The 115,343-nt window shown below is 47.0% G+C and carries 105 protein-coding genes, 1 tRNA gene and 1 pseudogene (1 of these 107 running past the window's edge); 78 read left to right on the top strand and 29 right to left on the bottom strand.

What is annotated here, in order from left to right:
- From ACYQ2E_RS01980 to ACYQ2E_RS01970, 3 genes are all read left to right on the top strand, one after another.
- Positions 1 to 74, top strand: partial view of an SGNH/GDSL hydrolase family protein gene (locus ACYQ2E_RS01980; protein ID WP_460016378.1) — the 3' end only. 739 nt of this gene lie to the left of the window's left edge; 74 of the gene's 813 nt are visible here — the last part of the coding sequence; its start codon lies off the left edge, out of view; the stop codon is at positions 72 to 74.
- Positions 71 to 661, top strand: a complete 591-nt coding sequence (locus tag ACYQ2E_RS01975; RefSeq protein WP_460016377.1) for a YpmS family protein — start codon at positions 71 to 73, stop codon at positions 659 to 661. The genes ACYQ2E_RS01980 and ACYQ2E_RS01975 overlap by 4 nt, the downstream gene beginning before the upstream one ends.
- A gap of 132 nt (positions 662 to 793) precedes the next feature.
- On the top strand, positions 794 to 1,072 hold the full coding sequence (locus ACYQ2E_RS01970; RefSeq protein WP_460016376.1) for an HU family DNA-binding protein: 279 nt from the start codon (positions 794 to 796) through the stop codon (positions 1,070 to 1,072).
- A gap of 123 nt (positions 1,073 to 1,195) precedes the next feature.
- On the opposite strand, the gene ACYQ2E_RS01965 is transcribed toward ACYQ2E_RS01970, so the two are convergent.
- Positions 1,196 to 1,501 carry a GIY-YIG nuclease family protein gene (locus ACYQ2E_RS01965; RefSeq protein ID WP_460016375.1) on the bottom strand — a complete coding sequence of 102 codons (306 nt, stop codon included), beginning with the start codon at positions 1,499 to 1,501 and terminating at the stop codon, positions 1,196 to 1,198.
- Positions 1,502 to 1,678: 177 nt separating this feature from the next.
- Between ACYQ2E_RS01965 and uvrA the strand changes: the two genes are divergently transcribed.
- The 13 genes from uvrA (at position 1,679) to ACYQ2E_RS01900 (ending at position 20,604) form a co-directional block, all read left to right on the top strand.
- Positions 1,679 to 4,501 carry an excinuclease ABC subunit UvrA gene (gene uvrA / locus ACYQ2E_RS01960; RefSeq protein WP_460016374.1) on the top strand — a complete coding sequence of 941 codons (2,823 nt, stop codon included), beginning with the start codon at positions 1,679 to 1,681 and terminating at the stop codon, positions 4,499 to 4,501.
- A gap of 339 nt (positions 4,502 to 4,840) precedes the next feature.
- Positions 4,841 to 5,467 (top strand): transglycosylase family protein, encoded by a 627-nt coding sequence (locus ACYQ2E_RS01955; RefSeq protein WP_460016373.1) that lies wholly within the window; start codon positions 4,841 to 4,843, stop codon positions 5,465 to 5,467.
- Between the two features lie 405 nt (positions 5,468 to 5,872).
- A complete protein-coding gene (locus ACYQ2E_RS01950; RefSeq protein WP_460016372.1) occupies positions 5,873 to 6,571 on the top strand; it encodes a transglycosylase SLT domain-containing protein in 699 nt (232 codons plus the stop codon).
- Between the two features lie 116 nt (positions 6,572 to 6,687).
- Positions 6,688 to 7,737 (top strand): M24 family metallopeptidase, encoded by a 1,050-nt coding sequence (locus ACYQ2E_RS01945; protein ID WP_460016371.1) that lies wholly within the window; start codon positions 6,688 to 6,690, stop codon positions 7,735 to 7,737.
- Between the two features lie 81 nt (positions 7,738 to 7,818).
- Complete coding sequence (efp, locus tag ACYQ2E_RS01940; protein ID WP_460016370.1) at positions 7,819 to 8,376, top strand: elongation factor P; 558 nt, start codon at positions 7,819 to 7,821, stop codon at positions 8,374 to 8,376.
- Between the two features lie 139 nt (positions 8,377 to 8,515).
- Entirely contained in the window at positions 8,516 to 8,911 is a 396-nt protein-coding gene (locus ACYQ2E_RS01935; RefSeq protein WP_460016369.1) for an Asp23/Gls24 family envelope stress response protein, read from the top strand.
- A complete protein-coding gene (gene nusB, locus ACYQ2E_RS01930; protein WP_460016368.1) occupies positions 8,901 to 9,335 on the top strand; it encodes a transcription antitermination factor NusB in 435 nt (144 codons plus the stop codon). The genes ACYQ2E_RS01935 and nusB overlap by 11 nt, the downstream gene beginning before the upstream one ends.
- Before the next feature lie 161 nt (positions 9,336 to 9,496).
- Positions 9,497 to 11,515: a 4-alpha-glucanotransferase gene (locus tag ACYQ2E_RS01925; protein ID WP_460016367.1), complete on the top strand. Its 2,019-nt coding sequence runs from the start codon at positions 9,497 to 9,499 to the stop codon at positions 11,513 to 11,515.
- A gap of 729 nt (positions 11,516 to 12,244) precedes the next feature.
- Positions 12,245 to 13,387, top strand: a complete 1,143-nt coding sequence (locus ACYQ2E_RS01920) for a glucose-1-phosphate adenylyltransferase (protein WP_460016366.1) — start codon at positions 12,245 to 12,247, stop codon at positions 13,385 to 13,387.
- Positions 13,387 to 14,538, top strand: a complete 1,152-nt coding sequence (gene glgD / locus ACYQ2E_RS01915) for a glucose-1-phosphate adenylyltransferase subunit GlgD (RefSeq protein ID WP_460016365.1) — start codon at positions 13,387 to 13,389, stop codon at positions 14,536 to 14,538. Before ACYQ2E_RS01920 ends, glgD begins: the two co-directional genes overlap by 1 nt.
- 228 nt (positions 14,539 to 14,766) lie before the next feature.
- Positions 14,767 to 16,197 (top strand): glycogen synthase GlgA, encoded by a 1,431-nt coding sequence (glgA, locus tag ACYQ2E_RS01910; RefSeq protein ID WP_460016364.1) that lies wholly within the window; start codon positions 14,767 to 14,769, stop codon positions 16,195 to 16,197.
- Between the two features lie 47 nt (positions 16,198 to 16,244).
- Positions 16,245 to 18,638 (top strand): glycogen/starch/alpha-glucan phosphorylase, encoded by a 2,394-nt coding sequence (locus ACYQ2E_RS01905; protein ID WP_460016363.1) that lies wholly within the window; start codon positions 16,245 to 16,247, stop codon positions 18,636 to 18,638.
- A 169-nt stretch (positions 18,639 to 18,807) separates the two neighbouring features.
- Positions 18,808 to 20,604, top strand: coding sequence for a glycoside hydrolase family 13 protein (locus tag ACYQ2E_RS01900; protein ID WP_460016362.1), 1,797 nt, complete (start codon positions 18,808 to 18,810; stop codon positions 20,602 to 20,604).
- Between the two features lie 49 nt (positions 20,605 to 20,653).
- Here the strand turns inward: ACYQ2E_RS01900 and ACYQ2E_RS01895 are convergent, their stop codons facing one another.
- Entirely contained in the window at positions 20,654 to 22,672 is a 2,019-nt protein-coding gene (locus ACYQ2E_RS01895; RefSeq protein ID WP_460016361.1) for a transglycosylase domain-containing protein, read from the bottom strand.
- 199 nt (positions 22,673 to 22,871) lie between these two features.
- Positions 22,872 to 23,489 (bottom strand): Holliday junction resolvase RecU, encoded by a 618-nt coding sequence (gene recU / locus ACYQ2E_RS01890; protein ID WP_460016360.1) that lies wholly within the window; start codon positions 23,487 to 23,489, stop codon positions 22,872 to 22,874.
- 451 nt (positions 23,490 to 23,940) lie between these two features.
- Here recU and rnc point away from each other — a divergent pair, with 451 nt between their 5' ends.
- The 4 genes and pseudogenes from rnc to ACYQ2E_RS01870 form a co-directional block, all read left to right on the top strand.
- Positions 23,941 to 24,639 (top strand): ribonuclease III, encoded by a 699-nt coding sequence (gene rnc, locus ACYQ2E_RS01885; protein ID WP_460016359.1) that lies wholly within the window; start codon positions 23,941 to 23,943, stop codon positions 24,637 to 24,639.
- Positions 24,639 to 28,226 carry a chromosome segregation protein SMC gene (gene smc / locus ACYQ2E_RS01880; protein ID WP_460016358.1) on the top strand — a complete coding sequence of 1,196 codons (3,588 nt, stop codon included), beginning with the start codon at positions 24,639 to 24,641 and terminating at the stop codon, positions 28,224 to 28,226. Before rnc ends, smc begins: the two co-directional genes overlap by 1 nt.
- Before the next feature lie 51 nt (positions 28,227 to 28,277).
- Entirely contained in the window at positions 28,278 to 29,834 is a 1,557-nt protein-coding gene (gene ffh / locus ACYQ2E_RS01875) for a signal recognition particle protein (protein ID WP_460016357.1), read from the top strand.
- Between the two features lie 100 nt (positions 29,835 to 29,934).
- A pseudogene (locus tag ACYQ2E_RS01870) lies at positions 29,935 to 30,015 on the top strand (hypothetical protein); the annotation flags it as partial.
- Between the two features lie 63 nt (positions 30,016 to 30,078).
- Here the strand turns inward: ACYQ2E_RS01870 and serS are convergent.
- A complete protein-coding gene (gene serS / locus ACYQ2E_RS01865) occupies positions 30,079 to 31,350 on the bottom strand; it encodes a serine--tRNA ligase (RefSeq protein ID WP_460016356.1) in 1,272 nt (423 codons plus the stop codon).
- Positions 31,351 to 31,769: 419 nt separating this feature from the next.
- On the opposite strand from serS, the gene ACYQ2E_RS01860 reads away from it, so the two are divergent.
- A complete protein-coding gene (locus ACYQ2E_RS01860) occupies positions 31,770 to 31,898 on the top strand; it encodes a hypothetical protein (protein WP_460016355.1) in 129 nt (42 codons plus the stop codon).
- Between the two features lie 118 nt (positions 31,899 to 32,016).
- Here the strand turns inward: ACYQ2E_RS01860 and ACYQ2E_RS01855 are convergent, their stop codons facing one another.
- A complete protein-coding gene (locus ACYQ2E_RS01855) occupies positions 32,017 to 32,382 on the bottom strand; it encodes a DUF956 family protein (protein ID WP_460016354.1) in 366 nt (121 codons plus the stop codon).
- Positions 32,383 to 32,711: 329 nt separating this feature from the next.
- On the opposite strand from ACYQ2E_RS01855, the gene ACYQ2E_RS01850 reads away from it, so the two are divergent.
- Positions 32,712 to 32,942, top strand: coding sequence for a bacteriocin (locus tag ACYQ2E_RS01850; protein WP_460016353.1), 231 nt, complete (start codon positions 32,712 to 32,714; stop codon positions 32,940 to 32,942).
- Between the two features lie 79 nt (positions 32,943 to 33,021).
- On the opposite strand, the gene ACYQ2E_RS01845 is transcribed toward ACYQ2E_RS01850, so the two are convergent.
- The 4 genes from ACYQ2E_RS01845 to ACYQ2E_RS01830 form a co-directional block, all read right to left on the bottom strand.
- Positions 33,022 to 34,086, bottom strand: a complete 1,065-nt coding sequence (locus tag ACYQ2E_RS01845) for a PTS system mannose/fructose/sorbose family transporter subunit IID (protein WP_460016352.1) — start codon at positions 34,084 to 34,086, stop codon at positions 33,022 to 33,024.
- Positions 34,087 to 34,103: 17 nt separating this feature from the next.
- Positions 34,104 to 34,934: a mannose/fructose/sorbose family PTS transporter subunit IIC gene (locus tag ACYQ2E_RS01840; protein ID WP_460016351.1), complete on the bottom strand. Its 831-nt coding sequence runs from the start codon at positions 34,932 to 34,934 to the stop codon at positions 34,104 to 34,106.
- A gap of 155 nt (positions 34,935 to 35,089) precedes the next feature.
- Positions 35,090 to 36,073, bottom strand: coding sequence for a PTS sugar transporter subunit IIB (locus tag ACYQ2E_RS01835; RefSeq protein WP_460016350.1), 984 nt, complete (start codon positions 36,071 to 36,073; stop codon positions 35,090 to 35,092).
- A gap of 209 nt (positions 36,074 to 36,282) precedes the next feature.
- Positions 36,283 to 36,501, bottom strand: a complete 219-nt coding sequence (locus ACYQ2E_RS01830) for a ferredoxin (RefSeq protein WP_460016349.1) — start codon at positions 36,499 to 36,501, stop codon at positions 36,283 to 36,285.
- Between the two features lie 32 nt (positions 36,502 to 36,533).
- Here ACYQ2E_RS01830 and ACYQ2E_RS01825 point away from each other — a divergent pair, with 32 nt between their 5' ends.
- The 6 genes from ACYQ2E_RS01825 to ACYQ2E_RS01800 all read left to right on the top strand — a co-directional run bounded on the left by ACYQ2E_RS01825 (position 36,534) and on the right by ACYQ2E_RS01800 (position 43,153).
- A complete protein-coding gene (locus ACYQ2E_RS01825) occupies positions 36,534 to 37,085 on the top strand; it encodes a hypothetical protein (protein WP_460016348.1) in 552 nt (183 codons plus the stop codon).
- A 2-nt stretch (positions 37,086 to 37,087) separates the two neighbouring features.
- A complete protein-coding gene (cmk, locus tag ACYQ2E_RS01820; RefSeq protein WP_460016347.1) occupies positions 37,088 to 37,738 on the top strand; it encodes a (d)CMP kinase in 651 nt (216 codons plus the stop codon).
- Positions 37,739 to 37,879: 141 nt separating this feature from the next.
- Positions 37,880 to 39,385 carry an LCP family protein gene (locus tag ACYQ2E_RS01815; protein WP_460016346.1) on the top strand — a complete coding sequence of 502 codons (1,506 nt, stop codon included), beginning with the start codon at positions 37,880 to 37,882 and terminating at the stop codon, positions 39,383 to 39,385.
- Positions 39,386 to 39,594: 209 nt separating this feature from the next.
- Positions 39,595 to 40,815, top strand: coding sequence for an extracellular solute-binding protein (locus ACYQ2E_RS01810; protein ID WP_460016345.1), 1,221 nt, complete (start codon positions 39,595 to 39,597; stop codon positions 40,813 to 40,815).
- 104 nt (positions 40,816 to 40,919) lie between these two features.
- Positions 40,920 to 42,284 (top strand): carbohydrate ABC transporter permease, encoded by a 1,365-nt coding sequence (locus ACYQ2E_RS01805; protein WP_460016344.1) that lies wholly within the window; start codon positions 40,920 to 40,922, stop codon positions 42,282 to 42,284.
- Between the two features lie 14 nt (positions 42,285 to 42,298).
- Positions 42,299 to 43,153 (top strand): sugar ABC transporter permease, encoded by an 855-nt coding sequence (locus ACYQ2E_RS01800; RefSeq protein WP_460016343.1) that lies wholly within the window; start codon positions 42,299 to 42,301, stop codon positions 43,151 to 43,153.
- A gap of 505 nt (positions 43,154 to 43,658) precedes the next feature.
- Here the strand turns inward: ACYQ2E_RS01800 and ACYQ2E_RS01795 are convergent.
- The gene (locus ACYQ2E_RS01795; protein ID WP_460016342.1) at positions 43,659 to 44,090 is read right to left on the bottom strand and encodes an RrF2 family transcriptional regulator; all 432 of its coding nucleotides are present in this window, start codon (positions 44,088 to 44,090) and stop codon (positions 43,659 to 43,661) included.
- 367 nt (positions 44,091 to 44,457) lie between these two features.
- On the opposite strand from ACYQ2E_RS01795, the gene ACYQ2E_RS01790 reads away from it, so the two are divergent.
- Positions 44,458 to 44,763: a type II toxin-antitoxin system RelB/DinJ family antitoxin gene (locus tag ACYQ2E_RS01790; protein WP_460016341.1), complete on the top strand. Its 306-nt coding sequence runs from the start codon at positions 44,458 to 44,460 to the stop codon at positions 44,761 to 44,763.
- On the top strand, positions 44,760 to 45,125 hold the full coding sequence (locus tag ACYQ2E_RS01785; RefSeq protein WP_460016340.1) for a type II toxin-antitoxin system RelE/ParE family toxin: 366 nt from the start codon (positions 44,760 to 44,762) through the stop codon (positions 45,123 to 45,125). Before ACYQ2E_RS01790 ends, ACYQ2E_RS01785 begins: the two co-directional genes overlap by 4 nt.
- 69 nt (positions 45,126 to 45,194) lie before the next feature.
- On the opposite strand, the gene pyrE is transcribed toward ACYQ2E_RS01785, so the two are convergent.
- The 7 genes from pyrE to pyrR all read right to left on the bottom strand — a co-directional run bounded on the left by pyrE (position 45,195) and on the right by pyrR (position 51,199).
- Positions 45,195 to 45,827, bottom strand: a complete 633-nt coding sequence (gene pyrE / locus ACYQ2E_RS01780) for an orotate phosphoribosyltransferase (protein ID WP_460016339.1) — start codon at positions 45,825 to 45,827, stop codon at positions 45,195 to 45,197.
- A gap of 52 nt (positions 45,828 to 45,879) precedes the next feature.
- On the bottom strand, positions 45,880 to 46,581 hold the full coding sequence (pyrF, locus tag ACYQ2E_RS01775) for an orotidine-5'-phosphate decarboxylase (protein ID WP_460016338.1): 702 nt from the start codon (positions 46,579 to 46,581) through the stop codon (positions 45,880 to 45,882).
- Between the two features lie 131 nt (positions 46,582 to 46,712).
- On the bottom strand, positions 46,713 to 47,654 hold the full coding sequence (locus ACYQ2E_RS01770; RefSeq protein ID WP_460016337.1) for a dihydroorotate dehydrogenase: 942 nt from the start codon (positions 47,652 to 47,654) through the stop codon (positions 46,713 to 46,715).
- Positions 47,654 to 48,445 (bottom strand): dihydroorotate dehydrogenase electron transfer subunit, encoded by a 792-nt coding sequence (locus ACYQ2E_RS01765; protein WP_460016463.1) that lies wholly within the window; start codon positions 48,443 to 48,445, stop codon positions 47,654 to 47,656. The genes ACYQ2E_RS01770 and ACYQ2E_RS01765 overlap by 1 nt, the downstream gene beginning before the upstream one ends.
- Positions 48,442 to 49,725, bottom strand: a complete 1,284-nt coding sequence (locus tag ACYQ2E_RS01760; RefSeq protein ID WP_460016336.1) for a dihydroorotase — start codon at positions 49,723 to 49,725, stop codon at positions 48,442 to 48,444. Before ACYQ2E_RS01760 ends, ACYQ2E_RS01765 begins: the two co-directional genes overlap by 4 nt.
- A complete protein-coding gene (locus tag ACYQ2E_RS01755) occupies positions 49,722 to 50,633 on the bottom strand; it encodes an aspartate carbamoyltransferase catalytic subunit (protein ID WP_460016335.1) in 912 nt (303 codons plus the stop codon). The genes ACYQ2E_RS01760 and ACYQ2E_RS01755 overlap by 4 nt, the downstream gene beginning before the upstream one ends.
- A gap of 44 nt (positions 50,634 to 50,677) precedes the next feature.
- Complete coding sequence (gene pyrR / locus ACYQ2E_RS01750) at positions 50,678 to 51,199, bottom strand: bifunctional pyr operon transcriptional regulator/uracil phosphoribosyltransferase PyrR (RefSeq protein ID WP_460016334.1); 522 nt, start codon at positions 51,197 to 51,199, stop codon at positions 50,678 to 50,680.
- A gap of 322 nt (positions 51,200 to 51,521) precedes the next feature.
- Between pyrR and ACYQ2E_RS01745 the strand changes: the two genes are divergently transcribed.
- The 11 genes from ACYQ2E_RS01745 (at position 51,522) to ACYQ2E_RS01695 (ending at position 61,286) form a co-directional block, all read left to right on the top strand.
- Complete coding sequence (locus ACYQ2E_RS01745) at positions 51,522 to 52,262, top strand: tyrosine-protein phosphatase (RefSeq protein WP_460016333.1); 741 nt, start codon at positions 51,522 to 51,524, stop codon at positions 52,260 to 52,262.
- Between the two features lie 30 nt (positions 52,263 to 52,292).
- Positions 52,293 to 52,862 carry a thymidine kinase gene (locus ACYQ2E_RS01740; protein WP_460016332.1) on the top strand — a complete coding sequence of 190 codons (570 nt, stop codon included), beginning with the start codon at positions 52,293 to 52,295 and terminating at the stop codon, positions 52,860 to 52,862.
- The gene (locus ACYQ2E_RS01735) at positions 52,859 to 53,164 is read left to right on the top strand and encodes a DUF1905 domain-containing protein (RefSeq protein ID WP_460016331.1); all 306 of its coding nucleotides are present in this window, start codon (positions 52,859 to 52,861) and stop codon (positions 53,162 to 53,164) included. The genes ACYQ2E_RS01740 and ACYQ2E_RS01735 overlap by 4 nt, the downstream gene beginning before the upstream one ends.
- Positions 53,157 to 54,224 carry a peptide chain release factor 1 gene (gene prfA, locus ACYQ2E_RS01730; protein ID WP_460016330.1) on the top strand — a complete coding sequence of 356 codons (1,068 nt, stop codon included), beginning with the start codon at positions 53,157 to 53,159 and terminating at the stop codon, positions 54,222 to 54,224. Before ACYQ2E_RS01735 ends, prfA begins: the two co-directional genes overlap by 8 nt.
- Positions 54,225 to 54,329: 105 nt before the next feature.
- A complete protein-coding gene (locus tag ACYQ2E_RS01725) occupies positions 54,330 to 55,532 on the top strand; it encodes a hypothetical protein (protein WP_460016329.1) in 1,203 nt (400 codons plus the stop codon).
- 40 nt (positions 55,533 to 55,572) lie between these two features.
- Positions 55,573 to 55,824: a hypothetical protein gene (locus ACYQ2E_RS01720; protein ID WP_460016328.1), complete on the top strand. Its 252-nt coding sequence runs from the start codon at positions 55,573 to 55,575 to the stop codon at positions 55,822 to 55,824.
- A gap of 52 nt (positions 55,825 to 55,876) precedes the next feature.
- Positions 55,877 to 57,859 (top strand): type I pullulanase, encoded by a 1,983-nt coding sequence (gene pulA / locus ACYQ2E_RS01715; RefSeq protein WP_460016327.1) that lies wholly within the window; start codon positions 55,877 to 55,879, stop codon positions 57,857 to 57,859.
- Positions 57,846 to 58,658, top strand: coding sequence for a peptide chain release factor N(5)-glutamine methyltransferase (gene prmC / locus ACYQ2E_RS01710; protein ID WP_460016326.1), 813 nt, complete (start codon positions 57,846 to 57,848; stop codon positions 58,656 to 58,658). The genes pulA and prmC overlap by 14 nt, the downstream gene beginning before the upstream one ends.
- Complete coding sequence (locus ACYQ2E_RS01705; protein WP_460016325.1) at positions 58,655 to 59,266, top strand: L-threonylcarbamoyladenylate synthase; 612 nt, start codon at positions 58,655 to 58,657, stop codon at positions 59,264 to 59,266. Before prmC ends, ACYQ2E_RS01705 begins: the two co-directional genes overlap by 4 nt.
- Before the next feature lie 84 nt (positions 59,267 to 59,350).
- Positions 59,351 to 60,598 (top strand): serine hydroxymethyltransferase, encoded by a 1,248-nt coding sequence (glyA, locus tag ACYQ2E_RS01700; protein ID WP_460016324.1) that lies wholly within the window; start codon positions 59,351 to 59,353, stop codon positions 60,596 to 60,598.
- Positions 60,599 to 60,680: 82 nt separating this feature from the next.
- A complete protein-coding gene (locus ACYQ2E_RS01695; protein ID WP_460016323.1) occupies positions 60,681 to 61,286 on the top strand; it encodes a lysozyme family protein in 606 nt (201 codons plus the stop codon).
- Positions 61,287 to 61,334: 48 nt separating this feature from the next.
- Here the strand turns inward: ACYQ2E_RS01695 and ACYQ2E_RS01690 are convergent, their stop codons facing one another.
- Positions 61,335 to 61,604 carry an acylphosphatase gene (locus ACYQ2E_RS01690; protein ID WP_460016322.1) on the bottom strand — a complete coding sequence of 90 codons (270 nt, stop codon included), beginning with the start codon at positions 61,602 to 61,604 and terminating at the stop codon, positions 61,335 to 61,337.
- Positions 61,605 to 61,648: 44 nt separating this feature from the next.
- On the opposite strand from ACYQ2E_RS01690, the gene ACYQ2E_RS01685 reads away from it, so the two are divergent.
- The 5 genes from ACYQ2E_RS01685 (at position 61,649) to hpf (ending at position 66,614) form a co-directional block, all read left to right on the top strand.
- Entirely contained in the window at positions 61,649 to 62,386 is a 738-nt protein-coding gene (locus tag ACYQ2E_RS01685) for a TrmH family RNA methyltransferase (protein ID WP_460016321.1), read from the top strand.
- A 32-nt stretch (positions 62,387 to 62,418) separates the two neighbouring features.
- Positions 62,419 to 62,976, top strand: coding sequence for a GNAT family N-acetyltransferase (locus ACYQ2E_RS01680; RefSeq protein WP_460016320.1), 558 nt, complete (start codon positions 62,419 to 62,421; stop codon positions 62,974 to 62,976).
- Positions 62,977 to 63,061: 85 nt separating this feature from the next.
- A complete protein-coding gene (locus ACYQ2E_RS01675; protein ID WP_460016319.1) occupies positions 63,062 to 63,502 on the top strand; it encodes a CtsR family transcriptional regulator in 441 nt (146 codons plus the stop codon).
- A 4-nt stretch (positions 63,503 to 63,506) separates the two neighbouring features.
- Positions 63,507 to 65,972, top strand: coding sequence for an ATP-dependent Clp protease ATP-binding subunit (locus ACYQ2E_RS01670; protein WP_460016318.1), 2,466 nt, complete (start codon positions 63,507 to 63,509; stop codon positions 65,970 to 65,972).
- 96 nt (positions 65,973 to 66,068) lie between these two features.
- Positions 66,069 to 66,614, top strand: coding sequence for a ribosome hibernation-promoting factor, HPF/YfiA family (gene hpf / locus ACYQ2E_RS01665; protein ID WP_460016317.1), 546 nt, complete (start codon positions 66,069 to 66,071; stop codon positions 66,612 to 66,614).
- A gap of 63 nt (positions 66,615 to 66,677) precedes the next feature.
- Here the strand turns inward: hpf and ACYQ2E_RS01660 are convergent, their stop codons facing one another.
- Positions 66,678 to 67,517: an exodeoxyribonuclease III gene (locus ACYQ2E_RS01660; RefSeq protein ID WP_460016316.1), complete on the bottom strand. Its 840-nt coding sequence runs from the start codon at positions 67,515 to 67,517 to the stop codon at positions 66,678 to 66,680.
- 89 nt (positions 67,518 to 67,606) lie between these two features.
- Positions 67,607 to 70,012: a phosphoenolpyruvate synthase gene (ppsA, locus tag ACYQ2E_RS01655; RefSeq protein WP_460016315.1), complete on the bottom strand. Its 2,406-nt coding sequence runs from the start codon at positions 70,010 to 70,012 to the stop codon at positions 67,607 to 67,609.
- Between the two features lie 499 nt (positions 70,013 to 70,511).
- Here ppsA and ACYQ2E_RS01650 point away from each other — a divergent pair, with 499 nt between their 5' ends.
- The 14 genes from ACYQ2E_RS01650 to ACYQ2E_RS01585 all read left to right on the top strand — a co-directional run bounded on the left by ACYQ2E_RS01650 (position 70,512) and on the right by ACYQ2E_RS01585 (position 88,019).
- Positions 70,512 to 71,648: an ABC transporter ATP-binding protein gene (locus tag ACYQ2E_RS01650; protein WP_460016314.1), complete on the top strand. Its 1,137-nt coding sequence runs from the start codon at positions 70,512 to 70,514 to the stop codon at positions 71,646 to 71,648.
- 103 nt (positions 71,649 to 71,751) lie between these two features.
- Positions 71,752 to 73,500, top strand: a complete 1,749-nt coding sequence (locus ACYQ2E_RS01645; protein WP_460016462.1) for a glycoside hydrolase family 13 protein — start codon at positions 71,752 to 71,754, stop codon at positions 73,498 to 73,500.
- Between the two features lie 52 nt (positions 73,501 to 73,552).
- On the top strand, positions 73,553 to 75,169 hold the full coding sequence (locus ACYQ2E_RS01640; RefSeq protein WP_460016313.1) for an alpha-glucosidase: 1,617 nt from the start codon (positions 73,553 to 73,555) through the stop codon (positions 75,167 to 75,169).
- Between the two features lies 1 nt (position 75,170).
- The gene (locus ACYQ2E_RS01635; RefSeq protein ID WP_460016461.1) at positions 75,171 to 75,443 is read left to right on the top strand and encodes a DUF1294 domain-containing protein; all 273 of its coding nucleotides are present in this window, start codon (positions 75,171 to 75,173) and stop codon (positions 75,441 to 75,443) included.
- Positions 75,440 to 77,017, top strand: coding sequence for an alpha-amylase family glycosyl hydrolase (locus ACYQ2E_RS01630; RefSeq protein ID WP_460016312.1), 1,578 nt, complete (start codon positions 75,440 to 75,442; stop codon positions 77,015 to 77,017). The genes ACYQ2E_RS01635 and ACYQ2E_RS01630 overlap by 4 nt, the downstream gene beginning before the upstream one ends.
- Before the next feature lie 52 nt (positions 77,018 to 77,069).
- Positions 77,070 to 78,701, top strand: a complete 1,632-nt coding sequence (locus ACYQ2E_RS01625; protein WP_460016311.1) for an alpha-glucosidase — start codon at positions 77,070 to 77,072, stop codon at positions 78,699 to 78,701.
- A 90-nt stretch (positions 78,702 to 78,791) separates the two neighbouring features.
- Complete coding sequence (locus ACYQ2E_RS01620; RefSeq protein WP_460016310.1) at positions 78,792 to 81,062, top strand: glycoside hydrolase family 65 protein; 2,271 nt, start codon at positions 78,792 to 78,794, stop codon at positions 81,060 to 81,062.
- 74 nt (positions 81,063 to 81,136) lie between these two features.
- On the top strand, positions 81,137 to 81,790 hold the full coding sequence (gene pgmB / locus ACYQ2E_RS01615; protein ID WP_460016309.1) for a beta-phosphoglucomutase: 654 nt from the start codon (positions 81,137 to 81,139) through the stop codon (positions 81,788 to 81,790).
- A gap of 88 nt (positions 81,791 to 81,878) precedes the next feature.
- Positions 81,879 to 82,844 carry a LacI family DNA-binding transcriptional regulator gene (locus ACYQ2E_RS01610; RefSeq protein ID WP_460016308.1) on the top strand — a complete coding sequence of 322 codons (966 nt, stop codon included), beginning with the start codon at positions 81,879 to 81,881 and terminating at the stop codon, positions 82,842 to 82,844.
- Between the two features lie 103 nt (positions 82,845 to 82,947).
- Positions 82,948 to 83,616: a response regulator transcription factor gene (locus ACYQ2E_RS01605; protein ID WP_460016307.1), complete on the top strand. Its 669-nt coding sequence runs from the start codon at positions 82,948 to 82,950 to the stop codon at positions 83,614 to 83,616.
- Entirely contained in the window at positions 83,613 to 84,917 is a 1,305-nt protein-coding gene (locus ACYQ2E_RS01600) for a sensor histidine kinase (protein WP_460016306.1), read from the top strand. Before ACYQ2E_RS01605 ends, ACYQ2E_RS01600 begins: the two co-directional genes overlap by 4 nt.
- Before the next feature lie 83 nt (positions 84,918 to 85,000).
- Complete coding sequence (locus ACYQ2E_RS01595) at positions 85,001 to 86,752, top strand: 1-deoxy-D-xylulose-5-phosphate synthase (RefSeq protein ID WP_460016305.1); 1,752 nt, start codon at positions 85,001 to 85,003, stop codon at positions 86,750 to 86,752.
- Positions 86,753 to 86,767: 15 nt separating this feature from the next.
- On the top strand, positions 86,768 to 87,022 hold the full coding sequence (yidD, locus tag ACYQ2E_RS01590; RefSeq protein ID WP_460016304.1) for a membrane protein insertion efficiency factor YidD: 255 nt from the start codon (positions 86,768 to 86,770) through the stop codon (positions 87,020 to 87,022).
- Positions 87,023 to 87,080: 58 nt separating this feature from the next.
- Positions 87,081 to 88,019 carry a glycosyltransferase family 2 protein gene (locus ACYQ2E_RS01585; RefSeq protein ID WP_460016303.1) on the top strand — a complete coding sequence of 313 codons (939 nt, stop codon included), beginning with the start codon at positions 87,081 to 87,083 and terminating at the stop codon, positions 88,017 to 88,019.
- Here ACYQ2E_RS01585 and trhA read toward each other — a convergent pair.
- Positions 87,997 to 88,647, bottom strand: a complete 651-nt coding sequence (trhA, locus tag ACYQ2E_RS01580; protein ID WP_460016302.1) for a PAQR family membrane homeostasis protein TrhA — start codon at positions 88,645 to 88,647, stop codon at positions 87,997 to 87,999. The genes ACYQ2E_RS01585 and trhA overlap by 23 nt on opposite strands.
- A 29-nt stretch (positions 88,648 to 88,676) precedes the next feature.
- Positions 88,677 to 89,309 (bottom strand): uridine kinase, encoded by a 633-nt coding sequence (udk, locus tag ACYQ2E_RS01575; protein ID WP_460016301.1) that lies wholly within the window; start codon positions 89,307 to 89,309, stop codon positions 88,677 to 88,679.
- Positions 89,310 to 89,409: 100 nt separating this feature from the next.
- Between udk and ACYQ2E_RS01570 the strand changes: the two genes are divergently transcribed.
- Both ACYQ2E_RS01570 and ACYQ2E_RS01565 read left to right on the top strand, forming a co-directional pair.
- Positions 89,410 to 90,405, top strand: a complete 996-nt coding sequence (locus ACYQ2E_RS01570) for a Gfo/Idh/MocA family protein (RefSeq protein ID WP_460016300.1) — start codon at positions 89,410 to 89,412, stop codon at positions 90,403 to 90,405.
- 41 nt (positions 90,406 to 90,446) lie between these two features.
- Positions 90,447 to 90,518, top strand: a tRNA-Arg gene (locus ACYQ2E_RS01565).
- Positions 90,519 to 90,753: 235 nt separating this feature from the next.
- Here ACYQ2E_RS01565 and def read toward each other — a convergent pair.
- Complete coding sequence (gene def, locus ACYQ2E_RS01560) at positions 90,754 to 91,380, bottom strand: peptide deformylase (protein ID WP_460016299.1); 627 nt, start codon at positions 91,378 to 91,380, stop codon at positions 90,754 to 90,756.
- Positions 91,381 to 91,460: 80 nt separating this feature from the next.
- Here def and gyrB point away from each other — a divergent pair, with 80 nt between their 5' ends.
- From gyrB to ACYQ2E_RS01510, 10 genes are all read left to right on the top strand, one after another.
- Positions 91,461 to 93,446 carry a DNA topoisomerase (ATP-hydrolyzing) subunit B gene (gene gyrB, locus ACYQ2E_RS01555; protein WP_460016298.1) on the top strand — a complete coding sequence of 662 codons (1,986 nt, stop codon included), beginning with the start codon at positions 91,461 to 91,463 and terminating at the stop codon, positions 93,444 to 93,446.
- A gap of 170 nt (positions 93,447 to 93,616) precedes the next feature.
- Positions 93,617 to 94,081, top strand: a complete 465-nt coding sequence (locus ACYQ2E_RS01550) for a MarR family winged helix-turn-helix transcriptional regulator (protein ID WP_460016297.1) — start codon at positions 93,617 to 93,619, stop codon at positions 94,079 to 94,081.
- Positions 94,074 to 95,792 (top strand): MFS transporter, encoded by a 1,719-nt coding sequence (locus ACYQ2E_RS01545; RefSeq protein WP_460016296.1) that lies wholly within the window; start codon positions 94,074 to 94,076, stop codon positions 95,790 to 95,792. Before ACYQ2E_RS01550 ends, ACYQ2E_RS01545 begins: the two co-directional genes overlap by 8 nt.
- Positions 95,789 to 96,541: a DUF4811 domain-containing protein gene (locus ACYQ2E_RS01540; RefSeq protein ID WP_460016295.1), complete on the top strand. Its 753-nt coding sequence runs from the start codon at positions 95,789 to 95,791 to the stop codon at positions 96,539 to 96,541. The genes ACYQ2E_RS01545 and ACYQ2E_RS01540 overlap by 4 nt, the downstream gene beginning before the upstream one ends.
- Before the next feature lie 157 nt (positions 96,542 to 96,698).
- Positions 96,699 to 97,607, top strand: a complete 909-nt coding sequence (locus ACYQ2E_RS01535; RefSeq protein WP_460016294.1) for a hypothetical protein — start codon at positions 96,699 to 96,701, stop codon at positions 97,605 to 97,607.
- Positions 97,608 to 97,766: 159 nt separating this feature from the next.
- The gene (gene eno, locus ACYQ2E_RS01530) at positions 97,767 to 99,068 is read left to right on the top strand and encodes a phosphopyruvate hydratase (RefSeq protein ID WP_460016293.1); all 1,302 of its coding nucleotides are present in this window, start codon (positions 97,767 to 97,769) and stop codon (positions 99,066 to 99,068) included.
- A 175-nt stretch (positions 99,069 to 99,243) separates the two neighbouring features.
- Positions 99,244 to 99,522, top strand: coding sequence for a helix-turn-helix transcriptional regulator (locus tag ACYQ2E_RS01525; RefSeq protein ID WP_460016292.1), 279 nt, complete (start codon positions 99,244 to 99,246; stop codon positions 99,520 to 99,522).
- The gene (locus ACYQ2E_RS01520; protein ID WP_460016291.1) at positions 99,519 to 100,010 is read left to right on the top strand and encodes a FeoA domain-containing protein; all 492 of its coding nucleotides are present in this window, start codon (positions 99,519 to 99,521) and stop codon (positions 100,008 to 100,010) included. The genes ACYQ2E_RS01525 and ACYQ2E_RS01520 overlap by 4 nt, the downstream gene beginning before the upstream one ends.
- Before the next feature lie 2 nt (positions 100,011 to 100,012).
- Positions 100,013 to 102,076: a ferrous iron transport protein B gene (gene feoB, locus ACYQ2E_RS01515; RefSeq protein ID WP_460016290.1), complete on the top strand. Its 2,064-nt coding sequence runs from the start codon at positions 100,013 to 100,015 to the stop codon at positions 102,074 to 102,076.
- On the top strand, positions 102,073 to 102,222 hold the full coding sequence (locus ACYQ2E_RS01510; RefSeq protein ID WP_460016289.1) for a hypothetical protein: 150 nt from the start codon (positions 102,073 to 102,075) through the stop codon (positions 102,220 to 102,222). Before feoB ends, ACYQ2E_RS01510 begins: the two co-directional genes overlap by 4 nt.
- Positions 102,223 to 102,294: 72 nt before the next feature.
- Here ACYQ2E_RS01510 and ACYQ2E_RS01505 read toward each other — a convergent pair whose 3' ends face one another.
- From ACYQ2E_RS01505 to ACYQ2E_RS01485, 5 genes are all read right to left on the bottom strand, one after another.
- A complete protein-coding gene (locus ACYQ2E_RS01505) occupies positions 102,295 to 102,909 on the bottom strand; it encodes an ATP-binding cassette domain-containing protein (protein ID WP_460016288.1) in 615 nt (204 codons plus the stop codon).
- 2 nt (positions 102,910 to 102,911) lie between these two features.
- Complete coding sequence (locus tag ACYQ2E_RS01500) at positions 102,912 to 104,066, bottom strand: hypothetical protein (RefSeq protein WP_460016287.1); 1,155 nt, start codon at positions 104,064 to 104,066, stop codon at positions 102,912 to 102,914.
- Between the two features lie 90 nt (positions 104,067 to 104,156).
- Positions 104,157 to 104,462: a hypothetical protein gene (locus ACYQ2E_RS01495; protein WP_460016286.1), complete on the bottom strand. Its 306-nt coding sequence runs from the start codon at positions 104,460 to 104,462 to the stop codon at positions 104,157 to 104,159.
- A 1,096-nt stretch (positions 104,463 to 105,558) separates the two neighbouring features.
- Entirely contained in the window at positions 105,559 to 106,341 is a 783-nt protein-coding gene (gene gatD, locus ACYQ2E_RS01490; RefSeq protein ID WP_460016285.1) for a lipid II isoglutaminyl synthase subunit GatD, read from the bottom strand.
- Positions 106,341 to 107,684 (bottom strand): MurT ligase domain-containing protein, encoded by a 1,344-nt coding sequence (locus tag ACYQ2E_RS01485; protein ID WP_460016284.1) that lies wholly within the window; start codon positions 107,682 to 107,684, stop codon positions 106,341 to 106,343. Before ACYQ2E_RS01485 ends, gatD begins: the two co-directional genes overlap by 1 nt.
- Positions 107,685 to 107,990: 306 nt before the next feature.
- Between ACYQ2E_RS01485 and ACYQ2E_RS01480 the strand changes: the two genes are divergently transcribed.
- From ACYQ2E_RS01480 to ACYQ2E_RS01455, 6 genes are all read left to right on the top strand, one after another.
- Positions 107,991 to 108,677, top strand: a complete 687-nt coding sequence (locus ACYQ2E_RS01480) for a MarR family winged helix-turn-helix transcriptional regulator (protein WP_460016283.1) — start codon at positions 107,991 to 107,993, stop codon at positions 108,675 to 108,677.
- Between the two features lie 140 nt (positions 108,678 to 108,817).
- Positions 108,818 to 109,057: a type II toxin-antitoxin system Phd/YefM family antitoxin gene (locus tag ACYQ2E_RS01475; RefSeq protein WP_460016282.1), complete on the top strand. Its 240-nt coding sequence runs from the start codon at positions 108,818 to 108,820 to the stop codon at positions 109,055 to 109,057.
- A gap of 16 nt (positions 109,058 to 109,073) precedes the next feature.
- On the top strand, positions 109,074 to 109,496 hold the full coding sequence (locus ACYQ2E_RS01470; RefSeq protein ID WP_460016281.1) for a PIN domain-containing protein: 423 nt from the start codon (positions 109,074 to 109,076) through the stop codon (positions 109,494 to 109,496).
- Between the two features lie 108 nt (positions 109,497 to 109,604).
- Complete coding sequence (locus tag ACYQ2E_RS01465) at positions 109,605 to 110,042, top strand: CopY/TcrY family copper transport repressor (RefSeq protein ID WP_460016280.1); 438 nt, start codon at positions 109,605 to 109,607, stop codon at positions 110,040 to 110,042.
- Positions 110,043 to 110,182: 140 nt separating this feature from the next.
- A complete protein-coding gene (locus tag ACYQ2E_RS01460) occupies positions 110,183 to 110,389 on the top strand; it encodes a cation transporter (protein WP_460016279.1) in 207 nt (68 codons plus the stop codon).
- Between the two features lies 1 nt (position 110,390).
- On the top strand, positions 110,391 to 112,505 hold the full coding sequence (locus ACYQ2E_RS01455) for a heavy metal translocating P-type ATPase (RefSeq protein WP_460016278.1): 2,115 nt from the start codon (positions 110,391 to 110,393) through the stop codon (positions 112,503 to 112,505).
- A gap of 2 nt (positions 112,506 to 112,507) precedes the next feature.
- Here ACYQ2E_RS01455 and ACYQ2E_RS01450 read toward each other — a convergent pair whose 3' ends face one another.
- A complete protein-coding gene (locus ACYQ2E_RS01450) occupies positions 112,508 to 115,096 on the bottom strand; it encodes a YfhO family protein (RefSeq protein WP_460016277.1) in 2,589 nt (862 codons plus the stop codon).
- Between the last annotated feature and the right edge of the window lie 247 nt (positions 115,097 to 115,343).

Below are 115,343 nucleotides of genomic sequence, written 5' to 3'. Positions count from 1 at the left end.
TCCATCCCAACAATGTCGGCTATAAAATCATGGCAAATGCTGTATTTTCTGCTTATGAAAAGGAAAATAAATGAAGAAAAGAAAACTGAAAATAAATCGCTGGAAATGGCTGTTTTTCATCCTTCTGGCATTTAATCTGGCCTTAGTTTTATTGGCGGCCAGTCGAGTTTTTGTGCCGCGAGAGTCGGATTTGACTGCGAAAATAGCCGAAGTCACAACGAACAAAAAAATCGGCCAAATCAACATGACACGCGATGAGCTAAATGTCCTGATTAACAGCTATCTGGGAGAAATGAGCAGCAAGTCGCTCGGTTACAAGTTTTATCTCGCCGATTCAAATGCTGTGCTGCAGATGGACTACAAACTCTTTTCAGCCAAAATTCCGATTTATGTCTATTTTCAGCCGGCCATGACAAGTGACGGCTCAATTCTCTTGACGGTCCAGTCAATATCTGCCGGAACACTCAATATGCCGGCAAGCGCAGTGCTGGACTATGTGAAAATCATGAAACTGCCGTCGTTTGTCAAAGTAAATTCTACCAATTCAACCGTCAAAATTAATTTAAATCAATTGACAGTTGCCGGCAATTTGTCTTTTAAGGCTGAAAGTATTGATATGACAGCGGGAAGCTATATTTTCGAAATTTACATGAATAAATAAATTTTCCTAAAAAAAGCATTAAAAACGCATTAAAACGCCATTTCAAGGGCTTCTGGCTTGACCCGATGACCAAAATGTGTTATGCTAATAACTGCCTAAAGGTAAAAACAAAAACATTGGAGGAATACTCACATGGCAAACAAACAGGATATCGTCGCAGCAGTTGCAAAATCAGCTGGTCTTACAAAGAAAGACGCTGAGAAAGCAGTTAATGCATTTACAGATGCTGTCAAAGCAGAACTTAAAAAAGGCGGCAAGGTTCAATTGATTGGTTTCGGTACTTTCGAAACTCGCAAACGTGCAGCACGTGAAGGCCGCAACCCTCAAACTGGTAAGGCTCTTAAAATCCCTGCTACTACAGTTCCTGCTTTCAAAGCTGGTAAGGCCCTCAAGGACGTTGTAAAAAAATAATCATTGATGATTAAAACTCAAGATGTGAAACACGCCTTTTAAGAGGCGTGTTGAACTCGGTTACTAAAAAAGGCAGCTTCGGCTGTCTTTTTTGTTTGCTCTACTCATAATGAAATGCAGAAATTACTTGCTGCGGCTTTTTGACCAAGCCGTGTAAGTGTTCAGAATCCCGTCTTCTTCGTTAATAAGTCTGAGCTTTGCCTGCTGTCCCCCAACCTTGTGTTTGAACCACCATTCGCAGGACCTGGCATCATGTGCGTTATCAAACTGCACAGAAGCCACAAGTTTGACCGGAAGCCGGCTCCGCGTGTATTTTGCACCGCCCTTGCCCGAGTTATGAACCGCCAGACGCTTGTCCAAATCGTCCGTAAAGCCGCAATAGAGCGTCCCGTCGGCGCAGAGCAAAACATAAGTATAATAATATTTCACAGTCTCATTATACAAAAAAGCATGGTATAATGAAAGGATAGCATTCAAGATGTGAAACACGCCTGTTAATTTTTCAGTTCCAGACGTGTTGCCTTTTTCTCACTTGCTTTAGCAAGTAGAGAAAACGGACATTCGGAGCCGCAAAGCGGCGTAGATGAACTCAATAAAGGAAAAACAATGCCGCAGGAAAATATAGTTGTAAGAGGCGCTCGCGCGCATAATCTGAAAAATATAAACGTCACCATTCCGCGTGACAAACTGGTCGTCGTAACAGGACTCTCCGGCTCAGGCAAGTCCTCTTTGGCTTTTGACACGCTCTATGCCGAGGGGCAGCGCCGTTATGTCGAGTCGCTCTCGGCTTATGCCCGGCAATTTCTGGGAAATGTCGACAAACCTGATGTGGACAGTATTGACGGACTTTCGCCAGCCATCTCAATTGACCAGAAAACCACCAGTAAAAATCCTCGTTCGACAGTTGGGACGGTCACTGAAATCAACGACTATCTCCGACTGCTGTACGCGCGTATTGGCGTGCCTTACTGCATCAATGGGCATGGCCCGATTTCGGCGCAGTCGGTTGAAGAAATTGTCAATCGTATCCTGGAATTGCCGTTTGGTCAGAAACTGCAGATTCTCTCACCGATTGTCCGCGGCAAAAAAGGCCGTCACGAAAAAGTGATTGAGCGCATTCAACGCGAGGGCTATGTGCGCGTGCGCATTGACAAGGAAATCGTCGATGTTTCCGAAGTAGAGAGCCTGGATAAGAATAAAAAGCACGACATTGACATCGTCATTGACCGTATCGTGGTCAAGCAGGATGTCCGAGGCCGTCTTTTCGACTCGGTTGAAGCGGCGCTGCACCAGTCCGAGGGCTATGTCAGCATTGATACAATGGACGGCAAAGAGATGCTCTTCAGCGAATTTTACGCCTGCCCGATTTGCGGCTTTACCGTGCCTGAGCTTGAGCCGCGTCTTTTCTCGTTCAACGCGCCTTTCGGCTCCTGTCCGGACTGTGACGGTTTGGGCATCAAGAGCGAAGTCGATGTGGATCTGGTCGTGCCCGACAGCAGCAAGACACTGCGTGAGGGCGCTTTAGCCCCTTGGAACCCGATTTCCAGCAATTATTATCCAATGATGCTGGAGCAGGCCATGGACGCCTTTGACATCAGCATGGACACGCCATGGGCGGATATGACTGACGAAGACAAACAAGTCGTACTTTACGGCTCAGACAAAGAGAAATTTCATTTTCACTACGTCAATGATTTCGGTGGCGTGCGCGACATCGACATTCCTTTTGAGGGTGTAATCACCAACATTAATCGGCGTTATCGCGAGTCATCGAGCGATTTTACCCGTGAAGTCATGAAAGGCTACATGACCGAATTGACCTGTCAGACCTGTCACGGCTATCGTCTGAACGACCAGGCCTTGTCAGTTCTGATTAATCATACACATATCGGCCAATTGTCCGAAAAAGCCATCGGCGATGCGCTGGATTGGCTGGACTCACTGGAGCTTACTGAAAAGGAAAACACCATTGCGCGCCCGATTGTCAAAGAAGTGCGTGACCGGCTGACCTTCCTGAAAAACGTCGGCCTGGATTACCTGACCCTGTCGCGGGCTTCGGCAACCTTGTCCGGCGGTGAATCCCAGCGTATTCGTCTGGCCACACAAATCGGCTCGAACCTGTCCGGCGTGCTCTATATCCTGGATGAGCCGTCGATTGGCCTGCATCAGCGCGACAATGACCGTCTTATAGAATCTTTGCAAAAAATGCGAGATTTAGGTAACACCTTAATTGTCGTGGAACATGACGAAGACACTATGATGGCGGCAGACTGGCTAATTGATGTCGGGCCAGGAGCTGGTGACCTCGGCGGTGAAATCGTTGCCAGCGGCACACCGGAAGAAGTGGCAAAAAATAAAGATTCTATTACCGGTCTGTATCTCTGCGGCAAGAAAAAGATTCCCGTGCCGAAAACCCGCAGAAAGATTGACTCGAAACGAGTTGTCAAGATTACAGGAGCCAGTGAGAACAATCTCCAGAACATTGACGCTGAATTTCCGCTCGGCCTGATGACCGTCGTCGCTGGTGTGTCAGGCTCCGGAAAGTCCACACTGGTCAACGCAATTCTGAAACGCGCCCTGGCCCAGAAGCTTAACCATAATTCTGAAAAGCCGGGAAAATACAAAACCATCAGCGGCTACAAGGAAATTGAGCGCCTGATTGATATTGACCAGTCGCCGATTGGACGGACACCCCGCTCAAATCCGGCGACTTATACAAGCACATTTGACGACATCCGCGACGTCTTTGCCAATACCAACGAGGCCAAAGTGCGCGGCTACAAGAAAGGCCGATTCTCCTTCAACGTCAAAGGCGGACGCTGTGAAGCCTGCTCAGGCGACGGCATTATCCGAATTGAGATGAATTTCCTGCCTGATGTTTACGTTCCCTGTGAAATCTGCCATGGCCGCCGTTATAATTCTGAGACGCTTGAAGTCCATTACAAGGGCAAGAACATCTCTGAAGTGCTGGACATGCGTGTATCAGAAGCGCTGGAATTCTTCCAGAACGTGCCGAAAATTGCCCGCAAACTCCAGACAATCGTGGATGTCGGCTTAGGCTATGTCACGCTTGGACAGCCGGCGACAACCTTGTCAGGCGGCGAAGCCCAGCGTATGAAACTGGCCAGCGAGCTGCAGAAGCGCAGCACCGGAAAGTCCTTCTACATACTGGATGAGCCGACGACTGGCCTGCATACGGATGACATTGCAACTCTGCTGCAAGTCCTGAACAGGCTGGTGGACCAAGGCAATACAATCGTTGTGATTGAGCATAATCTGGACGTCATTAAAACGGCCGATTACATCATTGACCTAGGGCCTGAAGGCGGCGCAGGCGGAGGGACAGTCATTGCGACGGGTACGCCAGAGGAAATCGCCAAGGTCAAAGCTTCTTATACTGGCCAATATCTTAAGAAAAAGTTGAACTGAGTTTCAGCTTTTTTTATCTAAGTTTTACAATTTTCCTATATTTAATGATTTTGTAATCCAAAAGAAAGGAAGTCCCTCTCCTTTGCAATGGAATTGTAACAGTTATAGTTTAGAATAAACAGGTGTCTTAAGGGAACAAACGCACATATTTTGTCTAACATCTAAGTTTAATGAAAATATGAGTTAAGATAAAAATCTGTGCAAACACTATTTCAAGAGGAAAAAACTTTTTTCATGTACAAAGCATTACATCAAAAGCCAAGTCAATCAGGACTGAACATTAAAAAAACTACTATATTTGGTGCGGCATTATTGAGCACTGGTTTTACCGCCTTAGTTTTGCCACATACAGTTTCTGCTGACGATTCTAAAGCAGTTACAGCTGAAACGACTCAAAATTTATTGCCAGCGCAGCCAATCGTTAGAACTCAAGATGAAATTAATCAAGAAGCACTTCTGGTGATTCATGGTGATTTGGGTAATGGCGACGAGCGTGTACAAAAACTGACAGAAGCTGGTTTTGACGTAGAAACCGTTCAAAATCAAGTGAACAGCTTTTATCAGCAGTGGGGCTGGTCAGGAGCGTATGCAGTCGCTGATCAGACTATTCAGTCTATGGCGGAAGCTGGACAAACAAATACAAACATCAATGCAGGCATTGCATCAACGTCCAGCAATGCAACTCCTGCAGCGGATACAAATTCTAGCATGGGCACTGATGTTGTTTCATATGCCGCGAATAAGATGGCCGCAAACACGGGTGTAAGCGCAGCTGAATGGACGAACATCATCATGGCAGAATCAAGCGGCAATCCTAGTGCTGTTAACAGCTCATCAGGTGCCTACGGACTGCTCCAGCTTCTTGGTCACGGCGAGTATCCAGGCATGAGTGTAGACGAGCAGATTGCAATGGCAACTCAAGTTTATCAGTCACAAGGTTTACACGCTTGGGTGGTGACTTGGTAATACAAGCTGCACAATTTATAAACCACAATAACAAAGTCTTTAAAATGGGCTTTGTTTTATTTTAATCTGCTAACGCGAAATTTGGGCACTTTCGTGTTCCTGTCTGAAAATCAGGCGAAATCACCTGCCAGGATTTTTAATAGATTTGTCTATAATCTGAAGTAATTTTCATCTTTTTATGCATAAAATAAAATAGAAAATAGACACTTTTAATTATTTTGTAATATAAAATAACAAAATGTTTACTTGACTGTAATGAAAATGTAATAATAAATGTTTATACTGTACAAGTATCTTTTAAAGAGACAAATACACATCTTTTGTCTAATATCTGTTAATTATAATAAATATTAGTGAATTCGAAAGTTTGTGTAAATACAACTCAAAAGGAAAAATCTTTATTTTATGTGTAATTCATTACAACAAAAACAAAGTCGGACAGGTCTGAAATTTAAGCTGAGCGCAGCATTTACAGCTGTTCTCTTAAGTGCAGGTCTGTTTCTGTCACATACAAATGTTTCTGCTGAAACTTCTAAGCCAGCTGCAGCAACTGTTCAGACAACAGCTGCTAAAACTGCTGAAGAAATCAATCAGACAGCGCTTCTTGTCATCCACGGCGATTTCGGCAATGGTGCGGAGCGTGTACAGAAGCTGACAGAAGCTAAATTTGACGCCCAAGCTGTTCAGGATAGAGTCAATGAAATCTATGCACAGAATGGCTGGGCTGGTGCTTCTGCAGCTGCAGAGCAAACGGCACAGAAAGTAGAATCAAGCAAGAAGGCGGCACCAGCACCAGCTGCACCGGCGGCTCCTGCTCCTGCAGCACCAGCGCCAGCAGCGCCTGCTGCAGGCGGTGACATCGTCTCATACGCCGCTAACAAAATGGCTGCAAGTACAGGCGTCAGTGCCGACCAATGGACATACATCATCATGGCTGAATCAGGCGGCAATCCAAATGCAGTCAACAGCTCATCCGGCGCTTACGGCCTCTTCCAGCTGCTCGGCCACGGCGAATATCCAGGCATGAGCTTAGAAGAGCAAATCTCAATGGCCATCGGCGTCTACCAGTCACAAGGACTGCGCGCTTGGGTTGTGACTTGGTAATCACCCAAATTTACCGTTTCTTTGTCGAGAATACCTCCAATGTTCAAAAATATAGAAACGAATAATAAATCAGCAAAGTCCTTGAAAAATAGGGCTTTGTTTTGTACAATAAAGCCATGAGAACAGAAAAAATAAAAGAGAAAATGGCGGCCCAAGCTCTGGATGGCTTTATTGTGACAGATATGAAAAATATCTATTACCTGACGGGCTTTTCGGGCACTGCAGGCACAGTTTTCCTGACGAAAAATCAGGATTATTTCTTGACCGATGACCGCTATATCGACATTGCAAAAGAAATTGTCCAAAATATGACGGTTATTTCAACGCGTGAACCGTTGGCTGAAATTGCGCAAAAGGCGGTGGGCTTAGCGAAAATCGGCTTTGAAGACACGGTCGACTTTGCGACCTATCAGGCTTTGGCGGATTTGCTGAAAATGGAGCTGGTTCCAACGAATAACTTTTTCATGTCTGAGCGGCAGATTAAAGATGAAGACGAGATAGAACTGATTCGAAAGGCTTGTCAGATTACTGACCAGGCCTTTACGGACGTGCTGAAGTTCATTGTGCCGGGCCGGACTGAGATTGAAGTGGCGAATTTCCTGGATTTCAGAATGCGTGAACTTGGCGCTTCGGGCCTCTCTTTTGAGACAATTGTGGCGTCCGGCAAACGCAGTGCCTTGCCTCACGGTGTTGCCAGCCATAAGCCGATTGAATTCGGCGATGCGGTGACGATGGACTTCGGCTGTTTCTATGAGCATTATGCCAGCGACATGACGCGGACGGTTTTTGTCGGCCAGGTGGATGACAAGATGCGCGAGGTTTATGAGACGGTGCTGGCGGCCAATTCTGCGCTGATTAAGCAGGCTCAGGCTGGTTTGTCGTTTGCTGAGTTTGACAAGATTCCGCGGGATGTGATTGAGGCGGCTGGTTATGGCAAGTTCTTTACGCATGGTATCGGACACGGCTTTGGACTGGATATTCATGAGGTGCCTTTCTTTAATCAGAAGATGACGGAGCAGTTCTTGCAAGAGAACATGGTTGTCACAGACGAACCCGGCATTTACCTGTCGAATTTCGGCGGCGTGCGGATTGAAGATGACCTTTTGATTACTGCTAACGGCTGTGAGGTTTTGACGCAGTCACCTAAGGAGCTAATTGTCATCTAAAAAAGAGCGGGATTTGAAATCTGGCGCCTAATATGCTAAAATTAACTGTTAATAACGAAATAGCAATGGAGAAATAATTTAATGGTAGCAGCACACGAACTCAAAACAGGCATGACATTTTTAAACGGAGACAAGCTTCTTCGCGTTGTAGAGGCAAGTCACCACAAACCAGGTAAAGGCAATACCATCATGCGTATGAAACTGCGCGATGTGCGCACGGGTTCTGTATTTGACGATACTTATCGTCCTGAGGACAAATTTGAGCAGGCAGTGATTGACACGGTCAATGCACAATATCTTTATCAGATGGATGACACGGCCTATTTCATGAACAATGAAACTTTTGAGCAATATGAAATCCCGGTTGAGCAGGTTAAAGATGAATTGCTTTATGTTCTTGAAAATACTGATGTTAAGATTCAATTTTTCGGAACTGAAGTCATCGGTATTCAGCTGCCGACGACTGTTACTTTGACTGTAACGGACACACAGCCGGCCATCAAAGGCGCAACTGTCACCGGCTCAGGCAAGCCTGCTACTCTGGAAACTGGCCTGGTTGTCAATGTGCCGGACTTTGTCGAAGTTGGAACTAAACTTGAAATCAACACGCAGACAGGTGAATACCTGAAACGCGCTTAAGCACAAAAAGTTGAAACAATAAATTAGAGCGTTCACGCGAATATGATTTATAAGCGCGAACGCTATTTATGGCCGAAAGCTTGTCGCGAATGCTATTCTGGCCGAGCCCTTGGGCGAATGCTATTCAAAAGGAGAGACCATGGCAGAAATTACAGATAATCTTGGCGAAATCGTGATTGCCCCCGAGGTGCTGGAGGTCATCGTTGGCGTGACCGCCTCAAAAGTTGACGGTGTCTATGCACTGCGCAATAAACGTACCCTGGAGGCCGTCGGCAAAAAAGCTGAAGGAAAAGGCGTTTATATTAAATCTGACGGCGAAAAAGTCGCAGTCGATTTGTACCTTTTCCTGATTGCCGGTGTGCGCGTGCCCGAAGTGGCGCAGACAATCCAGCACGAAGTGTCGGAAAAAGTCTTTGCATTGACCGAAATCGAAATCTCTGAGGTCAATGTTCACATCATGGGAATTGTGCCGAAATCAGCTGAAAAGCCTGATTTCAATGATTTGTTCAAGGAAGGATTTTTTGATGCCAATTAATCAGGACCAGGAAAGTTTGACACAACACGAAATCCGAAAAGTTTCTATACAGTTTCTTTATTCAATGGAAGTGCGGCCGGAACAGTCAGAGGCAGATTTGCTGGCTTATATTCTGGACGGGCGTGAATTCAGCCAGAAAAATCGTGACTTTTTCGACAAACTGGTTGAAGGGGTGCGGACAAATCAAAAGACGATTGATTTGACTTTGTCCAAATTCCTGATGAAGTCCTGGTCAATGGAGCGTTTGACCGTGATTGACCGCGCCATCGCACGTTTAGGCGCTTATGAAATTCTCTATTCTGAGGTTGCGGACCGTATCGCCATTGACGAGGCCATTAACTTGGCGAAGGACTTTTCAGATGCGAACGCTTCGAAGCTGATTAACGGATTATTGACTAATTTGATAAAAAAAGACGAACTTTAACGAAATGTTCGTCTTTTTTTGTTTTTAAATTGTGCAAAAATTTGAATAAATTGATATAATAAGGTGTGAAAACGTTTGCGAAAACGCCGGCCGTTCAATACAGACATCTGCAGAGCCAACTGGGGGAGGCTTAGGACAGCGGCCAATAGAAAGTGGTGCATATGACGAAAAACTTTGTACTTAAACCACATGGACCAAAGCCGTATCATACGGGCTTAGCGGTACCGATTTTTTCTCTGCGCAGTAAGAAGTCCTGGGGCATCGGGCAGTTTACCGACCTAAAACTTCTGGCAGATTTCGCCGCAAAAAGCGGCATGGACATCATTCAGCTTTTGCCGATTAACGACACGACGATATTCATGGACTGGAAAGACACGTCGCCCTACCGCGCGAACTCAGTATTTGCGCTGCATCCGGTTTATCTGGACTTTTCTGAATTTCTGCCGAAGCTCAGCAAAACTGAGTCGGCAAAATTTACTGCTGAAGCAGAGAAATTAAACGCGCTCAAGCAGATTGACTACGAGCGGACGCTGGACTTCAAATGGCGTTTCGCCCAGCTCATTTTCGACAAATTCAGCGAAGACATTTTCGCAGGCTCTGATTTTAAAGAGTTTTATCGTGCGCGTGAGTTCTGGCTCAATCCTTACGCGGCTTTTTGCTATCTCCGCGACGCGCATAAGACGGCGGATTTTGAGCAGTGGGACATGGGCGAGAGAACCTATTCCGACACTCTCTACGAAGAGCTCTGCAAGAATGAGTCTGCGGCCGTCAAACTGAAATTGCACATATTTGTGCAGTACCTGCTCCATAAACAGCTCAAGGACGCGGTTGACTACTGTCACGAGCTCGGCGTTGCCGTCAAAGGCGACATTTCCGTCGGCGTTGACCGGAAATCAGCCGATGCCTGGGCAAATCCAGAGCTTTTCAATCTTGATATGCAGGCAGGTGCGCCTCCGGACGTCTTTTCGACGACAGGGCAGAACTGGGAATTCCCGACCTATAACTGGCCGAAAATGGCCGAAGACGGCTATGCCTGGTGGCAGAAGCGCATGCGCAATATGGCAGAGTACTTCGATGCCTACCGGCTTGACCACATTCTCGGATTTTTCAGGATTTGGGAGAACCCTGGCGATGCGGTACGCGGCTTGCTGGGACATTTCTCGCCGGCCTTGCCGCTGACAGCAGAAGAAATCGAATCTTACGGCATTCCCTTCAGATACTGGGGCATTGAGCGTTTCACAGAGCCTTTTATCAAGGATTGGGTCATTGACGAAATCTTCGGCCGCGACAACCGGGACAGTATCATTCAGCACTTTCTGGACTATACCGGCAACGGCAATTATCGCCTGAAAGCTGATTATGAGACGCAGCGAAAAGTCAGTCTGGACAACAGCATTGAAGAATGGCAGCGCGACGGCCTTTACCGCCTGCAGGAAAATGTCGTTTTCATTCGTGACCATAAGAATCCGGAGCTCTTCCATCCCCGCATCAAACTGATGGAGACCATTTCTTTCAGAGAATTCGGCGATGCCTTTAAATATCAGCTTGAAGTCTTGCACAATAATTACTTTTATGGTCGAAATTATACTTATTGGCAGGACATGGCGCTCAAAAAGCTCCCGGCAATCAAAAATGCCACTGACATGCTGGCCTGCGGCGAAGACCTCGGCATGGTGCCGAGTAATGTGCCTGACGTCATGTGGCAGCTGCAGATTCTGCGTCTGATTATTGAGCGCATGCCTGAGGAAAACAATTTTGTCAGTGATTTGTCGCATACGCCGTATTTGTCAGTCATTACAACCTCAAGCCATGACACAACGCCGCTGCGTCTCTGGTGGCTTGAAGACCGAGAGCAGATTCAGCGTTATTACAGCGAAATCATGCACTGGGAGGGCGAAGCCGCAGCAGAAGCGAGTCCGGAGATTATTCAGGAAATTGTCAAGCGTGCGCTCAATACAGATGCGATGCTGGCGATTTTCCCGATTCAGGACTGGCTTGACCTGACCGAAGAATTCCGGAATCCGGATGCCGAGTTAACCCGGATTAATAATCCTGCTTATACTTATTATTACTGGCGTTATCGTCTCCATCTGAATCTGGAGGATTTGGCAGCTGCGCAGGATTTGACTGACTATTTGTCAGATTTTATTCAGGATTCTAAGCGTTCTGAAACGAACTAATTCAAAATGTCTAAAAATTATGAACTCTAACTGAGTTCACACAGAGCTAAAGCTCTGGCAATTTCTAGAAGCTAAAGCTTCTGAAATTGTCTGCGTCCTGCGGACGCTGTTGTCGACTCTCGCTATGGCGCTGAAGCGCCTAGTCGAGTCGCAGCAGGCCTGAAGCTAGAAGATTAGATAAATTGGGAACCTGCCTTGCGGTAGAACCGCGATTTCCTAAGCAGACTCTTACCGCTTTAGCGGTTTAGAGGTCGCTTTCCCCTTTAGGGGTAAATTTCTACGCTTCAAAATGTTCTGAAACGAACTAATTCAAAATGTCTAAAATTTATGAACTCTAACTGAGTTCACACAGAGCTAAAGCTCTGGCAATTTCTAGAAGCTGAAGCTTCTGAAATTGTCTGCGTCCTACGGACGCTGTTGTCGACTCTCGCTATGGCGCTGAAGAGCCTAGTCGAGTTGCAGCAGGCCTGAAGCTAGGAAATTAGATAAAATTAGAGCCTGCCCTGCGGGCAGAACCTAATTTTCCTAAATTTCTACGCTTCAAAACGTTCTGAAACGAACTAATTCAAAATGTCTAAAATTTATGAACTCTTAACTGAGTTCAGCAGGCCTGAAGCTAGGAAATTAGATAAAATTAGAACCTGCCTTGCGGCAGAACCTAATTTTCCTAAATTTCTACGCTTCAAAACGGGCCTGCTTCACATCTTATATAGAAAAGGAGAATTAATTATGGCAAATGGAATGCTTGCATTAATTCTAGCTGGCGGTCAGGGGACCCGCCTCGGAAAGTTGACGAAAGATGTTGCAAAACCCGCTGTACCTTTCGGCGGTCGTTATCGAATCATTGATTTTGCGTTGTCAAACTGCGCGAATTCCAATATTCACAACGTCGGTGTCATCACGCAGTATCAGCCGCTGGAGCTGAATACACACATTGGAAATGGCGCCCCTTGGGGACTTGACGGCATCAACACTGGTGTGACGATTCTGCAGCCTTATGGCTCGCAGGAGGGCAGTAAGTGGTTTGAAGGTACCTCGCATGCCATCTATCAGAACATGGACTACATTGACAAGATGGACCCGGAGTATGTCCTGATTCTGTCAGGCGACCACATTTACAAGATGGATTATGAGCGCATGCTTCAAGAGCACATTGACAAAGGCGCGTCATTGACTGTGTCTGTTATGGAAGTGCCTTTCAAAGAAGCCAGCCGTTTCGGCATCATGAACACTGATGACAATGGCCGTATTATCGAATTTGAGGAAAAACCTGATGAACCGAAGTCAAATCTGGCTTCGATGGGAATTTACATCTTTACCTGGAAGCGTCTGCGCGAATTTCTGACGACCAATCAGTCGAAAGGCGTGAGTGTTGAAGATTTCGGGCACAATGTCATTCCAGGCTACATTGACAGCGGCGAAAACGTCTTTGTTTACCGCTTCTCCGGCTACTGGAAGGACGTTGGTACGATTGCCAGTCTCCACGAAGCCACAATGGAATTCCTGTCGGCCGGCAATGCGCTCAATATCTACGACAAGAGCTGGCGCATTTACAGCCGAAACGACATTTCAACGCCGCATTTCATTACCAGCAAAGGACTTGTCCACAATTCCATGATTGGTGACGGCTGCTATGTTGACGGCACAATTTCTCATTCAGTGATTTCGCAGAATGTCGAGATTCACGAAAACGCCACCGTCGAAGACAGTTTCATCATGTCCGGCAGCTACATCGGTAAAAATGTCACCATAAAATATGCTATTGTGGGTGAAAATGCCCATATTTCAGACAATGTATCCGTGATTGGAACACCGGATGATATCGCAGTTATCGGTCACAGAGAGGTTGTAGGAGAGGAGAATGAACAATAATGAACAATGCAAATAAAATGTGCGCGCTCTTGTCAAATGTGACAACCTACGATAAACTGTCTCCTTTGACCAAAGAGCGTCCTCTGGCAACGCTGCCTTTTGACTGCAAATACCGTCTGATTGACTTCCCGCTGTCCGCCCTGTCCAATGCCAATGTCAAAAATGTGCTGATGGTCTTTAACGAAGGCGAAACACAGTCCGTGTTTGACCACATCCGCTCTGGCAAAGAGTGGGGCCTGGACTCTCTGTCTTCACACATGTTTGTGTACATTCAGCAGGATTTTGAGCGAAAAAAAGACAAGGGTCTGTCCTACTTTGATGCCCAGATTAATTTCCTGAAAAAATCAGATGCGCCTTATACTGTCCTCATCGGCAGCAAAATCATCGCCAACGTGGATTTACAGGCAGTTCTGAAGATTCATCAGGGCTCGGACAAACATATCACAACTGTCTATAAAAAGATGTTGTCAGAGAACTTTGAGCCAACGGACACTGTAGTCAGATTTGACGTGAATAATCGTGTTTACGGCGTGAATTTCAAACAGATTCAGGAAGAAGGCACAGTTCAGGAGTACGAGAACCTGTCGCTCAATACCTTTATAGTGGATACGGATTGGCTGATTAAATTCATTGAAAGAATGCAGGAGAACGGCGAGTTTTCATCAATTTCACGCCTATTGCGCAACCACCTTTGGGATACGGACACGAATACTTACGAGTACACGGGCTACATCAGTAATGTTCTGGACATCAAGTCTTATTATGATGCCAATATGGCCATGCTCGAGCCGAGTAATTTCACTAGCCTGCTTTACGGCGCGAAACCGATTTATACTAAGATTAAGAATGAAGTGCCGACTTTCTTTGCGGAGAACAGCTGGGCGCACCGCTCGCAATTCGGCTCCGGCTGTATTGTCAGAGGTGTCGTGATGGACTCGCTGATAAGCCGCGGCAGTATTATCGAGGCGGACACGATTGTTGATAAGTCGCTTGTCTTCACGTCTGCGCAGATTAAGAGCGGCGCTCAGATTAAATATGCGATTATTGATAAAAATGTTGTCATTGAGGGGGTCAAGATTGAGGGTACGCCTGATAATCCTATCGTCATCCCTAAGGGCGCACATGTCACCAGCGATATTATTGCACAATAATCATCATTCTGTCTGGAAAAAGTTTTGTCTGCAGCTAAAGACGGACAGAGCTTTTTTCCAGTCAAAATAATAAAGTAACAGAGCAACTGAACAAAAAATTACGCAAATTAAGTTTGGCAGGCTCCAGAGCTTCAGATTTGCGCAAAGGTTTGCATTGATTTTAATTTTTCAAAATGTTATAATAAAAAAGTTGTTCTTGTCTACTGAGAAATCAGAAAGGAAGAAAATATGAAAATCCTATTCGCAGCAAGCGAATGTGCGCCGTTTTTTAAGACCGGCGGACTCGGCGATGTGATGGGGGCACTGCCCAAAGAACTGGCGAAGAAAGGTCAGGAGGTTCAAGTCGTCCTGCCGCTTTTCTCCGGCATGAAAAAAGAATACCGTGACCAGCTGCAGTTCCAGTTCTATGATTTCGTTAATGTCGGCTGGCGGCGCCAGTTTGTCGGTGTGAACACCATGGTAAAAGACGGCGTGAAATACATTTTTCTGGAAAATGAACAGTATTTCGGCCGCGAAGGGCTTTACGGCTACATGGATGACGGCGAGCGCTGGGCCTGGTTCCAGCTGGCAGTCTGTCAGCTCCTGGAGCGTTTTGACTGGATTCCGGATATTCTGCACGTTAACGACTTCCACACAGCCATGATTCCCTTCCTCCTGAAGGAGAAATACAGCTGGATTAGCGCTTATCACAAGATTCGCACGGTTCTGACGATTCACAATATTGAGTTTCAGGGGGCGATGGACCCCAATGTCCTGTCTGACCTGTTCGGCATGGGCATGGAGCGCTATTACGACGGCACAATTGAGTTCAACGGGGCGCTGAATTTCCTCAAGGCTGGCATTTTCTATGCGCATCGCGTCACGACAGTGTCTCCGAGCTATGCAGAGGAAATCAAGACTCCTGAGTTCGGCTGCGGGCTGGACCCCATTTTGCGGCTGGTCAGCGGCAAGCTCTCGGGGATTCTGAACGGAATTGACTATGATGTCTATAATCCTGCAACAGATACCTATTTGACTAATCACTTTAATGTTAAAAATATGGCGGGCAAGGCTAAGGCCAAGGAACATCTCCAGATGAAGATGGGTCTCCCGTCTGATGCGGGTGTTCCGCTGATTGGCATGGTAAGCCGTTTAACCAACCAGAAAGGATTCGACCTGATTCTCTCACAGATGGAGCGGCTTTTAGAAGGAGAAGAAGTTCAAATTGTTCTGATTGGCACGGGATACAGCGATATAGAGAATGGCTTCCGTTACTTTGCTGCGAAATACCCGGAGAAATTCTCCTGTACAATTGCCTTTGATTTACAGCTGGCTCAGGAAATTTACGCTGGTTCAGACTATTTCCTGATGCCGTCGGCCTTTGAGCCCTGCGGTCTCAGCCAGATGATTTCGATGCGCTACGGCACACTGCCGATTGTGCATGAAATCGGCGGCCTCAAAGACACGGTCATTCCTTATAATCCGCTGACCAAGACAGGGACCGGCTTCGGCTTCGTCGACTTTGACGGTGATGTTCTCTACAAGGCTGTCAATCGTGCCGTGGCGCTCTATTGGAATGACCCTGCCATCATTGACCAACTCCGCAAGAATGCCATGGCGCAGGACTTCTCATGGACAAGCAAGGCAAACACTTATCTGGAACTGTACAAATCAATTTAAAAAATATAAAACAAGCATGGGTAGAAATTTATTTATAGAAAGAAATTATGGAACTAACAAAAGCTAAATTTATCGAAGATTTTGAAAAATCATTAACGCGCAATTGTGCAAAAACTCCCAAGAATGCGAGCAGCGAAGAGGAGTACATGGCGCTGGCGCGTGTCGTGAAAGAGTATTACTCAGAGATTTGGGTAAAAGACAACGAGTACAAAGACACATCAGGTACGAAGCAGGCCTACTATTTCTCAATTGAGTTTATGCCCGGACGTATGCTGAAGTCTAATCTTCTGAATTTAGGTATTCTTGACACTGTTCGCAGCGCCCTTGATGATTTGGATATTAATCTGGACGAAATCTCGACAAATGAGCAGGATATGGCCATTGGTAACGGCGGTCTCGGACGTTTAGCCAGTTGTTTCATGGATTCTTTGGCCTCTACAGGTCTGCCCGGCAACGGCAACGGTATCCGCTACAAATACGGCCTCTTCAAGCAGCGCATCATTGACGGCTACCAGGTAGAACTGCCCGACGTCTGGCTGAAAGACGGCAACCCTTGGGAAGTCCGCCGCTTCGATAAGACCGTTGAAGTCAAATTCGGCGGCAATGTCTGGATGGAAGACCTGGGCCACGGCCGCTACAAACCGCATTTTGAAAACCAGGAGACGATTTTGGCAGTGCCGTATGACACAGCCATGGTCGGCTACGAAAATGAAACGGTCAATAACCTCTGCCTCTGGCGCGCCGAGCTGCCTGTAGACGCAGACACAACGCATCTGTCGCTGGACTATATGCATGACGTTGATACCTTGTCAGCCGTGCTTTATCCGGACGACTCTAACTATGCCGGCCGCCTGCTCCGCCTGAAACAGGAATATTTCTTTGTCTCTGCCGGACTGCAGCGTATCGTCAACCATTTCATCAATCTGGATTTGCCTTTATCGCGCATCTCCGAGCATATTGCTGTTCATATCAATGATACCCACCCGGCACTCTGTGTGGCTGAATTCATGCGTATTCTGATGGACGAGCACGAAATCAGCTGGGAATCCGCCTGGCAGCTGACGGTCAAAGTCATGAGCTACACCAATCACACGATTATGGCTGAAGCCATGGAAAAATGGCCGGAAGACATGATGTCGACTCTTCTGCCGCGCATTTACCAAATCATTGCAGAAATCGACAGCCGCTTTGTTAAAGAATACACACCGAAAGTGGGACCAAGTCTAGTTCACAACACGCGTATCATCAAAGACGGCATGGTCAACATGGCGCACCTGTCCATCATCGGTTCACACTCAACGAACGGCGTTGCGAAAATCCATTCTGAACTGCTCAAAGACGTGGTGTTACACGACTTTTATGTGATTTTCCCGGAACGCTTCAATAACAAGACAAATGGTATCGCTGAGCGTCGCTGGCTGCAGATTGCGAACGAAGATTTATCAGCAATGATTGACGAAACAATCGGCAAAACATGGCGCAAGAACCTGAACGATTTGACGGTCCTCAAAGCTTTTCAGGATGACGACGAAGTCCTGAACAAACTTGAAGCCGTTAAGCTCAAAGACAAAGAGCGTCTTGCCAAGTTTATACTCGAGAAAAACGGTGTTGAAGTCAATCCGAATGCGATTTTCGATGTCCAGGTCAAGCGCCTCCACGCTTACAAGCGCCAGCTCCTGAATCTGCTCCATATTCTGAAACTTTACTTTGACATCAAAGACGGCAAGGCCGATGACATGATACCGCGCGTCTTCATCTTCGGCGCTAAAGCTGCACCTAGTTATCAATACGCCAAAGTCATCATCAAAGCCATCAACGAAGTGGCCAACATGATTAACAGCGACACAGAGATTGACGACAAAATCAAAGTCGTCTTCCTCGAGAACTACAACGTCTCACTGGCCGAGGAAATCATCCCTGGCGCCAATGTCGGCGAGCAGATTTCGCTCGCTTCAACAGAAGCCTCAGGCACCTCCAACATGAAATTCATGCTCAACGGCGCACTGACCATGGGAACACTTGACGGTGCTAACATTGAAATCAAGGACGCTGTCGGCGATGACAACATCTTCATCTTCGGCATGGACAAAGACGAAGTGCTTGATTACCAGGCCAACGGCAACTACCGCTCAACCGAAATCTACGAGACAAATCCGGTTTTAAGGCGCGTGCTCAATGCCTTTATCGACGGCACAATTCCAAACATTGACAACGAGGGCCGCGAAATTTTTGATTCACTGACTACTTACAACGACGAGTATTTCGTCCTGCGTGACTTTGACTCCTACGTAGACGCCCAGAAGCGCCTGGAGACCTACTATCGTGACCGCCACGCATGGAACAAGTCCTGCCTGCTGAACATTGCCAATGCGGCGCGCTTCAGCTCAGACCGTACGGTCAGGGAATATGCGGAGAATATTTGGCAAATTAATCCTAGATAATATTCTGATTATACAAAAAAAGCTGCTTCGGCAGTTTTTTTGCTTACTTATAATTTATACAGGCAAGAAATTTGACACTTTCCCATAATTTGTCGAATTAGTGAAAAATACAGTAAATTTCATAGTTAATTCACCATCTCTTGCAAAAATATTTGCTATAATGTATCTTATGTACTTATTCAATCCCTGGAAGAAATTCTACAAAAAACCTTTTGGTGCTGTCAAAAACAATGAGAGCATGACAGTTAGATTCACAGCAGAGGGTGATGTGGCGGTTAAACTGATTATGCATCGTGATTTCGGCGCCCTTCACGAATTTGAGCTGATTCGCATTAGCGAAGATTCATTTGAGACTTCAGTCAAGTTCGACCACGGCCGTGCACTGTATTTTTATCACTTTGAAATTATCGAAAAGTCCGACTGGGGCAGCCGCAGACTTTATTACGGTGCCTCACCTCAAGGGGGCGAGGGTTATTTGACAGAAGAAGCAGACGCGGTCAATGACTTTCAGCTCACCGTCTTTGAAGGAAACGACGAAACACCCGACTGGTACCGCAACTCCGTCTTTTACCAGATTTTCCCGGACCGCTTTTTCAACGGCAATTTAGACGGGCACATTAACTCGCCCAAGCCGAACAGCTTCCTGTACGCTCAGGAGACCGACGAGCCTTTCTACGTCAAAGATTCAAGCGGAGAAATCGCGCGCTGGGACTTCTACGGCGGCAATCTCCGCGGCATCACAGCGAAAATCCCCTACCTCAAAGAGCTGGGCGTCAATGCCCTCTACCTGAACCCGATTTTCCTGTCGAAGTCGAATCACCGCTATGACACAATGGATTACCTGCGGATTGACCCCATGCTAGGCACAGAAGAAGACTTCAAGACACTCGTAGACACACTGCACGAGAACGACATGCACATCATCCTGGACGGCGTCTTCAGCCACGTCGGCGACGATTCCCTCTACTTCAACCGCTTCGGCAACTTCGGCGAAAACGAAGGCGCCGCTCAGAATCAGAACAGCCCCTACTACGAATGGTTCAAGTTCAATCACTGGCCGGACAACTACAAATCCTGGTGGGGCTTCAAAAACATGCCCGAGATTGACAAAATGAACCCCGCCTTCCAGCAGTTCATCTACGGCGACAAAGATTCTGTCCTTGCCAAGTGGGACAGTTTCGACATAGACGGCTGGCGCCTAGATGTTGCAGACGAGCTGCCTGACAGCTTCATTCGAGGAATCCGTGCCAATTTAGCGAGCACAGAAAACAACCAGAAAATCCTAATCGGCGAAGTTTGGGAAGATGCGTCAAATAAAATAGCCTACGACCAGCGCCGCAGCTACATCCTCGGCGATGCACTGCAAGGCGCGATGAATTACCCGCTGCGCGACCTGATTATCAACTATGTAGTCGGCAACCTAACCGCGAACGACGTCGCCCATCAGCTGATGACACTGCGGGAAAACTATCCGAAAACCGTCTTCTTCGGGAACCTTAATAATATCGGCACACATGATTCTGAGCGCATCCTGACCATGGTCGGCGAAGAAAACATGGACCTGTCAATCGGCATGATGTTCGTGATGCCAGGCGTACCGACGATTTATTACGGAGACGAAGCAGGCCTGACCGGTCGAAAAGACCCCGAGAACCGCAAATTCTTCCCCTGGAACGACATTCACGAGCCATTCTATACACTTTATCATTACTGGGCACACAAGCGCCTGAGCAATGAAACACTTAAAAACGGTGAATTTTCAGTCGGTTATGTAGACAATTGCCTGGCAGTCATGCGTCATACTACAAGTGAAACCAGTCTTTTCCTGGCGAATCCCGGTGCTGAGGACGTGACCGTCGATTTGAGACAAATCCATATGCTGAGAGACCAGGATTTTACAGCGGCTTTGTCAGAACTATCTGAGATTACAATTCCTGCAAAGTCCAGCTGGTTTGACAAGATATAAAATTTGAACATAAAAAGCGAAATTGTGCAATTTCGCTTTTTATGTTTTTTTACTGTGGAACAGTAGTAGTAGCATCACCGCCATCTGCAGCAGAACTTGAGCTTGGAGCTGGAGTTTCAGTGTTTTGAGTGTCAGAACTGCTTTCCGGAGCACTAGAAGAGGAACTGCTGGAACTTGATTTTGAGCTGCTAGGAGGAGCACTGTAAGCCGGCTTCGCCCCTGCCAGATAAAGCTCAGTGCCGTAACGGGAAATACCGTCAGGCATTGTCCAATCAGTACTTGCAGCATCGGAATAGAAGTATTCCATCATGGCTGTATAAACCTCACCAGGGATGAGAATATCCTGTACAGGGTATTCACGGTCGTCAAACCCGGTCCAGACAGCAATTGAGTATTCCTTGGTGTAGCCGACAAAGGTTTCATCAGGAACGATAAACTCACTGTCGGCTTTTCTCTTAGCAAACTCCTCATCAGTATAGTTCGACGTACCAGTCTTACCTGCCTGGAAGATTCGGCCAGTGAGCCGATTCGGCGGGAAGCTTGAGCCGTTTGTACCGTTAGGAATAACTCCCTTGAGCATGTCCGTCATTGCATAAGCGGTCGTTTCTTTCATGACGCGCGTCGTTTTAGGCGTCAGGTCAGTGCTTTCACCATCAGTATAAGTAATTTTTGTGACATAGTAGGGACTTGTGTAATTTCCGCCGTTTGCAAATGAAGCAAAGGCAGCAGCCATTTTTTCAGAGCTTGAACCATATCTGCGGTCAGCGGCACCAACTTTAGAAGGAGTATCAGTGTTGCTGGAGATGCCATTTGCATAAACTTCGCTCGGATAATACTGAATTCCCAAGCTTTTTAAGAAAGCAGCTGAAGTATCAAGGCCGATTTTGTCAAGCGCCTTAACCGCCGGAATATTTCTGGACTGCCACAAAGCAAGGCGCATCGTGATATTCCCCAGGTAGCCCTGGTCAAAGTCCATCAGAGGCGTATTCGTCCCAGGATAATTATAAGGCGAATCATTAAACATTTCCGCAGTTGACTTGAAAGTGCCATTGTCAATACCGGGAGCATAATCAGTAATTGGCTTCATGGCAGAACCCCAGTCACGGTCCGTATTGACAGCCGGATTATCGCCCAGCATTGAGTCAGTCGTCTGATTTCTTCTGCCCATCTGTGCGATAACAGCCCCTGTTTTCGGGTCAACAATCGTTGCAGCAACCTGCTGATTTTCAGGATAATTAACATAATCACCACTGTCAAAGACTTGCTCCAAGTGCTGCTGAGCATCAGTGTCCATCGTTGTATAGATGGTCATCGGCGTTGTGCTGGGGTCCTTGCCGGTAGCATCTTTGACCTGTATAAGGGCCTCTGTGATGAAACTGTTCATATAGAGAGGAAACGAGCTGGTCTGGTTGAGCGGCTGAAGCCCGTCATTAATCGGCGTAGCAATTGCTGCCGTTTCTTCTTCCTTAGTGATTTTTCCATAACGGTACATTTCTTGTAAAACTGTGTCACGGCGTTTTTTGGTCAGTTCAGGATTTTTGTAAGGGTCATAATCATTAGGGGCTTGCGGCATACCGGCTAACATGGCCAGCTGCGGCAGACTGAGCTGGCTGAGCTGCTTTCCGTAGAAGCTTTCAGCTGCCGTCTGCATGCCGTAAACATTGTTGGACATGTAGACTTTATTGATGTAAAGTGTGAGGATATCTTCCTTGCTGATTTTTTTCTCAAGCTCAACAGCCATCCAGGCTTCCTGAGCCTTACGTTTAAGGGTCCTATCCGCCTCGCTTGTTGTAAAAAAGCTGAGTTTGAGAAGCTCTTGGGTCAAGGTTGAGCCGCCCTGAGTCGTATTACTTTGGAGATTATGGAGAAAAGAGCCCATGATACGCACTGGGTCCACTCCCCGATGCTCAAAGAAACGGTGATCTTCAATTGAAGTAACGGCGTTTACCAGCGTCATCGGAATCTGGTCTGTAGTGACAAGAACCCGCTGCTCTGCACCAAGTTTAGCGATAACATCGCCCTTTTCGTCTAAAATCTTTGTGTTAGGATTAGACTCAAGTTTTGACATTTCAAGCTTAGGAGCTGTAGAGGCATAAGAAGCAAAAAGAAGAGCAGCAAAAGTGAAACCGAGAAGCCCAATAGTCAGAATAGGAATTGCAAGCCACTTGAAAAGGCGTCCCCATCGAAAACGTGTGCTTTTCCCAGGCTTTTTCGGCCCATATTTTGTTTTCTTACCCGCAACAGACTTGCTGGCAACCGATCGTTTTTCAGCTATGTGAATCACCGCCTAACTGTAAATGAATAATATCAATAAATGGAATTCGTGGGATTTGCTGTTGAGGAAGCAGAATTCCCTGCTCCTGAATGAGAGAAAGCGGCATAGATTTAAGCCCGTGCTTCTCCTCGTAAAAGTCTATTAGGCAAGAAGAAGGAAGATAATAAGTTTCCTGCCGCTGTGAAAAGTGCAAAAGGACGAAAGCAATTCCGTCTTGTTTGAGCACAGCTTTCATATGTTCAATCTGATGCTTATGAAAGTTTTTAAGAGGAAAAGACTGTTTTTGGGTTGTTTCTTTGGCTTCAAAGTCAATGTAGTGCCCCTGATATACACCGGAATAATCGGTAGTTGACGCCTCGCGAAAATAAGCTTCAGTAATCTTTGCCCGGCTGCGCATCGGATACTCCACATGAACAATCTGAACAGGCGTAGGCTTTTTATGAACAACTGCGATATTATGTGCAAGATAATATTCGTTCGTTGCATTAATATCGGCTTCAAAACTCATACCACGTTTACCGAATTCCACTACTTTCTTGTCAGATTGACCAGGCAGTTTAGATTTAACGTGATGCGTCTTTTTTTGAATACCAGACGGATAATTTATCATATAAAACACCACTTTAAAAACATGATTTAATTATACCATAAGTAAAGGAAAACACGTTAAATTTTAGAACTAATGACCATAAAATGTAAATGTCTATAAAAAGAACTTGACCCAGATGTCCGCATGAATTTGGATAACTGAATCAAGTTCTTTCGATTTGGGCAGCATTAGAAATGCTGTGCCTGCAGGGTTCACACAAGCAGACAAGTTCTCACGATTCCTTCGCGGCTGATACAGGCAGCTCCAGCAAAATCAAATTTTGTCAAAGTCATTACCATCATAGCCCAGAACTCCCACCGGTTCTAATCATTTAGCGGATGCTAATTGGCAAGATTAGAAATTATGTCGGCTCGTGAAAGTGATTATAACATTTTAATTCGAGTTGTTCAACTTGAACGGATTCGCGCTCTGATTTCAGCAGTTCCCTGCGGTTATGTTATAATAATATCTAATGAAAGATTTACAAAAAAAGCTGAAAAAGGACTACGGGATTGAGTTCACAGATGACGAGCTCCTCGTCAGGGCTTTCACCCATTCGTCTTATGCCAACGAGCAGCACCTCCCAAAGACCGCAAACAATGAGCGTTTGGAGTTTTTGGGAGACGCAGCTCTGTCGCTGGTCATTGCAGATTATCTGTATGCGAAGTTCCCGGATAGGCCGGAGGGCGAACTGTCAAAAATTCGCTCATCTTTGGTGCGCAGCGAATCCCTAGCGAATTTCTCGCGCCAATGCGGCTTCGACAAGTTCATTCTGCTGGGAAATGGCGAGAAGCAGACAGGCGGCCGAACACGGAATTCAACGATGGAAGACCTGTTCGAAAGCTTTCTGGGCGCACTCTTTTTGGATGCCGGTTTTGAAGCAGTCAAGGGCTTCCTCTATCAAGCCGTGATTCCCGAGTTCGAGGATGGCGAATTCACAGGCGTGACAGACTACAAAACAGCACTGCAGGAAGCGCTGCAGGCCAATGGCGACACATTAATCGAATACCGTGTGCTGAGCGAAACAGGCCCAGACCATGAGAAAACATTCACAGTAGCAGTTTTTGAGAACGACAGCCGGCTCGGTGAAGGCAGCGGGCACTCTAAGAAGCTGGCAGAGCAAGCAGCGGCGAAAGACGCCTTTCAGACGGTCATCCGGAATTCACGCTGATGTATTTAAAAAAGCTAGAAATCACAGGGTTTAAGTCTTTTGCGGACCGGACTAAGATTGAGTTCGACCACGGCATCACAGCGATTGTGGGGCCGAACGGCTCCGGAAAGTCCAATATCACCGAGGCTCTGCGCTGGGCGCTAGGCGAGCAGTCAGCCAAATCATTGCGCGGCGGGAAAATGCCCGACGTGATTTTTGCGGGCACTGAAAAGCGTAAAGCCCTGAATTTTGCAGAGGTTGTGGCCCATTTTGACAACAGCGACAGCTATCTGGATTCTCCGGCCAAAGAGGTCGCTGTGACACGGCGTCTTTATCGCAACGGCGATTCAGACTTTCTGATAAACGGCAAAAAATGCCGCCTGCGTGACATTCATGACCTCTTTCTGGACACAGGCCTCGGCCGTGACAGCTTTTCCATCATTTCCCAAGGACGCATCGAGTCCGTGTTCAGCTCAAAGCCCGAAGAGCGCCGCGCCATCATCGAAGAGGCAGCGGGCGTTTTGAAGTACAAGACGCGCAAGACCGAGACCCAGTCGAAGCTGAAAAGCACCCAGGACAACCTGGACAGGCTGGAGGACATCATCTACGAGCTGTCCGGGCAGTTAAACCCGCTGCGTGCGCAGCGGGAATCAGCCCTCAAATTCCAAGAGCTGGACACTGAGCGGGCAAAACTGGCACTATCCTTGCTGATTGCCCGCGTCAGCCAAGAAAAACTCAAATACGACACCGCCAGCTCCACACTGAAATCTACTCTGGAAAGCCTCTCTCAATTAGCCGAAGCCCAGCAAGCCTTCGAAAAAGCCCTGTCAGAATTGAAGCAGCGCAGAGACTCGGCTGAAGCCGAGCGTGAAAGCCTGCAGGCACAGATTCTTCAGCTGACCGAGCTGAAAGCCGATTTAGAGAGAAAAATCGATTTGTTTGACCGCTCAGCCGCAGACCAGGAAAAGTCAGATACAGCCCGCGCCGAGCGCCTGAGCGAGCTGACCGCACAAAAAACACGGCTGACCCGGCAAATCGAAGAAAATACCAGCAAATCAGCCGATTTACAGACAGAAAAAACACAGTTAGAACAAAAAATCCAGCAGCTCGCGCGTGAACTGGAGGACTTTTCAGTCAGTCCAGAAACTCAGATGGAGCGCCTGCGCGAGACTTATCTGGAATTGGTCAATCAAGAGGCGGCTTTGTCCAACCAGCTGACGAAAAATCAGACAGAGGCTGAAAACTTGCTGCGTCAACAGGCAGCGTCTGACAGCTCTACTCAGGAAACTTCTGACAAGTTAGAGACCGTCAGCGCAGAGTTAGACGGCCTACAGAGCAGCTGCGACCAGTTAAAAGCGGAAATCGAGAAGCTCTTGTCGGATTTCCAGAAAAAAAACCTGCAGAACCAGCAGGAAAAGGCGGCTGCTGCGGCGGCTGAAGAGGAGCAGTTCAAGCTGCTTGAGCGCGTCAACAAACAGCGGGCACAGCTCAATTCGCTGGAGAACATTCGTGAAAATCACAGCAATCTCTACGCGGGTGTGCGTGCGGCCATGAAGTCACAGCTGCCGGGCCTGATTGGCGTGGTGGCAGATTTGCTGTCTTTTGATAAAAAATATGAGGTGGCGCTGGAAGTCGCACTGGGTGCGGGCGCACAGAACATCATCACTGAAAATGAGCGGGCGGCTCAGGCGGCGATTAAGCATTTGCGCGACCAGCGTCTGGGTCGGGCGACTTTTTTGCCGCTGACGACGATTCGGCCGCGTGATTTTCGTGATTTGGCGCGTGTTTCAAGCCAGGCCGGCTTCATTGATTTGGCCAGTAACCTGGTCGATTATGATGAGCAGCTTTACCCGGCGATTTCCAGCCTCCTCGGCAGTACAGTCATTGTGGACACTTCGGAGCATGCGACGCAGATTGCCCGCTCGCAAGGCTTTAACGTCCGCATCGTCACGCTTGACGGCACGCTCATATCGCCTGGCGGCTCCTATGCCGGCGGCTCAAGGCAGAATAAGAGCGGCAGTACATTTATCGCCAATGAAATTTCGGCTTTGTCGCAAGAACTGACAAAATCTGATGATGCGCTGAAACTGAAAGAGGCCGAAGTCCAGCAGCTGCGGGAACTCCAGCAGACAAGCGCGGAAGAATTGACAGCACTACGTGAGCAAGGCGAGGAAAAACGTCTCCAGGAAAAAGAGCAAGAACTGAAAATTTCACAGCTCCAGCAAAACAAAGATGACCTCAAAGAGCTCCTGGCACTGTCAGCCTTCGGCGAGGAACACGAAAGCCGGCTGCAAGAATTCGCTGAACAAAATCAGCAAATTGAGCAGAAACTGTCAGAAATTGCTGAGCAGAAAACGGCACTGGACACCGAACTGGACAGCGTAAAATCCAGTTCGAGCGAGCGTACCGCACTTCAAAATGAAAAATCCGCAGCGTTAACAGACACAAAAGTATCTTTGTCCAAAATCAACTCAGAGTTGAATTTCGCCGAATCAGAGCGCGCCCGTTTCCAGACAGAATTGACAAATCTGTCCACAGAAATTGAACAACTCAGCCAAAACACTGAAGTCAAACTCAATGCGGCGGACCGTGAGCAGCTCAGCGCACAATTGACAGACACAAGCGAGAAACTCCAGACCGCCAATGTCCGCCAAGTCAGCCTTCGTTTCGAACGTGACGATTTAGCCGCCCAGATGGACGACTTAACCGAGCAGAATTCAGCCGCCCGTGAAGAAAATCAGACCCTCCACGATAAAAAGACCCGCCTGGAACTCGCCATCGAGCAGTCAGAAAAAATCCTCAGAGATTCACAGCAGTCACTCGCAGAAGACTACCAGCTCAGCTTTGACGAAGCCGCAGCCCAATCTGAAACCATCAAAGAAGCTGACCAGCCGCAAAAAGAAAAAGACCTCCGCAGCTACGAGCGCCAAATCCGTGCACTTGGCCCCGTCAACCTCGACGCCATCAGCCAGTATGAAGAAGTCAACCAGCGCTACGAATTCCTCAACAGCCAGAAATCCGACCTGTTAGAGGCAAAAGAGCTCCTTTTGTCCAATATTAACGAAATGGACGACGAAGTCAAAATCCGCTTCAAATCCGCCTTTGAAGAAATCCGTGCCAGTTTCAAGACAACCTTTGCACAAATGTTCGGAGGCGGCGTAGCAGACCTCATTTTAACCAGTGATGACCTGCTGGAAGCTGGAGTTGACATTGCCGCGCAGCCTCCAGGTAAGCGTCTGGGCAGCCTCACACTGATGTCCGGCGGCGAAAAAGCCCTAACGGCGCTGGCTTTACTGTTTGCCATTTTACGCGTCCGCACCGTGCCTTTTGTCGTGCTGGACGAAGTCGAAGCCGCCCTTGATGAGGCAAATGTCAAGCGCTTCGGCGACTACATGAACCACTTTGACAACTCCAACCAGTTCATCGTGGTCACCCACCGCAAGGGCACCATGGCCGCCGCCAACGTCATGTACGGCGTAACCATGGGCGAAGCCGGCGTTTCCAAAATCGTCAGCGTCCGATTTGATGACGTGAAAACAGATTTACACGAAACTCCCCGCTCGCAAGAGGCCAAGCCAACAGAGGGCGACAAAACAGCTCATAAATGATAAAATAGAGTAACTATCCGAAGATATCCATGGAAAGGGCAACACTAATAAATGGCATTTGAAAATTTAACCGAGCGCCTGCAGAACGTCTTCAAAGGCTTGCGCGGCAAACGGAAAATCAGCGAAAACGACGTACTCGAAATCACCAAGGAAATCCGCGTGGCCCTGCTTGAGGCCGACGTGGCATTACCCGTCGTGAAAAAATTCATTCGCAACATTCGCGAACGGGCCATCGGCACAGAAGTCTCAGAGGCTCTGGACCCAGCCCAGCAAGTCATCAAAATCGTCGACGAGGAGCTGACCGCAATTCTCGGCGGCGGTGAGGCCGAACTTCTGAAGTCGCCGCATATTCCGACGATTATCATGATGATTGGTCTGCAAGGTGCAGGTAAAACGACATTTGCCGGCAAACTGGCCAAAAAGCTCAAAGAAGAGCAGAATGCACGCCCGTTGATGATTGCAGGCGACGTTTACCGTCCCGCGGCCATTGACCAGCTCAAAACTCTCGGCAAACAGCTGGACATCCCCGTTTACGACGAAGGCACGGCTGAAAATCCTGTCAATATCGTCAAAAACGGCTTGGCCAAAGCCGCAGAAGCGCGCAACGACTATGTTCTGATTGATACGGCCGGCCGACTGGAAATCGACGAGAAGCTCATGACCGAACTCCGTGAAATCAAAGAACTGGCGCATCCGACCGAAATCCTGCTGGTGGTTGACGCCATGACAGGTCAAGTGGCCGCTCAAGTGGCCAAGACTTTTGACGAGCAGCTGGACATCACCGGCGTCGTCATCACCAAGCTCGACGGCGATACCAGGGGCGGTGCGGCATTGTCAATCCGTGAAATCACCGGGAAACCGATTAAATTCACAGGTACCGGAGAAAAACTGACAGACCTGGAGATTTTCTACCCCGAGCGCATGGCCAGCCGAATTCTCGGAATGGGTGACATGCTGACCCTGATTGAAAAAGCCCAAGCGAACTATGACGAAGAACAATCGGCAAAGCTGGCTGAAAAAATGCTTGAAAACCGCTTTGATTACAGCGATTTTATTGCCCAGCTTGACCAGGTGACAAGTATGGGGCCAATGGAAGAGATTATGAAAATGATTCCAGGCATCAATGAAATCCCCGGCGCAGCCAACGTCAAGGTGGACCCGAAGGACATCGCCCGCAAACGGGCCATCGTCTTGTCTATGACCCCAGCAGAGCGGCAGCTCGAAGTCGAACTCAGCCCAGCCCGCCGGCGCAGACTAGCTGCAGGTTCAGGCAACAGCTATGTCGAAGTCAATAAGTTCATCAAACAGTTCAACCAGTCCAAAGACATGATGCAGGCCGTCATGAACGGCGACATGTCCGCAATGATGGGCGCAGCTGGAAAACAGCGCGGCGGTGCTCGAGGCGGACAAATGCCAGCGGGAATGCCTGATATGTCGTCCCTCCAGAACATGATGGGCGGCATGCCGGCTGGTGCAGGCGATGGTGCCATGCCCGACATGAGCCAGATGTTCGGCGGCGGCATCAAAGGCAAGGCCACTGAATTTGCCATGAAGCAGGCCATGAAGCGCGCGCAGAAGAAGATGAAAAAAGGTAAAAAGAAGAAATAAGCGCAGTGAAGGAATTGGCTGGTACTCGAATCCTGACCCCTCAGCAGCTATTCCTTTGTACCGAGTTTATAATCCGAATTCTGGATAGCATCTTTACGCTACAGGAGAAACGGAGCGAAATCATCTTATTTCGCTTAGCTGGCAATATGAAAAGATTGCCTGGTACGGGCTAATAGAATGAAAAATATAAATCAAAAAATAGACACCTTGTCAAGAAATGACAGGTGCCTTTTTATGTATGATATTACTTGATAATCTCAAGTCCGCCCATGTATGGACGCAGAACCTCAGGAACAGTAACGGAACCATCTGCATTCTGGTAATTCTCGAGAATAGCAGCTACAGTTCGGCCGACTGCCAGCCCAGAGCCGTTCAGTGTGTGAACAAGATTGACCTTACCATCCGCATCACGGTAACGAATCTGCGCGCGGCGTGCCTGGAAGTCCAGGCAGTTAGAGCAGCTGGAAATCTCGCGGTAGGTGTTTTGGGCAGGAATCCAGACTTCGAGGTCATAAGTTTTGGCCGAAGAGAAGCCTGTGTCGCCCGAGCAAAGCAGAATCACGCGGTAAGGCAGCCCGAGTTTCTGGAGGATATTCTCGGCATTGGCTGTCATTTTCTCCAGCTCGTCAAAGCTGTTTTCAGGATTGGCCAGTTTGACCATCTCGACCTTGTGGAATTGGTGCAGACGAATCAGACCGCGCGTGTCACGGCCGGCAGAACCTGCTTCAGAGCGGAAACAAGGCGTCATGGCAGTGAAGTAAACAGGCAGCTGTGATTCGTCCAGAATCTCACCGCGGTAATAGTTGGTCAGCGGCACCTCAGCCGTTGGAATCAGCACAAAACCGCGCTCGTCAGTCAGCTCAAAGGTATCTTCTTTAAACTTAGGATACTGCCCCGTGCCGAACATCGACTCCTGATTAACCATGTAAGGCGGAATGACCTCTGTATAACCTTCTTTGGCGTGCTCGTCCAGCATAAAATTGTAGATGGCGCGCTCAAGCTTAGCACCGGCACCTTTGTAGAAAAGAAAACGTGCACCCGTGACTTTAGCACCGCGCTCCCAGTCCAGAATATCCAGGTTTTCGCCGATTTCCCAGTGCGGTTTCGCCTCAAAATCAAATTCCGGCGTCTCGCCCCAACGGCGCTGCTCAATATTTTCATTTTCATCCGCACCCTCAGGCACCGAATCATCCAGCAAATTAGGAATTCGGACCAGCTGATAATTCAGCTTCTCCTCAACAGCAGCCAGCTCTTCATCAATGCCCTTGATTTCCTTAGAAACTTCCTGCATTTCAGCAATAGCGGCAGACGCATCCTCTTTATTCTTCTTAAGATTGGCAATCTCATCAGAAGCAGCATTACGCTTCGCTTTGAGCTCCTCACTCTTGACAATCATCTCACGGCGCTCCTCATCAAGCGCAATGATTTCAGGCAGAAGTTCCGCATCAAGATGACGCATCGCGAACTTTTCAGCAACCCATTCCGGGTTTTGACGAATTTTTTTAATGTCTAACATAAATTGTATCCTTTCAATAAAAGAAAAACCGCAGCTGTATCCTGCTTTCACAGGGCGACAACCGCGGTTCCACCTATTTTTTTAACTTTAAAACGATTATTTAATTATCTTTGGAAAATGGCGCAGCTCACGCATAAACATTTTCCAGAAAGAAGTAGAGCCTTTCCGGCTTTGACCTGCTCGCAGCAAACACAGGCTTTCTTGACAAAGCGGATGGAAATTTTTCTTCTACGGACATTCTACCAATTTGGCAGGGCTTTGTCAATCATTTTTCCAATTATTTTGAATTATTTTTGAGAAATTATTGAAACAAAACCGGAAAAAATACGTATTAAATATTAAGGAAGTAAAATTCCTGTGTTCAAATCGCTCTGCGGCACAGCCCTCGACAATTCTAGATAAAAAAGGAGGTGCAGTCAATGGTGATTGTCCGCTCCTCTGCGAAAGGTTTTCCCGTGATTTTCTTGGACGCTGTCCAGGTCATCCTCGACATGATTCTAGTTCTGCTAGAAATCATCCGGATGATTCGAGAAAGTAAAAAGCACTAGTTTCCTAGTGCGCCCCTTCGTAGAGGATATTGAACACGCCGTGTGTTGGTCGCACACGGTTTTTATGTGTTCCCTCTAAAATTATTTTACCACATCTACTCAAAAATTTAAAGAAAGATTATTTTTTGCGGTTAAAAAGTCGTTTAATCGTGCTGCTCATGGTAGGAATGCGCAGAACCTTGTCATTACCGATTTGCTCACGAATCAGCTTCAAAATCTTTCCGGATTCATTGGACGAAAAGCGAATTTTATGCTTATTATTCAAAACGAGGTAAAAATTATTGTCAATTTTGCCGGCCTTGCTGACATGTGCTTCCACCGCGCGAATCGACGCCCAGGGAAAGTGCATATTGTCATTGACATTTTTGTCATTGAAAAATTCCATCGCCTTATCACCGACCATAATCTTTCCGTACTTAGGAAAGCCCATGAAAGCAATTGCATCCGTCGCCAAATCGGCGCGTGTATTTAGTGATTCTGCCATAAAAATATTATAGCAGAAAAATTAGAAATTAACCACTCATAGAGCGAAAATTGTTACTTGGCAAAATTACTTGCCATACAACAGAAAAAACGCCATTTTGTTTATTTAGAGTTATAATAAATAGAGGAGATATGTATTAAGACTAAAGTAAAAAAATCACATAAAGTTAGGAAAAAACAGGGGTTGGATTTTTTAAATCAGTTTGGTTATGAGACGGTAACATATGAATAAACTTCAATCCGGATTGAAGCTGGAATCAAAGAACAAGTTCATCTGTGTCGCGAAACCTGCGTTTGCTCTTTGGAAAACTAAAGAAAGAACCAATTATCATGTCAGAAAAATTTGAATGTCTTGAGGGATTCGAGACTTTGAGCAATGAAGAACTTGCAGAAGTTAATGGCGGTACCCCACTTGAAGACATTTTGGCGAGCTTTAGTAGAAATTCCAATCCATTTGTTCATACATTTCTTAACGGAGCTGCCTGGAACAATGGTAGACGACCACCTCAAGCTAATTACTTTCCTGAATACAATCTCTACATTATTGGTATTGAGATTTAGCACAAAGAGTGGGATAAGAAGTTTCTTATCCCACTTTTTGTACGAAAAAAAGCCGTCTTTCGACGACTTTTCATTTTCCTTAAGCAAGACCTGCCAAGTGAATCAAGATACCAAGAACGAAGAGACCGATGATGATTGCAAGAGGTGCATTACGGTTCTTCCATTTACGAAGGATCCAGATAACAAGGAAAGTCAGGAGCAAAGCGACGAAACCAGGAGTCAGCTGGTTGAATACATCGTTCAATGATTGCTGTTTGAATGGATTTGCGCCAAGGCCTGAAGCATATTGAGAGATTGTGCTGTTCAAAGTAGCACCGTCAATATTTTTCAGTTTGCCGAGGTTTGAAAGGGCAGCGAAGTGCGCGTCTGCGGTACCTGAAGCGACAATTTTTGAGTTAGCAGTTGCTTCCCAAATTGGGCTGGCAGTTGTACCAATATTGTGTGCATCTGTAATCCATTGTCCGTTGTATGCACCGTCAGCCAAAGGCTGTTTAGGCAGCATAGCATGTGGGCCGGTAAAGCTGATATTTACCCAACGTTGAATCAGGACACCCAAGATGAACATACCAAGGATAGAAGCACCTTTGGTCAAAGTCTGAAGCATGCCGCCGCCGAGGTCAGAAGTGATGGCAGTACCTTGCTTGTAGCCAAGTTCTTGAGTATAGTACAAGAACGCGATACGAATAATGTTCCAAACTAGGAAGAAGAAGATAGGGCCGATGATTGAGCCGCCGGCAGCAAGAGAGGCTGCGATGGCACCAACGATAGGACGAATTGTAAACCAGAAGACTGGGTCACCGACACCGGCCAAAGGCCCCATCATACCGACTTTTACACCTTCAATAGCGGCATCATCAACTTCTACGCCATTAGCTTTTTCTTCTTCAAGGGCGAGTGTAACACCGATGATAGGAGCAGCAGGGTAAGGGTGGGTATTAAAGAATTCCATGTGACGTTTCAGTGCAGCACTTGCACCTTCAGAGCCGGCAGGATAGAATTTTTTCAGAGCTGGCAGGATAGCGTAAAGGAATCCCAAGTTCTGCATACGTTCATAGTTCCAAGAACCTTGCAGGAACATTGAGCGCCAAACGATGTTGATACGCTCACGTTTAGTCAGGTGGAACTTTTTATTTTGATTTTCCATTTTTTAGTTCCTCCTTCTTAATAGTCGTTCAGAATGTCGCCGATGGGATCACCGCCGCCATTTCCGCCGCTGTTGCCGCCTTTACTTGCAACATTCTGCAGAGTAAGATAGATGATGGCGATAACGACACCAAGGATACCCATACCAATCAAAGAGATACCGTTTAAACCAGCAGCGTTCGGAGCAAGTGGTGCGAGAACGAAACCGAGGAAGAAGAAAGGCCAGAGTTCGCGGGTAGCCATAAGGTTGATAACCATGGCGTAACCAACGACAACAACCATACCACCACCGATAGCAAGTCCTTTTGAAACCCAGTCAGGGATTGCTTCCAAAGCGCTCTGAACGGTTGCAGCGGGTACAGCTGTGATAATTGCAGCTGGAATCGCGATACGCAAACCTTGAAGCAGAAGCGCGAAGAGGTGAATGGCTGAAACGCCAGAATATGAACCTTTAGCAGCATAAGCATCCGCGACGTGAATCAGACCAACGGTAACGAAACGTACCAAGGTTGTCAGAACCAGGCCGGCAGTTGCAAGCAGGATACCAGCGGGAACGATTGTACCGATGATAACTTCCAAGTCGAAGTTTCCGCCTTTGACCATCAGGATGGCAGAAGCAACAGAGGCAAGCGCAGCGTCAGGAGCGACAGCGGCACCAATGTTTGCCCAGCCAAGCGCGATCATTTGTAATGCACTACCAAGGATAATACCGGCTGTAGCATGACCAGTTACAATACCAATCAGCGAGCAGGCGATAATAGGTTGGTGGAATTGCCATTGGTCAAGAATACCCTCGAGTCCTGCGAAGAACGCAACGATAATGACCAAAATGACTGAAATAGCACTCATTTTAATTATTCTCCTATTAAATTTTAGATAATTAAGTGTACGTGTTCAAATTTATAGACAGAGAGGCTGGAAATTTTTATGGTTGGTTAATGTAAAATGCGTTAACTAATGAATAGAGACATTATTTCCCAGAATCTTTGCGGAATTTGAACAAGTTATTTTACGTTTGCCTTTTGGATAAGCTCAAAGATATCAGAGTTTTTATCATTAGGCACTTTACGGACATTGAATTTCACGCCCAAGTCACGCATTTTGTTAAATGCTGCGACATCGGTCTGGTCAGCAGAAAGGACGCTGTTCAGCATGGTTTTACCAGCGGAGTGCGCCATTGAGCCGACGTTGATGTCAGTGATAAGTCCTGGACATGCTTCAACAACAGCCAGAGCATCTTCCGGATTTTCAAAAAGCAGGAAAGCATGTGTTCCGCCGAAACGCGGATCTTTTGTGATTTCAATGAACTTTTTGATTGGAACAACATTGGCATGAACTCCTGGAGGAGCAGCCTGTTCAATCAAAGTTTTACGCATGGTGTCGCTCGCGACATTGTCAGAAACGACGATAACGCGGTCTGCCTTTGAGTCTGGTGTCCAGGCAGTAGCAACCTGACCATGGAGCAGACGAGTGTCGATGCGGACAAGGTTAATCTTGATTTTGCCGTCTCCGATGACGGTTCCTTCAGGAATAGCCTCTGATGATCCAGCTGCAGCTGCAGCCGGCGCTTCTTCAGCCGGCATGAGAGAGTCTGGCTGAGCTTTAACCCCGCCTCGTGCCTCCTTGATGATGTTTGCCGCCGCTGCTTCAAGACTAGAGCCAGTCATGCGCTCTGTGTATGCCTGAATCAGCATTGGCAAATTGAGACCAGTAATGATGGCAATCTTGCGGTCGCCTTGCTCGTGAAGAACAGTACTTGCCTGATTGAATGGGGAACCACCCCAAAGATCAGCAAGAATCAGTACTTCATCACTGGTGTCGAAAGTTGCGATCGCGTCAACGATTTGCTGGTGCAGTCCTTCAGGTGTCTGGCCGTTCAGGAAAGTGACAACTTGCACTTTTTCCTGCTCGCCAAATATCATCTCGCCGGATTGCTTGATACCTGCAGCAAACTCGCCATGGCTCGCAATTACGATTCCGATACTCAATTTGAGTAACCTCCTTAATTTTCTAGTAACATAAATATTACTTAAGAACATTGTAACACAATTTTCTAAAGTTGTAAACGATTTATAATATTATTGAAACATGGAAGAAAAGCAAGTGCAATGTCCATTTAATCTGTTTGTCACATAGGATGACGGCTTTCCTTCATCTTTTTTCGGATTTTATGGTAGAATATTTCTAGTAGATATTTCTAGATTTTGGCAATGGCACCTGTCGGACAATGCTTAATCGCCTTGCTTAAATTCTCGTCTTGTTTGCCGAAATGTTCTGTTGCTGCTTCATTCTCGTTTTCGCATTTATCTTCGTAGAAACGAACAATCCCGGCGTCGTCGTAGTCGAAAACTTCTGGCGCGTAGAGGTGACACAGTCCGCAGGCAATACATTTTTCGGGAAAGATTTTGATTTTCATACTTAATATTTTATCACAGATAGGAAGTTTAGATGGCCAAGAAACAGCGCAAAGAACCATGGAATAACCGTGTCAGCAGTGAGAGAGACGGTGCTTTTGAGGGCGGAAGCCGTGCGTCGAGAAGCAGCAAAAGCGCTCAAAATGGTAAGGCAAAAAATTCGGGCAAAGATGGGACTGCTTCGACAGTATTTTTGTCTGTCCTGGTTTTCTTTATGTTTGCCATCATCGGCGGCGCGATTTTCTTCACGATTTGGAATAACCGCAATCCGAATATGAAAACGGTCGAGAGTAATTTTTATCCGGCGGCCAGCACTTCGCAGGCGAGCTCTAGTGCGGCGTCGGAGTCAAGTGCGTCGGCGAGTTCCAGTGCAGAATCATCTTCTGCGACTGGAGCGACTTATACCTATTCGGGCGAAGAAACTATTACTGATATTGAAACGAATGCAGGCGTAAGCTGGGCCACACTTGCCAAGTACAATTCTCAGCTTAATCCTAATTGGGGGCAGTCAAATGATACGATTGGTTATCCGCTAAAAGACGGTTCTTATCTTGTAGCCGGCACAGTTTTGAAAACTTCTAAATAATCATGAGGAATATACAAATAGCAGTTGACGGCCCAGCTTCAAGCGGCAAATCAACAGTTGCAAAAATTATTGCCCATGACCTTGACATTACCTATCTTGACACTGGTGCCATGTATCGCGCAGCCACGCTGGTTTCACTCGAAAAAGGCACGTCTGGTTTCCTCGAAATTATCGAATTTCTGCAAAAAAATCCTATTGGCTTTGATAAGATGCAAGTCCTGTTAGGAACGCGCGACATCAGTCAGGTTATCCGCGGAAATGACGTCACAGCCAAAGTTTCAGAGATTTCAGCGATTCCTGAAATTCGTGAATTCATGGTGCGTGAGCAGCGGCGGATTGCGGCAGGTCAGTCCATCATTATGGACGGGCGTGACATCGGGACGGTTGTTTTACCTGATGCTGATTTGAAAATTTTCCTGATTGCAGATGCGGCTGAGCGGGCTGAGCGCCGTTATAAGGAGAATCTGCAGCGCGGCATTCCGTCTGATTTGGAGACGCTGAAGGCTGAGATTATTGCGCGCGACAAGTATGACTCCAGCCGCAAGGTTTCACCGCTTAAAGCGGCTGATGACGCAATTGTGTACGATACCACCGGGAAAACGATACAAGAAGTGGTTGATTTTATCGAAAATAAGGCAAAGGCTCTGAACTGACGGTTTAAGCCTTTTTTAATCAATTTCTAAGGCCGGCGACAATGTCTCAAAGTGCTGTAGAGTGCATAAAATAACGCTTTCTTGGATAATGTCCAAGGTAAATCTGTCTTTTTTGGAGCTTATTTATGGTATAATGACACAATGGAATCTCATCTTTTCAATCGCTTGAAGTATTTGCGTCAAAATATTAATTACTTGTCCGCTAAAGAGCACGAGGAATTAGGAGAACTTGAGGCACAATACAAATTTGAGCAGTATCAATTGCGAAATCCTGAATATTCTAATTATGCAGACGAAGAGGACTTTTCTGATTTAGGCTTCAATGCAGAACAGCAGGACAGTGCCTTTAATTATGGGACTTCACAGACTTCACAGCGTTTTTCCAGGATTGAGCGTCATCGTCAAGAAAACGATTATGATGATGATAATGAAGATTACGAAGAAGACTCTGATTACATTGAACTGCCCGTGAGAAATTCTCGTTTTGCTTCAAGTAATAAAAAATCCGACAATAACAAACAGAATTCAGCGCTGACCAAAGATAAAAAGCAGCAGAAGAAGTCGAAATATAAAGCTAACGGCAAAAAGCGTCATCACTGGTTCAGAAACATCCTCATCCTCCTTCTTCTGATAATCGTGACGATGGCCGGATTTTTTATTTACGGCTACCAGCGCGGCGTTAAAAAAGCCGGTACTCCGATTACAGCAGAGAAATTTAACGGCCAGAAAACAGCCTCAGGTGCAGTAAACATTTTAATTCTCGGCGCCGACCAGCGACCTGACCAGACTTCGGCAGTTGCCCATACGGACTCAATCATGGTTCTCCAGCTGAAGCCGAAAGACGGCAAAATCAAGATGGTCAGCCTGATGCGTGATACGCTGGTACATATTCCAAATTTCAGCGAGGACGGCATGGATGACCTGAAAATCAACACGGCTTATACTTTAGGCGAGCGGGACAACAAGCACATGGGAGCCGAACTTCTGCGCGAGACCATTGAGAGCAACTTCGGCATTAAGACGCAGTATTATGCGCTGGTGGACTTTTCGAGCTTCGCCACGATTATTGATTCGCTCTTTCCGGGCGGTGTGGAGATTGATGCACAGTTTTCTACCATTGACCACAAAAAGTATGATCAAGTACCAGTGCCGGACGATTTGTCAGCTAAAGACGGACTTGTCAAGTCCGACGTGACCTTGTCTGATGAAGACGCACAGGCCTACGGCTACGACCAGGGCGGCGTCTTCATGATGATTAAGCAGGGCAAGCAGAAGATGAACGGCCGCACGCTCCTGAACTATGCGCGTTTCCGCCATGACGATGAAAACGACTTCGGCCGCGTCAAGCGCCAGCAGCAAGTCATGTCGACGCTGATGAGCAAAGTCAAAAATCCTTTGTCGCTTTTCACAGGTTCGTCTGCCTTAGGAACGGCTAAAGCCTTGACCGAGACCAATATACCTGACTCATTCTTTGTGACGAACGGCCTGTCAACAGTATGGGATGCAAAAAACGGCACTTCGAAAATGACCGTGCCTGAGCTTGAAAAAGCCGACTACGAGAATCAGTACGACCAGTACGGCGGTCTTGGACTGGGAATTGACATCGGCAGTTACAAAACACGAATTGAACAGTTTTTAGGAAATTAAAAGTCGATTATCCGGCTTTTAATTTTTTTTGCATTATATTATATTTTCTTGTTTAATTTGAGTCGAGTTTTTGGACAGTAATGACTGATTTGTCAATTCTTACTAATTTCGGCGGATATTTTAATGTTTTTTACTTGACATAATGCAAACGGTTGCGTATAATTAAACTGTAAATATAAAACGCTTTCAAAAATAGGAGGAAAGTAATTATGAAATTTGGCAAAAAGATTGCAACGCTTGGCTCTGCAGTTCTGGCAGTCACTATTTTGGCGGCCTGCTCGTCAAACAGTAAGGATACTAGCAGCTCGAAGAGTTCCACAACAACTGTCACACTTTGGGTTGATACGGCCAATGTTGACCAATATAAACCAATTGTCGCTTCATTTGAAAAGGAAAATAAAGACATTAAGGTCAAAATGACTCAATCTCCAAATGGATCTGCAAGTGCGAAAACGGATGTGGCAAAAGATCCATCCAAGGCTGCAGATGTCTTCAAAGTCCCTAATGATCAGCTTGGCGCTATGGCTGAAGCTGGCTATATTAACCCGCTTTCACCTGACGCAACAACTTGGGTCAAGGATAATGATATTGATTTGGCTGCAACAGCAGTTTCCTGGAAAGGAAAACTCTATGCTTATCCTCAGGATGAACAGGCACAGGTTCTTTTCTACAACAAGTCTAAACTGACAGCAGATGATGTCAAAGACTGGGCTGCTCTGACTTCTAAGGGAGTTGTAGGAACTGACTTCACAAATGCTTATAACTGGTATCCGGCTTTTCTCTCAAATGGAACTTATCTCTTCGGCAAGGACGGTGAGACGCTGGACGGGACGGATGTTAACGGCCCCGCTGGTATTGAGGTCATGAAGTGGTTTGCTGCGCAAAAAGCTAATCCAGGAGTGAAACAATCAGGAACTGCGCTCTTAGCTGATTTTGAAGCAGGCAAAACAACTGCTATTGTTGACGGCCCTTGGGACGCGGTGAATGTGAAGAAATTCCTCGGTGACAATATGGGTGTAGCGACTTATCCAACTGTTGATTTCGGTTCAGGCGCTAAGCAGCTTCAAGCTTTCACGGGAGTTGGAACTTTGGCTGTAAACTCCAAGGCCAAAGACCAGAAAGCTGCCACAACTTTAGCGCAGTATTTGACAAATAAAGAGTCACAGCTTGCGCTCTTCAAGGCGAATGGCGCAGTACCAGTGTCTAAAGAGGCGCAGTCAGATTCTACAGTTGCAGCTGATCCGACAACTCAGGCAGTTATTAAGCAAGTTACTTATTCAACAGTCATGCCTAAGATGCCTGAAATGGCCACTTTCTGGACAGATGCAGCTCCACTGATTGACAATGCTTACGAAGGTAAGACTGCAGAAGCAGACTTCCAGTCAGCACTTGACAAGTTTGTCGCAGACATTTCAAAAGAGACTAAGTAAACTAAGTAATTCTAGCTACTTTGTTTGCAGGAGGCTGGGTTTACGAGTCCGCCTCCTTTTCGCTATTATAGTTATCAGAAACAGTATACTAGGGGGGAAAACTTATGTTTAAGAGGGTAAAACGTGCGCCGGAAGCTACCTTCAGAGAAACGTTCACCAGAGGTGACATATTTACAAAGTTAAGTTTCTTCATCATGGGAGTCAGCCAGTTAAAGAATAAGCAGTGGCTTAAAGGAATCATCTTTCTTTTAGGTGAGATTGTGTTTTTTGTCTGGCTTGTTTTCAATGGTTTCAGCGCAATCAGTCTGCTCAGTAATTTGGGTGACGTGAAGACGAAAAAAGTCGTTTTTGACGAGGCTCAGGGCGTTTATGTTACGAAGCAGCCTGATAATTCAATGCTGATTCTGTTGTTTGGCGTGATGGCACTTGTTATCGTGGCTTTGCTGATTACTTTATACGTGGTTAGCCTACGCTCAACACGACATCTTTATGCGCTGAACCGTGACGGAAAGCACATCGCGACAACTCGTGAAGATTTGGCGACTTTGCTGGATTCACGCCTGCATGTTACACTGATGATTGTGCCTCTGCTGCTGATTCTGGCTTTTACAATCACACCAATTCTCTATATGATTACGATTGCGTTCACGAATTTCGACAATAATCACCCTGTTGGTTTTTCATGGACGGGAGTGCAGTCATTCGGCAATATTCTCACTGGCAATGTGGCGCAGGCCTTTTTTCCGATTTTGCTTTGGACAATCGTCTGGGCTGTGGTGGCAACTGCTTCGAACTTTATTTTGGGAGTGCTTTTGGCTATGCTGATTGAATCAAAAGGAATCAATCACAAAGCCTTCTGGCGGACAATTTTTGTCATTGTCTTTGCAGTGCCTCAATTTGTGTCATTGTTGATGATGAGCCAGATGCTGGACAATTCAGGCCCGATTAATGCACTTCTTATGAATCTGGGCTGGATTTCTCCGAATAGTCCGATTCAGTTTTTGTCAGACCCGAATATGGCGAGAATTTCAGTTATTTTTGTCAACATGTGGATTGGTATTCCGGTTTCAATGCTGACTTCGACGGCTATTATTCAAAATCTGTCTCAAGATCAGATTGAAGCTGCCAGAATTGACGGGGCAAATGCCTTTCAGGTCTTTCGCTCAATCACTTTTCCGCAGATTGTTTTTGTCATGACGCCCGCCTTGATTCAGCAATTCATCGGTAATATTAATAATTTTAATGTCATTTACCTCTTGACTAACGGCGGGCCGCTGACGGTTAGCTATTCAAGTGCAACTGGGGGACCGGGTGCGACAGATCTGCTGGTGACCTGGCTCTTCAAGCTGACAATGGGACAGCAGGCGAATTATAATCTGGCCGCAGCTTTAGGTATCATTATCTTTATCATTTCTGCAACGGTATCAATCTTGACTTATCGCCGCACAAATGCATTTAAGGAAGGCTAAAGGAGGTAAGTGAAATGAAATCATATCAACATCAGCGTAAAGTTTCTCAGGTTCTTCGTTATATTCTGCTGACTTTTCTTGCAATTGTATGGATTTTTCCGATTATCTGGATTATTCTAACCAGTTTTTCAGTTAATAATACAGGGTTTGTTACGAGCTTTATTCCCAGACAATGGACAATAAATAATTATGTAGGAATTTTCAATACTTCGCAGTATCCATTTGCGCACTGGCTCGTGAATACTTTCGTCATTGCCGTGATTTGTGCGGTGGTCAATACTTTTATTACGATTATCATGTCTTACGCTTTGTCTCGGCTGAGATTCAGGCTGCGCAAGCCTTTCCTGCAATTTGCACTGGTTCTGGGAATGTTTCCAGGTTTTATGTCAATGATTGCCTTGTATTATATCCTGAAAGCAATTAATTTGACGAATCTGGCAGGATTGACCTTGATTTATATTGGAGGGGCAGGACTTGCATTTTACATTGCCAAAGGCTTCTTTGATACGATTCCCCGCTCAATTGACGAGGCAGCAATTATTGACGGTGCAAATAAATGGCAAGTTTTCACAAAAATAACGCTGCCGCTGGCACGGCCGATTATTGTCTATACCTCACTGACAGCTTTCATGGCGCCTTGGATTGACTTCATTTTCCCAAGCATTATCTTAGGATCAGGTCCATCCTCTCAACGTACGATTGCTTATGGTTTGTCAAATATGATGACTTCAACGCGCGGAGCCGGTACGGCCTATTTCCCGATGTTTGTGGCCGGATGTGTGATTATCGCGATTCCTATTACTGTTCTTTTCATCATCATGCAGAAGTTTTATGTCAACGGTATTACCGCAGGGGCCGATAAAGGCTGATTATTAATTAAAGCGGAGTTTTAATATTCCGCTTTTTCACTGAAAATTTCGCCGGAGTTAATGCAAAAATTCTATTCTATCTTCATCTCTATTCCGCCAAGCTGGCTCAGGAGGACTATCAAATCAGACGCTCTTTCTTGCATCGCAAGGAATACTTTTCTGAAGGCCCTGAAGTCAAAGAACTGCTTCTTGAACTGCTCAAGCCGAAAAAGGGAAGAAAATTTCTGTGGAAGTCGCACCTTACCAGCTGAAAGCGGAATTCACTGATTTTCCAACGGCAGCCGCCGCGGAACCCTCGGGGAGAAAGTCAAGAAATGGATTCTCCCTTATCAAAAGAAAAAAATGCGACCACTAATATAGTTTATCGCATACGAAATGGAGGTGTAAGTGACATATTGTAGTAATGACCTGGCTTGTAGCTCTAAATGTTAGCACAAAAATGATGTCATTATACAAAAAAACAGGGAAGACCGATGAATTACTTTCCTATTTTTGTCTGAGAAATTTATTCAGGAAGAATCAGCTCGGTTAAAGCTGTATTTTTTAATACTGACAACATTGCAGTTTCTGACCTATGTAGGATTTCCACTCCCTTTTCCAGCCATTTTTCAGCTCCTGGGGTTTCAAAATATTTTAAATCAAAATCAGTATGTATTTTGAAAACAGAACCTTCACCCTCAATCGCAACAAAAATATCATAAAGACTGATTTCTGAAGGCTTTTTTCTAATGCTTAATCCTCCTGAAACACCCGTTTTCGATGAAATTAAATCTTTCTTTTTTAGAAGAGAAATAATGTACTTTACCGTTGAGGTCGGAATGTTGAAAGCCTCAGAAATCTTTGGAATAGATAAATATTGTCCTTTTTCTTCTTCTGATTTTGAAGCCACATAAACCATAATCTCCAATCCTTGTGAAAATGCTGCTGAAAATGTCATTTAGTACAACCTCCAATTGATTATTAAATAACTCAAATAACTTATTTTAAATAACTTATTCATTATACCAAATATTTTTGGAAGTGCCTCTAAAACTCACTCAGGTTTTTAAGGCGCTATTTTTTTACAATAAAATGCTTGTCACTTTTTAAAATCCTCCTTCATCCTGTCTCCATAGCTGTTTCCTCTGGTGAACAGCGAAGAGCCGGACAAAGACGTCCTTTTCTACCAACATTCAAAACGGCGGTAGATTAAAGTTCCCTTATTCTTTGTTTGTTCCAATCTAAAACTCTATTTTATCAGACTATTGATTGCGATTGTCCGCACAATGTTATATAATAGATAAAAAGGATAAGGAGGCATCATCATGGCAAAAACCGCAAATCTATATGCAAGGATTGAACCGAACATTAAAGAAAGAGCAGAGGAAATCTTAGAAGTATTAGGCATTCCTGCGTCAAGCGCAATCAACATGTTTTATAAGCAAATCATTTTGCAGCATGGGATTCCCTTTGATGTCAAAATCCCTGCGGATTCAGTTCCAAATGTTGAACGGTTGAGTAAGGAAGCTTTGAACAGTGAGCTTGAAAAAGGTTATGCTCAGATGCTGGAGGGGAAGAGTCAACCAGCTGAAACTGCTTTTTCTGAACTGCGAAAGGACTATCATTTGTGAGCTATGACGTGCGCACCACACCTCAGTCAGAGAAAGACCTACGAGATATTTACGAGTACATAGCTTTCAATCTTCAGGCGCCGCACAATGCTGTCAAGCAAATCAATGCCCTTGAAGAAAAAATTTTATCATTGTCTACCATGCCGGAACGTTTCAGACGCTATTTGGAAGAACCGTGGAAAAGCAGAAACTTGAGAATAATGCCAGTTGGTAACTATCTTGTCTTTTATATCCCTGTTGTTGAATATACGGAAAATGAATCGAATGAAAACGGGTTAGTGACGATACTCCGAGTTATGTACGGCGGACGTGATATACAAAAACAGCTCAGTCAGTTGAGCGATTTTCCGAAAGAAAAATAAAACCGACTTGTGCATCAGACAAGCCGGTTTCCAATATATTTTATAAATGACAATAGGTCAGGAGCGGATTCAGTCCTGCCAGTTCTCCTGATTCTCCTTAAACCGCTTAAGCAAAAGCAGCTCATCCTCCGAAACATAGCCCGTCTGCTGCGCAATCTCAATCAAATGAGAATAATTCGTCAGCGGGATAAGGCGGCGCTGAGTCGCGGTGAAATTCTCCGCCGCGCGAGGCAGCTCATAGCTGAAAATTGCGGCGATGCCGAGCACATCAGCACCTTCGCGTTCAGCCGCGGCAGCGGCTTCAAGCACGGAGCCTCCGGTCGAGATGAGGTCCTCGATAATCACCATTTTCTGCCCCTTGGAAACTTTTCCCTCGACCTGATTGCCTGCGCCGTGGTCCTTGGGCTTGCTGCGGATGTAGGCAAAAGGCAGCGACATTTTGTCGGCGATGATGGCACCGTGAGGAATGCCGGCGGTGGCGGTGCCGGCAATCACTTCAACCTCTGGAAATTCCTGCCGAATCTGCGTGACAAATCCGTCCTCGATGCGCGTGCGGACAGCCGGATAAGCCAAAGTCACACGATTATCCGTATAAATCGGGCTCTTGATGCCTGAAGCCCAGGTAAAAGGCTGGCTGGGGCTCAACGTCACGGCCTTAATGTCAAGTAAATCCCGAGCAATTTGCGTTGCTAAATCTGTCATGTAACTTCCTTTCTTATATGGACAAATAATCTTCTTTTGTATGGAAAACGGGTTATTTTTCGTTCCATTCGTCAAAAATCTGCTTGTAAGCAGAGACTGGGTCTGTAGCCTGTGTAATCGGACGGCCGACGACAATGTAGTCCGCCCCGTTTTGTCTGGCCTGGCCTGGTGTCATGACCCGCTTTTGGTCACCTGCCGCGCTACCTTGCGGGCGAATTCCCGGTGTGAGACAAATGAAATCAGGATTTGTCACGCTTTTGATTTTCTGTGCCTCAAATGCGGAGCAGACTACACCATCAAGTCCGGCGTCAGCAGTGAGCTTGGCGTAATGAAGAACTGATTCTTCCAGGCTTGTCATAATCCCCTGGTCATGCTGCATTTGCGCTTCAGAAGTTGAAGTCAGCTGTGTTACCGCAATCAGCTTGGCATCAGAACCTGCGGCGAGCAGTCCTTCCCGTGCGGCCTGCATCATTTCAAAACCGCCCGCAGCATGAACATTGACCATGTCAACCCCGAGATGTCCCAGCACTTTCATAGCAGACTGGACAGTATTCGGGATATCGTGCAGTTTCAGGTCAAGGAAAATACTGTGCCCTTGTAATTTGATGGTCTCAATCAGCGCAGAACCGCTGTAGAAAAGCTCCATGCCGATTTTGACATATAATCTTTCATCACTTGGAAATTTTCCAAGAAATTGAAAGGCTTCAGCGGCAGTTGGAAAATCCAGGGCAATAATCGGTTTTTCTTCGTACATTCTATCTCCTTCATAAATGAAAACTTAACTGAGTTCAGCACGCCTGAGGCTAGGAAATTAGATAAATCGGAACCTGCCCCGTGGGCAGAACCGCGATTTCCTAAATTTCTACGCCTCATAGCGGGCGTGCTTCACATCTTGCCTTTTCGTGCATTTTGTACCTCGTGTCTAAGTGTTGTTAAATTCTCAATGCCATAGCGGTCCATGACTTCCGGCAGCTGTTCAATAATTTTTGGACATGCGAGCGGCTCAGAGAAGTTGGCTGTTCCCACAGCCACAGCAGAAGCGCCGGCCAGGTACATTTCTATGACGTCCTGTGCTGTCATGACGCCGCCCATGCCGATGACCGGCAGGTCAACCGCTCCTGTCACTTGATAAATCAGCTTCAGAGCTACAGGCTTAATGGCAGGACCAGACAGACCTCCGGTTGTATTTGCCAGCACGGGCTGACGGGTTTTCAGGTCAAAGCGCATGCCCATCAGTGTGTTAATCATCGTGAGCCCATCGGCTCCGGCGGCTTCGACAGCGCGCGCAATTTCGACGATGTCGGTCACGTTCGGAGAGAGTTTGACATAGAGAGGGACTGTGCTTACGGCTTTACAGGCCTTGACTAAATCATAGGCGACTTCAGGGTCTGTCCCAAAAGCCTGACCGCCGTGCTTGACATTTGGACAGGAAATGTTCAGTTCGATAGCCTTGACATTGACTGCATCGCCGATTTTGGCACAAACAGCGACATAGTCCGCTTTCTCGGAACCTGCCACGTTGGCAATAATCGGAAGCTCCGGGAAATGCTCAGACAGCCAGGGCAGTTTTTCGCCCATGACGGCTTCGAGTCCTGGATTCTGCAGGCCGATGGCGTTGAGCATGCCGCTGGGCGTTTCGGCCACACGCGGCGTCGGATTGCCGAAACGAGGCTCGAGTGTCGTTGCTTTAATCATAATGGAGCCGAGCTTGTTCAGGTCGAAATAGCTGGCATATTCCTGGCCGAAGCCAAAGCAGCCTGACGCTGGGATAATCGGATTTTTCAGGTCAAGACCAGGAAGCTGGACAGATAATCTATTTTTGCTCATTAAAATGTCACGTCCTTTCCTAAAAATACGGGTCCGTCTTCGCAGACTTTCAGCGCATGCTGTGCATTATTTTTATCCGGCATGACGCAGGCGTAGCAAGCGCCCATTCCGCAGGCCATGCGGCTTTCCATGGAAATGTAAAGTCTGTCCAGATTCTCAAATTTCTCAGCGACGGCTTTGAGCATCAGAGGGGCGCCGCAGGCATAGACGGCATCCGGATTCAAATTTGGACAATGTGTGTCTAATAATTGTCCGACATGGCCGTGGAAACCATAGGAACCATCGTCTGTTGCGATTTCCAGCGAGACATTTTCAAGCGATTTGAACTTTTCTTCTAAAAACTTGACGCTCTGACTGGCAAAGCCCAGCAGGACAGTGATTTGACAGCCCGTCCGATTTAGAGCCAGAGCCAGCTGATAAAGCGGTGGAACGCCAATGCCGCCGCCGACGATTAAAATCTGCTCGCTGGCTGTGACTTGCGCCGTCGGAAATCCATTGCCCAGCGGCCCCATCACATCCAGCTTTTCACCCGCCGTCATCTGAGACAAAGCCCAAGTACCGGTGGTCTCATCGCCGATTCGATAAATCAGCGTGCAGGTCTGGTTTTCTGCGTCCCACTCAGAGATTGAAATCGGCCGGCGCAGCAGCAGACTGTCATTCGGCACCTTAATGTGCAGAAACTGTCCGGGAACCGTCATGTCGGAGACGATTTCGCCTGTCAGCACAAGCTCAAAGATGTTCTCTGCGATTTCCTGCTGGCTGACAATTGTCATCAGCTCCTGCATTTTCATTTTTTCTGCCATACAATTTCCCCATTCACCATTGTCAGCTGGGTTTCGCCTTTGACCGTCCAGCCCAGGAAAGGCGTGTTTTTCCCTTTGGATTCGAAATCAGCTGCGTCAATGACATAGTCCTGCTCGATATTGAACACCGCCAAATCAGCAGTCTCACCGACTTTTAAGTCACTGCCGGGGATATTGAACAATTTCGCAGGTGCAAAACTCATCCAGTTGACCAGCTGTTCCAGCGTAAAAATGCCTTTTTCGACAAAATTTGTGTATATGAGTGAAAATGCTGTTTCACTGCCGACAATCCCAAAGGCACCATCAATAAAACTGCCGTTTTTCTCATCCGCCGCGTGCGGCGCGTGGTCCGTAGCAATCAGGTCAATCGTGCCGTCCAGCAAACCTTCAATCAGCGCCTTCTGGTCATCGCGTCCAGGTAATGGCGGATTCATTTTGTACATCGCGTCATCAAACGGGATATCTTCATCACACAGAAGCAGATGATGCGGCGCAACCTCGGCCGTCACGTGAATCCCAGTTCTCTTAGCCTCGCGAATAATCCGGATTGACGACTTCGACGACACATGGCAGACATGGTAGTGCACACCGGTCGCTTCAGCCAGCATCAAGTCTCTGGCCAGCTGCGCGGACTCCGTCACAGAAGGCATTCCCGGAATTCCGAGCTCGCGTGAGCGCTTGCCCTCATGCATGACACCGCCGTTCATCAGACTCTGGTCTTCAACATGGGCCGCGATAGCCTTATTGGCGGCTTTAGCCGCCTGCATCGACTGGTACATGCAGTTCGCGGACTGGACGCCCGAACCGTCATTGGAGAATCCGAAGGCGCCAGCGTCAGCGATTCCAGCGAAATCAACCAGTTCCTCGCTCGTCCGCTCCCTCGTAATCGACGCATATTGCAGAACATTGACCACCGCCTCCCGGGCATTGAGCCTCAGCTGTTCCGCGACTTTTTCGGGCGTATCCGGCACAGGCTCGAGATTCGGCATCGCGCAGACCGTCGTGAAACCGCCGTGTGCCGCCGCCAGCGTGCCTGTCTTAATGGTCTCTTTGTAATCAAAGCCTGACTGGCGAAGATGGACGTGAATATCAATCAGCCCTGGCAGAATCAGCTGTCCGCGCAAATCCAGCGTCTCGTCAGCTTGGAGCTCCGCCGCTTCAATATTTGAAGCGATAGCAGCGATTTTCCCCTGCTCAATCAGGACATCCGCCGTTTTCAGCACATTGCCGTGGTCAAGAATTTTTCCGTTTTTCAGTAAAATTTTCATGATAAAACCGACTCCAAAATCGCCATGCGGGCGTAGACGCCGTTTGCCATCTGCTTGACAATCCGTGACTGCGGCGCTTCCACCAGGGCATCCGCCAGCTCAACATCACGGTTGACCGGTGCCGGGTGCATGATAATGGCGTTTTTCTTCATGCGTTCCGCGCGGGCCAGCGTCAGGCCGTACTGCTCATGGTACTCTTCCTTAGAGAAGCTGCTGTTGTCCTCTGACGTCATACGCTCGTGCTGGACACGGAGCAGCATCATCACATCAACTGTCTCAACCAGCTCGTCAATCGGCTTCCAGCTGCCGTACTGGTCAAAGTCAGGATTGTACCATTTTTCAGGTCCTGAGAAAAAGACCCGCGCGCCCAGCTTAGACAGCATCTGTGCATTCGAGCGCGCCACACGCGAATGGGCAATATCACCAGCAATCCCAATCTGCAGATTAGAGAAATCGCCGAATTCCTCCTGAATGGTCATCAAGTCCAAAAGACATTGACTCGGATGTTGTCCAGAACCGTCACCGCCATTGACAATCGCACAGTGAATATTCTCAGACTCAATCAGCTCTTCATAGTAGTTGGCAACACCGGAGCGAATCACACAAACTTCGACGCCCAGTGCATCCAGCGTCAAAATCGTATCGTACAAAGTCTCGCCTTTTGACACAGAAGACTCCTGGACATTGAACTCGACAACGTCCAGACCCATTTTACGCTCGGCAATGTGGAAGGAATTGTGCGTCCGGGTTGAGTTCTCGAAGAACAGGTTGGCCGCGAAAGTCTGTTTTTCGGGGGATTTCCAGCCGGCTGTGCCTTTTTTGAAATCTCGGGCATGCCGCAGCAGTTCAAGCAGTTCGTCATTTGATAAGTCTTCAACAGAAACGAAATGTTTACGATTTTTAGTCATTAGTATATCTCCTTACAAGTTACAAGCTCAAAAAACGGGAAGAATCAGTCTGCCCGTTCAATAGTAATATTATCAGCACCGTCAAATTCACGGACAGAAACAGAAACTTCCTCATCCGCTGAAGTTGGAATATTTTTACCGACATAATCCGCGCGAATCGGCAGTTCACGGTGGCCGCGGTCAACAAGCACCGCCAGCTGAACACGCGAAGGCCGGCCTAACGCAATCAAACCCTCAATCGCAGCGCGAATTGTACGCCCTGTATATAAAACATCATCCACCAGAATGACATCTTTTCCCTTAATGTCAATCGCAATCTCAGTCGTATTGTCAGAATATTTCTCATCATCACGGAAAGGACGCGTATCCAGGTCGCCAATCGGAAGACTGATATTCTCGAAATTCTGTATTTTCTCACGAATTCTGCGGGCAATAAAAACACCGCGTGTCTTAATTCCGATGAGCACAAGCTGGTCAAGCCGTTTATTCTGCTCAATAATCTCGTAAGTGAGACGCGTGATGGCACGGTCCATGGCCTCTTCGTTGAATAGTTCTTTTTTAGACATATCCCTCTCCTTTGGCTGAATTTCAGTCATACGATATTTTATAACCAGAAAAAATCCCCAACCGAAAAGAGATTGAGGAACATTAATTATCATCATATTCACTTCCATCTCTGCCTCTCGGACAAATTTAATGGTTGAGTTATTTTAGCATTTTGGGACGGGATTTGCAAGGGATTTGCAGGTAGGTATCACTTCAGATTTGTTCGCTCAAGCGCACGGCCATTTGCCGAAAAATAATGATATAATTGAAAAGTCCAATAGGATTTGCCAACTGAAAAAATCATAATTTATACAAACTGAAGAAAGGCTTCTTTAAGATAGCATGCTAAAAGAAAAAATCAACCTCCGCGATTTAGGCGGCCTCAAAACAAGTGATGGAAAGACGGTGCAGTCCCGCCGTTTACTAAGGGCGGCCGAGCTTTCGAGCCTGAATGAAAGTGAGCAGAGCATCCTGACTGACCAGTACAAGCTGAAAGTCGTGGTTGATTTTAGAACGCATCGTGAAATGAAGAAGCATCCGGACCCGCAAATCATCGGCGTGACGGAAGTAAAAGCCCCTGTCATGGACGATGATTCTTCGGCAACAAGTGTGGAAGAATTTGCGGCGGCGCAGTCTGAGGACTATCTGATTGCGGCATACAAAGGCTTCGTGACTGACGATTTCTCTAGAAAAGCTTACACAGAGTTCTTCAAGGTTCTGCTGAATAATCAGGAGGGCGCGACCCTTTGGCACTGTGCGGTCGGAAAAGACCGTACCGGTTTCGGCGCGGCGCTGATTCTGTCTGCGCTTGGCGTTCCTGAAACAACTATCATGGAGGACTATCTCCTCACCAATGTGTATCGTCAAAAAGAGAACCAGTCCATGTTTCAGCGCATTGCCGAAACTGGGGACGAAAAGCAGCTTGATGTGATGAAGGCACTGATGGAGGCGCGTGAGGTCTATCTTGATACGGCTTTCAGCCAAATCGGCCAGGATTTCGGAAGTGTGGATGGCTACTTGAAAGAGGGACTGAGCCTGACGAAAGATGACTTGGTGCAGCTTAAGCACATGTATCTTTATTGAAAAATTAGAAATGGAAGAAAATAGACAAAAATGGCACAGATGTACTTCCGCTACGGAACAATGAACTCCGGCAAATCCATTGATATATTGAAAGTCACGCATAACTATGAAGAAGAGGGGAAGCCCGTTCTGCTCATGACTTCCAGCCTGGATACGCGCGAGGGCACAGGCGTGGTGGCTTCGCGCATCGGTATTTCGCACGACGCAGTAGCGATTGACGAAACGTTCAAAGTCTTCGAATTTGTCTCAAATCTCTCTGAAAAGCCCAGCTGTATCTTGATTGATGAAGCTCAGTTTTTGAACAAGCAGAACATTTATGATTTTGCGCGCGTGGTGGATGAGCTCAACATTCCTGTCATGGCTTACGGCCTGAAGAATGACTTCCGCAATGAGCTCTTTGAGGGCTCAAAGTACTTGCTGCTCTTGGCTGACAAGATTGAAGAGGTCAAGACCATTTGCTGGTACTGCGAGAAAAAAGCAACCATGGTGCTGCGCCTGCTTGACGGAAAACCCGTTTTTGAAGGGGCGCAGGTACAAATCGGCGGCAACGAATCTTATATCCCCGTGTGCCGTCGCCATTATATGAATCCGAAAATATGAACAAAAAATATAATTTTGTCGCGAAAATTCAAGCCTCTGAGATTGGCAAGGGCGGTGCCTATGTCGTTTTTCCCTACGATGTCCGTGAAGAGTTCGGGAAAGGCCGTGTCAAGGTGCATGCAACCTTTGACGGAGAGCCGTATGACGGCTCCATTGTCAACATGGGCCTGGAGAATCCGGACGGCTCGGTTTGTTATATCCTCGGGATTTTGAAGGCGATTCGTGAGAAAATAGGTAAATCAGTCGGTGACGAGGTCAGCGTGACTGTGGTAGAAGTGGACAAAAAGGAAATAAATGTTTAATCAATTAGAAAGTATATTAGGACGCTACGAAGAACTCGCCGAGCTGCTCAGCGACCCAGAAGTCGTCGCGGATACCAGGCGCTTCATGGCACTCTCGCGCGAAGAAGCTACTCTGCGTGACACAGTAGCAGCCTACAAAAAATACAAGGAAAACGAGCAGACAATTGTCGATGCCCAGGAAATGCTCAGCGACCCGGAACTCGGCGACCTGGCCAAAGAAGAGCTGGCCGAAGCCAAGCTTGAGAAAGAGCGGCTGGAAGAAGAAATCAAGGTCCTGCTCCTTCCCAAAGACCCCAACGACGACAAAAACATCTTCCTGGAAATCCGCGGCGCAGCAGGCGGTGACGAGGCAGCGCTCTTTGCAGGCGACCTGCTCAACATGTACCAGCACTACGCCGACTCGCAGGGCTGGAAGTTCGAAATCATGTCGGCCTCCATGTCCGGCATCGGCGGCTTCAAAGAAGTCGTCGCCCAAGTTTCGGGGACAAATGTTTACTCCAAGCTGAAATTCGAATCCGGCGCGCACCGCGTGCAGCGAGTACCCGTCACAGAATCGCAGGGACGCGTGCACACCTCAACCGCCACAGTTCTCGTCATGCCAGAAATCGAAGAATTTGACTACCAGATAGACCCCAAAGATCTTCGCGTCGACATCTACCACGCAAGCGGAGCCGGCGGCCAGAACGTGAATAAGGTCGCCACAGCCGTGCGAATGGTGCACATCCCCACCGGTCTCAAAGTCGAAATGCAGGAAGAACGTACCCAGCAGAAAAATCGTGACAAGGCCATCAAAGTCATTACCGCGCGCGTCTTTGACTACTACCAGCAGATTGAGCGCGACAAGCAAGATGCCGAGCGAAAGTCAACCATCGGCACCGGCGACCGCTCCGAGCGCATCCGAACCTACAACTACCCGCAGAACCGCGTGACCGACCACCGTATCGGCCTGACCATCCAGAAACTGGACAGAATCATCGCAGGTGACCTGGGAGAAATCATTGATGCGCTGATTGTGGCCGACCAGGCCGAGAAACTGGCGAAGTTGTCATCAAATCAATAAACAGCATTGAAAAAGAGTATTTATCTGACAAATATTCGACACCTGCCCATTTTATCTGTCTTCAAGACGGATTTAAAGTCGTAATGTGCTAAAATAAATACAGCAATGAAATCCCAAGCTAAATTCCTCCTCGCCGTAGCCATGTTTGCCTCGGCCGCCAGCAGCGTCGCTGCTACATTCATCAATGTCTTTTTAATGCGTTCCACGCATAACAGCATTGATTTAGTCGTTTGGCAGAATATCATGAATTATTTGATACTGCTTATCGCCTTTGTCAGCGGGACTTTTATCCTGGGAAAGCTTTCTATCACGCGGATTTTTCAGCTGGGAATCTTTGCAAGCATTCTTTACTATTTGATTATTCTGCTGATGAGAAATCACTTGCAGCCTTTTATCATACCGCTGGGCATCTTTTCCGGACTCGGCAACGGCCTTTACTGGTTCTCGCTGAATCTGCTGATTGGAAATCTGGTGGACAGCGACAGCCGGCCGAAATTCTTTTCCTATCAGCAGATGATGGGCTTTGCCTTCGGCATCATTGTGCCGGCATTTTCGGGCTGGCTGATTGTGAAAATGCCCGGGCTGACCGGCTACTATCTTCTGTTCGCTGCGTCGATTGTACTGTCGCTCGCAGCCATTGCGCTCATTTTCAGGCTGCATGGATTCAAGACAGAGCGTCAAATGAATGTCTTTGGTATTCTCCGTTTACGCGGGAATCATTTCTGGAATGCCAATATTATGCTGAACATTTCCATGGGATTTAAAGGAGCGCTTAACACGCTGGTGTTCGTGCTTTTCGCCTATCTCCTGTTCAGCAGTGAGAAGACGATTGGAGACTTGACCTCGCTTCAGGCCGCTTTGAGTGTGGTCAGTGCCTTGACTTTCGCCAAACTTTTTAACCGGAAGTACACGCGCGCCATGTATTTTCTGACAGCTTGTCTAAGTTTTCTAGCATTTATGCTGCTGGCAATTTTCGCCAGTCCAGCGATGATGATTCTGGCTTTCGTCATTTTCGGCATCATCCAAAGCTGGGGCAGCGCCATCGCCAACTCTATGAACTACCAGTTTTCCGACTTCGGCGGCGCAGGCTTCACACAAGGCGAGTACATCGTTGCTTCCGAGTTTCCCATGGCCATAGGCCGAATTGGCGGACTGATTCTGGTGCTGATTTTAACCCAGCTTACAAGCTCGATTGAGCTGGTATATCGTCTGGTCTTTGCAGCAATTGGCCTTATGTGGCTGCTTGAGTTCTTTGTGATTGACCGCGGCGTGGGCTGGCGCAGTACAGAATTTGAGCACTTAGTATAAAGATTTTTCAGTAAAAAAATTATAGAAAGAACGTAAGTATATGTGGGTATTACACTGGATAGGAAGTCCTCAGGTCGAGCTGGTTAATAACGGCTCAGATTCACTGCAAATCGAAAAAATCTATCGAAAACGTCACAAAATGAGCAAATTGCAATGGCTGGAATTCATGCAAACTGAATTGACGCCTGAGAAATATGCTGAGATAACAGAAATCAAAGACCGCGTGAAACTGCAAGGCCGGCCTTATCACCCGGAGCTTGACGAAGAATACTGGAAATCCCGCGGATATTAACAGCGTTTTCATCGCTGTTTTTGCTATAATTAAGGAAATAGGAGAAGTAAATATGAATTGGGAAGAATTTGACGAAAAATACGGTTATTCTGGTGCTTTGGGGGCAATTTTCAGCCTCGAGCGGACGATTTTTCGCGTCTGGGCACCGGCCTGCAGTGAAACAGGTGTGGCCAAAGTAGAACTTATCAGTTATGGCAGAAACTGGTCTCCAGAGGCGGAGCCTAAGGAAATTTTCCAGATGGAGCAGGGAAGGCGTGAGTCAGCCGATAATCACGCCAGGAATACGATTGGGCTCTGGGAGCTGAGGCTGGAAGGCAATCAGTTCGGCCTGGTTTATACTTACCGGGTGACTTATGAGGACGGACACTGGGCTGAGACGCAGGACCCTTATTCGATTGCGGTGATTGTTAATGGCAGGCGCAGCGTGGTGGTGCAGATTGGCGAAGCGGATTTCGGCGAGAATTTGGAAAAAGCCGACTGGCGTTTGAGAACCCCGACGGAGGCGATGATTGAAGAAATTCATGTGCGCGACTTCAGCATATCTGCGACCTCCGGCGTTTCTGAGAAATGGCGCGGAAAATTTCTCGGACTGATTGAAGATGACACAGTGAACGAACACGGCGATAAAACGTGTTTTAGTCATTTGAGATCGTTCTGGGGCTTCAATACAATTCAGCTGATGCCGGTGTTTGACTTTGCCTCAGTTGACGAAACGCGCAATGACGGCTATAACTGGGGCTATGACCCGATGAACTACAATGCGCCTGAGGGCTCTTATGCAACAGACCCCTATGACCCGCTCTGCCGTATCAATGAGCTGAAGGCAGTCATTAAAAGAATGCATCGGGCAGATATTAATGTGGTAATGGACGTAGTGTACAATCATGTTTATGACCGTGAAGCATCCAGCTTTGAAAAATTGGTGCCAGGCTACTATTTCCGTAAATCGACCGCGACAGGCTGCGGCAATGATACTGCCAGCGAGCGGGAAATGTTCTCCAAGTTTATTGTCGATTCAGTGACCTTTTGGGCAAAGACTTACGGCATTGACGGTTTCCGCTTTGATTTGATGGGCTGTCTGGATGTTGACACAATGAATGCCGTGCGTGCAGCGCTTGATGAACTTGACCCGCGAATCCTGGTTTACGGCGAGGGCTGGGACATGCCGACGGCCTTGCCGAATCCAAAAAAAGCCAACCAGAAAAATTTGAACAAGATGCTGCGGATTGGCGCCTTTAATGATGCCATCCGCAACGCCATCAAGGGCACAGAGTTTGAAAAAGTTGAGCCTGGTTTCGTTGACGGCCTGGAAATGCGTGATGATTTAGCAGATTCAGCAGAATCAGCAGAAGAAGAGAAACCGCTGGAAACGCGCATGATTGCGGCCATGAAAGGCAGCAAAGCAAGCTTTCACGGCTTGAAAACGCCTGGTCAGATGATTAATTACGTTGAGGCGCATGATAATCTGAATCTGAACGACCAGCTCTGGAAAAATCATCCCAAAGACAGCGCCGAAGAGCATACTCTACGTGTTGAAATTGCTACAGCACTGAACCTGCTGGCTTTCGGCATCCCATTCATGCAAATCGGCCAGGAATTTGAGCGCTCCAAACTCGTAAATGATGACTGGGCAGCGGCCGAGAATTCATATAATGCTGGTGATGCAGTCAATGCAATCAACTGGAACCTCGTGACCGAGCACAAAAACACAGTTAAATTTGTAGAACGGGCTCTTGCTGCAAGGAGATTCGCGGATATTCTTCGTTCAGATAATTTCACTGAAATCAGCAAGACAATGAAAGTTAAATATGCAAAGCCGAATTCTGGAATTCTGGTCTACTCAGTGGGAACACGGCATGCGAAATACTCAATTGCTGTGAATATTTCGGGCCGGCCGATAACGGTGAAGGGCTATTTATGGACAGAGCTGACAAATTCGAGAATTAAAATGCCATACCTTGAGTGGGACGATAAGGAACTTTCAGACTTGTCCATTTCCGTCTTTAAAGGTGGAGTGACCCATGTTCTGGATTGAAGCCGTCCGAGAACTCTCAGAGAAGCTGGATGAGCCTTTTGCGCTGGAGTTTGTCTGGCGGAACCTGCATGAACTCAATAAACTGGCCTGGCTGAATCTGATGCGTCAGAACATATCTTCAGAGGAGCTGTCAGCTCTAACAGCGATTGCCGAACGTCTGGCGCTGCATGAACCGCCGCAGTACATCGTAGGCTGGGCCGAATTCTGTGATTTGAGATTCAAGGTGGACTCGCGCGTGCTCATTCCACGGCCGGAAACGCAAGAGCTGGTAGAATTGATTCTAAAAGAGAACTCTGAAAAGAACTTGCGTCTTCTGGATATTGGCACGGGTTCAGCAGCGATTGCAGTTTCGCTGGCCAAGCGTCGCACGGGCTGGAAAATTTCTGCTTCGGATATTTCAGCTGAAGCGCTGGACGTTGCGTATGAAAATGTCCAGAAAAATGAAACGACAGTTGAGCTTGTTTTGTCCGATTTGCTAGAAAATATTCCGGACAAATTTGATATTATCGTCTCAAATCCACCCTACATCTCGAGAAAAGACCGCTCAGAAGTGGATATTTCAGTCTTGCAGAATGAGCCCGAAAATGCGCTCTTTGCCGAAAATGACGGCCTGGCAATTTATGAAAAACTCGCGCAGCAGCTGCCGTCAGCTCTGGCAGAGAACGGAAAAATTTACCTGGAAATCGGCTATAAACAGGGAAAAACGGTCAAATCCCTGTTTGAATCGGCTTTTCCAGAAAAAATGGTCACGGTGCACAAAGACTTTGCCGGAAAAGACCGAATGGTAAGTGTGAAATGAAAATGGACAAAAAGAAAGAAGCTGTAGAACTTCTAAAAGCCGGCGAGCTCGTAATTCTGCCGACAGAAACAGTTTACGGGATATTTGCTGACGCGCTGAATCAGACAGCTGTCGAGAAACTCTATGCAGCCAAAGGCCGGCCTTCAGAGAAGGCTCTGAACCTGAACGTGCCGGACTTCGCGGCGATTCTAAAGTTTTCAGAAAATCAGCCCGAATACCTGAAAAAACTGGTCGAAGCATTTCTGCCGGGTCCTTTGACAATTATCCTAGAAGCGTCCGGAAATGTGCCTGACTGGATACATAGCGGCAAGTCAACCGTCGGCTTTCGCATGCCGTCCATCGCTCTAACAATGTCTATCATCCGTGAAACAGGCGTTTTAGTGGGTCCAAGCGCCAATCTGACTGGTGAAGTCAGCCCGGTAAGATTTGAGGACCTCAGCCCGGAAATTCTTTCACAAGCAAGCTTAGCGCTCAAAGACGACAGCATCTCCGGACTCGACACAACGATTCTGGACTTGAGCGCTAAACCTGTCCAGATTCTCCGCCAAGGCGCAATCACTCGTGAAGAACTGCAGCGAAAAGTTCCAGAACTCGGAGAAATACAGTAAAAGCTTTGACCATTTTCTTAGGAAGTTGAACCGGACTATGTTAAAATAGTCCAAATACACTATTTGCGAGCAGGAGGCATTGACATGACATTTGAAAAACACAAATTTGAAGATTTTGACCCGGAGCTCTGGTCAGCCGTTCACGCTGAAGAAGAGCGCCAGCAGCACAACATCGAGCTGATTGCCTCAGAAAACATCGTCTCAGAGGCCGTACTGGCAGCCCAGGGCTCTGTTCTGACGAATAAATACGCCGAAGGCTATCCAGGCCGCCGCTATTATGGCGGAACTGAAGATGTCGACATCGCTGAAAATTTGGCCATTGAGCGTGCCAAACAGCTTTTCGGCGCAAAATTTGCCAATGTCCAGCCGCATTCAGGCTCCCAGGCCAACATGGCCGCCTACCGCGCCCTGATTAAACCAGGCGACACAGTACTCGGCATGGACCTCAACGCCGGCGGACACCTGACACACGGCTCAAACGTGAATTTTTCAGGGAAAACCTACAATTTCGTGAGTTACGGACTAAATCCTGAGACAGAGCTGCTGGATTATGATGAGATTCTGAAAATTGCGCGTGAAGCGAAGCCTGCACTGATTGTAGCTGGCGCATCCGCTTACCCTCGAACGATTGATTTTGCCAAATTCCGTGAAATTGCTGACGAAGTCGGCAGCCTGCTGATGGTGGACATGGCGCACATTGCAGGGCTGGTGGCTGTCGGCCTGCATCCTTCGCCCATTCCTTATGCCGATGTCACGACAACAACGACGCACAAAACCTTACGCGGCCCGCGCGGCGGCATGATTTTGAGCAATAATCCGGAAATCGCCAAGAAAATCGATTTTGCAGTCTTTCCAGGAATCCAGGGAGGTCCTCTGATGCACGTGATTGCTGCCAAAGCAGTTGCTTTCAAAGAAGCCCTGGCGCCCACTTTCAAGACTTACCAGGAGCAGGTGCTGAAAAACACAGCCGCGATGGCGGATGAGTTCATCCAGGCCGATCTGCACGTCATCACAGGCGGGACAGACAATCATCTGCTGAACATGTCTGTTCTAGAGCTCGGAGTTAACGGCCTTGAAGCCCAGAACCTGCTGGACAGCGTGCACATTACGCTGAACAAGGAAATGCTGCCGAATGATGAACTCACACCGAACATCACATCCGGTGTACGCATCGGCGCAGCCGCCATCAGCAGCCGCGGCATGAAAGAAAAAGAAAGCCGTGAAATTGCCGAGCTGCTGATTCGAGCGCTGAAAAATCACGAGAATCCTGCAGAACTTGATAAAATAAGGACAGAAGTGCTGGCATTGACTGAAAAATTCCCGATTTATTGATAAAACAGTTTGAATTTCAGCAGAATTTTGTTAAAATAAATGAACCTCTAAGTGCAAAAATAATTCTAGTTGCTGGTGATGAATGTTAAAAAAAATAATAGCTTTACTTGCTGTGGTTGTGTTCGCTGCGGCCGGTATTTATGCGTATCGGACACACAAAGCAGTCAAAAACGTAGAAACTTACCGAAGTGTTGTAGAATCTGTTCTGAAAGAAGACAAGCTGCCCAGCTCCGATGAAGAGCTGGTTCTGGCCATTATTTACCAGGAGACAAAAGGCGGCGAAATTGATGTGATGCAGTCCTCCGAATCCGTGACCGGTACGACCAACACGACTTCCGACACACACGCTTCCATCAGAAACGGCGTTTCACATCTGGCCGAGATGCTGGCCTACGCTTCTGAAAAAGACACAGACGTCTGGACAGGCGTGCAAGCCTATAATTTCGGGAAAGCCTATGTCGACTACATTGCAAAGAACGGCAGCAAAAACACGCTGCTTCTGGCCGACAAATACTCGAAGACCGTAGTAGCGCCGAGCCTGGGAAATGCAAACGGGGAAACCTACCGTCATCTGACCTGGGACGCCCTTACCTACAACGGCGGCAAGCTCTATGTCGACGGCGGAAATTTTTTCTACGCGCAAGAAGTCAAGAAAAAAATGGATTTGATTCGCTGGTTTAACTGGTGAGCATAGCAAAATTAAAAAGATGCTGGCACATTTTGGCCAACATCTTTTTTAGTGACTAATCGAAAAATCTGTAAAATCCGGGAAACTCGCAGGCTGAACATCCATATAATTCACACGAATCCAGCGATTCCCCTCGCGCAGCCGTTTCTGGAAATTATACATCGTCTGCATATCGGCCTGAGCCAGAATCCCCACAGTACCATCGTCATTGTTCCAGACCTTACCCTTAACACCCAGCTCCTTCGCCAGCATCAGCGTGCGGTAACGAAAACCGACCCCTTGAACATTGCCGCTGATAATAATTTCAACTTTCTGCATCACCAGATACCTCCTAAACCTACGGATTTTGCTATAATACTCTCATGGACAACTCTATTATAACATCTCGCGACAATACGCGCATCAAAGAAACGCGCAAACTCCTGCAGAAAAAGCATCGTGACCGAGCAGGCAGCTACCTGATAGAGGGCTTTCATCTCCTAGAAGAGGCCGTCAAATCAGGCGCAGAAATCCGTCAGCTTTTTGTTGAGGAAAATAAGCAGAACAAAGTGCGCGGCCTGTTGGACCATGCAAGCACATCGCTTGTAACATCAGACGTATTAAAAAGCATATCCGACACCGAGAATCCGCAAGGCGTAATAGCTGAAGTCACAAAATCGGATAAATCGTCCATAAATTACGAAGGAAAAATACTAATACTGGAAAATGTCCAGGACCCTGGAAATGTCGGCACACTCATTCGCACAGCTGATGCCGCAGGCTTTGACGGCATCATTTGTGTCGGTGAAACAGCCGATACATACAGCCCGAAAGTCTTACGCTCCGCTCAAGGCAGCACTTTCCACATACCAGTCACAATCGGCTCGGACGAAATTTACGACCATGTCCAGAATCTGCTGGTCAGCACACTATCGAAAGATTCAGTCGATTATCGCACAGTAAAACTGAAACATTTTGCGCTAGTATTGGGCAATGAAGGCGCAGGTGTCTCAAAACACGCAATTGAATCAGCCAAGCAGCTGATTCACATCCCCATGCCGGGACAAGCAGAATCGCTCAACGTCGCAGTAGCCGGCGGGATTCTGATGTTTGGACTTTAATATTTTAAAGAAGTGAAGGAGAGGAATCAGTTATGAATATAAAAATTATACTAGCAGAGCATGAAGTTTTTGAAACAGAGCGCCTGATTTTGCGCAAAGTGGAACTGGCAGATGCCGAAGACATGTTCGAATACGGGCAGGACGAAGAAACCACAGAATATGTCTTTCCAAGGAAAAAAAGCCTTGAAGACACCAAAGAAGGTATTGTAGATTATTTTATTCCGAAACGCCTGGAAACCTGGGCCATTGTCGAAAAAACAAGCGGAAAAATGCTGGGAACCATTGACCTGCGTGTCCAAAATGACCAGGGAGATTTCGGCTGGGTTCTCAACCGGAAATTCTGGGGACGCGGCTATGCGCCTGAAGCCGCCGCTTGCCTGCGCGATTTTGCATTTAATGAACTTAAGTTATCTGTGCTGACTGCCACATGTGACAGTGAAAATTCTCGTTCGAGCCATGTCATGAAAAAGCTCGGCATGAAGAAATTAGGACAGACCTGGATATACCGGGAGAAATTAGGACGCTCAACCCCGCATGATTATTGTGCGCTGACCCGTGAGGAGTTTTTAGACGATAAAGCACATGATTAGTATTTCATGACAAGTCAGCTGAAATCTGCTATAATAGTCAAAGATAGTCAAAGTCAAGAGGCAGGAGGCAGGAGGTAAGTAGAACATGGAAAACACATCAGATTTGATTGAGGCCTATCTGAAGAAGCTGTTAGCTGAGGCCAGGGAAATTGAAATCAAGCGTTCGGAAATCGCTGAGCGTTTTTCAGTTGTGCCTTCGCAGATTAATTATGTGATTAAAACACGCTTTAATTCAACTCAGGGCTTTGATGTGGAGTCAAAGCGCGGCGGCGGCGGATATATCAAGATTGTCAAGTTCCAGTATTCAAATAAGCATGAGCTTTTGTCCAATCTTTATGAGCGTCTGCCGGAGAATCTGACAGCGCACGATATTAGCGAAGTTCTGCAGCTGCTCTTTGATGAAGGAATCTTGACTGAGCGTGAGGGAAATCTGCTTTTGCCGATTTTGACCAGTGATGAGATTTCTGGTGCTGCCAGAGGACGTCTGCTGCATCAGGTGCTTGAAAAATTAGACAGGATTAATTAATTTAATGTTATTTGACAAAAATGATTATACGCCGGCGGCGCAAAAAGTGCTGCGGCGGGCAATTGATATTGCTTATCAGTATGCTTATCAGTTTGTAGGCTCTGAACATATTCTGGCGGCACTTTGTGAAGTTTCAGATACGCTGGTTGACGGCTATCTGCTGGACCGCGGCGTGACTTACGATTTGGTGGTAGACGAGATTTCGGCTTTATCAAGTAAAAATGTTTTTAATAAAAGCGATATGGAATTTAGCCCGCGGGTGAAGCATATGCTGACAACCGCAAAGATTCTGGCTGAAGAAAACCAGATGGATAAGGTGGGAACTGAGTTTATCCTGCTTTCGATTTTGGGCGAGGATAATTCCTTTGCACTGACAATTCTAGATGAGCTGGATGTGGACATGCGTGAGCTTTTTAAGGCCGTGACTAAAGATAATAATCTTCATCTGCCCAAAGCGAACCAGCAGCAGAGCAAGATGGTCGTGCCGATGTCTCAGCGCCGCCGCATCAATACGGTGGATAAAAACTCGAAGACGCCGACGCTTGACAGTGTTTCGACAAACATGACAGCGGACGCGGCAGCAGGAAAATTCGACCCGACAATCGGACGTGATGCTGAAATCGAGCGTCTAATCCATGTTTTGAGCCGCCGCAGCAAGAATAATCCTGTTCTGGTCGGTGAGCCGGGTGTCGGAAAGACAGCCATTGTTGAGGGACTTGCGAGCCGCATTGCTGCTGGTCAGGTTCCGAAAAATCTGCAGGATGTGCGCCTGGTGGCCTTGTCCATGGCAAATGTCGTCGCTGGGACTTCCCTTCGCGGAGAATTTGAAGACCGTATGGTGGCAATTGTTGATGAAGTTTCAAAAGACCCGAACACGATTTTGTTCATTGATGAGCTGCATACGATTATCGGCGCTGGAGGCGGCAATGACTCCGTCAGCGACGCGTCCAATATCTTGAAGCCGGCACTGGCGCGCGGTGATTTTCAGCTGATTGGCGCCACCACTTTCAAAGAATACCAGAAATACATTGAAAAAGACGAGGCGCTGGAACGCCGTCTGGCGCGGATAGTAGTAGAAGAGCCGACGCCTGAAGCATCTGTAGAGATTCTCAAAGGCCTGCGCTGGAAATTTGAAGACTTCCACAATGTCAAGATTCCCGATGAAGTGCTGGAGAAGACAGTTGAGCTGAGCATCCGCTACATGACGAACCGCAAGCTGCCTGACAAGGCAATTGACTTACTGGACGAGGCCTGCGCCCGTGTCAAAGTTCAGGAAAAAACGACCGTCAGCAAGAGCCTTGAACTTGAAAAACAGTTGTTTGACCTGCAGGAGAAGCTCCCGACAGCAGTCGAGGCAATGGACTTCAAGAAAGCCAAGGCGATTAACAAAGAAATGGACCAGCTGAATCAGAAGCTGAATCGCAGTGAAACAGCAGCTGCATCTTCATCTGCACAAGAAGTGACATTGAACGACCTTTATTCAGTTCTGTCAAAATTGACAGGCGTGCCGGTTCAGCAAATGACCAAGTCGGAAACAGACAGGCTGCTGCATCTGGAGCGTGAGCTGCACAAGCGCGTGATAGGCCAGGAAGAAGCAATTTCGGCGGTTTCGCGGGCCATTCGGCGGAGCCGCTCGGGTATCTCTGACGGCAAGCGGCCGACGGGCAGCTTCATGTTCTTAGGTCCGACAGGCGTAGGAAAGACAGAGCTGGCCAAAGCGCTGGCAGATTCAGTCTTCGGCTCAGAAGACGCCCTGATTCGCGTCGACATGAGCGAGTACATGGAAAAATTCTCGACCAGCCGCCTGATTGGCGCGCCACCAGGCTACGTCGGCTACGAGGAGGGCGGACAGCTGACAGAGCGCGTGCGCAACAAGCCCTACAGCGTCGTGCTGCTGGACGAGGTCGAGAAAGCGCATCCTGACGTTTTCAACATTCTCCTGCAGATTCTAGATGACGGTTTTGTGACGGATACAAAAGGCCGCAAGGTAGATTTCCGTAACACGATTATCATCATGACGAGCAATTTGGGCGCAACTGCCTTGCGGGATGATAAAACAGTCGGTTTCGGCGCAAAAGACTGGTCGCAGGACTATGAGGCGATGAAGAAACGCATTCTGGAAGAGCTTAAACAGCAGTATCGTCCAGAGTTCCTTAACCGCATTGATGAAATGATTGTTTTCAAAAACCTCACTCAAGACGAAATGCAGCAGATTGTTCGTTTGCTGCTCAAGCCATTGACTGAGCGCCTGGCCGCTCAAGGCATCACCCTGAAATTCCGCTCGACCGCAGTCAAGCTGATTTGCCAAAAAGGCTTTGACCCAGAATACGGCGCTAGACCCCTGCGCAAAGCCATTGAGCGAGAAGTTGAGGATGAACTGGCTCAACTCATTCTGCAAGGACAGCTCACAATTGGCAGCAGCGCCGTCGTTGGAGTTGAGAAGGACAAACTCAAATTTGTGCTCTCATAAATTGCGATTTTTCACAATTTTGTATAATTTTGTTTTGTGCAAAAGGCCAAAATTTGTTATAATTAAGGTAAGCCAAAAATTAGAAAGAGGTTTCTTATGATTAAATTCAATATCCGTGGCGAAAACATCGAAGTCACAGACGCTCTCCGTTCTTATGTCGAGGAAAGAATCTCAAATCTCAGCAAATATTTCGATGATAATCACGAAATGATTGCCCATGTGAATCTGAAAGTATACAAAGACAAGACAGGCAAGGTAGAAGTGACCATTCCTGCAAAACAGATTACTTTCCGTGCCGAAGACCGCGACCGTGACCTTTACAACTCGATTGACAAAGTGCAGGAGAAACTGGCGCGCCAGATTCGCAAATACAAAACCCGCATGAACAACAAATCTGAACATATCGGCCTTGCCGAAGACTTCGCGAATCTGCCTCTAGATGACGAGGAAGTTGTAGAAGCACCAGCACAACTTGTCCGCACAAAGAACGTGGACCTGAAACCGATGACAATTGACGAGGCAACGCTGCAGATGGAAATGCTGGAGCATGATTTCTTCTTCTTTGTAGACGGCGACACGAATCAGCCTGCAGTTATCTACAAGCGTACAGACGGTAATGTCGGTTTGATTGAAGGTAAATAATTAAATAGTTAATAAGAAAATGGACTCAAGAGGGTCCATTTTTCTGTACTGTGATAAAATTTTCTAAATTTCCATCTCCAAAATAATCGGCACATGGTCTTGCCGCGCCCCAGTATCAATCATGTCCGAGCTGACAATCTTATCTGCCATGCGATTGCTGACCAGCCAGTAATCAATGCGCCAGCCGGTATTATTAACCTTAGCCGTGCGGCTGCGCTGAGAGTACCAGCTGTATCGGCCGGCTACATCACCGTGTATATAACGGAAACTGTCAGTAAAACCAGCGTCCAGCAGCCGTCCGAATTTCTCGCGCTCTTCATCAGTAAATCCGGGATTCATGTGGTTCGAAGCAGGATTGGCCAAATCAATTTCCTGGAAAGCCGCGTTGAAATCGCCGGAAGAAAAGACAGGTTTCTGCTTATCCAGTGTTGACAAATAGTCGCGGTACTTGTCGTCCCAATCCTGACGAAGCGCCAGACGTTTCAGCCCGTCACCGGAATTCGGCGTATAGACTTGAGTCACGAAGAAATCCGGGAACTCCAGCGTAATAATACGTCCCTCAGCGTCCATAGTGTCAGGTGCGTCAATTTCAGGGAAAGTGACCACCGGCTCGGGCAGCGTCTCCTTATAGAGAAACATCGTGCCGGCGTAGCCTTTGCGGGCAGGCGGCGTCGAAATGCGGTGAACGACTTTGTATCCGGGGAAATTTTCAGCAACAATGCCTAAAACCTTGCCGACTTTCTTCGCGTCATCGTTCAGCTTAGTTTCCTGAATGGCCAGAACATCCGGCTGCAGCGCGCTGAGCTTTCTGAACACCTCCAGCGACATGGCGGAGCGCTCGGAAGTGCCCGTCAGCGCAGCGTTCAAAGAATCAATGTTCCAAGAGATAAATGTGTATTTCATAGACAAATTATATCACGATTCTCTTGATAGAGAGGTTGAAAAAAGTCCGAAGCTCAAAGCTTCGGACTCAGAAGATGATATTTACCACTTCACCAGTCAAGCTCGGTAGATTCGACTTTCCCGCGGCCAGTCAGCGAATCAAGCATAATGCGCTGTTCGAGCTGCGCAACCATTCTCTTTGTATTCTTAACCGCATCAGGATTGACAGAAATGCTGTCTACACCACTGCGAACGAGAAATTCACAGAAATCAGGATAAACACTAGGTGCCTGTCCGCAAATAGACACCGTCTTGCCGTCTTTATGCGCGACTTCAATCAAGTGGCGCACCGCACGGCGCACAGCCAGATTACGCTCATCATAAATACTTTGAACCGTATCATTGTCGCGGTCACAGCCCAGAATCAGCATAGTCAGGTCATTTGAGCCGATAGAATAGCCGTCAATGAACTGGTTGAACTGGTCAGCCAGTATAATATTAGACGGAATCTCAGCCATCAGCCAGATTTTGAAGTCATTCCCGCGCTCTAGACCCTGTGCTTCCATAATTTTGGTGACTTTCTTAGCCTCTTCGACTGTGCGGCAGAATGGAATCATAATCTGCAGATTCTTGAAGCCGAATCCGTCGCGGACTTTCTTGACCGCCTCAAGCTCAAGTTTGAAGGCCGGCAGATATTTCGGATCATAGTAACGCGAAGCACCACGCCAGCCGAGCAAAGCAGACGGCTCTTCCGGCTCGTATTTATCGCCGCCTTTAAGGTCGCGGTACTCGCTGGACTTGAAGTCAGACAAACGCAGGACAACCTGACGAGGCGCCAGTGCCTGACAAACCTTACGGATGCCTTCAGCCAGCTGGTCAACGACCACATCGGAGCGCCCGGTCTCAATCAGATAGAGCGGATGCTCATGAATGAAAGTCGTCCAGATGAACTCCTCACGCATCAGACCAATGCCGTCAGCAGGCAGTGAGCTGTATTTATCGGCCAAATCCGGGTCACCGAGGTTCATGTAAATCTTAGTCGCAGTGGTTGGGAAGACTTCAGCTACACCAGCAACTGCAGTGGTGCTCTCGTTCTTTTCTTTGACCAAGTCTGCGATAATGCCGTCATAAACGATGCCGTTCGTTGCATCTACGGTGATAATCTGGTCGTTTTCAATAGCTCTGGTTGCCTCAATCTCTGAGCGGGCTTCAGTACCGACAATACACGGAATGCCCAATTCACGGCTGACGATGGCTGCATGACAGGTCATACCGCCTGCGTTGGTGACGATGGCGCGCGCCTTTTTCATGGCAGGTACCCAGTCAGGGGTTGTCATGGTCGTGACGAGGATTTCTCCTTCATTGAACTGGTCAATGTCTTTCGGGTCAAAGATGATGTGGGCTTTACCGGCTGCACGGCCTGGACTTGCAGGCAGGCCTCTGACAACGACATCTCTGGTAATAGTAACTGCCGCAGCGTTTTTCTCCCGCTCTTCGCTGCCGGGTTTCGGCTGCGCTTTTGCCTTACGGGCCCAAACGGTTTCAGGACGTGCCTGCAGCATCCAAAGCTTGTTTGTCCGCTCGTCAAGGGCGAATTCCGTGTCCATGTAGACGCCGTAGTGCTGCTCGAGCTTCTTGACATAGCCTGCCAGCTCGATAATCTGGTCATCAGTCAGGACTTGCGCTTTGGCTTCGTCCTCTGGAACTTTCTCTTCGATACAGTCGCCGTCAGGCTTGCGCACGAGACGCACTTTCTTGTTGTTGACTGTGATGTCGGCAATTGTTAAAGTATCTTTATTGACTAAGTAATTATCAGGGGTGACGGTGCCTTGTACCACGTACTCGCCGAGTCCCCAGGCTGCTTCAATGTCGATGATTTTATCGTTACCGGTGGAAACGTTGATAGAGAACATAACGCCGGAAGCCTTGGAGAAGACCATCATCTGCACAGCCGCAGACAGCGCCACTTTCATGTGGTCAAAGCCCTGCTTCGTACGATAGTAGGTTGCGCGGTCGGTGAACAGTGAGGCATAGCAGTCTTTCACACGCTGTGCCACATTATCCGCGCCGCGGACATTCAGATAAGTATCCTGCTGGCCGGCAAAGCTTGCGTCGGGCAAATCCTCAGCCGTAGCAGAAGAGCGCACAGCCACGAAAGGCTCACTGTCTCCAGCGCGCCGTGCCAATTCTTCATAAGACTCACGAATGTCCTTAGCCAAATCCTCAGGCATATCAACGGACTGAATCATTTCACGAATATTGCCGGCCACCGTGTGCAGCTGCTGCGAATTTTCAACATCAGTCAAACCTTCCAATTCCCGGGCAATTCTGTCAACCAGACCCGTTGCTTCCATGAAGTGCTGGTAGCCGAAAGCCGTGGTTGCAAAACCATAAGGAACCGGAATGCCCTCAATTGAAGTCATCTCTCCAAGCGAGGACGATTTGCCGCCTACTAATGCTACATCTTCGCGCTTCAGCTCGTCAAACCAAAGCACATACTTGTCATCTCGAGTCATATTGACCCCTCCTTTATAATTGAAATAGAAGATGTGAAAACGTTTTCTTCATTGATAATTTTAGTCCTTTATCTTGCGTTTGTCAATGGAAAATCATGAGAAATAACTCATTTTTTCCGCAAATTGATTTCTAAGAAAGAAATTGCACAATATTAGTTGACGAGGGGAAGTTTCTCCAGTTCCTCTAAAACAAATTCATATTACGGAATAAGTACATACAATTCGATGTTGTCGTGCCGCGTTAATACAAAAATTGCTAAATATTTGCTTTTGGTAATCGTTTTCAGTATAATGAAATAGTCGTGGTAGTCAAGAATTCACGGCAAAAGCAAGAAGTGAAACACGCCCGTTATGAAGCGTAGAAAATTCCCCCTCTAAAGGTGAAAGCGACTTCTAAGCGCTAAGAATCTGCTTACTAGCTTCAGGCGTAGATGAACTCAATTGCTAAAACACATAAATAAACTGCTCGGGATGCGGGCAAAGAAAGGAAAATTATAGTATGACTACGCTTAATTTGGAACACATTTACAAGAAGTACCCTAACGCAACGCAATATGCCGTTGAGGACTTCACAATTGACATCATGGACAAGGAATTTATTGTCTTTGTCGGCCCCTCCGGCTGTGGTAAATCTACGACGCTTCGTATGATTGCAGGGCTTGAGGATATCACTGAGGGAACGCTCAAGATTGACGATAAGGTCATGAATGATGTGGCTCCAAAGGACCGCGACATTGCTATGGTTTTCCAGAACTACGCGCTCTATCCGCATATGACGGTGTTTGATAATATGGCTTTCGGACTGAAGCTGCGTAAGTTCAAAAAAGATGAAATTAAGACGCGGGTGGATGAGGCGGCTGAGATTCTAGGCCTGACGAATCTGCTCGACCGTAAGCCGGCTGACCTTTCAGGCGGGCAGCGTCAGCGTGTGGCCATGGGGCGTGCAATTGTCCGTGACGCCAAGGTCTTCCTGATGGATGAGCCTTTGTCTAACTTGGATGCGAAGCTCCGTGTGTCAATGCGTGCCGAGATTGCCAAACTTCACCGCCGTATCGGTGCTACGACGATTTATGTCACGCACGATCAGACGGAAGCGATGACGCTGGCGGATCGTATTGTTATTATGTCTTCGAGTCCAAATGCGGATAATTCCGGAACAGTCGGACGCATTGAGCAAATTGGTTCTCCGAGCGAGCTTTATATGGAACCGGTAAATAAATTCGTGGCCGGCTTCATCGGGAGTCCTGCGATGAATTTCTTCCAGGTGAAATTTGCTGGCGGTAAGCTGACGAATGGCCAGGGACTTGATTTGCAGCTGCCTGAAGGGCAGGGTAAAGTGCTCAAAGACAAAGGCTATGAGGGCAAGGAGATGACGATGGGAATTCGCCCGGAGGATATTTCCAGTGATGTGATTCTGCAGGAGACTTTCCCGAACTCAGTGGTACATGCAGAGGTTGTAGTGTCTGAGCTGCTGGGATCGGATACAAATCTTTACTGCAAAATCGACGACACTGAATTTATCTGCCGTGTGGAGGCGCGTGATTTCCGCCAGCCGGGTGAGAAGATTAATCTGACCTTTAATTTGAATAAGGCACATTTCTTTGATCTTGAAACTGAGGCGCGTATTACTGAATAATCTCTTTGAATGGTTCTAGAAAGGGCTTTTGCCCTTTTTATTAAAATGGTTACGCAAGCGTTTGCTTAAATTAAAATGAATGTATTTACTGGAGAATTTTATGATGAAAAGAGCTGCGATTTACCATCGCCCTGAGTCTGAATACGCTTATGTCAATGACCAGGGGACAGTGACGCTACGGCTTCGGGCTGGAAAGGATGAGGCGGCCCGCGTAGAGGTCTATTTCGGCGATCCTTATTACTATGAAAAAAAGCCGGATTCTGAGAAGTGGCTGTGGCATGCAGATTTTAAAGAGATGTCCAAATTGCTCTCCACAGAGGACTTTGATTACTTTGAAACTGAGGTTTCTGTCCCGACCAAGCGGCTGGATTATCTTTTTGTCTTGACAGACTGGATAGGCGGGAGGCTGATTGTTTCTGACAGAGGGATTTTTGAGTTTGATCAGAAGTTGCTGTCAAAGACTCATTTTGCTTTTCGCCTGCCGTTTTTCCACGAAGTTGACCGCTATCAAGCACCGGCTTGGGCGGCTGAAACGGTTTGGTATCAGATATTCCCCGAGCGTTTTGCCAATGGAGATCAGTCAAACGACCCGGAGGAAATTAAGGCTTGGGATTCTACGGAAGGACCGCAGCCCAATGACCGGTTTGGCGGGGATTTACAAGGTGTGATTGATCATCTTGATTATTTGACAAAGTTGGGTGTGAACGGCATTTACTTTACTCCGATTTTCATGGCTTCGTCCAATCATAAATATGACACCGAAGATTATTTCGAGATTGATCCGGATTTCGGCGATAAAGCGACCTTCAAAAACTTGGTAACAGAGGCTCACAAGCGCGGAATTAAGATTATGTTAGATGCTGTTTTTAATCATATCGGCGTCAACAGTCCGCAATGGCAGGATGTGCTGAAATACCAGCAGAATTCGAAATATGCGGACTGGTTTCATGTCAATGAATGGCCGGTTCGATTTGTCGAGGCTGAACAGTATTCGCAGTCATTTATTAATTATGCGACTTTCGCCTTTGTACCGTATATGCCCAAGTTAAATACGGCCAATCCGGAGGTTCAGGAGTATTTGCTTTCGATTGCCAAGTATTGGATTCGCGAATTTGACATTGACGCCTGGCGGCTGGATGTGGCGGATGAAATTGATCATCAGTTCTGGAAGTTGTTTCGTAAACGCTGTGATGCTGCCAAAAAAGACTTTTATATTATCGGTGAAGTCTGGCAATCCGCTCAGTCATGGCTGAACGGCGATGAGTTTTCTGGTGTGATGAATTATTCAACGACTTTGGCCATTCTTGAAAGTTTAGCCAGAAAAGAAATAAGTCCGACAAAGATGATTTCTGAAATCAACAGTCAGCTTATGCTTTACCGGCGCCCGACTTGGCCGGCCATGTTTAATACTCTGGACAGTCATGATACACCGCGCACATTGTATGAATGCGCTGAAGATAAAGATTTACTGAAACAGGTTGAGGCACTGAATTTTCTTCAACCCGGTGCACCCTGCATTTTCTATGGTGACGAATACGGGATGACTGGCGGGGAGGAGCCGGACTGTCGGCGCCCGATGGCTTGGGCTAAAAAAGATCAAGACCAGAATTTATTTCAATTCTTTCAGGCGCTGATTCATTTACGCTTAGAAAATTCTGATGTCATCGCGACATCAAATTTGGTCTGGGAGCTTGACGATAATTTTATTAAGCTGAGCCGGGGAAATATCACAGGTATTTTTAATGTCGCGAATACAAAATTAGACATTACGACAGAAAATGTTTTATTGTCTAATTTAGCATCAGATTCAGGGATTCTACCCAAAGGATTTGTTATATTTAAAAATGAATGATATTGAGAAAAAAACGAGTACTAAGTGAACGCTAGTCAAATAGGAGGGCACATTGACAAAAACAAAATGGTGGCAGAAAGCCGTAATCTATCAAATCTACCCGCGCAGTTTCCAGGACAGCAACGGCGACGGAATCGGAGACCTGCAAGGCATCATCTCTCGCCTAGATTACCTGCAGGAGCTGGGAATCGGAGCCATCTGGCTCAGTCCCGTCTACAAGTCGCCGATGGACGATAACGGCTATGATATCAGCGATTACCGTGATATTGCGCCGGAATTCGGCACATTGGCGGACATGGACGCACTCATTGCCGAGGCGAAAAAGCGGAATATCCGCATTATCATGGACCTGGTGGTCAATCACAGCTCGGACGAGCATGCCTGGTTCCTTGAAGCGCGCAAGTCAAAAGATAATTCTTACCGTGACTATTATATCTGGCGGGATGAGCCGAATGGGCTGGTTTCCGGCTTTACGGGAGACTGGCCGGGTTCTGCTTGGACAAAAGATGATGCGACAGGTCAGTACTATCTGCATTTATTTTCAAAAAAACAGCCAGACTTGAACTGGGAAAATCCTAAAGTCCGCGGCGAAGTCCATGACTTGATGAATTTCTGGCTGGACAGAGGCGTCGGCGGCTTTCGCATGGATGTGATTGACATGATCGGCAAGGTCGTTGATGAGGAATTGGTCACAAATGGTCCCAAACTGCATGAATATCTACACGCTATGAATCGTGCCACATACGGGGAAAAACTCGGGGATGAGGCGCTGACAGTCGGCGAAACCTGGTCGGCCACACCGGAAATTGCCGAATTATACAGTGCGCCTGAGCGCGAAGAACTGTCAATGGTTTTCCAGTTTGAGCACATCACGGCCATGTGGAAAAATGGGCAGAAGTACCAGGGCAACCATTTCAGCGTGCCCAAGCTCAAAGAAATTTTCAGCAAATGGCAGAAGCTGGAGAAAGGCTGGAATTCGCTCTTCTGGGATAATCACGACCTGCCGCGCGTCGTTAGCAGCTACGGCGATGACGGAAAATACCGCGTGCAGTCCGCAAAGGCGCTGGCCATCCTACTCCACTTGATGAAAGGGACGCCGTACATTTACGAGGGTGAAGAGCTGGGCATGACGAATTTCCCATTCACGGACATGTCTCAGTTCAACGACATTGAGGCGCACACAGCCGCTGAGGATCTGCGTCAAGCTGGTGTTCCCGAGGGGGAAATTGTGTCGCTGATTGCTTCAGTAAGTCGTGATAACGCACGCACACCCATGCAGTGGAACAGCTCAGAAAACGCCGGTTTCAGCACTGGACGCCCCTGGCTGGCCGTCAATCCGAATTACCGGGAAATCAATGCGGACGCAAATCTAGCAGACCCTGACTCCATTTTCCATACCTACCAAGCCCTGATTCGCTTGCGCAAGGAAAATGACTGGGTCATTCGGGGCGGCTTTGAGCTGCAGGACACGGCCCCAGACGTCTTTGCCTATCTGCGGAAGTTCAGCGGGAAGAATTACCTGATTGCAGCAAATCTGTCCAACCAGTCAAACACCTTCAGCTCTGAACAGAAAGTGAGAGAACTTCTGATACATAATTATCCAGGTGAAGTAATAATTTCTCAGATGAACATGAAGCCATGGGAGGCCTTCGCCGTTGAGCTGGCCTAATTTGAAATGGTATTTGCTGGCCGCGCTGCTGATATGGAATCTCATTGTTTTCGGCTTTTACGCAGCTGACAAGTGGAAAGCTGTTCATCATCGCTGGCGTATTCCTGAAAAAGTTCTGCTGCTGGAAGCACTGCTCGGCGGCGGACTTGGCGCCCTGCTTGCCGGGAAACTTGTCCATCATAAGACACGAAAATGGTATTTCTGTCTAATTTGGATTTTTGGACTGCTTGTCGATTTTGGTGTGATTTATTTGTTAATAAAGGGATTAAAATGAAATTGAAAAAGATTATTTATGGCGTAATTCTTGCAGCTGCATTTTTACCTTTGACTGCCTGCAGCAATGACTCCAGCGGTGGTGGTTCAAGGTCTACTGAGGCAAACTCCCAGATTACGGCGAAGCCGGTACTTTACCGCAATTTCTATGAAATTTTTACCGGCAGCTTTGCAGATAGTGATGGCGACGGTCAGGGAGATTTGAATGGAGTGACAGATCATCTTGATTATCTCAACACTGGAAACGCCGCGTCGACGACGGATTTGAAAGTACAAGGACTCTGGCTCACGCCCATTTTCGACAGTCCAAGTTATCATGGCTACGATGTGTCGAATTATGAAAAAATCAATCCGAAACTGGGCACGATGTCTGATTTTGAAAAAATGATTGCTGAAGCCAAGAAACGCAATATTGCTGTCATTCTTGACCTAGTGCTCAACCACACATCAACCGAGCATCCATGGTTCCAGAAAGCTTTGGCCGGCAATAAGAAGTATTTAGCTTACTACAATTGGTCAGATACTGAGAAACAGGGCTATAATCTGGCTTCTAACGGGAAATATTATGAATCTCAGTTTGATAAAGGCATGCCGGATCTGAACCTGTCAAATCCTGAGGTCAAGTCTGAGATTAAAAAGATTACTAAATTCTGGTTAGACAAAGGAGTATCAGGCTTTCGTCTGGATGCCGTCGCTTATTATTTCAGCGACAGCAGCACAAAAACTGAGAATTTTACTAAATGGCTGGTATCAACCGTTCATTCGCAAAAATCGAATGCCTACGTAGTTGGTGAAGACTGGTCAAGCAGCGATTCAATCAGTGAAATGTCAAAAGTTTCAAAAATAGACAGTTTGTTCAATTTTCCGATGTCATTTACAAATAATGCAGGTGCGCTGCAATCTGCTTTTGTCTTGCAGGATGGCTCAAGCTTTGCCAGAATGACCTCAGAGTGGGATAAAAGCCTGCATAAAGCAAATTCAGCCGCCATTGACGCACCGTTTCTGACCAATCACGACATGGACCGTGCCGTCAACCTCACCTATAATCTTGAAAAATCGAAGATGGCTGCGCAGACCTATCTCCTGCTGCCGGGCAATCCGTTTATCTACTATGGTGAAGAGATTGGCCTGTCTGGTTCGGGTCCGGATCAGAATAAGCGTTTGCCGATGCCTTGGAGCAAGGACAATACAGGCTCAGCCCAAGCTTCTGTATCTGTACCAGGTGCGACGGAAACTGCCGCAACACTCGGCGGTTCTGTCGAAGAACAAGAAGCAGACCCCAATTCGCTCCTGAACTGGTATAAAAAAGTGCTTCGCATCAAACTGAAATACCCGGCCTTGGCTCAAAGCCGTATTTCAGAAGTAAATGTGGACAATAGCAGCCTATCTGTGCTTAATTACGCAGATAAATATACCATCATTTCAAATTTTGACAGCAGAGAAAGCGCTGATTTGAAATTGACCAGTAAAATGAAACAAAATCTGGCAGAAACTTTATCCGCAACTGGAGCTGAAATAAAGCTCACCGGAAAGATTTTAACCTTACCGCCATATAGCACAGTTATTTTGAAGTAAAACTGAAATCAAAACTTAATCAAATATTTGCAGGAACAGCACTTAAAAGAATATGACAAAAAACGTAAACAAAATTGACAAAAACTGGCACAAACAAGCCGTCGGCTACCAAGTATACCCAAAGTCCTTCAAAGACACAAACGGCGACGGCATCGGAGACCTGCAAGGCATTATCGAAAAACTCCCCTACCTGAAATCGCTGGGCATCGACTTTATCTGGCTCAACCCGATTTATGCCAGCCCGCAAATAGACGGCGGCTACGACATCAGTGACTTCTACGACGTTGACCCGATGTTCGGCACGATGGCCGATTTCAAAGAACTCCTCGCAGAGTGCCACAGACTCGGCATGCGGCTCATCATGGACCTGGTCGTCAATCACACCTCAGACCAGCACAAGTGGTTCATCGAATCACAGAAAGCAAAAGACAATCCCTACCGCGACTACTATCTCTGGGCAGACGCGACGCCAAATCAAATGCCCAACAACTGGCGCAGCTTCTTCGGCATACCAGCCTGGACCTATCAGGCGAAGACAAAACAAGCCTATTTCCACATTTTTTCCGCAGCGCAGCCCGATTTGAACTGGAAAAATCCTAAACTACGTGAAGAGATTTACAAAATGGTGCGCTGGTGGCTCGAAGACATAGGCATTGACGGCTTCCGCCTGGATGCGATTTCCCATATCCAGAAAATGGACTGGAGCTTCAAAATCCGCAATTTCGACGGCGATAACGCCTGGGAGCCCTTCATGAACGTGGCCGGCATCGAAAACTACATGCGTGCACTCAAAGAAATCTTTGACGCCTACGACGCCTTCACAGTCGGCGAAGCCTCAGGCGTGCGCTCAAACAAAGGCGCGGCCGACTGGACAGACCCGAAGACGGGCTTTCTTGACGCCATTTTCGAGCTCGAGCACAATCGCCATCATGCTGATGGCACAGGCGACTTATTTGCCTACAAGAAAGTCATTACGCGCTGGCAGAAAGACCTACTCGAACGCGGATGGAATGCGCTCTACATTGAGAATCACGACATGCCGCGCGCTATCTCCGTATATGGAGACGGCTCAGCAGCCTCTGCCAAAGCATTAGCCGTGCAGTACATGCTCCTTCGCGGAACACCTTTCATTTACTACGGACAGGAAATCGGCATGTCCAGTTATCCTTTCAGAGACATTTCCGAAATAGTCTCCGAAGACACACGGACGCACTATTTCAACGCACTCAAAGCAGGCGTGCCGGAGAAAGAAGCCTTCTTCAAAGAAGTTCTGAATTCCCGTGACACTGGCCGCACGCCCATGCAGTGGGACGCCAGTGAGAATGCAGGTTTCAGCACAGGCAGGCCCTGGATGCCGGTCAACCCGGAATACAAGACAGTCAATGTCGAGATATCCAGTGAGCTGCAGAAGCTCTACAAAGACCTGATTGCCCTGAAGCACAAAGAAAAATCCATTCAAGACGGCTCAATCAAATTTTATTTTGAGCGCTCCAGGAAAGTTTTCTGCTACGAGCGCGAAGAATTCCTGATTCTGGTTAATCTTTCCGCAGAAAAAGCCCAGGCAAGATTTGAGAGTCTACCCGTTGAAAAATACGTGCAGATTTTAGGAAGCCGCTCAAGAAAACTTGTACATCATATGACACTCACCCCCTGGGAATATCAAGTCTTTAAGACGAAAAAATAAAGAAATGAATTGAAAATTTCTGAAAATAAGTATAAAATTAAGGAAACAAGTTTCCGGAAACTTTCCTGAAATAGAAATGAGTCAAACAAAATGAAAAGAATTATGTCAATTGACCCATGGCTGGTCAAATCAAATCATTTAGAAAAAGACGATCGTCGCCTGCAGGAGTCGCTCACCTCACTCGGCAACGGCTACATGGGCATGCGCGGCAACTTCGCCGAGACCTACAGCGGTGACAGTCTGCAGGGCATCTACCTCGCCGGCATCTGGTACCCTGACAAAACCCGCGTCGGCTGGTGGAAAAACGGCTACCCGGCCTATTTCGGCAAGGTCATCAACGCCATTAACTTCGCCAAAATCCGTCTATTTATAGATAATCATGAAATTAATCTTTATACAGACGAAATCAAAGATTTTCAAATTTCACTAGACATGAAAAAAGGCACCTTGTCTTACAGCTACAAGTACCAGGGCGTTGGCGTCTCGGCAGAGCGCTTTTTCTCACTGGCACAAAAAGAAATGGCAGTTTTTGCTTTCATGTTTGAAAATCTGGACGGAGCAGAGCATCATGTCCATATTGAGTCCTGCATCGACGCAGATGTGCATAACGAAGACTCAAATTACCAGCAGTCTTTCTGGAATGTTCTAGCGGCGGAAAATGAGCCTGACGGCTCTCTGATGATTGTAGAGACCATCCCTAATGATTACGGCATCGAGCAATTCACGGTCCTAGCCCGTCAAGCCTACAGCGGCGACTTTTCCATCCAAGGTCAGCAGCGCACAGACAAAGAAGTCGCCGATGTCTTTGAAGAAAGCCTATCGGCTGGCGAGACCAGAACCTTTGAGCGCCGTGTCTTTGTCCTGACCTCGCGTGACTACAAAGACTACGAAGATTTAATCGGACAAAGCAAGCTGATTTTAACAAAAAATCAGAAGAAACCCTATATTTCACTCTATGCTGAACACGCTGCTCTCTGGGCAGACCGCTGGGAACTGGCCGATATCACGATTGACGGCTCAGATGAGGCTCAGCAAGGCATCCGCTTCAACCTTTTCCAGCTCTTTTCAACCTATTACGGCGAAGACCAGCGCCTCAACATCGGCCCCAAAGGCTTTACCGGCGAGAAATACGGCGGCGCCACCTACTGGGACACAGAAGCCTATGCCGTGCCGCTCTACCTGTCACTGGCAAGCCCGAATGTCACAAAAAATCTCTTAAAATACCGCCGCAGCCAGCTCAACGGCGCCAGGCACAATGCGCACCAGCAGGGCCTGAAGGGCGCCCTCTATCCCATGGTCACCTTCAACGGCATCGAGTGCCACAACGAATGGGAAATCACCTTTGAAGAAATTCACCGCAACGGCGCCATTGCCTACGCCATTTATAATTATACGAATTACACAGGCGATGAAACTTATCTGGCCCATGAAGGACTCGAAGTTCTGGTTGAAATTGCCCGTTTCTGGGCAGACCGCGTACATCTGTCGCGCGACGGCAAATACATGATTCACGGCGTTACCGGCCCGAATGAATACGAGAACAATGTCAACAACAACTGGTATACCAACACGCTGGCCGCCTGGGTGCTGGAATATACGACAGAGTCGCTGGTTCGCTACCCAAGACCTGACCTGAAAGTCAGTGCGCTGGAACTCGCACAATGGCGCGACATCATTGACCGGATGTATTACCCGGTAGACGAATCACTGGGAATCTTTGTCCAGCAGGACGGATTCTTAGACAAAGACTTGAAACCTGTCTCAGAACTTGACCCGAACGAGCTGCCGCTGAATCAGCACTGGTCCTGGGATAAAATCCTGCGCTCGCCTTATATCAAGCAGGCAGACGTCCTGCAGGGTCTCTATTTCTTCGGAAACAAATTCAGTCTGGAAGAAAAAGCCCGCAATTTTAATTTCTACGAGCCGCTGACCGTGCACGAGAGCTCACTCTCTCCGTCTATTCACGCGATTCTAGCTGCCGAACTCGGTCTTCGGCAAAAAGCCGTTGAAATGTATGAGCGCACCGCCCGCCTGGACCTTGACAATTACAACAATGACACAGACGACGGCCTGCACATCACCTCGATGACTGGCTCCTGGCTCGCAATAGTCCACGGCTTTGCTCAGATGAAAACCTGGAACGGCCAGCTCAGCTTTGCGCCCATGCTGCCGGACAAATGGCAGTCCTACGATTTCAGAATCAATTACCGCGGCCGCCTAATCGAAGTGAACGTTTCCAGGAAAGTTGCGTTAAAATTACTCACCGGCAAAGAAATTCAGATTGAAGTTTATGGACAGAAATTGCCGTTGAGTCAATATTCTCCAATTACTGTCTCACTTATGCAAAATTGGCATAATTAATTTTTTAGACATGAACTGACAAAACGTGCTAAAATCAGAGAATAAAAATTTCTCAAATCTCAAAGGAGAACGCTGTGTTCAAAGCAGTATTATTTGACCTGGACGGCGTCATCACAGACACAGCCGAATACCATTTTCGCGCCTGGAAACAATTGGCCGAGGAATTGGGAATTGACGGCGTTGACCGCAAATTCAACGAGCAGCTCAAAGGCGTGTCGCGTGAAGATTCACTCCAGAAAATTCTGGACCTAGGCCATCTCAAAGTCTCAGCCGAAGAATTCGCCGCCCTCGCAAAACAGAAAAATGACAATTACGTCAAGTCCATCGAAGAAGTCACACCTGCCGATGTCTACCCAGGCATTCAGCAATTACTGAACGAGCTGCATGCCCATGACATCAAGGTGGCACTAGCCTCAGCCTCAAAAAACGGTCCATTTCTGCTTGACAGACTCGGATTGAGCAATCAGTTTGATGCCGTTGCAGACCCAGCCGAAGTTGCGCATTCAAAACCTGCGCCGGACATTTTTATTGCGGCCGCGGCTGGCGTGAATGTACCGCCAAAAGAGTCCATCGGCATAGAAGACGCCCAGGCAGGCATCGCAGCCATCAAGGCTTCAGGCGCACTGCCGGTCGGAGTAGGAAAAGCAGCGGACTTGGGGACAGACATCGCGCTGGTCCCAAATACCAGCTATTTGACTTACGATTATCTCGTTTCCGTCTGGAAATAAGAATTTAGATTTTATTTGAGTATTTGTACAATTACCATTCAAACAGAAAATGGGTATTTGTGTAAATTCTATTACAAAAGGAGGTTTTATGCCCGTTACAATTGAAGATGTTGCGCGTCATGCCGGTGTAAATAAATCCACGGTTAGCCGTGCCCTGCATGGCTCATATTCAATTTCAGAAAGTACCAGAAAAAAAGTCGAGCAGGCGGTTGAAGAATTAGGCTATGTGGGTAATCTAGCCGCTAAAATGCTGGCCTCCCATCGTGTCAACTCCATCGGAGTCGTCTTTCCGCCCATTGCGGACCAGGCCAATCAGCCCTTCTTCATGAAAATTTTGACCGTCATCAATGCCAAGGCCAGAGAAAGAAACGTTACAGTTGCGATTGCGACAGGACATTCAACGAAAGAACTCAAGTCCCAGGTGCGTCTCATGCATCTGGAACGCCGTGTCGACGGTTTTATCCTGCTTTCGGCCGGTGAAATGGACACAGTGTGTGATTATCTAGAAGACGAAAAAGTACCTTTTGTAGTACTTGGGACACCAGAAAAACAAGTTAAGCAGCTCAATTCAGTGGACAATGACAATTACCAGATGGGAGTGGATGCGGCCAATTATCTGATAAAGAACGGTCACAAAAAAATGGCTTTTCTGATAGATGAAATTCGCGGCGAGTTCTCTCGTGCACGTCTGCGCGGATTTCTAGATGTTGTTGGAGAAGACAACTGCCCGGTGATTAATGTTTTTGACAATAATTATGTCAAATGTGATGAAACCGCTATTGCCGTGCTGGATGACTGGATTGCCGTGAGCGTTATTGAACGTCTGCGTACGCAGAATATTAGGGTACCGGAAGATATTTCGGTTCTGTCTTTCAACAATTCCTATCTGTCACAACTGATTGAGCCTAAGCTGACAACCTATTCGATTAATATTGAGCAGCTGGGCGAAGAGGCAGTTCGCGTGCTGCGGGAAAATATCGAAAGAGAAAAAATTGAGCGGGTGATTGTGCCCTTTCATTTGGTTGAACGTGATTCGGTGCGAAGCATCAATTAATAGCCGGATGCAGTCAACAGAAATGTTCGCTTTTTAAGCTTCACGAAAGCAGAAAACATTAAGATATAATAAAATTGTGAAAAAGTGAGAAAAGAGAATAACGATGATAAAATTACTGCTTGTTGAAGACGATGTTGAATTGTCAAACTCCGTCACAGACTTTTTAGAGTCATTTGCCGAAGTGACACAAACCTTTGATGGAGAAGACGGCCTTTATGAGGCTGAACAAGGTGTCTATGACATGATTCTCCTTGACCTCATGCTGCCGGAGCTGAACGGCTTTGACCTGCTCAAGCAGCTGCGCGAAAAAGGCGTGTCGACGCCCGTTCTTATCATGACTGCCAAAGAAGGACTGGATGATAAAATGCGCGGCTTTGAAATCGGAGCGGATGATTATCTGACAAAGCCTTTCTATCTAGATGAGCTGAAAGCCCGCATCCTGGCTCAGCTCAAGCGTGCCGGAAAACTTGATACCGGTAACCTTTTGACCTACGGCAATCTAAAAGTCAACCTGTCAAACCAGGAAGTCACTGTAGACGGAAATCCTGTCGAGCTGCTGGGCAAAGAATTTGACCTAGTGGTTTATCTGCTGCAGAATCAGAACGTGATTTTACCCAAAGAGCAGATTTTTGACCGCATCTGGGGCTTTGACAGCGACACAACCGTGACAGTCGTCGAAGTCTACATGTCAAAAATCCGCAAGAAGCTGAAAGACACAGAATTTACAGAAAAACTGCTGACACTGAGAAACGTAGGGTACATTCTTAAATGACAGAAAAGCTTTTTCTTAAAATAAGGGAAATAAAAACCTCGCTGAAAAAGACCTTTAAAGGAGGCAGAAGAAGTATTCTGCACTTCTTTTTAGCATTCACAGGACTCTTTCTGATTTTGACCGCCATCATCCTGCAAGTTTCCCGTGCAGGAATGTACACATCAACTGACCGCGACCTGGAAGCTCTGACACGTAATGCTGATATGCTGGTGACACGTGCGGGCGGCTCAAATTCGGACCCGAGCCCGGGCTTAAGCCGACCGCAATTCGGCTCATTTTTCGTTTTATACGATGCGGATGGAAATGTGACTAACAGCGGTCTTGACCAAATGGCGACGGTCATTGCGGCAGCAGGTATAAAGATGGACCATGATTTAGTAGGCGAAATAGGTACCGTTGAGGTTGCCTCAGAGCCTTATCGGACAACCATTGCAGCTGTTTCGGCAAAGCTGGGTCAAAATGGCGCAGAGCCTGCCTATATCCAGTTCTTTCAAAGTGTCGGACAAATCCAGGGAATTATTGATTCAACTTCCAGAACAATCAAAATCACCATGTTTGCTTTCTGGCTCCTGTCACTCTTTGTCAGCATTTATTTATCCCGCGTTTCACAGCGTCCGCTGGAAATAGCACTCGAGCGTCAGAAAGCCTTCGTTTCAAATGCCAGTCACGAGCTGCGTACGCCCTTAGCCATCATGCAGAACCGCCTGCAGCTGCTCTTTCAGCATCCTAACGCCACCATCATTGACGAGTCGGAGAATATCTCTGCCAGTCTGAATGAAGTTCGTAATATGCGCGTTTTGACAGGCACACTTCTTAACATGGCCAAATCAGACGGCTCTGTTGACATACAGCCCTGCGAGACAGATGACAAATTTTTCCAGGAAATTTTTGAGAATTTCGAAATCTTAGCCGAAGAACGCGGAAAGATTTTCAGCAGTTCCATCCAGTTTGAAGGCATCGCTCAGATGGATCAGGCTCTAATCAAGCAAGTCTTAACGATTCTTTTTGACAATGCCGTCAAATACACCGGCACAAAAGGAAACATTTACGCCGAAGTGCTCAAACAGCGTAACGAATTGCAGCTAATCGTTGCAGACGACGGTCCAGGAGTTTCCAATACTGACAAAAAGAAAATCTTCGACCGCTTCTATCGTGTGGATGAAGCACGAACACGCGGCAACGGCGGTCTAGGCCTTGGCCTGTCGCTCGCCAATGAAATTGTGCGTGCCATGAAAGGCAAGATAACAGTGGAAGACAACAAACCGCAAGGCACCAGATTTGTCGTTAAATTAAAGATATAAATGTGATAAAATAAAATTGTAGAAATTTATTGTTTTATGGCCGAGCACTTATGCAAATGCTATTTAAAAAGAAAGGCAAAATAATGTCAATATTAGACAAAGTAAACTCACCCGCAGACGTTAAAGCTCTGCCCTTCGAAGAACTGCCGGAGCTGGCGGCCGACGTGCGTGCAGCTGTCCTGCACAAAGTGTCAAATTACGGCGGACATGTCGGACCGAATCTCGGCGTCGTTGAGATGACAGTGGCGCTGCACCGGGTCTTTGACAGCCCGCATGACAAGCTCATCTGGGATGTCAGCCACCAGTCTTATCCGCACAAAATCTTAACCGGCCGCAAGTATGGCTTCACGGACAGCCATTTCCACGATATTACACCATACACCAACCAGGACGAGTCCGAGCATGACTTCTTCAAAGTCGGTCACACCTCGACCTCTATTGCGAATGCGTTAGGCTTGGCCGAAGCGCGTGACCTGACCGGCGGCAGCGGCAATGTCATCGCCATTATCGGCGACGGCTCACTATCAGGCGGACTGGCTTACGAGGCTCTGAACAATGCCGGTGCCTACAGCGGTAATCTGATTATTGTTGTGAATGACAATCAGATGTCAATTGCTGAAAATCATGGCGGTATGTACAAAAACTTGACTGAGTTACGCACGAGTCACGGCTTTGCGGCAGACAATATTTTCAAAGCCTTCGGACTTGACTATTACTATCTCGACGAAGGAAATGACGTCAGCAAACTCGTAGAAGTCTTCGAGAAATTTAAAGACATTGACCACCCGATTGTCCTGCACATCAGTACTGAAAAAGGCCACGGCTATGAACCGGCTGTTGAGAATAAAGAAGGCTGGCACTGGCACAGCCCATTCGACCTGGCAACAGGTGAAGTCAAGCTGGCAAGCAGCGGAACACGCAACTACAACGACGTTCTGCTTGAAATCATGGATAAAAAAATTGAAGAAGGCCTTCCGATTTTTGCTATCAACGCAGCGGTTCCAGGTGCATTTAATCTGAAAAAGTTTGCCGCTGAGCATGCCGAGCGTTATTATGATGCTGGGATTGCTGAGCAGTTCACAATTACATTCGGCGGCGCCATGGCAGCAGGCGGTGCGCGTCCGATTATCTTCCATAACTCGACCTTTCTGCAGCGGGCATATGACCAGATGGTACATGACCTAGCAGTCAATAATGAGCCTGCCATTGTCGTGATTCACGGTGCCGTCATCACAAGTTCTGACACAACCCACCAGGGGAATCTGGCGATGGGCTGGATTTCGAATATTCCGAATCTGGTTTATCTTGCACCCACCAGTGAGGAAGAATTAACTGCTATGATGAACTGGGGACTTGCACAGCATGAGCATCCAGTGGTGATTCAGCTGCCTGAGCACGGACTTGAGCATCGTCCCGCCACGCTGACAGACTTCAGCCGGTCGAATTATCAAATTACGAGAAAAGGTGAGCGCGTGGCTCTGCTTGGACTTGGCGGTCTCTACAGCCACGCTGAGAAAATCGCTGAAGTACTGGAAAAAGCTAAGATTCATGCAACATTGGTCAATCCGCTCTTTATCGGTCAGCTTGACGAGCAGACACTGAGCCAGCTTGCGCAGACCCACAAAGTCATCGCTACCTTTGAAGACGGTGTGGTTGATGGAGGTTTCGGCCAGAAAGTAGCAAGTTTCCTGGGCACTTCAGATGTGCACGTGCTCAACTTCGGCGCCTGGAAAGAATTCACAGAAGAAGTGCCGTTGACAGAGCTTTATGAGCGTTATCACTTAACGCCAGAAGCTGCGGCTGGCGACATCATTTCAGCATTAGTCAGACCCTAGGTTCAGGCTCGAAGCATGAAAAAGTTTCTAATTGCCTTTGTCCATGTCTATCAGCGCTTTATCTCACCGATTCTTCCGCCGAGCTGCCGTTATTATCCGACCTGTTCGAACTATATGATTAAGGCCATTCAAAAACACGGCGCGGCGAAGGGCTTTCTGATGGGTACGGCGAGAATTCTGCGCTGTCATCCTTTTGTACAGGGAGGCATCGATTACGTGCCGGACCATTTTAGTCTCCGGAGAAATCCTGATACTAAAGAGCGTTCTTGAAGAACTTAGATTTTGTTAATGTTGTTGAGCGTTGTGTAAATGTTATTTGAGGAGAATTATGAAAAAACTTAGCATTGTTATTCCTTTTAAAGGACAAACAGAATCAGACTTAGCAAGGGTTCTGGGCTCTATCAACGGGCAAATCGGCATTGATTTCAATCAGCTCGATGTGCATCTGGTAAATGATGGCGGACCAGCAATTAATTACTCAAAATTTAAGATTTTGTCTAATTTAACGCTGTATTACCATCAGCTGCCGGAAAATGTCGGACCTGGTTTGGCGCGTCAATATGGGATTGACCATTCTGAGGGCGAATACCTGATGTTCATAGATTCCGATGATGAATTGCATTATGCCGGTGCTTTGCTGGATTTCTTTAATGTGCTTAAAGGAAGCGGCGACCATCAGGTCATCATTGGCCGTTTTTTAGAGCAGAAAATGGGAGAAGATGGAGTTTTCCGCTATTTTTCGTCAAATGTCTATAATTGGGGCGCGCTTCATGGAAAATTCTTTAATCGCAGTTATTTGCAGTCTCTGGACTTAAGATTTCATCCGGCTTTGCGTGCTGCAAACGAGGATTTGTATTTCGTAGGTCTGGCTTGTATGCTGGCGACTGACATTTATCAGCTTGATAGCGTGATTTACAGCTGGCTTTGGAATGGTGACTCGCTGGGGCGTTCAAATAATAACGCACTGATTCACAAAACCCATCTTTACGTAGATTATTGCTATTTTACCGCTGAGAAAATTAAAGAAAAAAAGCCGGAGCTTCTGGCGAGCAGCCTTGAAGGCAGCATTCTGCACTGTTACGAGTACTATCGTGATTATCCGCCATTGACGCCTAAAGAGGAGCAGCTTTTTTATGACAAAATGGAAAAATTTTTAGATGACTTTTCTGGAAATTGGCCAGGTCTAGAAAATACAAAGAATGTACGCCTTCAAACACCTGGATTTCGGAGCTTTATAGAAAAAGTCAATGCACATAGCCATAAATAGACAGCCACATCAGCAGTGCAGCTACGAAAACAAAAACATGCCAAAGGACATGCGCAAAAGGAAATTTGAAACGATAAATCAGGGCGCCGACAGTATAAGTCACGCCGCCCGCGACCAGCAGCCAGAAGGCAATATGAGGCAGCTGCTGATAGAGCGGATAAATCGCAAAGAGAATCATCCAGCCCATCGCCACATACAGCAGCGTAGAAAAGCGTGAGACAGACTGCGCCCGCGGCAGGAAAATCGCCGAAGTGACAATTCCCACAATTGCACAAATCCAGATAACCGTCAGAATCGTCCAGCCCAGCGTGTCAGCCAGTGTGACTAGACAATAAGGCGTGTAAGTTCCTGCAATTAAAAGAAAAATCCCAGAATGGTCAAAAACCTGAAAAACTTTGCGGGCACGCGTGAAATAAAGACTGTGCGCCAAAGTCGAGAACAGGAAAAGCGCGACTAACATCGCACCGTAAACTGTAAAACTCACGGTCTGCAGCACAGAGCCTGAGTTCACACCTTTGAGAATCAGCAGCACAAGCCCAATGACAGAGAGAATAGCAGCGATTCCGTGCGTGACAGCATTAAAAACTTCATTAACAATCTGATATGTTTTTGAACGTTTTTCTTTCATTTATTCTCTTTCCAGGAATATGGAGCGTCCTATTCTTTGTTACTTTCATCAAGTAAATTTGCGATTTTCGCTTTCAGAATGTCCACACCGACGACATTTTCAATGCCGTTTGGAATGATGATATTGGCATAACGTTTGGTCGGCTCGACAAACTGATGGTGCATGGGCTTGACAGTTGTCAGGTATTGCTGGATGACCGAGTCAAGACTGCGGCCGCGCTCTTCAATATCGCGTTCAATCCGGCGAATCAGACGGACATCATCGTCCGTGTCCACGTAAATCTTGATGTCCATCAGGTCGCGCAAATTCACGTCCTCCAGCACCAGCACACCTTCGACGATTATCACGCGAGTAGGCTTTTGCTGATAGGTACGCTCAGAGCGGGTGTAAGCAGCATAGTCGTAGATAGGTACCTGAACGGGACGACCATTGACCAGCTCCCGGAGCTGTGCGACCATGAGGTCCGTGTCAAAGGCCAGCGGATGGTCGTAGTTGACCGCTAGACGCTCGTCCATGCTGAGCTCGCTCTGGTCTTTGTAGTAGTTGTCCTGCTGAATCATGGCGATGTTCTCGCTGGGGAAGCTGTCGAAAATGGCTTGCGCGATGCTGGTTTTCCCGGAAGCAGAACCGCCGGTCACGCCGATGAGAATGGTGTTTGTCATGGGGATATTATATCATAATCTCCGGCAGGACTGGTTTTTCGCTGGACTTCTCATTCAAACTTAAAAATGCTATAATTATTATAATTGAAAGGAGAGTAAAATGTTAAATTTAGGTGTGATAGGAACGAGCTGGATTTGCCGCCAGTTTATAGACGCAGCCCTGGAAACCGGGAAATACGAACTGAAAGCCGCTTATTCGCGCTCGCTGGAAAAGGGCGAGGCCTTTGTGGCTGACTTTTCCGATGTGCAAGTGTTTACGGATTTGGACAAATTTGTCAATTTTGACGGAATTGACGTGGTTTACATTGCTTCGCCGAATTCACTGCACTTTTCACAAGCCGAAGCAGCAGTGAAAGCCGGAAAAAATGTAATCGTCGAAAAGCCCGCCTTTTCTAACCCGCGCGAGTTCGATGAAATCTTTGCACTGGCCAAGGAAAAAGATGTCTACGTTCTGGAAGCCGCGCGCCACATACATGAAATGGTATTTCAGACAATCAAAGACTTTTTGTCCGACAAGACAGTCATCGGCGCCAACCTGACCTACGCCAAGTATTCATCAAAGATGCCGGCCTTGCTGGCAGGCGAGCTCCCTAACAAATGGAATCCGAAATTTTCTGGCGGAATCCTGGCAGACCTTGGCGTTTACCTGCTCTATTGGGCTTTGGGACAATTCGGCCAGGCTGATTCAGTGCATTACTACGCGCAGCTGCTCCCGTCTGGTGTAGACGTTTCTGGCTATGGCATGCTGCGCTATAAAAAATTTGATGTCTCCATGTACTGTGCCGGTGATTCCTATAGTTATCTGGCCAGCGAAGTCTATACAACAGACGGCACACTGGTTCTTGACAATCCGGCCACCCCGTCGTCCATCGAGTTTATCAAACTTGACGGAAACAGCGAGCAGCTCAGCATCCAGACAGCCGAAAATCCGCTGTTTGCCGAAGCAGACGTTTTCGCAGATTTCCTGGCAGAACCTTTAGCCGCCGAAAACCATCAAAAATTTATGAAATGGTATGAACTCGCGAAACAGGTCAACCGTGCCTTGTATGCCATGCGCCAAGACGCAGGCATCATTTTCGATGCAGATGCTGACTAAAAATTGAAAAAGTGACGGAATTTTGATACAATAAACCGTCAGGTCCCTTAGTTAAACGGATATAACAGGGCTCTCCTAAGGCTCTATTGCTGGTTCGATTCCGGCAGGGATCAAAAGTAAAGAAAAATAGAATGACATAGAACTCGGAAACGCTGATTCTATGCGATTCTATTTTTTTAATTTCGTGAAAAAATATTTGGCACATTTCTCAAATTACTTTTTCCGATACTAAATAATACGTAAAAAATAGGTAAATGTTTCAGTATAATCGCAAGATTATCAGGTAATAAATACACCGTATGCATTAAAAAACCCCAGCTGAAATTCAGCCGGAGTTTACTTTTCCTGTTATTCAATAATCTGCATCCCAGGCCGCATCCCCCAAGGATTTGACGCATCAATATGATCATAGAAAAGAATCCCATCCGTATGATCAATCTCATGCTGAGGCACAATCGCATTATAGCCCTTCAACCGGATTTTCTGCTTCTCAGAATTTTTATCATAGTACTCAATCGTCACGCGGGCATGACGCGGAACAAAGCCAGGGACTTCACGATCCACCGAAAGACAGCCCTCGCCAGTCGCAAGCGCCGCTTCCTCCACAGAATGACTGATGATACGGGCATTGTACATGACCGTATTGAGCGAGTATGGCACTGCTGGCGCGATTTCATTCCCATCATCATCGAACGTCGGCTCGTTTGGCACAAGCACCGCCAGAATGCGCTTTGAGATGTCAAGCTGAGGCGCAGCCAGGCCAACCCCCCCGCGCAGGTCCATCTCCTCGGAAATCACAGGATCCTGCGAATTCCGCAGAAACTCCAGCATTTTCTCGCCCAAGGCGATATCCTCGTCAGACAAAGGAAGCGCAACAGGTTCTGCAACCTCACGCAGCGTAGGATTACCCTCACGGATAATATCGTTCATATCAATTAAATGATTCGGTTGAATAAGTTTTTCTTGAATAGTCATAACAAAATTATAGCACATTTTTGCGCAACAAAACGGGTCAAAACCCTGCAAAAAACAGTATTTTCTGCTATAATTGAAACATGACTGAAAACTTAGAAAATGAAGAGTTGGCAAGGAAAACTCTTGCGGAATTAAATAAAAAGGCTGGCGAGTATGACGCGTCGCAGATTCAGGTCCTAGAGGGCCTAGAAGCTGTTCGTCTGCGTCCGGGCATGTACATCGGCTCAACCAGTAAAGAGGGCCTGCATCATCTGGTCTGGGAAATCGTCGATAACTCCATTGACGAGGCACTGGCCGGCTTTGCGACTCATATTGAAGTTTTCATTGAAGCGGACAACTCGATTACCGTGGAGGATGACGGGCGCGGGATTCCAGTGGACATCCAGGAAAAGACGGGGCGTCCGGCGGTCGAGACGGTCTTCACGGTGCTCCATGCCGGCGGTAAGTTCGGCGGCGGCGGCTACAAAGTCTCAGGCGGCTTGCACGGCGTCGGTTCGTCGGTGGTCAATGCTCTGTCAACTACACTCGACGTGACTGTTCATAAAGACGGTAAAGATTATTATCAGCAGTACCATCGCGGGCTTGTCCGGGATGACCTGAAAGTCATCGGCACGACTGACAAACGCGGGACAACCGTGCATTTCGTACCGGATCCGGAAATTTTTACCGAGACGACAGAATTTGACTACGACAAACTAGCAGTGCGTGTGCGTGAGCTGGCATTTTTGAACCGCGGCCTGCGGATTTCCATCACAGACAGACGTGAAGGCCACGAGAAGAACCATGACAGCTTCCACTATATCGGCGGCATCAAGTCTTACGTCAGCTACCTGGATGAAAACAAAACCGTCATTTTTGATGACCCGATATACACCGAAGGCGAAATGGACGATATCGTAGTAGAAGTGGCCATGCAGTACACAGACACCTACCACGAGACCATTCTCAGCTTTGCCAACAATATCAATACGCACGAGGGCGGCACGCACGAACAGGGCTTTAGAACCGCGCTGACCCGTGTCATCAACAATTATGCCAAGTCCCAGAAAATTCTCAAAGAAAATGAAGACAATCTGTCAGGCGAGGATGTGCGTGAAGGCCTAACAGCCGTAATCTCGGTGAAGCACCCGAATCCTCAGTTTGAAGGGCAGACCAAGACGAAGCTGGGAAATTCAGAAGTTGCAGGCATTGTCAACAAGCTCTTTGCTGAAGCCCTGCAGACATTCATGATGGAAAATCCTCAAATTGCCCGCAAAATCGTGGACAAAGGAATGCTGGCCAGTAAAGCACGTCTGGCGGCGAAGCGCGCACGTGAAGTCACGCGGAAGAAGTCCGGCCTGGAAATTTCCAACCTCCCCGGAAAACTCGCCGACTGCTCGTCAAATGACCCCAAGCAAACAGAGCTTTTCATCGTCGAGGGTGACTCTGCCGGCGGCTCGGCAAAATCCGGCCGTAACCGCGAGTTTCAGGCGATTCTGCCGATTCGAGGCAAGATTTTGAATGTCGAGAAAGCAACCATGGACAAGATTCTGGCCAATGAAGAGATTCGTTCGCTCTTTACAGCGATGGGAACCGGCTTCGGCGCAGATTATGACTTGACGAAGGCGCGTTACCACAAGCTGGTCATCATGACCGATGCCGATGTGGACGGGGCGCATATTCGGACATTGCTCCTGACTCTGTTCTACCGCTATATGAAACCGGTCGTTGAGGCAGGTTACGTCTATATTGCCCAGCCGCCGATTTACGGCATCAAGGTCGGCTCAGACACGAAAGAGTATATTCAGCCGGGCCCCCGCCAGGAGCAGGAGCTGCAGGAAGCTCTGGCGCGCTGGTCAGAAGGCCGCTCGAAGCCAAGTATTCAGCGTTATAAAGGTTTAGGTGAAATGGACGACCATCAGCTCTGGGAGACGACCATGGACCCGGACAACCGCCTGATGGCGCGCGTGTCAGTGGATGACGCCGCAGAAGCAGATAAGGTTTTCGACATGCTGATGGGCGACCGTGTGGAGCCGCGCCGTGAGTTTATTGAAGAGAATGCAAAATATTCGACAATTGATGCTTAAATGATGAAAAACAAATTCGTAACTGGGTTTGTTTTTTTAGTTGCGGAAAAGTTTTTGAAAAATTTACAGTAATGTTCATGAAAACAAGTCATTTTCCTTGACAAAAGATATTTTTAGGACTATATTACTAATAGTATTAATTAATAATGTAATTAGAAAAGAGTAGTAAAATGGATTTTCAACAATTAGCCGAAGAACTGATTCGCACAATCAGAAGCCTGAACAAATCAAGCTTTGTGATGGACCTTAACCGTTACGCCAAAGGTGAAATGCTGGTGCTGAATTACCTTTATCAGCATCAGGAGGAATTAATCGTGCCGGGCGATATCAGTAATTTTACAGGAACCAGTTCAGCACGTATTGCCACGATTTTGGGCTCACTGGAGGAGCAGGGCTATCTGACGCGTGAAATTGACCGGACAGACCGCCGTAAAATCCTGGTGGCGCTCACTGAGAAGGGTGAAACCGTTGCGCGGACGCATCACGACTTCATGCTCAATCGCTTGGTCAGTGTGCTTGAATATATGGGTGAAAATGAAAGTCAGCAGTTCCTGCAAAGCATCAAGACTTTCGTAGAAGCCGGCAAGCTGGTTTTACAGAAGCAGGAAATGGAAAAGGAAGAAGAGAATGCCTGAAGTAATAGAAAAAGATTACAATATTGATATTCACGGCCGTCATTTCAGCCGCTGGCTGATGCTGCTTTTGATTCTGGTCGGTACTTTCGGCTCAATGCTGATGCAGACCTCATTGGGGACGGCAATTCCGACCCTGATGAAAGATTTCAATATCTCTATGTCAACGGCACAGCAGGCCACAACCTGGTTTCTGCTGGCGAACGGCATCATGGTGCCGATTTCCGCCTACATGGCAAATAAATTCCGGACGCACTGGCTTTACGTGGGAGCTTATGTCATTCTCCTGGCCGGAATGTTCATGGCCTATTCAGCTCCGACTTCACAATGGTGGATTTTCCTGGCCGGGCGTATGTTCCAGGCAATTGCGGCCGGTATCACAATGCCGCTGATGCAGGTCTGTCTGGTGAACATGTTTTCGCCTAAGCAAATGGGCGCAGTGATGGGAATCGGTGGTATTGTCATCGGCTTGGCACCCGCAATCGGTCCGACCTTTGCCGGCTGGCTGATGTCTTCCCGCCATGTTTTTCTGGGGATTGTGCTTCCGGCTTCCTGGCGGACGATGTTCATGGTGCCGATGGTCATTGTTGCGATTGTAACTGTTCTGGCTGTGTTCTTCATGCGTGATGTGGTGCCGAATCGTTCTGTGAAGCTTGATTTCTTGTCGCTCTGGCTCTCATGTATCGGCTTCGGCCTTTTCCTGCTGGGCTTTACAAATGTGGCAAGCAGCGGCTGGACAGATTTTGGAACAGTTATTGTGCCGATTGTCGGCGGAATTATCGTTATTCTTGCCTTTATCAACCGACAGCTTAACCGGACGAATTTTCTTTTGTCACTGCTATTTTTAATCGTTGGCGCCGCACTTGTGATTCTTGGAATTGTCAACCTTCCAGCTAAAGGAGTTACAGACTTCTATGCTGCGATTATCCCGATTGTTTCCGGCCTGACTTTGATTCTGGCATTTTTCACAAGAAAACTGGAACTCAAAGACCCTTTCCTCAATGTACGTGTCTTCCTGAATAAGCAGTTCGCTTTGACGACGATTGTCATGGCCCTGTCTACCATGGCAATGATGGGCGTGGAAATGATGCTGCCGCTGTATTTGCAGGAAGTCAAAGGTTTATCAGCTTTTAATTCAGGACTCGTTTTACTGCCGGGTGCTTTGATGATGGGCGTGGTCTCACCCCTAGCGGGCGCGGCTTATGACAAGGTCGGAGCGAAACGCTTGGCCATCCTCGGATTTGCCATTCTGGCAATTGGAACCTTTCCATTTCTATTCTTCGGGGCTTCAACACCAGACCATTTTGTGACAACCCTTTATGGACTACGCATGTTCGGTGTCGCCATGGTCATGATGCCGATGACAGCCTCAGCCATGAACGCCCTGCCGGTGGCGGAAGTCGCAGACGGGACAGCTTCAAACTCAACCGCACGTTCAGTGGCTTCGGCCATTGTTGTCGCCTTGCTTTCATCGGTTGCTCAAAACGTGATTACAAACAATTCACCCGCAACCAGCCTTGCCAAGACTGACCTCATTGACTTTGCGCACAAGATGATTGATGCAATGCTGAACGGCTATCACGCATCATTTATTATCGGATTTGCCTTTGCCGTTGTCGGCCTGGTTATCAGCTTCTTCCTGAGAAGCGGCAAACACGGCCGTGCCGAAACTGAAATCAGCCAGGCACAAGCCACAGAGGAGGTGAAATTATGATTATCATCATCATTGCAATCTTTACACTGCTAACCTTTTTCAGCTTTATGTTCATCAAAAGCTCGACTACAAGGTGGATAGCAGGCGGAATCAGCTTTATCTGCCTCGGCTTATCTGTCGCTCTGCTGACCTTTCACATTACTGAGCATTGGGGAATGAAAGAAGTCACACAGACTCGCACACAGGAAATATACTCAACAGGTCCTTCAGCTATGTCTTTCGGCCTATTAATCACGCAGAAAATGGGCGAGCAGACTATTCTCGTCTATAAAACTTCAACGGACGCGAAGACTTCAGCCATGTCAGCACAACTTAACACAGATTCAACAAGCACAACATTCTTGAAAGACAACGCCGCTTTAAAAAATACAAAATCGTCTTATAAAATGGTTGACGGCGGTTCAGCGCAGCTGGTAACGAGCACGACCAAACGTAAATTCTCCAGCAGTTTCACGGAACTACTTTTCGGCTTCGGCGGCGAGCAAAATGAAATCGTCAAAGCAAGCAAAACCGCAGTGCTGCCGAAAGACTCCTGGCTTGTCCTGACCGCTGAGCAGGCAAAAACATTAGAAGCAAAGCAGGCAGAACTTGAAAGCCAAGCCGCACAGGCACAGAAACAGCTTCAGACCGCTCTCGCAGCTGCCCCGACAGCAGAAGCCCGTGCAGCAATTGAGGCTCAAGCCAAGGCAAAAATGAGCCCGGCAGCTCAGATTGCTCAGATTAAGCAGCTTCTAGGAATTTCAGAGTAAAAATCTGAACGACTTCGCGTGAGATTTTAAATAGAATATTAGACAAATATTAAGGGAATGTGTTGAAATGTAAAGAATTAGTACAATAATTTGCATTTTTGAGCAGCATGTGTTATAACTAGGTTGTTCAAATAATACCTAAACAAAAGGAGCGAACATGAAGAAAAAATACAACTTTAAAAAAGCCGGCACATCTCTGTTTATGTTGGCAGGACTCGTTGCAACTCCACTTGCATCAGCAATTGCGAGTGTTCCTGTATCAGCAGACACTACTGTTTCTTATAACGACCAGGTCACCACTCCATATGGCTGGCATGACCCAGACGGCAAAATAACAGCTGATTGGGAACTTGCAGGTTCAAACGTCACTATTACTGTCTCTTCAGCAATGGTGAATGACTCTATTACATACAAGCAGCTCGTCGGTCTGAATAAAGGCGTCGGAGTAGCAAACGCTGGCGCTGATAAAGTAACGATTAAAAAATCAGGTGCTGTCGCATCAATCGTCTATTCTGGAAAAGACCTTGACTATAAGTTTCAAGCAGATGGCATATACACTTTAAGTTATACTGATGCAATCGGTAACAATGTTTCAATGATAATCATTGTAGTTCCATACGATGATTCAGTTGCAGCGATACCAGACCCAGCTACAATCGGGCAGATGTACCGTGTTTACAATCCGAACTCTGGTGAGCATTTCTATACAGCAAGCACTTACGAGAGAGACCAATTGATAAAAGTCGGCTGGTCTGATGAAGGAAATGCCTGGGTTGCTCCAGAAAAGAGCAATACACCCGTTTATCGTCTCTACAATCCAAATGCAGGAGACCATTTCTACACAATTGATAAAGCAGAAAGAGATCATCTGGTTTCCGTAGGCTGGAATTATGAAAACATCGGCTGGTATTCTGACGATGCGAAAACAGTTCCTGTTTACAGAGCTTACAATCCTAATGCTGTAACTGGTACCCACAATTACACAACCGGTGAATATGAGCAGAAGGTTCTTGTCGGATTAGGCTGGAAAGATGAAGGTACTGCCTGGTACGCTCTTAAGAAGTAAACTAAAATTCATACAGATAGCAAAAGCAGGTTTATAAAAATCTGCTTTTCTATTTGTCTGAAATTTGATTAAAACAATTAAGTTAATTTTTTCACTTTCATTTTCACCCAAAAAATGTTAAAATAGTGCTGTAAAGAAAACAATTTAAGGAGACAGAAAATGTCAATTATTACTGATGTTTACGCTCGCGAAGTCCTTGACTCACGTGGTAACCCAACTATTGAGGTAGAAGTTTATACTGAGGACGGCGGTTTCGGCCGCGGAATGGTTCCTTCAGGCGCTTCAACAGGTGAGCATGAGGCAGTTGAGCTTCGTGACGGCGACAAGGCGCGCTATGGCGGACTTGGTGTTCAAAAAGCAGTAGACAATGTTAATAACATCCTTGCTGAAGCAATTATTGGTTACGAAGTAACTGAGCAACAGGCGATTGACCGTGCGATGATTGCACTTGACGGTACGCCTAATAAAGGTAAACTCGGTGCGAATGCTATTCTTGGTGTTTCTATCGCGGCTGCACGTGCAGCTGCTGATGAGCTTGGTATGCCTTTGTACAACTACCTCGGCGGTTTCAATGCAAAACTGCTGCCAACTCCAATGATGAATATCGTAAACGGCGGTTCCCACTCCGACGCGCCAATTGCATTCCAAGAGTTTATGATTGTGCCGGTCGGCGCTTCTACATTCAAGGAAGCACTTCGCTGGGGTGCTGAAATCTTCCACACATTGAAGAAGATTTTGAAGGCACGCGGTCTTGAGACGGCTGTCGGTGACGAAGGCGGCTACGCTCCAGGCTTCAGCTCAACTGAAGACGGCGTTGAAACAATTCTTCAGGCCATCAAAGAAGCTGGCTATGAAGCCGGTGAAAATGGCGTGATGCTTGGTTTCGACTGTGCTTCATCAGAATTCTACAAAGACGGTATTTATGACTATACTAAGTTTGAGGGCGAAGGCGCTAAGAAGCTGACAGCTGCTCAACAAGTTGACTACATCGAAGAATTGGTAAACAAATATCCAATCATCACTGTTGAAGACGGTATGGACGAGAACGACTGGGAAGGCTGGAAGCTTCTGACTGACCGTCTGGGCAAGAAAGTTCAGCTCGTAGGTGACGACTTCTTTGTTACAAACACTGAATACCTTGCACGCGGCATCAAAGAGGGCTGCTCAAACGCGATTCTCATCAAGGTTAACCAGATTGGTACATTGACTGAAACATTTGAAGCCATCGAAATGGCCAAAGAAGCAGGCTTCACAGCCATCGTTTCACACCGTTCAGGTGAAACAGAAGATTCAACCATTGCTGACATTGCCGTTGCAACAAATGCAGGTCAGATTAAGACAGGTTCACTTTCACGTACAGACCGTATGGCAAAATACAACCAATTGCTCCGTATTGAAGACCAATTGGGTGAAGTTGCTCAATACAAAGGCCTGAAGAGCTTCTACAACCTGAAAAAATAATTCTATACTGAATAAATGACTCCCTTCGGGGAGTTTTTTTGTAATTTGATTTAATAAAGTCATAATTCCTTAAGAAATCAATTGATTTAAGTCACCCCTTTTGATATAATGAATTTGTCAAATACATTTTACATTAACTACAGTAATTAGCGAACACTGTAGGATTGGAGCAGCTATGCAGAATAAAATTCGTGAAATCAGAAAAATGCAGAGCCTGTCACAGGACGATTTGGCGCGGATTTGCCACGTTTCCAGACAGACCATCAATGCCGTCGAAAATGATAAATACGATGCCGAACTTTCGCTCGCCTTTAAACTGGCCAATGCGCTTGACGTCAAGGTGGACGAGCTTTTTACCTATGAGGTACGTGAAAAAGAGACCGATACCCTCTGGTGCGAAAAATACGCCTGCATTCTCTGGCAGACCGCCGGTATTCGGGAGAAGCAGTTGTGATTAAACTGAGTCAGGCAAGAATTGCGCTGACCTATTTTCTCGCGGCTACAGCGACTGAGCCGAAACTGCGAGATTTAGGCTTTGTAGCCGGGAAGAAAATCGAGCTGCTGAATCGGACGGCGGGCAATGCGATTGTCCTCATTGCAGGCACACGGCTGGCAGTGGACCTGGAAACCCTTGATAAAATCTGGGTTGACGAGAAGCAGTCGGTAGAAGAGAAGCTGGTTGACTTATCCGCTCTGAATCCCGGCGAGACCGGCATTGTCAGAAAAATCGAGACAGACTTTGCGACTAAGCACCGGCTGATGGACATGGGCGTGACGCGCGGCGTAAGCATTTTTGTGCGCAAACTCGCCCCGCTCGGCGACCCGATGGAACTCCACCTGCGCGGCTACTCACTGAGCCTGCGAAAGCAGGATGCAGGACTCATCAAAGTTGTCCGTGAAGACGAGAGAAAGCCAAGCTCTGAGAACGAGCTTCAGGAATGAATATGACAATAATTGCACTTATCGGAAATCCCAACTGCGGGAAATCCAGTGTTTTTAACATTTTAACCGGCAGCAGCCAGCAGATAGGCAACTGGCCGGGCGTCACGGTGGAGCGCAAGTCAGGCCTATATAAGCGCGATAAAACGCTAGTGATTCAGGACTTGCCCGGCATCTACTCGCTGTCGCCCTTTTCACCGGACGAGAAGGTCTCGCGAGACTACCTGCTGCAGACCCCGCCCGACGCAGTGCTCAACATCATTGACGCCACAAACCTTGAGCGCAGCCTCTACCTGACCTTACAGCTGCTCGACTTCGGCATACCCATGGTCGTTGGTCTCAACATGATGGATTTGTTAAAATCCTCAGGCAGGAAGATTGACGCCGAGAAGCTCAGTTATAGCTTAGGCGTGCCAGTGCTTGAGATGTCGGCGCTAAAGAATCAGGGCATCGCCGAGGCAGTGGATTGCGCTAGACGGGATGCTGCTGTGGCTGAAGTTCATTACGACGCGCGCTTAGAAGCGGCATTGTCAGAAATATCCAATGTGGTCAGAATTGATAAAACTGTCCGTTTTCCTGCGCTGGCAGCCTTTGCTGAAGACGAGCTGACGCTGGGCGGAAACGAACTGACAGCCTCACAAGAAAAGGAAATTCGCGAGATTCGCAGCATCACAGAGAAAATCTTCGGTGACGAAGCCTCTGAAATCCTTGTTAATGAGCGCTATGCGCTGATTAGCCAAATTGTGCAGCTGGTAGTAAGCGATTCAGGCCGAAGCGAAAGTATCACCGACAAAATCGACCAGATTGTCACTTCCAAGTGGCTGGGCCTGCCGATTTTCATTTTTATTATGTGGCTGGTTTACTTTTTGTCGATTCAAACAGTGGGCGGTCTAGCTACGAATTGGCTGAATGACCATCTTTTCGGTCAGATTGTGCCGGATTTTCTGAGCCAGCTGATGACGCAGATTCAGATTGTAGGCTGGCTGCAGGATTTGGTGCTGAACGGCATCGTGGCGGGTGTTGGTGCAACGCTGGGATTCATTCCGCAGATTTTCGTGCTTTTCCTGCTGCTGGGAATACTGGAAGATTCAGGTTATATGGCGCGTGTAGCCTTTGTCATGGACAGAATTTTCCGCCGTTTCGGGCTATCTGGCAAATCTTTCATCCCGATGCTGATTGCGTCCGGCTGCGGTGTGCCTGGTATCATGGCAACGCGTACGATTGAGCAGGAGCGAGACCGGCGTATTACGATTATGGTGACAACCTTTATGCCATGCTCGGCCAAACTGCCGATTATTGCGCTGATTTCAGGCGCCTTTTTCCGCGGCAATCCCTGGGTGGCGCCAAGTGCGTATTTTCTGGGCATCGGTATGATTATCATCTCCGGCATCCTGCTGAAAAAACTGAAAATGTTCTCGGGCGACCGCTCGGCTTTTATCATGGAGCTGCCGAATTATCACCTGCCGCAGGCCTGGACAGTTCTGAAATACGGCTTTGACAAAGCAATGAGCTTCGTCAAGCGGGCAGGGACGATTATTTTCGTCATGACAGTGTTCATCTGGCTCTTCTCGAATTACAATTTCCGGTTGCAGGCCGTATCGCCGGAGAAGTCGATGCTGTCTGACTTCGGCCGCCTGATTGCCTGGATTTTCGCACCGCTCGGCTTTGGCGACTGGAAGGCAACAGTGGCTGCGATTACAGGTCTCGCGGCCAAAGAGACGATTGTCGGGACGCTGGGCGTGCTCTATGGCGGCGGACAAAAGCTGACACAAGCATTCGCCGGACATTATTCGGCAGCGGCCGCCTATTCCTTCCTGACTTTCAATCTGCTCTGCGCGCCTTGTATCGCGGCCATTTCCACCATCTTTAAGGAAATGGGCTCGGTCCGCTGGGGCCTGCGAGCCGTCGGCTTTCAATGTCTGGTCGCCTATGTCATGAGTTTTATTATCTATCAGTTTGCCCGGCTCCTCACAAACGCTCCTGACCTGCTAACATTTCTAGCAGTGCTCGTGTTAATCGGCGGACTTTATTTAACATTTAGACCTATACCGAAGGAGGTGCTCACATGAATTTCCAGTCAATTGTATTGTTTCTTTTCATCGCAGCTGCAGTGGCCTATGGAATCTATGATATTCTGAAGTCCAAAGGCGCCTGTGACGACTGCGAGGTGGCAAGCTGCCCCGCACATACAGGAAGAAAAAAGATTCAACAGTAATTTCCCCTGTTGGATCTTTGTATTATCTTGAAGTATTCAGTCATGCATAAATCTAATCTTGTGATTTGGAGTCTAATAAAAAGTTTCAATATATCCAATTTCTTTCGCAGCCTCAGAAAAATCTTCCACTTCTGAAATTCCGCTTTCAGAGAGAAGAAAAGTTTTGTCGCAAAAATGCTCGATTTCTTTTAGATTATGCGACGTAAGAATTATGATTTTCTGTGTAGAAATCTCTTTTACAACCTCATAAACTTTTGCCTTAACAGCGACGTCCAATCCGCTGAAAAGCTCATCAATGATTAGAACATCTGATTCAACAGAAAACGAAAGAATTGTCGCAAATAACTGCTTCATTCCAAGGGAGTATTTCCCAATTCTTTTCTTTTCAAATTCATTCGCGGAAAATAATGCCGAAAACTCAGCTGCACGTGCTTTTTCGTTCTCTGATAGAATTGAATAATAGTCGGCAGACCTCAAACTTTCATCAAAATGTTCTACATCTGGCAAATATGCCACTCTGCCAGACGTAATTTCTCCCTGAGAAATCTTGATTTCTCCTGAGAGACCTGAAAACAACGTACTCTTTCCAATCCCATTACGCCCAATCAAACCATAAAGCCCGTTGCTTAATAATTCGAAACTGAACGGTTCAATATCCGGAAGCTTTAGATTAATAATTTTTAACATTTTCAAATTCTCCGAATCTTATGTTTTTTCAGTAAAAGATTTGCGGCAAAATAGCAAATGATACTCATTAACGTCAAATAGATAACACCTACCATAAGAGAATTTTTTCCGAAAAGATAAAACGGATTGCACAGGAGTTCTCGCGGATTAAGGTAGCTCATCGGCACATAGGGACGTATGAATTGTACAGATTTTTCATCTGCGACCAGCGACCAGCCGATGATTAAGACAGCTAGTAGACCTACTACAACCAAACTTTTCTTGAATATAGTGGACAAAAAGGCACCAATTGAAGATAAAAAAATTAAAATTAGCAGAAGATAAAGCAAAGAAATGAGAATGATTTCACCATTTGGAATGGCCATGTTATCTACTTTCCAGCCCGAAGTTTCCACATCTCTTGCAGTTTTTGCAAAGTTTATCAAAAATCCAGGGTAGTTTAAATCGCCAAATCCATTCATAAGACCAACAATAACAATGTCCATGATACCTACGATTAGAAGCCAGCCAAAAGTCACAACCACAGCTGCTATTACCTTATGGAACAAACTTTTCTTCCTAGGAATTTTCGCAAAATCGTAAAAAAGGAATTCTTTGTTTTCAAAGTACGTGGAGATTTGAACAGAAACCAGTACTGAAAAAATCATCAGATATATACTAGTAAACATACTATAGAGTGATGCATTAATGAAAGCTCCAAAAGCTCGGATCTGAGCGCCCGGCTCTAATTCAAAGTCTAAATGCCGACTTTTTACCAGGTTGTAGTAATTTATATTTTGTTGAAGGATTGCATTTTGTTCTTTAAATTGAGGATCATCTTTGCCATGCTCCAAAAGTTGATGGTCTAATTGGTTCTGTAGTTTAAAATAGTCATTAAAATGATTGGATTTCAGTGCCTCTATTTGTTGGGTATAAGTTTCTATATTATTTTTAGTCTCACTTTTCAAATCTTCCGGATAATCTATTTTTTGAAGTGATTCTTCAGCCTTTGAAATTCCATACTTGATTTCCCCTACCTTATTTTGTTTAAATGAATCAACGTTCATCGAGGAATTGAGAATAAAAAGATGCGTACCTATCAACAACAGAGCTAGTATTGCAAATACTATTAGGTTTTTCTTGTTGTAAACAAATTTTTTTAGTTCAAATCCTGACATGTTATCTCCCCTCGTTGTCCCCAAAAGTGTTCACCCTATATATAATAATCGGACGCACAAACAAACAAGTTCATGCGTCCGAAAATTCAATTAAAATACATTATAGTAGAATTTCCAGTAATTTTTCTCAGTCATACCCTCATATGTAACTCGGTGGTATGGTTGGATTTCTTTGTATCCGTTTGGACATCTCAAATCTTTGTATGTAGTGCGGTCATATACAACATGGTTATTTGCAATGTTCATCCAGCGTTCATCTCGAACCTGCCCTATCCAGACACGAGGTGTTGGTGCATCGGCGTTTACAACATTTGCAATCTGGAATCCAGTACTGCCAATTGCTGCAAGACTTACAGCTGCTACCAAGATTTTGTTTTTCAAGTTCAACTTCTTCATTGTGCTTTCCTTTTCCATTGCATTCTGCAATTTTCTGAGAGTGAAGTAAGTTTTTATAGAAGCAGAGACTTACAGGGTGATTTAAGTTTTCCTGAAAACTTTTTTAATAAACAAGAAGTGAGCTTTATTCGCGGATTTCGTCAATCCGCTGCGACAATTCAATTTTGATGTAGCGCCTCACTTTCAGAAAGGATAGAGGCCTCTATCTTTCATTTATAATCTGCAGATTATGATTTCAAGTATTAACAAAGACTTATCAACTTACTAAATTTCATTTGAGTTATAGTCCAAAGAAACACTAGAAAATAATTGTTGGATGAGCTAGAAATTTTAAGGTTACAAAGAACGCAACTGAATAACCCAAAACCCTTTCACTAGGAATCAGGAATGCTAGTAATTTCCCGATGTATATCTAATCACCAAACCCTGTAGTGATAATCCGTTTCATTTACCATGGTAACTCCCTCATACCACCTTTGAAATATCATACTTGCAAGTGCATAATCATGTGGAACTCTCAGCTGAATATAACTTCTCCATTCTTCAATGAAGCTGTTATTGCCATGCTTCTGCCTTCAAAGGAAAGAAGTCAAGAAGTGCTACAGCAAGAATGACAGACATCGATATTTTTACTAATGGTCTACGCATTTTAAGCCTACTTCTAAGAGCTCTAACCGCCACAAGCAAAGCATTGAAAGCCTTCTCATGAAAAGTTTATCATTGTCTAATCAAAAAGTCAAGAATTTTAATTTATAATCAATTAAATGAGAATGTAACAAGTGGCGTATAAGTATTACGATGAAGAAAATTGGATGCCGAGCGATAGAACAAATGATTTATCACAGATAAAGAACCGCAAATTGTAAAAAAGCCCGTACAGCACTAATTCCCCTAACATAACGGGGTATTGGCCGAACAAGCTTTTAAGATTTTATGTCTTCGGAGCGGGAAAACCTGAAATGATTTTTAAATAAACTCTTCTCAATCATGACCAGTTTGATTCCGCTAGCTCTGACAGTACTGATGGCAAGAGTAATATCTCACAGATTCCGAGAATCTGAGTATAGGGAGCTGTTTGTAACAAAAAAAATAGGGACTATCGCGTCTCTATTTTTCGTTTATAATCTGTGATTTGTTCACTTTCCAAGTCGCTGAAGAGCGCATCGAAAGCTGGAATCTGTATGCCCGGATATTTCTGCTCCAGCGCCGTTTTCACCAGACGATAGGCCAGTCTGGGATTACGCGACAGAATCGGGCCGTGGAAGTAAGTGCCGAAAGTATTCTTGTAATGAAGCCCTTCGGTGTTATCGTCAGGATTGTTGCCGCCGCCGTAAATGACGCGCCCGAGCGGTTTTTCGTCGCCGGCCAGATAGGTGATGCCTGAGTGATTCTCGAAACCATAGTAAGTCTCGTCGAATTCATCGTTGTGCGTCTCAATGTCGCCGATAAAGCGGTCGTTGCCGAGGTTTTTCGTGACATGTGGAAGAATACCGGTACAGGTGATTTTTTCACCATTGGCTGCGATATAATACTGCCCGAGCATCTGATAACCGCCGCAGACTGTCAGCATCGGCTTTTCCGACTCAATGTAGTTTTTCAATTCTGCTGAGATATTTTTCAGCTCCTCAGCAATCACTTCCTGCTCGAAATCTTGCCCGCCGCCCCAGAAGACGAGATTGTAGTCATGACTGGCAAATGTGTCGCCCAAGGAGACGATTTCGAAAGTACAGACTGCGCCGAGCTTTTCGGCCACGTATTTGAGCAGCAGCACATTGCCGTTGTCGCCGTAGGTGTTCATTAAATCGCCGTAAAGATGGGCAATTTTGAGACTGTAGGGATAATTCTCTGAATGGTCAGTTTGTAAGGAAATATAGGTCATTATTGCATTTCTCCGGAGATGTAGCCTGCTTTGGCAAGTGTTTCGCGGAATTCCAGCATGGCAGTGTAGGTCGCGAGCACATAGAGGTGCTCAGAAGAAGCGGATTTGATTTTTTCAAGCACTTCTGTGAGATTGTCTGATTCCTGCGCCTCTGGAAGCCCGGCAATCTTCAGTCGGCGCGCCATTTCTGCGTGTCGGACACCGCCAGTGTAGACTTCCTGGATATCCAGCGCCTTGAGCTGCTCAAAGTTGGTGTCCCAAATCCAGCTGGTGTCAATGCCGTCCGCATAGTTGGCGTTCAGCAGTGCGACCAGACCGAAGTTGTAGGGCGCCAGCGCCATCATATCCAGCGCCTGATTTGCGCCGACAGGATTTTTAATCAAGACAATCGTGACCTCTTTGCCGGAAATGTTCAGTGTCTCCTGTCGGCCGAAGACGGCCTTGGATTTCTCAAAGCCTGCCGCAATCTTATCCGTAGGAAGGCCGTAAAATTCTGCCACCGACACAGCTGCCAAGGCATTGTAAATGTTATAAAGGCCGCCGACGTTGATGGTATAGGGATTTCCGTCAATGACAAAACTGGAGGAAGTGTTACTGATATTTGTCAGTTCACTCAGGCGATAATCAAGCTCAGGCCGCTTGAAGCCGCAGTTCAGGCAGATGTAGTTTCCCAGGTCAGCATAAGTGTTCATGGTGAAGTCAAGAATATGGTGACAGCGCGGGCAAAGCACGCCCTCGGTGTTATAATGCGCCCGCTGGGGCTTATGATTCTCGTGAGCGAAACCGTAATATTTCACCGGATTTTTCAGCTCGCGTGAGTTGAAAATCGGCGAGTCGCCGTTCAGCAGCACAGTGGCCGCAGGCGCATTTCCCGCCCCCTTAACAATCAGGTCGTAGGTCGTATAAATTTCGCCGTAGCGGTCCATCTGGTCGCGGAAGATGTTGGTGAAGACGAAGAGGCTCGGCTGGATGTAGCTGGTGATTTTGGGCAGGCTGGCCTCGTCAATCTCAAGCACGGCAAACTGGCGTTTTCCGCCGGCAGATTTTTTGCCGTGCAGAAATGCCGCCGTGATGCCGGTAATCATGTTTGCGCCGGTCGGATTGGTTAAAACCTCGTACCCCGCTTCCTGTAGGATTCCGACGGTCAGCGCCGTTGTCAGCGTTTTGCCGTTGGTGCCTGTTACCACGATAATTTCGTAATCCTTCGTCAAAGCTGTCAATATCTGCGAATCAATCTTCAGGGCAAGTGACCCGGGAAAGGTGGACCCGCGGTGAAAAAACTTCTGCAGGATGAACTGGCTTGCGAGGCCAGCGGCTTTGGCAAAGGAGGATTTCAGTTTCATTTTTACATTATACTATATCCAAAACGATATTCAAGTAGAAAAGCCAAAATTTGAAAAATATTTAGTTTTATATTTGACAAAACTAAATAAAATGATATACTTGATTTGTTAGTTAATTTAATTCTAAACTAACGAAAATTGCATGCAAAATGGCTAGGTCCCCAGCAGAAAGACAGATGGCTGAAAACCTGGTCTATTACAGCGGGCACAAGCGAGACTCATATTTACTGAATAAAGCCGAGCGCTTGCGCGAACGTTATTCAAAACCGAGCGCTTGCGTGAACGTTATTCAAAGGAGACAAAAACATGTCTGAACAAACAAATGATTTACTAAACCTATTTTCAAAACTCCTGCGCAACCCAAAATTTATGATGGCCATGCACGTAGAATTAATGCGCAGCAAACTGCGTAACCCCGGAAACAGAAAAGGCGCCCAAGGACTCCTGATTGAACTCTGGAAACAAGACGGCCTGACCAACGCTGAAATCGCCGAACTGCTTGACATCAAGCCCTCCAGCGTAACCGCCCAAGTCAATCAGCTCTCAGAAGCCGGACTCGTCGAACGCCGAACCGACGAAAAAGACGGCCGTGTCAGCCGCGTTTTCCTGACAGAAGCCGGTAAAAGCGCCCAGAAAGAACACAGAGAGCATTACGACGAGATTTCAGAAGACATCTTCGCTGGCTTGACTGGCGAAGAACAGCAGCAGCTCAAAAGCCTGATTCAAAAACTCATAGACCTTCACGCAGGCGAAGACTGGGACTGGGAAAAATTCACCGGTCCAGCAGGTTTCCACGACTTCGGCCCTGGCTTCAATCCGCGGGAAATGCATCGTGCCATGAATGACCTGCGCCGTGCCGGCCATGACTTTAAACACGATTTGCGCCGACAAATGCGTGCTCACGGAGACCTTGGAGAATTCGGAAATTGGGGCTTCGGCCCAAATCCTAGAAATAAAAGTAAAAATGAAGACGAGAAATGGGATGATTTCTAAAACGCACAACTGATAAGCCGAAAGGCTTTTTTTTTGTACAAAAATATTAGCTAATATTTAAAGTGAATATCAGCTAAAATTATTTTAAAATATCGTACAAAATAATTGACAAAAATCAGCTAATATATTAAAATAAAAACATGCAAGTCACGGCAACAGAAATTAAGAATAATTTTGGAAAATACCTTGTCGAGGCACAAAAGTCAGACATTTCGATTACGCGCAATGGAAAAATCATTGCAATCTTGAAAAGCTTTGAACATGACAAATTCAACCAGCTGGAAAAATTAACCGGCATCATTGACTTACCGAAAAGCAAGAAAACAAAAAGCAGAAGAAAAGTCACTTCTCAAAAGAAAGTGCAAAAGAAAACGCAATAGAAAGACGATTTACAGGATGGAAATTAGAATTTTACTTAACACCGACGTTGCGCTGGATTTTCTGACGAAGAACGGCGAAAAGACAAAACAGGCCCAGATGATTATCCGCGAAAGCCTGCAAGGCCGCTATGAAGTCGTCATCACCAGCGAAACCGTCAGCGAAATCAATTACTGCATGCTGGAAGCCGGCATGACAATCGGCCAGGCTCGCGACTGCATGTCAACCCTCCTCAACCTGATTTCCGTCATTGACACAAACGAGGCAGACTGCCAGCAAGCCCTGTCCTACAGCAATGACCTGGAGTTTGACAATGTATTGACAGCCGAATCCGCCCGCCGTAACAAAATTTCAGCCATTGTGACGGATTCAAAGAACTATTTTGAAAACCTAGGACTCAACCTTTTCAGTCCGAAAGAATTTCTCGCCCTGCGCGTTTGAGCTGATATTTTGTACAAAAAACCTAATACTATCTAAAAAGAGAAGTTTCGGCTTCTTTTTTTAAATAAAACACTTGACAATTTTAGTTTACAGTTGTAAACTATAGTTATGCAACAAGAATTAAATATTTCGAACTCTGAGATGGTCATCATGCGCGTCATCTGGTCACTCGGCGAAGCCAAAGTCGAAGACATCATCCATCAAATCTCCAAACGCCAAGACTGGTCGCTGGCAACAGTCAAAACCCTGCTCGGCCGCCTCGTCAAAAAAGGCATGCTGGAGACCGAAAAAGACGGCCGCTGTTTCATTTACCGCCCAATAGTCGGCGAAGAAGATGCGATTCATCTTTTAACGCAGGAATTAATGGAGAAAATCTGCGCCACTAAACATGCCCAGGCCGTTTCAGACGCCATCGACATGGCCAGCCTCACCCCGCAGGACATCACAATGCTGACAGAAAAACTCCAACACAAAACAACCGTCGCAACCGTTGAGTGCAGCTGCCTAGACGACGACAAAGACTGCCACTGCAGGCACCACAAATAAAACCGAGCGCTCTCGTAAGCAGACCGCTGCGGCTTTAGCCGCTGACAGACCGTTTTCGACACTAGCGTGGCGCGAACGTTATTCAAAAACCGAGCGCTTGCGCGAACGAACGTTATTCAAACGAAAAAGGAGCAAACAAAATGACAAAAACAACCTACAAAATCGAAGGCATGACCTGCGAGCACTGTGCCCACCACGTAACCGAAGCCCTAGAATCAGTAACAGGCGTCAAATCCGCCAAAGTCTCACTCAAAAAAAATGAAGCAGAAGTCAAAGCAGACGACACAGTGACAACAGCCAGCCTAGAAAACGCCGTAGCCGCAGCCGGTTACAAACTGGTCAGCTGACATGCGCGCACAAAATTTTGTCATCACCGGAATGACCTGTGCAAACTGTGCCAACACAGTTTCAAAGGCGCTGAACGCATCTGACAAAGTTGAAGAAGCGACCGTCAATCTGGCAACTGAAAAAGCCCGCGTCATGGCCGCGGACGATTTTAGCGATGCCGCTATCATCAAGCTGGTCGAATCAGCCGGTTACGGCGCCATTGTCAACGATAAAGCCCATCAGGAGAAAATCCGCCAAAACCAGCTGCGCCACACACGCAATCTCAAACTGAGCCTGATTTTCAGCGTAATCTTGACCTTGCCGGTCGTTTTGGCCATGCTAGGGCAGATTTTCGACTGGTCAACCTTCATGTTCTTCCATCAGCCAGTAGTGCAGCTCGTCCTAGCCACACCTGTTCAGTTCATCATCGGCTGGCGCTTTTACCGCGGCGCCTTTCACGCTCTAAAAAACAAATCCGCCAACATGGATGTCCTCGTCGCCCTCGGCACAACAACCGCCTACATCTCCAGCCTAATCCTCGGCGTATTCATGCATCAAACAGACGCGCTGAACTTCGAGTCGGCCATGGTCATCATCACACTGGTCGTCATGGGCAAACTTCTAGAACACAATGCCAAAGAACGGACATCAAAAGCCATCACCTCACTGATGTCAAACCGTGAAAAAACAGTGCACACCGCTTCAGGCGACCGCAGCATTGAAAACGTCAAAACCGGCGAAACAATTCGCGTCTTTGCAGGCGAAAAAGTGCCGCTTGACGCAAAAATCCTCTCAGGCACCGCCTCCTTTGACGAGAGCCTCCTGACAGGCGAGTCGTTGCCGGCCGTGAAATCCTCCGGAGACACCCTATTCGAGGGCGCAGTCAACCTTGACGGCGAAATTTCCGCAAAAGTCTTGCACACCGTTGAAGACTCGACCATCGCGCGAATGGTCGAACTCATGAGCGAAGCCCAAGGCGCCAAGCCGAACATCCAAAAACTCGCCGACAAAATCTCCTCCGTCTTCGTGCCCGTCGTCCTCCTGATTGCCCTGCTGACCCTCATTTTGACCTATGTCCTGACGGGTGTTTTATTGACATCAATCATGCACGCAGTCGCAGTCCTGGTCATTGCATGCCCCTGTGCCCTGGGACTCGCCACACCAACTGCAGTGATATCAGGAACAGCATTAGCCGCCAAGCACGGCTTACTAATCAAAAACGCAAATGCTTTAGAGCAGGCTGCGCAGGTAGAAACAGTCTTCTTTGACAAAACAGGAACCATCACAACAGGCGAATTCCAGCTGGAAAAATTTGACGGCACAGACTTTGATTTCAAACTACTGGCCACCCTGGAGTCCCGCTCAAATCATCCGCTCGCCAAGGCAATCAGATATGATAAGCCACTGTTTGATGAAAAAGTCAGCGATTTCAAAGAAATAGCCGGCCGCGGCCTATCCGCCAGAATCAACGACACCCGTTACTACGCCGGCAACGACAAACTCATGTCAGAGATTAACGTCACAGTGCCCGAGACAAAAGACACCGTCATCTATCTGGCCGTGTCAGGCCAATTGCTCGCCAGTGCCGTCTTCAGCTCAGAACTCAAAACAGACAGCCTTCCAGCGATTGCCGCGCTCAAAACCCAGAACATAAAAACCATCATGCTGACCGGCGACAACGAAATCGCCGCGCGCAAAATACAATACGAAGTCCAGTTAGACGAAGTCAAAACAGGCCTATCACCCGAGCAAAAATCCGAAATTGTCCAAAATACGCCTAACTCCATGATGGTAGGCGACGGCATCAACGATTCCATTGCCCTCGTAGCCAGCACCGTCGGCGTAGCCATGGCCACAGGCTCTGACATTGCCATGGAAGCAGGTGACGTCACCGTCATCGGCGGTAAAATCGCCAAAATCCCTGAACTCATTGAAATCTCGCACAAAACCATGACAAAAGTAAAACAAAATTACTTCTGGGCCTTCATTTATAACCTGATTGGCCTGCCGCTTGCCGCTTTCGGCCTACTGAATCCCATGATTGCAGCGGCCGCCATGAGCCTCTCAAGCGTCTCCGTCATCACAAACTCACTCTTGCTCACCCGCAGCAAAGTAAAAAGCATTGAAAATGAATAAATTCAATGCTTTTTTCGTTTCCTCAGCCAGTCATAAGCCGCGAAAAGCAAGATACCGCCCGCAAAAGCCGCCATTCCAGCCTTCAGCCCATTAGGGAAAAACTTCAGAACCAGCCGATGCTCACCGCTCGGCGCATCAACTTTCATAAAACCAGACTGAGCACGCAGCAGCTCAACCGGCTTCCCGTCCAAAGTCGCCGACCAGCCCTTATCATAAGGCACCGTGAGAAAAAGCTGACCGTCAGAATCGGCGTCATAACTCAAAGCAGCTCCATTTTTAATTTCCTTTGCCGTGACCTTATTTGCACTAAGCTTGGCCATCGTCCGGCTATAAGTCGGAACATCCAGAATCCAAAAACTCGTGGCCGAAAAACTCACATAATCATTGTCCGGCCAGGACAAACTCACATCAATCGTCGTCTCATCCGCATAATAACCGAGATTGAAAAACTGCCCCGTATTATTTGTCGGCATCGAATATCTCGTCTTATCCGCCGTAATCTGCATCGTTTCAGCCTTTTTATTGCCGTAGCTCACATCCGGCACCTTAATATAAGCCTGCGAACCCGCCGGAATTTTCAGCTGATACTTCACAGAAATCGGCTCATTTTTCGTCTTGTCGCGGCTGATAGAAACCGTCCCGCCCGAAGCAAAACTCTGCACCCTGCCCGTCGCCTTTTCACTAAAACTATAAATCTGCCGGAAATACTGCTGCTCAGAACCCGCCAGCGCATTCACAAAATTCGTCTGACTCACCAAAGCATTCCCCGCCGCCATATTTGCGTCCTTGTACTTTCCCGGGACAAAAATGCCTAAAGATTGCGCATAACTATTTTTCGTCACATCAGACGGACCGTCAACCAGACCAGTAAAACCGTATTTCGAAGGCTGATAATCATTAATATTATATTGAACGCCGAAAATACTATCCATCAAGAGCGTGTTGCCGGGATAGCGCAGATTAAGATACAAACCATCAGTCTGGAAACCCAGCTCATTCATCACCGCACCAGAGTTTGAGTTGCGCACACTAGAAAATTGAGAAATCGTGTTGAAGCCGTATTTCATCCCATCATTTGCAGTATCCGGCGCCGTATTATCAGTCCGAGCCAGCCGCCCCCCACTGTCAGAATTGATACTTTCAGCCGCCAGCGACAATTTTTTCCGCTGTTCTTCATAATAAGTGCGCGACGCAAACGCCCATTCTTTCTGAACACCGGAAATCTGGTAGTAAGTATTGACACCAAGGTCCACACAACTAAAGAGAATGACAATCAGCGCGAAAAACCGGCTAGACAGATAAGCCCGTGCCCGTCCGAAAAATAAAATCAGAAAGGCAAACATCAGCAGCCCAGTCAACACCGCCAAATAAGATTTCACATAGGCATAATGCTGACTGACAATGACCGCAATAAAAGCCGCCGACAAGAAAATTGCCCCCGCCAGAACCGGCCAGAACCTGAACTCGCCAGCCGCTTCATGCTCCAGAAATTCCAGCGCCAAAATCACAATCAGCAGCGAAAACAGAAAACTATAACGATGCAGGAACATATTCGGCGAATGGAAGCCCTGCCAGGCCAAGTCCAGCCACTTAAAGTAAAAACTCGCAACCAGAACTCCCAGCAGGACAAACATCCCCGCCTTCAAGCGCCAAGAAATCCCGCGAACCAGAAAGAAGCCTACCGCCAAAATCAAAGGCAGCAGCCCCGCATAAATCATCGGCACCGCCCCGAACTGCGTCGTATCATAACTCCCCACAAAACTCTTGGCAAACACATCCAGAGCCCAAGACTTTTCCGTCAGCAGCCCAGTAATCGCCGAAAAATCCTGACCATTCGCCTTCAAGTCCAGATACATCGGCAAAAGCATAATCAGACTCGAAACCGCGGCCAAAGCAGAAGTAATCAGAAAATCCGCCAGCACCCGCCATGACCAGCCAGCGGCCAAAAAGCGAACCAGAAAATAAAGCCCCACAAAAATAGCAATCATGAAGCCGAAATAGTAGTTTTGAATGAACAAAATCACCAGACTGACAAAGTAGAGCCAGCGCCCCTCGCCCGCCAGAATCCGATGCAGCCCCCAAATAATCAGCGGCAGCCAGATAAACACATCCAGCCACATAATAATCTCAATCTGACTCGTCAAAAAGCTCATCAAAGAATAAGAAAGCGCCAGCGCCAAAACCAGCCACCTATTAACTTTCCTATATATATGACTAAAACTCACAAAAGCCGACAAGCCAATCGCGCCGAACTTAAGCAAAGTAATCAAATAAAGCGCATCAGGCATAGTTTTTGCATCAAAGAAATAACTGATGACCAGGAAAAAACTTCCCATATAATAAGAACTAAACGCATAAAGATTAAGACCCAGCCCGCTCGTCCAAGTATAGAGCAACCCGCCGCCCTGATGCAGCAGACGGCTGAACAAAGCATGCGCACCGACATACTGATGATAAGCATCTCCCGCAAGCACAGAAGTTTGACTCCCCCAGTAGATCCCATTGGCCAGATAAGCCAGAGCCACGATAAACAAAGGAAGCGCAAAAGAAAGCAGAAGAGCAAGACGATTCTTTCGAATGAAGTTTAACATAGCAATATTATAGCAGATATTGAAGAAAACTGAGAAAATGTGATAACCCTAACCCCCGTCTAATCACCGCCTCTGAGTTTAAGGACAAAGCAAGGGGATTTGTCCACGGAAATTATGACATAATTTTTGACAAATGGTGTGGGAGTTTGCTATACTATAAAAGTTGTCTGAGGGAACCGCCGCAAGGCGGGAATTGTGAGGCAGCAGGAAAGTTTCGAAAACAAAGTTTATTCTTGACAAGGCCATG

It is taken from the genome of Lactovum odontotermitis (genome assembly GCF_054658595.1).
This window is presented reverse-complemented; position numbering and strand designations above follow the sequence as displayed.

Coding starts and splice junctions, on each gene's coding strand:
- ACYQ2E_RS01540 (WP_460016295.1), top strand. CDS start 95,789: ATGATTATCATCATCATTGCAATCTTTACACTGCTAACCTTTTTCAGC.
- ACYQ2E_RS01470 (WP_460016281.1), top strand. CDS start 109,074: ATGGAAATTAGAATTTTACTTAACACCGACGTTGCGCTGGATTTTCTG.
- pyrF (WP_460016338.1), bottom strand. CDS start 46,581: ATGTACGAAGAAAAACCGATTATTGCCCTGGATTTTCCAACTGCCGCT.
- ACYQ2E_RS01600 (WP_460016306.1), top strand. CDS start 83,613: ATGACAGAAAAGCTTTTTCTTAAAATAAGGGAAATAAAAACCTCGCTG.
- gatD (WP_460016285.1), bottom strand. CDS start 106,341: ATGACCTATATTTCCTTACAAACTGACCATTCAGAGAATTATCCCTAC.
- nusB (WP_460016368.1), top strand. CDS start 8,901: ATGCCAATTAATCAGGACCAGGAAAGTTTGACACAACACGAAATCCGA.
- uvrA (WP_460016374.1), top strand. CDS start 1,679: ATGCCGCAGGAAAATATAGTTGTAAGAGGCGCTCGCGCGCATAATCTG.
- ACYQ2E_RS01685 (WP_460016321.1), top strand. CDS start 61,649: ATGGACAACTCTATTATAACATCTCGCGACAATACGCGCATCAAAGAA.
- ACYQ2E_RS01860 (WP_460016355.1), top strand. CDS start 31,770: ATGGTGATTGTCCGCTCCTCTGCGAAAGGTTTTCCCGTGATTTTCTTG.
- trhA (WP_460016302.1), bottom strand. CDS start 88,647: ATGAAAGAAAAACGTTCAAAAACATATCAGATTGTTAATGAAGTTTTT.
- efp (WP_460016370.1), top strand. CDS start 7,819: ATGGTAGCAGCACACGAACTCAAAACAGGCATGACATTTTTAAACGGA.
- glgA (WP_460016364.1), top strand. CDS start 14,767: ATGAAAATCCTATTCGCAGCAAGCGAATGTGCGCCGTTTTTTAAGACC.
- ACYQ2E_RS01805 (WP_460016344.1), top strand. CDS start 40,920: ATGTTTAAGAGGGTAAAACGTGCGCCGGAAGCTACCTTCAGAGAAACG.
- ACYQ2E_RS01510 (WP_460016289.1), top strand. CDS start 102,073: ATGAATTTCCAGTCAATTGTATTGTTTCTTTTCATCGCAGCTGCAGTG.
- ACYQ2E_RS01570 (WP_460016300.1), top strand. CDS start 89,410: ATGTTAAATTTAGGTGTGATAGGAACGAGCTGGATTTGCCGCCAGTTT.
- ACYQ2E_RS01770 (WP_460016337.1), bottom strand. CDS start 47,654: ATGAGCAAAAATAGATTATCTGTCCAGCTTCCTGGTCTTGACCTGAAA.
- rnc (WP_460016359.1), top strand. CDS start 23,941: ATGAAAGATTTACAAAAAAAGCTGAAAAAGGACTACGGGATTGAGTTC.
- ACYQ2E_RS01695 (WP_460016323.1), top strand. CDS start 60,681: ATGTTAAAAAAAATAATAGCTTTACTTGCTGTGGTTGTGTTCGCTGCG.
- ACYQ2E_RS01535 (WP_460016294.1), top strand. CDS start 96,699: ATGAAGAAAAAATACAACTTTAAAAAAGCCGGCACATCTCTGTTTATG.
- ACYQ2E_RS01595 (WP_460016305.1), top strand. CDS start 85,001: ATGTCAATATTAGACAAAGTAAACTCACCCGCAGACGTTAAAGCTCTG.
- ACYQ2E_RS01850 (WP_460016353.1), top strand. CDS start 32,712: ATGTCAGAAAAATTTGAATGTCTTGAGGGATTCGAGACTTTGAGCAAT.
- ACYQ2E_RS01450 (WP_460016277.1), bottom strand. CDS start 115,096: ATGTTAAACTTCATTCGAAAGAATCGTCTTGCTCTTCTGCTTTCTTTT.
- ppsA (WP_460016315.1), bottom strand. CDS start 70,012: ATGACTCGAGATGACAAGTATGTGCTTTGGTTTGACGAGCTGAAGCGC.
- prmC (WP_460016326.1), top strand. CDS start 57,846: ATGTTCTGGATTGAAGCCGTCCGAGAACTCTCAGAGAAGCTGGATGAG.
- ACYQ2E_RS01680 (WP_460016320.1), top strand. CDS start 62,419: ATGAATATAAAAATTATACTAGCAGAGCATGAAGTTTTTGAAACAGAG.
- ACYQ2E_RS01920 (WP_460016366.1), top strand. CDS start 12,245: ATGGCAAATGGAATGCTTGCATTAATTCTAGCTGGCGGTCAGGGGACC.
- yidD (WP_460016304.1), top strand. CDS start 86,768: ATGAAAAAGTTTCTAATTGCCTTTGTCCATGTCTATCAGCGCTTTATC.
- ACYQ2E_RS01630 (WP_460016312.1), top strand. CDS start 75,440: ATGAAATTGAAAAAGATTATTTATGGCGTAATTCTTGCAGCTGCATTT.
- ACYQ2E_RS01840 (WP_460016351.1), bottom strand. CDS start 34,934: ATGAGTGCTATTTCAGTCATTTTGGTCATTATCGTTGCGTTCTTCGCA.
- ACYQ2E_RS01800 (WP_460016343.1), top strand. CDS start 42,299: ATGAAATCATATCAACATCAGCGTAAAGTTTCTCAGGTTCTTCGTTAT.
- cmk (WP_460016347.1), top strand. CDS start 37,088: ATGAGGAATATACAAATAGCAGTTGACGGCCCAGCTTCAAGCGGCAAA.
- ACYQ2E_RS01505 (WP_460016288.1), bottom strand. CDS start 102,909: ATGTTAAAAATTATTAATCTAAAGCTTCCGGATATTGAACCGTTCAGT.
- smc (WP_460016358.1), top strand. CDS start 24,639: ATGTATTTAAAAAAGCTAGAAATCACAGGGTTTAAGTCTTTTGCGGAC.
- def (WP_460016299.1), bottom strand. CDS start 91,380: ATGACTATTCAAGAAAAACTTATTCAACCGAATCATTTAATTGATATG.
- ACYQ2E_RS01720 (WP_460016328.1), top strand. CDS start 55,573: ATGTGGGTATTACACTGGATAGGAAGTCCTCAGGTCGAGCTGGTTAAT.
- ACYQ2E_RS01525 (WP_460016292.1), top strand. CDS start 99,244: ATGCAGAATAAAATTCGTGAAATCAGAAAAATGCAGAGCCTGTCACAG.
- feoB (WP_460016290.1), top strand. CDS start 100,013: ATGACAATAATTGCACTTATCGGAAATCCCAACTGCGGGAAATCCAGT.
- ACYQ2E_RS01690 (WP_460016322.1), bottom strand. CDS start 61,604: ATGCAGAAAGTTGAAATTATTATCAGCGGCAATGTTCAAGGGGTCGGT.
- ACYQ2E_RS01675 (WP_460016319.1), top strand. CDS start 63,062: ATGGAAAACACATCAGATTTGATTGAGGCCTATCTGAAGAAGCTGTTA.
- gyrB (WP_460016298.1), top strand. CDS start 91,461: ATGACTGAAAACTTAGAAAATGAAGAGTTGGCAAGGAAAACTCTTGCG.
- ACYQ2E_RS01550 (WP_460016297.1), top strand. CDS start 93,617: ATGGATTTTCAACAATTAGCCGAAGAACTGATTCGCACAATCAGAAGC.
- ACYQ2E_RS01455 (WP_460016278.1), top strand. CDS start 110,391: ATGCGCGCACAAAATTTTGTCATCACCGGAATGACCTGTGCAAACTGT.
- pyrR (WP_460016334.1), bottom strand. CDS start 51,199: ATGTCTAAAAAAGAACTATTCAACGAAGAGGCCATGGACCGTGCCATC.
- ACYQ2E_RS01605 (WP_460016307.1), top strand. CDS start 82,948: ATGATAAAATTACTGCTTGTTGAAGACGATGTTGAATTGTCAAACTCC.
- ACYQ2E_RS01485 (WP_460016284.1), bottom strand. CDS start 107,684: ATGAAACTGAAATCCTCCTTTGCCAAAGCCGCTGGCCTCGCAAGCCAG.
- ACYQ2E_RS01725 (WP_460016329.1), top strand. CDS start 54,330: ATGAAATCCCAAGCTAAATTCCTCCTCGCCGTAGCCATGTTTGCCTCG.
- ACYQ2E_RS01650 (WP_460016314.1), top strand. CDS start 70,512: ATGACTACGCTTAATTTGGAACACATTTACAAGAAGTACCCTAACGCA.
- ACYQ2E_RS01460 (WP_460016279.1), top strand. CDS start 110,183: ATGACAAAAACAACCTACAAAATCGAAGGCATGACCTGCGAGCACTGT.
- glgD (WP_460016365.1), top strand. CDS start 13,387: ATGAACAATGCAAATAAAATGTGCGCGCTCTTGTCAAATGTGACAACC.
- ACYQ2E_RS01755 (WP_460016335.1), bottom strand. CDS start 50,633: ATGACTAAAAATCGTAAACATTTCGTTTCTGTTGAAGACTTATCAAAT.
- ACYQ2E_RS01660 (WP_460016316.1), bottom strand. CDS start 67,517: ATGAAATACACATTTATCTCTTGGAACATTGATTCTTTGAACGCTGCG.
- ACYQ2E_RS01620 (WP_460016310.1), top strand. CDS start 78,792: ATGAAAAGAATTATGTCAATTGACCCATGGCTGGTCAAATCAAATCAT.
- ACYQ2E_RS01790 (WP_460016341.1), top strand. CDS start 44,458: ATGGCAAAAACCGCAAATCTATATGCAAGGATTGAACCGAACATTAAA.
- ACYQ2E_RS01975 (WP_460016377.1), top strand. CDS start 71: ATGAAGAAAAGAAAACTGAAAATAAATCGCTGGAAATGGCTGTTTTTC.
- ACYQ2E_RS01900 (WP_460016362.1), top strand. CDS start 18,808: ATGTACTTATTCAATCCCTGGAAGAAATTCTACAAAAAACCTTTTGGT.
- ACYQ2E_RS01670 (WP_460016318.1), top strand. CDS start 63,507: ATGTTATTTGACAAAAATGATTATACGCCGGCGGCGCAAAAAGTGCTG.
- ACYQ2E_RS01745 (WP_460016333.1), top strand. CDS start 51,522: ATGCTAAAAGAAAAAATCAACCTCCGCGATTTAGGCGGCCTCAAAACA.
- ACYQ2E_RS01945 (WP_460016371.1), top strand. CDS start 6,688: ATGAGAACAGAAAAAATAAAAGAGAAAATGGCGGCCCAAGCTCTGGAT.
- ACYQ2E_RS01545 (WP_460016296.1), top strand. CDS start 94,074: ATGCCTGAAGTAATAGAAAAAGATTACAATATTGATATTCACGGCCGT.
- ACYQ2E_RS01830 (WP_460016349.1), bottom strand. CDS start 36,501: ATGAAAATCAAAATCTTTCCCGAAAAATGTATTGCCTGCGGACTGTGT.
- hpf (WP_460016317.1), top strand. CDS start 66,069: ATGATTAAATTCAATATCCGTGGCGAAAACATCGAAGTCACAGACGCT.
- pulA (WP_460016327.1), top strand. CDS start 55,877: ATGAATTGGGAAGAATTTGACGAAAAATACGGTTATTCTGGTGCTTTG.
- ACYQ2E_RS01845 (WP_460016352.1), bottom strand. CDS start 34,086: ATGGAAAATCAAAATAAAAAGTTCCACCTGACTAAACGTGAGCGTATC.
- ACYQ2E_RS01970 (WP_460016376.1), top strand. CDS start 794: ATGGCAAACAAACAGGATATCGTCGCAGCAGTTGCAAAATCAGCTGGT.
- ACYQ2E_RS01895 (WP_460016361.1), bottom strand. CDS start 22,672: ATGTCAAAACTTGAGTCTAATCCTAACACAAAGATTTTAGACGAAAAG.
- pyrE (WP_460016339.1), bottom strand. CDS start 45,827: ATGACAGATTTAGCAACGCAAATTGCTCGGGATTTACTTGACATTAAG.
- glyA (WP_460016324.1), top strand. CDS start 59,351: ATGACATTTGAAAAACACAAATTTGAAGATTTTGACCCGGAGCTCTGG.
- ACYQ2E_RS01855 (WP_460016354.1), bottom strand. CDS start 32,382: ATGGCAGAATCACTAAATACACGCGCCGATTTGGCGACGGATGCAATT.
- ffh (WP_460016357.1), top strand. CDS start 28,278: ATGGCATTTGAAAATTTAACCGAGCGCCTGCAGAACGTCTTCAAAGGC.
- ACYQ2E_RS01610 (WP_460016308.1), top strand. CDS start 81,879: ATGCCCGTTACAATTGAAGATGTTGCGCGTCATGCCGGTGTAAATAAA.
- ACYQ2E_RS01735 (WP_460016331.1), top strand. CDS start 52,859: ATGAACAAAAAATATAATTTTGTCGCGAAAATTCAAGCCTCTGAGATT.
- ACYQ2E_RS01645 (WP_460016462.1), top strand. CDS start 71,752: ATGAAAAGAGCTGCGATTTACCATCGCCCTGAGTCTGAATACGCTTAT.
- ACYQ2E_RS01815 (WP_460016346.1), top strand. CDS start 37,880: ATGGAATCTCATCTTTTCAATCGCTTGAAGTATTTGCGTCAAAATATT.
- serS (WP_460016356.1), bottom strand. CDS start 31,350: ATGTTAGACATTAAAAAAATTCGTCAAAACCCGGAATGGGTTGCTGAA.
- eno (WP_460016293.1), top strand. CDS start 97,767: ATGTCAATTATTACTGATGTTTACGCTCGCGAAGTCCTTGACTCACGT.
- ACYQ2E_RS01935 (WP_460016369.1), top strand. CDS start 8,516: ATGGCAGAAATTACAGATAATCTTGGCGAAATCGTGATTGCCCCCGAG.
- ACYQ2E_RS01625 (WP_460016311.1), top strand. CDS start 77,070: ATGACAAAAAACGTAAACAAAATTGACAAAAACTGGCACAAACAAGCC.
- ACYQ2E_RS01760 (WP_460016336.1), bottom strand. CDS start 49,725: ATGAAAATTTTACTGAAAAACGGAAAAATTCTTGACCACGGCAATGTG.
- recU (WP_460016360.1), bottom strand. CDS start 23,489: ATGATAAATTATCCGTCTGGTATTCAAAAAAAGACGCATCACGTTAAA.
- prfA (WP_460016330.1), top strand. CDS start 53,157: ATGTTTAATCAATTAGAAAGTATATTAGGACGCTACGAAGAACTCGCC.
- ACYQ2E_RS01705 (WP_460016325.1), top strand. CDS start 58,655: ATGAAAATGGACAAAAAGAAAGAAGCTGTAGAACTTCTAAAAGCCGGC.
- ACYQ2E_RS01765 (WP_460016463.1), bottom strand. CDS start 48,445: ATGAAAATGCAGGAGCTGATGACAATTGTCAGCCAGCAGGAAATCGCA.
- ACYQ2E_RS01825 (WP_460016348.1), top strand. CDS start 36,534: ATGGCCAAGAAACAGCGCAAAGAACCATGGAATAACCGTGTCAGCAGT.
- ACYQ2E_RS01810 (WP_460016345.1), top strand. CDS start 39,595: ATGAAATTTGGCAAAAAGATTGCAACGCTTGGCTCTGCAGTTCTGGCA.
- ACYQ2E_RS01480 (WP_460016283.1), top strand. CDS start 107,991: ATGTCTGAACAAACAAATGATTTACTAAACCTATTTTCAAAACTCCTG.
- ACYQ2E_RS01495 (WP_460016286.1), bottom strand. CDS start 104,462: ATGAAGAAGTTGAACTTGAAAAACAAAATCTTGGTAGCAGCTGTAAGT.
- ACYQ2E_RS01925 (WP_460016367.1), top strand. CDS start 9,497: ATGACGAAAAACTTTGTACTTAAACCACATGGACCAAAGCCGTATCAT.
- ACYQ2E_RS01585 (WP_460016303.1), top strand. CDS start 87,081: ATGAAAAAACTTAGCATTGTTATTCCTTTTAAAGGACAAACAGAATCA.
- ACYQ2E_RS01950 (WP_460016372.1), top strand. CDS start 5,873: ATGTGTAATTCATTACAACAAAAACAAAGTCGGACAGGTCTGAAATTT.
- ACYQ2E_RS01500 (WP_460016287.1), bottom strand. CDS start 104,066: ATGTCAGGATTTGAACTAAAAAAATTTGTTTACAACAAGAAAAACCTA.
- ACYQ2E_RS01740 (WP_460016332.1), top strand. CDS start 52,293: ATGGCACAGATGTACTTCCGCTACGGAACAATGAACTCCGGCAAATCC.
- ACYQ2E_RS01905 (WP_460016363.1), top strand. CDS start 16,245: ATGGAACTAACAAAAGCTAAATTTATCGAAGATTTTGAAAAATCATTA.
- udk (WP_460016301.1), bottom strand. CDS start 89,309: ATGACAAACACCATTCTCATCGGCGTGACCGGCGGTTCTGCTTCCGGG.
- ACYQ2E_RS01795 (WP_460016342.1), bottom strand. CDS start 44,090: ATGACATTTTCAGCAGCATTTTCACAAGGATTGGAGATTATGGTTTAT.
- ACYQ2E_RS01465 (WP_460016280.1), top strand. CDS start 109,605: ATGCAACAAGAATTAAATATTTCGAACTCTGAGATGGTCATCATGCGC.
- ACYQ2E_RS01475 (WP_460016282.1), top strand. CDS start 108,818: ATGCAAGTCACGGCAACAGAAATTAAGAATAATTTTGGAAAATACCTT.